Origin of the sequence: Brevundimonas sp., assembly GCF_030682035.1 — a bacterium.
Classification (GTDB): domain Bacteria; phylum Pseudomonadota; class Alphaproteobacteria; order Caulobacterales; family Caulobacteraceae; genus Brevundimonas.
This window is the reverse complement of sequence record NZ_JAUXQZ010000036.1, coordinates 1-82,398: the sequence shown is the minus strand read 5'-3', so window position 1 is coordinate 82,398 and position 82,398 is coordinate 1. Positions and strand designations below refer to the sequence as shown.

Here is an 82,398-nt window from a genome sequence, read left to right as displayed (position 1 = left end):
GCCCTTCCCATCTCAACCGCTTCGCCTGAAGCGGCGATGAGTCATGCGCCAAACCTTCTCCCTCCCCTTCATGGGGAGTGGAGGATGGATTGGCGGAGCCAATCCGACGACGGGCGAGCCTCTGGCGAGCCCGGGTGGGGAGCGCCAGTCCCACGCTGACGACGCCCGGCTTCACCCTTCCCCACCCGGTCGCTTCGCGACCACCCTCCCCACGTCGGGGGAGGGAGAACGCGCCGACCTGTTCACCCGCGTTTCGCGAATGAACACCCGCCGCCATTCGCGAACGGCAGCCGCCCGAACCCGCAATCGGCGTGGCGGCGGGCCCGGCGGCGCATCACGGTCCGTCCATCGAAACGGCCCGCCCAAAACGATCTCCAGAATCGGGCCTCACACAAGAAAGACTTCCGCCATGATCCGCTTCGCCACCGCCGCCGCCGCCCTGCTGCTCACCGCCGCACCCGCCCTCGCCCAGACGGCCGACAACAAGGTCGTGCTGACCTTCGAAACCGGCGCCCGCACCGGCATGGTCATGGTCGCCCTTTATGACAGCGCCACCGCCTTCGACGGCCGCAACGGCGCCGCCGTCGCCCAGACCGCCATCAGCGCCTCGGGCCGCGTCGTCGCGACCTTCGATAACCTGCCCGCCGGCGACTATGCGGTGAAGGCGTTCCACGACGTCAACGGCGACGGCGAGATGAACACCAACCCCTTCGGCATGCCGACCGAGCCCTATGCCTTCTCCAACAACGCCGTCGGCAACATGGGCCCCGCCCGCTGGGACCGCGCGCATTTCGCCGTCTCCGGCGAGACCGCCCAGACGATCAGCATCCGGTAGGCGGCGGCCTAACGCTCGCCGCGCGGCGGCTCGCTGCTTGAGGCCACCGCGGCCTACCCATCAGGAGAGACTTCCATGCACGCTTCCCGCCGCAACTTCGTGATGGGCGCCGCCGCCTTGTCAGCTGCGGTCGTCACCCCCGAAACCGTCCGCGCCATGGCCGCCATGCAGGCGTCTGCCGACTGGGCCCTGGCCACCGCCGACCTCGAGGCCGACATCGCCCCGCGCGCCATGCGGCTGGTGCACGGCCGGGCGCCGGCCGGCCTGACCGGGACCCTGTTCCGCAATGGCCCGGCCAAATTCCGCCGCCCCGGCGGCTCGGCCACCCACTGGTTCGACGGCGACGGCCTGATGCGCGCCTTCCGCGTCAAGGACGGTCAGGTCACGCTCGACGCCCGTTTCGCCGACACCCCCAAACGCCGCTGGGAAAGCGAGATCGGCGCCGTCGTCACCCCCGGCTTCGGCACCGTCGGCGACGCCCGCGCCCGCATCGGCTCGAACGATGACGCCAACGCCGCCAACACCGCCGTCATGGTCGCCGGCGACGAGGTCTGGGCCCTTTGGGAAGGCGGCTCGCCGCTAGCCATGGACGCCTCGGACCTGTCGACCAAACGCTTCGTGACCCTGCGCGACGACCTCAAGGGCATGCCCTTCCAGGCCCACCCACGCTATGATCCCGACGGCACGATCTGGAACATCGGCCTGAACGGCGGCCAGGCCATCGTCTGGCGCCTCAACGCCGATCGCAGCCTGCATACCGCCGATGTCATCGACCTGCCGCGCGCCAGTTTCATGCACGATTTCACCGCCACGGCCCGCCACCTGATCCTGGTCCTCCAGCCCTGGGTCTTCGACAACCAGGGCATGCCCTACGCCTCGCGCTTCGCCTGGAAGCCCGAGCTGGGGACCCAGATCATGGTCGTCGACAAGGCCGACCTGTCGCGCCGCCGGATCTTCGAACTGCCGACCTTCAGCTATTTCCACCTCGGCGACGCCTGGGAGGACGCCTCGGGGACGATCTGGTTCGACGTCGCCGCCGGCAAGGACGTGGCCTTCGCCATCGACGGCGCCCGCATTCTGGTCGAACAGCGCGGCTCGGTGCCCGGCGAGCACGCCGTGCTCAACCTGATTACTCTGCACACGGACGGCCGCGCCGAAATGGCGAGCTCGGGCGTCACCGCGGAGTTCCCCAAGAACGACCCGCGCCGCGCCGGCCTGCCGCGCCGCCTGACCGTCCACGTCGCCGGCGAACGCCCCGACCGGCCCCTGCCGACGGGTCTGGCGTCCTGGGACTGGGACACAGGCCGCTCGGACTATTTCACCTTCGGCGACACGCAGATCGTCGAGGAGGCCGTCTTCGTGCCGCGCGGCCCGAACGAGACCGACGCCTGGCTGATCGCCCCCTCGATCAATCTGGCTGAGGGCGTCACCGAACTGCACGCCTTCGACGCCGCCCGCGTCTCCGCCGGCCCGGTCGCCACCTGGCGCGCCGACGTGGCGCTTCCCGCCGGCTTCCACGGAGTCTGGGCAGGGTGAGGGCGGCTTGGCCTCAAGTAGCGCGAAGCGCGGTAGGCCAACGGGAAAGGTCAGTACCAGCCTGCGTCGCGCAGGGCCTTGGCGTAGCGCCGGCTGACCGGAGCCTCGACGCCGCCTTCCAGCGTCAGGGTCGCCCGGCCGTCGCCGCGACTGACGTCCCGCACGGCGTCCTTCGCGACCCACCAGCTGCGGTGTGTCTGGGCCCCCTCCAGCCCCTCCAGCTCGGTCAGGGCGTCGGACAGCCGCATCAGGATCAGGTCCGATCCGCGGTCGGTGTGGATGCGCAGATAATGGTCCTCGGACTGCACCGCCCGGATGACCGCGCCCTTCAGCTTGAACGGCAGCCGGTCGATGAACCGCGCCGGCCTGGCCCCCGCCGGGGCCGCGTGGGTCTGCACCGGTGTCCGCCCGAGGAAGACGTTCAGCGCACTTATCGCCGCCGTCACCACCAGCACCGGCACCACGAAATCGGGCAGCTGCTCCAGGTTGATCGAGCGGTCGCTGTCGAAGAACCTGTTGGTGATGGCCCAGACCATGACCGACAACGGGCCGGATATGATCAGCGTCAGCGCCGCCACCGCCAGCCAGGGGCGGCGGTCGAGGTCGATGCGCCGCTCGACCATCCGCGAACACAGATGGCCCCACAGCGCGCCGGTCAGCATCATCGGCGTCCAGTACGTCAGCCGGAACGCCAGCGACGTCTCGCCGGTCCCGAACGCGCCGGTGAAGGCCAGCAGACCGCCCGCCGCCGCCGCCACGGCCAGGCCGCGCAGCAGTCTACGGTCGATCGGGATGCGCACGACGTCGGGGCCGGTCTCGCTCATGCCAGAACACTCATGCCGGAGCGCTCGGACCCGGAGCGCACACCGCCCGGAACCCCGCCGCTGCGAACCGCACCATATAGTCGCAGGCGCTCTCCAGATCCCCCGACCGGCACAGCCCCCCCGACAGCCGGTCCAGCCGCCCCGTCTCGCCCAGCGTCAGCGTCAGCGCCCCCGAAAGGTTATGGTACGCCCAGTAAAGATCGACTTCGCGGGCGTCCGGCAGGACCCGCTTGATCAGTTCGATCAGCCGTCGGATCGCCGGATCATAGTAGCGGGCCATGGTCTCGCCGCCGAAGGTCGGATTGGCATTGGTCTGGGCCACCAGCGCCGAATAATGCTTCCAGCCCGGCCCGCCCTTCATCGACCACTGGAACGGCGGCCGGAGAAACGCCTCGAACAGGCCTTCCAGCGTCATCCCCTCGCCCATTTCGGCGGCGTAGCGGTTGATCGCGTCGACCCGCTCGTTGTTCCAGACCTCGGCCCGCCGCAGGAAGACCGCGTCGAACAGCCCACGCTTGGCTCCAAAATAATAGTGGACCAGCGCCGTATCCACGCCCGCCTCACGCGCCACTTCGCGGATCGTGACGCCATAGAAACCGTGCTTGGAGAACAGATCCTCAGCTGCATCAAGGATCAGATCCCGCGTATCCGCGGCGCCGGCGGCCTTGGCCTTGGGCGGGCGGCCTCGTTTTGCGGTCGGCGCGTCGAGCTTGGTCATGACGCCGAAGCTAGGCCGCATCGCCCTGCCTGTGCAACGGCGCCACAGGTCAGGCCGCCGGTGACGTCAGGGAAGCTGCACCGTTTGACAGGCGGCGGAAAACAATTACGTTCTGAAAATCATTGAACGCTGAATAAATTGCGTCATCGGGCTGGAAATCACAGGACTGGGGCTACTATGAACCGCTACGTAAAGACCGCATTGCTTGCCGGAGCCGCCTGGAGCGCGCTCTCCTCCTTCGCCATGGCCCAGAACGCCGCGCCGCAGGACGGAGCCTCTTCGCTCGATGACGTCGTCGTCACCGCCCGCCGTCGCGACGAACTTCTGAAGGATGTGCCGATCTCGGTCTCGGCCATCAGCGAAGAGCGCCTGGAACAGACCGGCGCCTCGGACATCACCGCCCTGCAGCAGCAGACCCCGAACGCCACCGTCCAGGTCGCCCGCGGTTCGAACTCGACCCTGATCTCCTTCATCCGCGGCATTGGCCAGCAGGATCCGCTGTGGGGCTTCGAGCCCGGCGTTGGCCTGTACGTCGACGACGTCTATGTCGCCCGCCCGCAGGGCGCCGTGCTGGACATCTATGATGTGCAGCGCATCGAGGTGCTGCGCGGCCCGCAAGGTTCGCTGTACGGCCGGAACACGGTCGGCGGCGCGATCAAATATGTCACCAACACCCTGTCGAGCGATCCCGAGCTGACCCTGCGTGGCGCATACGGCAGCTACAACCAGATCGACCTGATGGCCGTCGGCAGCATTCCGCTGGCAGACAATTTCCGCGTCGGCGGCGCAATCGCCTCATATCAGCGCGATGGCTACGGCACCAACCTCAACACCGGCGCCGAACACTACAACAAGGATGTTCTCGCCGGCCGCCTGAGCGCCGAGTGGGAGCCCCGCGAAGACATGTCGATCCGGCTGGCCTATGACCGGGTGCAGGACGACTCCAATCCCCGCCATGGCCACCGCGAAGTGGCCGGCGTTGGAGTTGGAGCCGGCATTCAGCCAAGCGTCTACGACACGTTTGCCGGCATCGGAGACGAAAACTCGGTGACGAGCCAGGGCGCCTCGGCGACGATTCGGCTCGAGCTCAATGACAACTGGACCTTCAAGTCGATCACCGCATGGCGCGAGGGCGACACCGACACGGTGATCGACTTCGACAACACCCCCGCCCCGACGCTCGACATCCCGGCCTACTACGCCGATGATCAGCTGACCCAGGAGTTCCAGTTCCTGTTCGACTACGACCGGATCCAGGGCGTGGCCGGCTTCTTCTATCTGGATGGCCATGCCGAAGGCGCCTTCGACACCGTTCTCGGCGGCGCGGGCATCGTGATTGGCACCACGGGCCAGGTGGACACCGAGAGCTGGGCCGGTTTCGCCGATGCCAACCTCGACCTGACCGACCGCCTGCATCTCGGCATCGGCATGCGCTATACGCTGGACGACAAGCGGGGAACGGTGTTCCGGGCCAACTACCTCGGCGCGACCCGCAGCCCGATCCTCGGAGGAACGCCCCGGGCGCCGCTGCTCGTGCGGACCAACTACACCGCCTCGAAGGACTTCACCCAGTTCACGCCGCGCATCGCCCTGTCCTACGACTTGACGGACGACATGACGACCTACGCCTCCTACTCGCAGGGCTTCAAGTCCGGCGGCTTCGACATGCGCGGCGACGCCTTTCTCACTCCAAACACAGTCAACGGCTATGACCCGGAAACGGTCGACTCCTATGAGATCGGCCTTAAGGGCGCGCTCGATCGTCTGACGTTCGCCGCTTCGGTCTTCTACAATGAGTATCAGGACCAGCAGGTCACGACCCAGGTGCCCGCCGGCGCCGGCATCGCGAGCTTTGTCGACAACGTCGGATCGTCGACCTTCTACGGCGCCGAGTTCGAGGGCCAGCTGCGCATCCTCGACAACCTCACGGCCAACTTTGCGGTCGGTTATCTGAATTCGGAGTTCGACGAGTTCCTTCGCTACAATCTTACCACGAGGACGTTTGAGGACATCTCCAGCCAGGTCGTTCTGCAGAACGCTCCTGAATGGACAGGCTACCTCGGCCTGACCTGGCTCGGCGACGTCGGCGGCGGCCAGCTGGCGGTGACGCCGTCGGTCAGCTACCGCGGTGACTTCAGCCTGTTCGAATTCCCGAACCCGCTCCTGGACCAGAAAGCCTATTCACTGGTCGATCTGTCGATCGTCTGGACCGACCCTAGCGACCGCTTCACCGTCGGGCTCTACGGCAAGAACCTGACCGACGAAGAGTACCGGGTGGGTGGCTACAACTTCCCCGGCGCGCTCTTCAACAACTCGATCATCGGCTACTACGGCCCGCCGCAGACCGTGACCGCCTCGCTGCAGGTCAAGTTCTGATCCCGCGGAAAGGCGCCTGAAGCCTGATCGCATCTGATCCAGGGCGGTGGTTCACCTGAGCCGCCGCCCTTTTTCTTTGGCGCAGCTTCAAAGCAAGGCTACCGTTCCGTCAAACAAGAAGACTAGGTCGAGGGAAAACGCCATGAGCATGACGGAGCAGGGCATCGGACCCGCCGCCGACCGGGGCTATCGCGCCTATGTGCTGGCGCTGCTGATGGTGGTTTACACCTTCAACTTCATCGATCGGCAGATCCTCGCCATCCTGCTGCCCTACATCAAGGCCGAGCTGAATTTCACCGACAGCCAGCTGGGTCTGCTGGGCGGGCCGGCCTTCGCCGTCGTCTATTCGACTCTCGCCATTCCCATCGCGTGGCTGGCGGACCGCGTCAGCCGGGTTTCGATCGTGGGCGTGTCGCTGGCGGTGTGGAGCGGGTTCACCGCCCTTTGCGGTTTCTCGACCGGCTTCTGGACCCTGTTCGGCGCACGCATGGGCGTCGGCGTCGGCGAGGCCGGCGGCGTGGCCCCGTCCTATTCCCTGGTGGCGGACTATTTCCCGAAATCGCAGCGGGCTCGGGCCTTGGCCTTCTATTCCTTCGGCGTGCCCATCGGCACGGCCCTGGGCTATCTGTTCGGCGGCTTGCTGGCGGAACACATCAACTGGCGCATCGCCTTCATGGTCGTGGGCGGGGTCGGCGTCCTGCTGTTCCCGCTGCTCAAATTCACCGTCAAGGACCCGGTCCGGGGCGGCTTTGATCGCACCGCGTCGGACGGCGCGCCAGAGGCCGCCCACGTCCCGACCAAGGCCGCCGGTTTCGGCGAGGTTTGGGGCGTGCTGCTGAAGAAGCCCAGCTTCTGGTTCCTCGCCTTCGGCGCGGCCTGTTCCTCGGTCTACGGCTACGGCGCGGCGTTCTGGTTGCCCAGCTTCTTCCAGCGTTCGATGGGCATGGAGGGGGTGGACCGGGCGCTGTACATCGCCGGCATCGCCTTCATCGGCGGCACCGCCGGCATCTGGTTCGGCGGCTGGCTGGCCGACAAACTGGGCAAGGGGGTCAACAAGGCGGCCTATCCGCTGATCCCGGCCATCGGCTTCGTCATCGCCGTGCCGATGTTCTGGCTGGCCATGAATGTGCCGGACCGGACCTTTGACATCCTGGGGATGGAGGTCGCCGGAAAATGGGTGGCCTTCGCCCTGTTCCTGGTCCCGCAGGCGCTCAGCCTGGCCTGGCTGGGTCCGGTCGTCACCGCGATCCAGCACCTGGTCCCGGCGCATATGCGTTCAACCGCCTCGGCCAGCTTCCTGTTGATCAACAATCTGGTCGGCATCGGCCTGGGCATCTATCTGCTCGGCGCCGTGTCCGACTATCTGACGCCGCGCTTCGGCGACGAGGCCCTGCGCTATTCGCTGTACGTCGGGCAGTGGTTCTACGCCCTGGCCGCCCTCCTGCTGATCATCGCGGCGCGGAGCCTGAAGCGGGACTGGGTGGACTAGGAAAGTGGCGAGTGGCGAGTGATGAGTGGCGAGCCATAGGGTGAGGCGGAAACCGGGCGACATTTCCTCGCCACTCGCCACTCGCCACTCGCCACTCGCCACTCGCCTGTCTATAAGCGCCGCAACTCCTCCCACAGTCCGGCGGCGCCTCCTCCATGAACATCCACGAATACCAGGCCAAACAGGTCCTGAAAGGCTTCGGCGCACCGGTCGCCGACGGAGTCGCGATCACCTCGGCGGATCAGGCCGAAGCCGCGGCGAAGCAACTGCCCGGACCCCTGTATGTGGTGAAGTCGCAGATCCACGCCGGCGGCCGCGGCAAGGGCAAGTTCAAGGAACTCGGGCCCGACGCCAAGGGCGGCGTCCGCCTGGCCTTCTCGATCGAGGACGTGGTCAAGAACGCCAAAGAGATGCTGGGCAATACGCTTGTCACCGCCCAGACCGGCCCGGCCGGGAAACAGGTCAACCGCCTCTATATCGAGGACGGCGCCGACATCGAACGCGAACTCTATTGCTCGCTGCTGGTCGATCGCTCCACCGGCCGCGTCTCCTTCGTGGTCTCGACCGAGGGCGGCATGGACATCGAGGCGGTCGCCCACGACACGCCCGAGAAAATCCTGACCATCGACATCGATCCGGAAGCCGGCGTGACGCCCGGCAACGTGACCGAACTCAACACCGCCTTTGGCCTGACGGACGCGGCGGCCGAAGACGGCAAGACCCTGTTCCCCATCCTCTACAAGGCCTTCGTCGACACCGACATGTCGATGCTGGAGGTCAATCCGCTCATCGTGATGAAGGACGGCCGGCTGCGGGTGCTGGACGCCAAGGTCAGCTTCGACGGCAACGCCCTGTTCCGCCACGACGACATGAAGGCGCTGCGCGACGAGACCGAGGAAGACGCCAAGGAGATCGAGGCGTCCGAGTGGGACCTCGCCTATGTGGCGCTGGACGGCAATATCGGCTGCATGGTCAACGGCGCCGGCCTGGCCATGGCGACGATGGACATCATCAAACTGTACGGAAAAGAGCCCGCCAACTTCTGCGACGTCGGCGGCGGCGCGTCGAAGGAAAAGGTCGCGGCGGCCTTCAAGATCATCACCGCCGACCCCGCCGTGCAAGGCATTCTGGTGAACATCTTCGGCGGCATCATGCGCTGCGACGTCATCGCCGAGGGCGTGGTCGCGGCGGTGAAGGAAGTGGGCCTGAAGGTGCCGCTGGTCGTCCGCCTCGAAGGCACCAATGTCGTCGAGGGCAAGCGCATCCTTAATGACTCGGGTCTGGCCATCACGGCGGCCGACGACCTCGACGACGCGGCCCAGAAGATCGTCGCGGCGGTCGGGTGATGCGGGTCGGCCTGCTCCTCGCGCTCGCGCTTGTGGCGGCTTCGGTCGCCGCACCCGCGACGGCCCAGACATTTGAAAACTTCAAGCGATTCTGCCTCGAAACGGGCGGAGAGCCTGAGCAGGTGCTTGCCGCCGCGGAGGCGGCGGGCTGGGACGTGTACCCCGGCGCGCTTGTCCCCACGAACTTGGATTTGAGGCTGCTGGGCGATCCCGCGACAGGAGCGCCGCCTGTTGAAAGCTTGCTGACCGGCTTCGTTCCGGAGCAAGGCATCCTGGCGCCGGTTTGCACGGTTGCCGGCGGGGCTACGCTGGAGGACCTGCGGGACAGGATGAGCGCCTGGACCGGCTTCGAGCCCGGCCGGACGGCTCGGGGCAACTCGACCTGGATCTATAGCGCAGGGGCTGAAGGGCTCGCGCCACACCTTGATCTGGTCGATGTCAGCGGCACCGAGTTGATCGCCGCGGCCCGATCACGCGGCAGGCTGTACGCCGTCCAGGTGAGGCAGGGCGCGGGCCCGCCGATGATCGTCCATTTCAGCGTAAATCCCGACGCCACGATTTCTCCGACGCACTGAAAGCGCCCCATGTCCATCCTCGTCGACAAGAACACCAAGGTCATCGTCCAGGGCCTGACCGGCAAGACCGGGACCTTCCATACCGAACAGGCGCTGCGCTACTACGGCACGCGGATGGTCGGCGGCGTGCATCCGGCCAAGGGCGGCACGAACTGGACCGGGTCGGAGGGCGAGACCCTGCCGATCTTCGCCTCGGTCGCCGAAGCCAAAGAGGCCACCGGCGCGACCGCCTCGGTGATCTATGTCCCGCCCGCGGGCGCCGCCGACGCCATCATCGAGGCCATCGAGGCCGAGGTCCCCTTCATCACCTGCATCACCGAGGGCATTCCGGTGCTGGACATGGTGCGGGTCAAGGCGCGGCTGGACCGGTCGAACTCGCGCCTGCTGGGCCCCAACTGCCCCGGCATCCTGACCCCGGAAGAGTGCAAGATCGGCATCATGCCGGGCTCTATCTTCAAGAAGGGCAATGTCGGCATCGTCTCGCGCTCGGGCACCCTGACCTATGAGGCGGTGTTCCAGACGACGAACGAGGGCCTGGGCCAGACCACGGCGGTCGGCATCGGCGGCGACCCGGTCAAGGGCACCGAGTTCATCGATGTGCTGGAGCTGTTCCTCGCCGATCCCGAGACGAAGTCCATCGTCATGATCGGCGAGATCGGCGGCGGGGCCGAGGAAGACGCGGCCCAGTTCCTGATCGACGAGGCGAAGAAGGGGCGCTCCAAGCCGATGGTCGGCTTCATCGCCGGTCTCACCGCGCCCAAGGGCCGCACCATGGGCCATGCCGGCGCCGTGGTCTCGGGCGGCAAGGGCGATGCCGAGTCCAAGATCGCCGCCATGCAGGCCGCCGGCATCCGCGTCTCGCCCTCGCCGGCGCGTCTGGGGGCGACCCTGGTCGAAGTCCTCAAGGGCTGATTGTTCAAAACCCCTCTCCCGTGGGGAGAGGGGCAGGGGTGAGGGGGTTCGGTGTTCGACGCGATCGGCGCCGCAACCCCTCACCCTCCCGCCGCTGCGCGGCGGGTCCCTCCCTCTCCCTGTGGGAGAGGGTTTTTTGAGGTTTCGCCCCCATTCGGTCATGACCCATAAGGAAACAGCGCCTATATCAACGGCGTCGGTTGCGCACAGGCGTGCGCGCACCGCCCAAGGGACGCGACGAGAACAATGGCGGACGATGCCGGTCGGCTGAATCAGGTCTTTGCCGAGACCAGCTTCCTGTATGGCTCCAACGCCTCGTACATCGAGGACCTGCACGAGAGATGGGCGGCTGATCCGGCCTCCGTTTCCGACGAGTGGCGTGCCTTCTTCGACCAGTTGCGCGACAACGCCGAGAGCGTGAAGGCCGCGGGCGCCGCCGGGGCGTGGGGTCGGACGGTCGCGACCGAGGCGACCGAGGCGACCGGGGTGTTTGACGGCCGCTGGCCCGCCCCCAAGCCTGATCCGAAGAAGCCGGGCGCTCTGGCGCCGGCCCAGGCCCCCGCGTCCGCACCGGAGGCCGCCGTCTCGGCCGAGGCCGTCCGCGCTGCCGCCCACGATTCGATCCGCGCCCTGATGCTGATCCGCAGCTACCGCGTGCGCGGTCACCTGCAGGCCAATCTCGATCCGCTGGGCATCGAGCAGCCGACCAGCAATCCGGAACTGACCCCGGAATTCTACGGCTTCAGCGAGGCCGACCTCGACCGCCCGATCTTCCTCGATGGCGTTCTCGGCTTCCAGGTCGGCTCCATCCGTCAGGTCCTGGCCCTGCTCAAGCGCACCTATTGCGGCACGCTGGGCATCCAGTTCATGCATATCGCCGAGCCCGACGAGAAAAACTGGCTGCAGGCGCGCTTCGAAGGGTCGGACAAGTTCGCGCAGAACGGCTTCACCCGCGAGGGCAAGCTGGCCATTCTGAACAAGCTGATCGAGGCCGAGGGCTTCGAACGCTTCCTCCACAAGCGGTTCCCGGGCACCAAGCGGTTCGGCCTCGACGGCGGCGAAGCCATGGTTCCGGCGCTGGAGCAGATCATCAAGCGCGGCGGCGCGCTGGGCGTCGATGAGGTGGTCTTCGGCATGGCTCACCGCGGCCGGCTGAACACGCTCGCCGCCGTGATGGGCAAGCCCTATCGCGCCATCTTCCACGAGTTCCAGGGCGGCTCGACCGTGCCTTCGGACATTGAGGGTTCGGGCGACGTCAAATATCACATGGGCGCCTCGTCGGACCGGTCGTTCGACGGCAACAACGTCCACCTGTCCCTGACCGCCAACCCGTCGCACCTCGAGATCGTCAACCCGGTCGTGCTGGGCAAGGCGCGGGCGAAACAGGCCTTCGACATCCGCGAAGCCAATGCGGCCGGGGCTGGCCACCCGGCCGAGCAGAATGCGCTGGACCGCTCCAAGGTCATGCCCCTGCTGATCCACGGCGACGCCGCCTTCGCCGGCCAGGGCGTGGTGGCCGAATGCTTCGCCTTGATGGGGCTGAAGGGCTACCGCACCGGCGGGACGATGCATTTCGTCGTCAACAACCAGATCGGCTTCACGACGAGCCCGCGCAACAGCCGGTCCTCGCCCTACCCCTCGGACGTGGCCCTGATGGTCCAGGCCCCGATCTTCCACGTCAACGGCGACGATCCGGAAGCCGTCGTCTTCGCCGCCAAGGTGGCCACCGAGTTCCGCCAGAAATTCCACAAGGACGTGGTGGTGGACATGTTCTGCTACCGTCGCTTCGGCCACAACGAGGGCGACGATCCGACCTTCACCCAGCCGCTGATGTATTCCAAGATCCGCGCCCTGCCGTCGACGCGCGAGATCTATTCCAGGCGTCTGGTCGCCGAGGGGGTCATCGATCAAGCCGCCGTCGATGCCGAGGTCGCCCGGTTCGAAGCCTACCTCGACGCCGAGTTCGACGCCGGCAAGGCGTTCGAAGCCAGCAAAGCCGACTGGATGGACGGCCAGTGGCAGGGCATCGGCCTGCCCGAGGGCGACGAGCGCCGCGGCGAAACCTCGGTCCCGGCGGCGAAGCTGGCGGACCTGGGCCACAAGCTGACGACCATCCCCAACGCCGTGGACGTCCACAAGACGCTGAAACGCGTCATCGACGGCCGCCGCGAAATGATCACCTCGGGCCAGAACATCGACTGGTCCACGGCCGAGAGCCTGGCCTTTGGCTCGCTGCTGGACGAGGGCTTTCCGGTCCGGCTGTCGGGTCAGGATTCCGTCCGCGGCACCTTCTCGCAGCGCCACTCGGGCATCGTCGACCAGACCACCGAGGAACGCTACGTCCCTCTGAACAACATCCGCGACGGCCAGGCCGAGTTCGAGGTCATCGACTCGGCCCTGTCGGAAGAGGCGGTGCTGGGCTTCGAATACGGCTACGCCCTGACCGACCCCAACACCCTGGTGATGTGGGAAGCCCAGTTCGGCGACTTCGTGAACGGCGCCCAGGTCGTGATCGACCAGTTCATCACCTCGGGCGAGCGCAAATGGCTGCGTATGTGCGGCCTGACCATGCTGCTGCCGCATGGCTACGAGGGTCAGGGACCGGAGCACTCTTCCGCCCGCCTCGAGCGCTTCCTGCAACAGTGCGCCGAGGACAACATCCAGGTCGCCAACTGCTCGACGCCGGCCAACTATTTCCACATCCTGCGCCGCCAGATGCACCGGCCGTTCCGCAAGCCGCTGATCATCATGACGCCCAAGAGCCTGCTGCGGCACAAGAAGGCGGTCTCGACGATCGCCGACATGGCCGAGGGCAGCTCATTCCACCGCGTGCTGCACGACGACGCCCAGACCCGGCCCGAAGTCGCCGGCGTGAAGATCAAGGCGGACAAGGATATTCGCCGCGTCGTCCTGTGCTCGGGCAAGGTCTATTACGACCTGCTGGAGCGTCGCGAGCGCGATGGGGTCGACGACGTCTATCTGATGCGTCTGGAACAGTTCTACCCGTGGCCGATGAAGTCGCTGATGACCGAACTGGCCCGCTTCCCCGACGCCGAACTGATCTGGTGCCAGGAAGAGCCCAAGAACATGGGCGGCTGGACCTTCGTCGATCCGTGGCTGGAGTTGACGCTGGAGAAGCTGTCGGTGAAATCCAAACGCGCCCGCTACGTCGGCCGCCCGGCCTCCGCCTCGACCGCCGCGGGCCTGATGAGCAGGCACCTGAAAGAACTCGACGCCTTCCTGACCGACGCCTTCGCCTGACACCCCGCACCCGACCCTGCCAAACCTGACCGAACGAGACCTGGACCCGACCATGGCCGACATCCTGACCCCCGCCCTCGGCGAATCCGTCACCGAAGCCACCATCGGCAAGTGGACGAAGAAGGCCGGCGACGCCGTGAAGAAGGACGAGGTCCTGGTCGAGCTGGAAACCGACAAGGTCTCACTCGAGGTCGTGTCGCCCGCCAACGGCGTCCTGTCCGAGATCAAGGCCCCCGACGGCGCGACCGTCGTCCCCGGCGCCGTGCTGGGGGTGGTCAGCGAAGGCGTCGCCGCCGCCCCCGCCCCCGGCGTGCTGACCATCCCCGCCGAAGCGGGTTCGACCGTCACCCCCGGCCAGCAGATCGGCAGCATCGCGGCCTCGAGCGACGCCCCCGCCGCCGCTCCGGCCCCTGAACCCGCCGCCACCGCTCCGGCCCCCTCGGAAGCCCCGCACCTGTCGCCCGCCGTCCAGCGCGTGGTGACCGAGAACGACCTCGATCCCCAGGCCATCGCCGCCACCGGCCCCAAGGGCAATATCACCAAGGCCGACGCCCTGAACGCCATTTCCGCGGCCCCATCCGCTCCCGCCGTCTCTGCCCCGGCCCCGCTCGCCGCGCCCGCTGCCCCGCGCGCCGACCAGCCGCGTGAGGAGCGGGTCAAGATGACCCGGCTGCGCCAGACCATCGCCCGCCGGCTCAAGGAATCGCAGAACACCGCCGCCCAGCTGACCACCTTCAACGAGGTGGACATGACCAATGTCATGGCCCTGCGCACCCAGTACAAGGACGCCTTCGAAAAGGCCCACGGCGTCAAGCTGGGCTTCATGTCCTTCTTCACCCGGGCGGTGGTCGCGGCCCTGAAGGAGATTCCGGCGGTCAACGCCGAGATCGACGGGACGGACATCATCTACAAGAACCACTATGACATCGGCGTCGCCGTCGGCACCGAGAAAGGCCTTGTCGTGCCGGTCCTGCGCGACGCCGACACGCTGTCGCTGGCAGGCATCGAAAAAGGCATCGCGGCGCTCGGCAAGGCGGCCCGCGACGGCGACCTGACCCTCGATCAACTCCAAGGCGGCACCTTCACCATCACCAACGGCGGCACCTATGGCTCGCTGATGTCTACGCCGATCCTGAACGCGCCGCAGTCGGGCATCCTGGGCATGCACAACATCGTCCAGCGCCCCATGGCGGTGAACGGCGAGGTGGTGATCCGGCCGATGATGTACCTGGCTCTCAGCTACGACCACCGCATTGTCGACGGCAAGGAGGCGGTGACCTTCCTCGTCCGCGTCAAGGACCTGCTGGAAGACCCGGCGCGGGCGCTGCTGGATCTGTAGGGTCGTGACCACTCCGCCCTTGCGGCCAGGAAGAGGAGCTGGGATCCCCCCGGTCACGCGTTGGCTGGTGCTCCTCTGGCTAGCCTTCACCGTCCTTGGATTGCTTCTGCTTGGGGGCGGCCTTGCGTGGGTCGGGTGGTTCGCGGGCGGATCGTCTCCTTTGCCGGCCAACCTGCCGCGCTGGTCGTTCTCGCTGATGACCATTCCGGTCGCCATCGCCCTGATTGGCTACAGTCTCGCGATCTGGCGGCTCTGGCGTCGACGACCGGCGGTGAACATGTGGCTCATTGGCATGGCGGGCCACATGTCCTATTTCGTTGCGGATATCGTGATCTCGGGGGTCGGCCCGGCCGGGGCGTTCTCGTGGGACGGTTTGAGCTCTCTGGTGCGGGTGCTGGCCCCCGGTGTCATGCTCTTGATGATCGAGCGGGACCGTATCGAGAATCCCGTTCAACCCTGATCATGTCAGGCGTTGCGCCATGCTAGGCTGCGGTCATGAGTCTGCGCGAGATCGCCCGTTTCACCGACGTCTATGAGGCCGAATTGGCCGCCGCCTTTCTCGCGTCGCATGGCCTCGCCGTGACGGTCACCGAGCGGTTCCAGACCACCGTCGATCCCTTGATGCAGCGGGCGCTGGGCATCCGGCTGATGGCGCCGGCGTCGATGATCTTGGAGGCCCGCGCCTTGCTGGCCCGCGTTCAAGCGGGCGAGTTCGCCACAGACGAAGGCGATGATCTGCCCGGAATAGAGACCGGGACCCGCGCAGTCGGCACCGTCATGGCCTTCGCGGCCTTCGCCACCGGCGGGTTTTGGGGCAACAGCCTGCCGCGCCGGTTCCGGCCGGTCGCGTGGCAGGGCGTGCTGCTCGCGATAGCCTTGTTCGTGGTCGCGGCCGTCGGTGTCTGGCTGGTCGGGGAACTCCTACTGAATCCGCCGTGACTCCGTCACCCGGTGCTCAGCGGCCCCAGTACCTCATCCGTATCCGCCCCCAGCGCCGGCGGCGCGCGGTCATAGGCCACGGGCGTCACCGACATCCGGATCGGCGAGGCTACTGTGCGCACCGGTCCGGACAGGTCGGCGCGATCCTGCGTCACCTCCAGCCCCCGGTGTTTCGCCTGGGGCTCGTCGAAGACCTGATCTATGGTGTTGACCGGCCCGCAGGGCACGCCCGCGGCCTCCAGCGCCGCCATCAGGCCGTGCATGGTCTGGCCCGCCGTCAGAGCCGACAGCTCGGCCGTCATGGCCGCGCGGTGCTCGATGCGCAGGGCGTTGGTCAGGAAGCGCGGGTCGGCGCCGAGGTCGGGCGCGCCCAAAGCTCCCGCCAGCGATCGGAACTGACCGTCGTTGCCGACCGCGATCACCACCATTCCGTCCGTGCACGGAAAGGGTTGGTACGGCGCGAGGTTGGGATGCGCATTACCCATCCGCGTGGGCGCCTTGCCCGAGACAAAGAAATTGGTCGCCTGATTGGCCAACATGGCCGCCTGCACGTCGAACAGGGCGATGTCGATATGCTGGCCCTGTCCGGTCGCCCGCGCGTGCATCAGCCCCGCCAGAATGGCGTTGGAGGCGTAGAGGCCGGTGAACAGGTCGACCACCGCGACCCCGACCTTCATCGGCTCGGCCCCGTCGGCGCCGTCGGGCTGGCCGGTGATCGACATCAACCCGCCCATGGCCTGGATCATATAGTCATAGCCGGCGCGGTGGGCGTCAGGCCCGTCCTGCCCGAAGCCGGTGATCGAGCAATAGACCAGCTTGGGATTGATCGCCGACAGGGCCGCGTGGTCGAGGCCGTATTTCTTCAGCCCGCCGGTCTTGAAATTCTCGACCACCACGTCGCAGGTTTTGCTTAGTTCACGGACGATCTCCGCCCCCTCGGGCGTGGCGAGGTCCAGTTCGACCGACTTCTTGCCCCGGTTGGCGCACAGGAAATAGGCGGCGTCGCCCTTGGACCCGTCCGCATTCGTCGTGAACGGCGGCCCCCACGCCCGGGTGTCGTCGCCGAGGCCGGGCCGCTCGATCTTGATCACCTCGGCCCCGAGATCAGCCAGCATCTGCGTCGCCCACGGCCCGGCGAGCACGCGGCTGAGGTCGAGAACGCGAACGCCTGCGAGGGGGCCCTTGGGAGTGGCGAGTGGCGAGTGGCGAGTGGCGAGCGAAGCGGCGCCGTCCTCGACGGGCGTCATGAAGGCGCGCCGGACGCACGGAAATCCGCCGGCCGCCTACTCGCCACTCGCCACCCGCCACTCGCCACTTCTAAAGCCCCGGATCCCACACCCCGGCATCCCGCATGCGGCATTCGCGGGCCTCCCGCGCCCGGCCGCCGACCTCCTCGGCCATGCAGCAGACCTCTTTCGACACCGTGCTCTTGTGCAGGCCCGGCACCAGACTGTGCAGGAAGGCGCAGCCGGCCAGCTTCAGCAGCCGGAACCCGAACCGCGACGAGGCGGCCATATGGTGGAAATAGCTCTCGTCGACCTCGCGCGGGTGCTCAACGAACAGGCGATTGAAGGTGCGGATCATCACGGCAGCATAGACTGCGCCGGGCCGTCCCTCTACCCGACCCGAGCATTTTGGCCTAAACCGCCCGCCAGAACAGGGGGAGGCCCGGATCGCGAGACGATTCCGCCGCGCCCCGCCACGATCAGGAAAGACCACCCATGGCCGACGGCTCCGCTTCTCCCGCCAAGACCTTCCGCTGGGACGACCCGCTGGATCTGTCGGGCCGGCTGACCGACGACGAGCGGATGATCCAGGACGCGGCCCGCTCCTACGCTCGCGAAAAGCTGCTGCCCCGGGTGGTCGAGGCCTTTCGCGACGAGACTTTTGACCGCGCCATCATGACCGAACTGGGCCAGATGGGCTTCCTCGGCGCCATGCTGCCCGAACAGTACGGCGGCTCATCGGTCAGCCACGTCGCCTATGGCCTCATCGCGCGCGAGATCGAGGCGGTCGACAGCGGCTATCGCTCGGCCATGAGCGTGCAGTCGTCGCTGGCCATGTATCCGATCTACGCCTTCGGGTCCGAAGAGCAGAAGATGCGCTTCCTGCCCCGCATGGCGGCCGGCGAACTGGTCGGTTGCTTCGGCCTGACCGAGGCCGACGGGGGCTCCGACCCGGCCTCCATGAAGACGAAGGCGGTCGCGGTTGAGGGCGGCTACAGGCTGAACGGCTCCAAATACTGGATTACCAACTCGCCCATCTCGGACCTCGCCATCGTCTGGGCCAAGCTGGCCAATTCTCCCGGGGAAGAGGGGGTGATCCGCGGTTTCATCGTCGAGCGCGGCATGGACGGCTTCACCACCGACAAGATCGGCGACAAGCTGAGCCTGCGCGCCTCCATCACCGGCGACATCGGCCTGAACGACGTCTTCGTGCCGGAAGAGAATCTGCTGCCGGGCGCGAAGGGCCTGCGCGGGCCGTTCTCCTGCCTCAACAAGGCCCGCTACGGCATCGCTTGGGGGGCCATGGGCGCAGCCGAGGCCTGTTTCCACATGACCCGCGACTATGTCGGCGAGCGGATGCTGTTCGGCCGACCGCTGTCGTCGCGCCAACTGGTGCAGAAGAAGCTGGCCGACATGCAGACCGAGATCTTCCTCGGCTTCGAGGGCGCGCTGGCTCTCGGCCGGCTGCTGGATCAGGGCGCGTGGGTTCCCGAGGCCATCTCGATGATGAAACGCAACAACTGCGGCAAGGCGCTGGCCATCGCCCGCGAAGCCCGCGACATGCACGGCGGCGCCGGCATCACGGGCGAGATGCACGTCATGCGCCACGCCATGAACCTCGAGACGGTCAACACCTATGAGGGCGCCCACGACGTCCACGCCTTGATCCTGGGCCGGGCGATCACGGGGCAGAGCGCGTTCTAGAGGCTGTTAACAGCCTCTAGACGCACCGCGCCGAACCGGACCAGCATCGCCCGACGACGATCCGCCAGCCGCCGATTCAGCTGCCCTTGCCGGGCTTTTCGGAGAAATATTTCTCGAACTTGCCGGTCTCGCGCTCGAACGTCTCGGCGTCCGCCGGCGGCGTGCCCTTGACCGTGATGTTCGGCCAGACCTTGGCGTAGTCGGCGTTGACCATCAGCCATTTGCCGTCGGGCTCGTCCTCGGTGTCGGGCTTGATGGCGTCGACCGGGCATTCCGGCTCGCAGACGCCGCAGTCGATGCATTCGTCCGGCGCGATGACGAGGAAGTTCTCGCCCTCATAGAAGCAGTCGACCGGGCAGACCTCGACGCAGTCCATGAACTTACATTTCACGCAGGCGTCGGTGACGATGTAGGTCATGGGGCGGTCTGGGGCGCTATCGGATGGCGGAGGAACGGGCAGCGCACATGACCCCGCCGGGGGTTGCTGTCAACCGAGGGGTTGCCGCAGGTGGTAAAGCCCGCGTGCCTCGTCCGCCGGACCGCGCCGCTCGCCCAGCGCCTCTACCGTCAGATCAATCAACCGGCCGCCGAGGGCGAACACCAGCGTGTCGCCGAGGTGGACGGTGCGTGCGGGCTTGTCGAGTCGGGTCTGCACACCGTTGTGGGTCAGCCGCACCACGCCGCGCTCGACCATGGCGGCGGCCAGCGAACGAGTCTTCGCGAACCGCGCTCGCCACAGCCAGACGTCGATGCGGCAGGCGGCCTCGCTCATCCGGCGCCGGTTCCGGGCGCGCGGGCGCGACGGGAGCGTTTGCGTTTCGGGCGCGCCGGAGCGGGCGCCGCGGTCAGGGCCGAAAGCGCGGCGAACGGCGAATCCTTCACCGCCTTCGGCCGGCCGTCCCGGTCCGGCTTCTGCTCGCGCGAGGCCTTCAGCGCCGCGGTCAGAGCTTTCGCCTCATCAAGCGAGACACCCAGCGCCGTCAGGTCGGCCTCGGTCAGCACGCCCTTGCCGGCCGCCTGCCGCTCGGCCAGCGATTCCAGCAGCTCCAATCCGGCCGCGACCTTCCCGACCGCGCGCAGGCCGAAGGCCGACAGTAGGCGGGGCGAGGGCGGCGGCTCGGGCAGGGCGGTCTGGGCCGTCGCGCCCGGCCGGAACGGCTCTCCGGCGACGAAGGCCTGGGCCAGGGCTCGCGCTCGCGCCTTCAACACGCCGGGCAGCCAGACCGAATGGGCCCCCATGCGCACGGCGAAGGTCCTCAGCGTGCGTCGCTCGACCTGGCTCAGGGCGGCCAGATCGCGCTCGACGGCGCGCCGGTCGATGACCCCGCCGGCCTCGATCAGGCGGAAGGCTATGCCGCGCGGCAGGCCCTTCAGCGTCCCGCTCTCGACCGCCGCCTTCAGCCGCGCCAGCGGCTTCAGCGCGCGTCCGGCCTCACCGGCCAGCCAGGCCTCCAGCCGCCGCTGCGCCCGCTCGCGCGCCGCCGCCGGCCCGAGCTCGCCCAGCAGCCGGACCCGTGGCGCGAACCAGTCCCCGCCCGTCACCTGGCCCGCAGCCACGCCGCGCCACAGCACCGCGCCGTCCGGGGTCACGGCGAAGGCCGCGTCCTCGTCCGCCGCCAGCCGGCCCAGTCGCCGTGCGATCTCGGGCGTCACCGCCTGCCGTGCCGCGTGGCGCAGCGCCCGGTCCTCCAGCGCGCTTGATCCCTTGTCGATCTGGAAGTCCACGCCAGTCAGCCGCCCAACCGCATGGCCTTCGACGATGACCGCGCCGTCGGCCTCGACCTCGGCGACCGCATCTTCGGTCACGTTCAGCGCCCGCATCAGGGCGGTGGTGCGCCGGTCCACGAATCGCGCCGTCAGCCGTTCGTGCAGCACGTCCGACAGCCGCTCCTCCAGCGCCTTGGTCTTGTCGCGCCAGCCCTGCGCCTGATCCAGCCAGTCGGGCCGGTTGGCGATATAGGACAGTGTCCGAACGCCGCTCAGCCGCGCTGACAGTTGGTCGATCTGCCCGTCATCGCGGTCCAGCTCGGCGAAACGCGGCGCGATCCAGTCGGCGGTCAGCCGGCCGCGCTTGCCGGTCAGGGCCTGGAAAATCTCTTTCGACAGCCGCCCGTGCTCGTCCAGCGTGGTCTTCTGGAAGTCGGGCAGCTGGCACGCCTCCCACAGCCGCATGATGGCCCCCCGCGACCGTCCGACCCGCGCCACCTCCTCGTCCTTGATCAGGCGGCGCAACAGGGTCTCGTCCAGCGCCGGTTGCGTCAGGTTCAACCCGCGCACGCCCGGCGTCACCGTCAGCGAGCGCAGCAGGTCGGGCAGCGCATCAAAATCCAGCCGGGCGTTGCGCCACTCGGCCCCCTCGACCGGATCGAACCGGTGCTCGACCACCTGTTCGACCAGATCCCGATCCAGTTCCGCCGCCTCGCCGGTGACGCCGAAGGTGCCGTCCCGCACATGCCGTCCCGCGCGCCCGGCGATCTGGCCGATCTCGTGCGCGTGCAGCCAGCGCGTCCGCCGCCCGTCGAACTTCCTCAGGCCGGCGAAGGCGACATGATCCACCTCCATGTTCAGCCCCATTCCGATGGCGTCGGTGGCGACCAGAAAGTCCACCTCGCCCGACTGGAACAGCTCGACCTGGGCGTTGCGCGTGCGCGGGCTGAGCGAGCCCATGACCACCGCCGCGCCGCCGCGCTGGCGCCGGATCAGTTCGGCGATCGCATAGACCTGCTCCGTGCTGAAGGCGACGATGGCGCTGCGGGCGGGCAGGCGGGTCAGCTTTTTCGAGCCGGCGTAGGACAGCGTCGACAGCCGTTCGCGCGACACGATCTCCACATCGGCGACCAGAGACCGGATCAGCGGCGCCATGGTCCCGGCCCCCAGGAACATGGTCTCGAACCGGCCGCGCGCATGCAGCAGCCGCTGGGTGAAGACATGGCCCCGCTCCGGATCGGCGACCAACTGGATCTCGTCCACGGCCAGGAATTCGACTTGGCGCTCCAGGGGCATGGCCTCGACGGTGCAGACGAAATAGACGGCGCGCGGCGGGACGATCTTCTCCTCGCCGGTGACCAGGGCTACGGCCGCCGCCCCGCGCCGCTTGACGATCCGGTCATAGATCTCGCGGGCCAGCAGCCGCAGCGGCAGGCCGATCATGCCCGAGGCGTGGCCCAGCATCCGCTCGACCGCCAGATGGGTCTTTCCGGTATTGGTGGGGCCCAGAACCGCGACGACGCGCGAGGGGGCCTGTCCTGTGGAACGGTCGCTCATGATGCTGGAAAGGTGGCGGTTCCCGCGGGGTTCCTCAAGCACCGCCGCGACGATTGCTCCCGAGCGTAAACACAGCGGCGTGATCTGGCGGAACAGGCGCGAAACGAATCAGGACCGAATCGCAGACATCGCCCGATTCGGGGTTTGTTCACCCCAACATATTGTATCTTAAGACGGATTAACCACAATCGAGAACGGTGGTGTTCCAGCCCCGGTGCGGCCGGATCAGAAAATCGCAAAGGGCGAAGCTCGCAGACGCTTCCCCGCCGCCCCGTCACCCGCTAGGTCAGCCTGCGTGACCCCGTAGCTCAGCCGGATAGAGCAAGGCTTTCCTAAAGCAGAGGTCGGGGGTTCGAGTCCCTCCGGGGTCGCCATTCACCGTTTGCGCTTGATAATCATCACCGCCGCCATCGCCAGGATGACGGCGGGCACGAGGATCAGAAGCCCCGAAAGAATGCGTTCGATGTCCATGGCTGCGCCCCTCCCCGGGACGGCCGCAAGGGGCGCTGGCCCGGCCTGGAAGTCAAATGGCGGGCTCTACCGCCATTTCGAGCCTTCGCCGTGTTTGCCGTTGCTCTCGAACACCGGCGGCGCGGCCTTGTGGATGAACTGTTCCGACACCAGCCAGCCCTTGAGCGGCCGCAGAACGGCCAGACAGCCGATGACCAGCAAGGGCATGGTCACGACCAGATGCACCCAGATCGGCGGGTGGGCGGCGAACTCGAACCACATGAACAGGGCCATGCCCACGATTCCGACCGCACTCATGCCGAAGAAGGCCGGGCCGTCCGCCGGTTCGGCGAAACCATAGTCCAGCCCGCAGGCCGGGCAGACCTCGCGGATGGTCAGAAACCCCTTGAGCAATGGCCCCTGGCCACAGCGCGGACAGAGGCAGCGCAGGCCGGTCGAAAGGGTGTTCAGCGGCGGATATGCGGGCTCGGACGGGGGTTCGGTCACGTTCGGATCCTGACAGGAGGGCCGCACCGCATGTCGGCCCGCCAGCGCCCTGCCGCAACGCGCTTTGGTGTCGCGGACGCCGGGATCGGCGGTCACCAACCGTTAACTGCGTTGAAAGGCCGGTCGAGCGACGGTGCGCGCATATGTCCGGGGTCTCCGCCAGCAAGCGCATTCTCAAGACCTCCGTGGCCGCCGCCGCGGCGGGCGCGGTGCTGTTCGCGCCCTTGGCCCCGCTGGCCCAGACCGTCGCCGTCCCGCTGGACCCGGTCGCGATCCGCATCGGCTCAAACACCGAGTACACCCGCATCGAATTCGCCGGCGCCATCGGCGCCCGCGCCCAAGTGCGCCGCGACGGCCGCGATGTCATCGTCCGCATCGGCTCCACCGCCGCGCCCGACGTCTCGCGCCTCAAGGTCAATCCGCCGCGCGGCGTGGACAAGGTCGAGACCCGTGCTGTCCGGGGCGCCACCGAACTGGTCCTGACCCTGGCCGAGGGCGCGGACGCCCGCACCGGCTCGGCCGACGGGGCCATCTGGCTCAACCTCTACGCCACGCCCCCGGTCGCTGGGCCCGTCGAGACGCCCGCTGCCCCGGCTCAGACCGTGCCGGTCACGGCCGTCGCCACGCCCGCCAAAATCCGCCTGTCCTTCGCCTGGTCCACGCCGGTCGGGGCCGCAGTCTTCCGCCGCGGCGAGGCCGTCTGGGTGGTCTTCGACACGACCGCCCGCCTCGACATGCCTGGGGCCGGACAGCTGGGCCCTGTCTCCGACGCCCGCTGGACCGCCGGTCCCGATCACGTCGCGGTCCGCATCGCCGCCCCCGAAGGCCTCGCCGTCTCGGCGGCTGCGCAGGGCTCCACCTGGACCGTGACTATCGGCGGCCAGCCCGTCGCCGTCCAGGGCGTCGCCATCGACCGTCAGGACGACGGGAAACCGGTCCTTGTCGCTCGCATGGCCGGCGCGACCCGGGCCGTCTGGCTGACCGATCCGCTGGCGGGCGACCGCTTCGCCGCCGTCACCGCCCTGGCTCCCGGCAAGGGCTTCGCCGATCGCCGCCGCACCGTCGACCTGGCCCTGCTGCCCACGGCCCATGGATTGGCTGTGGAGACCTTGGCCAGCGACCTCGCCATCCAGGCCGAGGGCGATCTGGTCACCCTCAGCCGGCCGGGCGGCCTGATCCTGTCGCCCCCGTCCGCCGCCCTCGACGCCGCCTCGGCCGAGGACGGCGCGCCCCGGCGGGCGAAATACCCGGCGCTGATCCTGACCGAGTGGGCCGAGGCCGGCCACGACGGCTTCTCCGCCCGCTATCGCCAGCTTCAGGATGGGGCGGCCCGGGAGTCGATGGCCGCCGGAGACGATCCCCGCGCCCCGGCCGAGGCCCGCTTCGCCCTGGCTCGTTTCCTCGTCGGTTCCGGCCTCGGCTATGAGGCCGTCGGCGTTCTGAACAGCATCGTCGTGCAGGCCCCCAACATGGCTGGCGAGCCGGAGTTGCGCGGCCTGCGCGGCGCCGCGCGCGCCTCCATCGGCCGTATGGAGGAGGCCCAGGGCGATTTCGCTTCCGCCGCCGTCGCCTCAGACCCCGCCTCGGCGGTCTGGCGCGGCTATATCGCCTCAACCCAGGGCGACTGGGCCTCGGCCCGACAGGCCTTCGCCGCCGGGGCTTCGGCGGTGGATGAGTTCCCCGCCCATTGGCGCGCGCGCTTCGGCGCCGCGCACGCCTTGGCGGCGCTGGAGACCGGCGACCTCGACGCCGCCCGCGCCCTGCTGGCCTACAGCTTCAGCCAGAACGCCCCCGCCGCTGACCAGCTGACCGCCCGTCTGGTGCAGGCCAAGCTGTTCGAACTGGACGGCCAGTCCGACCGTGCGCTGGCCGTGTATACCGCCATCGGCCGCGCGCCGCTGGACGCCGTCTCGGTCCCCGCCAAACTGGGCGTGGTCCGTCTATCCCTGGCCAAGGGGACGATGAAGGCCGATGCGGCGGCCAAGGACCTCGAGGGCCTGCGCTGGCGCTGGCGTGGCGACGCCACCGAACTGGCCGTCATCCGCCAACTGGGCCAGCTCTATCTGTCGCAGGGACTGTATCGCGAGGCCCTGACCGCCCTGAAGGGGGCCGGGCCCAATCTGAACCGTCTCGAGGGCGCCGCCGACATCCAGGCCGATCTGGGCGCCGCCTTCCGCATGCTGTTCCTTGAGGGTGGGGCCGACGGCCTTCAGCCCGTGCAGGCGCTGGGCCTGTTCTACGACTTTCGCGAACTGACCCCCATCGGCGCGGACGGCGACGAGATGGTGCGCCGCCTGTCGCGCCGTCTGGTCGATGTCGACCTGCTGGACCAGGCCGCTGAACTACTGAAATACCAGGTCGAGAACCGGCTTGAGGGCGTGGCCAAGGCCCAGGTCGCGACCGATCTCGCCGCCATCTATCTGATGGACCGCCAGCCGGAGCCGGCGCTGCAGGCCATCTGGAGCTCCCGCACCACCATCCTTCCCTCCGCCCTGAACATTGAGCGCCGCGCGCTGGAGGGCCGGGCGCTGATGGATCTGGGCCGTTTCGACCATGCGCTGGAGGTGCTGGGCACGGACACCTCGCCCGAGGCCCGCGAAGTCCGCGCCGAAGTGTTCTGGAAACAGCGAAACTGGGCGCTGGCGGCTCCCCTCTATGAGGCCCTGCTGGGCGAGCGCTTCCGCAATCCTGCGGCCCTGACCGTTTCCGAGGAGGCCCGGCTGATCCGCGCTGGCGTCGGCTATTCGCTGGGCACTGACAATGCGGCCCTGACCCGGCTGTCGCGCAACTATCGGCCGTTCGTGGCGGGGGCGCGGGCGAAGTCCGCCCTGTCGATCGCACTGGACGACGGCGTGGGCGGCGGCGCGTCTCCGGGCGACTTTGCCGGTCTTGCCGCCTCGGCCGACACCTTCGCCGGTTGGGTCGCGGCCATGAAGGCCGAGCTCCGAACGAAAACGGGCGGGAACCGACCCGCGGCGCCCGCCCGTCCTGCGTAAGGCATCCCCCCGAAAGAGGGGAAAGGGACTTACTTGTTCACCGCATCCTTGAGCGGCTTCGAAACGCGGAAGCGCACGGCCTTCGAGGCGGCGATCTTGATGGTCGCGCCGGTGGCCGGGTTGCGGCCTTCACGGGCGGCGCGGGCGGCGGTGTCGAACACGCCGAGGTTCGAGATGCGCACGTCGCCGCCACCGGTCAGCGACTTGTGGATGTTCTTTACGAGGGCGTCGAGCATGCGACCGGCGTCGGCCTGGCTGACACCGGCGTCCTTGGCGACGGAGGCGATGAGTTCTGCTTGGGTGGTCATATGGGTCGTTTCCCGATGTGAGCTCGCCCCGATTCAGGGGCGATGACGGACGGATTGACGCCGCTTTTTCTTCCCTTGGCAAGCGACTTCGCCGCTGTAACCCCCACGGGGTGGGGATTTATCCGCTACCGGACGCTCTCTGGAAGCTCTCGACCAGGCTTCCGGCGACCAGTCTCCAGCCGTCCACGAGCACGAAAAAGATCAGTTTGAAGGGCAGGGAAATCACCACTGGGGGCAGCATCATCATACCCATGGACATGAGTACGCTGGCGACCACCAGATCTATCACAAGGAACGGAACGAAAAGGAGAAATCCGATTTCGAACGCGCGCTTCAACTCACTGATCATGAAGGCCGGAGTGACCACTCTGAGGGGCAGGTCGGCGGTCGCCGTCGGGGCCTCCAGCTGGGACAGCCGGACGAACAGCGCCAGGTCGTCCTGGTCGACCTGGCCGAGCATGAAAGTCTTCACAGGTTCCGACGCCGCATCGAAGGCCTGGGGCAGCTCCATTTGCTGATCCAGCAGGGGTCGGATGCCCGAATCATAGGCGTCCTGCCAGGTCGGGGCCATGACGATGGCGCTCAGGAACAGGGCGAGGGACACCAGTACAGCGTTGGGCGGCGACTGCTGCATCCCCAGCGCCGTGCGCAGCAGCGACAGCACCACAATGATCCGGACGAAGCTGGTCGTCATGATCACGATCGACGGGGCCAGAGACAGCACGGTCATCAATCCGACCAACTGCACCACCCGTTCGGTCAGGCCTGAGCCGGTGCCGAGGTCGACATTGATGGCCGCTCCAGGCCCGCCCGCCGCCGCCAGGTCCTGGGCCAGGGCGGCCAAAGGCCATAGCAGGCAGAAGCCGGTGGTGATCAGCGACAGGATCGCCGCGCGCTTAAGCTCGGCGCGAGAGGGGAGGACGAAGACGCCCTTGAGGCTCACTTCGCTTCCTCCGGCCCGCGCGGTTCGATCAGTTCGCGGCCTTCGCCGAGAATCAGCAGCCGCTCTTCGTCGTCGATCCTGACCAGCACCAGTCGCCGCGCGGGGTCCAGCACCAGGGTCTCGACCACGGTCATCCGCCGTTCGCCGCGCTCGGCGCTGATCCGGGCCAGCAACTGCGGCAGGTATCGGCGCGAGGCCCAGGCGGCCAGGCCGATGATCCCGAGGGTGAAGGCAAGGGCGAAGATCGCCCGGGCGAGGTCGAGGAAATTCATGCGGCAGACTTCGCCCGACATGGTTAACGCCACATTGAGATAACCCCCCGTTAACCATGCAGGCGGCAGTTTCTGCCCATCTCGAAGGGGCGATCCGCGCCCGGGAGCGCCTGACGTGGGCTTCACCGACCTGCCGCTGCTCAGCCAGATCAAGGGCCGCCTGTCCTGGTTGGACGAGCGCCAGCGCGTCATCGCCCAGAATGTCGCCAATGCGGACACGCCGGGCTACGCCAGCCGCGACCTGAACCAGCCGACCGATTTCGCCCGTGCGCTCGCGGAGGGGGGAGGCGGGGTCCGTATGGTTCGCACCAGCGCCATGCATATCGCCCCGGCCGGCGCGACGGCCCGATTCGAGACCCGATCCGCGCCCGATTCGGAGACCACGCTCGACGGCAATTCGGTCGTGGTCGAGGAACAGATGCTCAAGATGGCCGAGAGCCGCATGGCCTATGACGCGGCCATCGGCTTCTACCAGAAATCCATGCAGATGCTGCGCATGGCGGCCCGCGCCCCCGGCCGTTGATCGAGGATTAGCCGATGCCCGACCCGATCCCGCCCCGCAACTCGGCCATGGCTGTGGCCGCCAGCGCCCTGCAGGCCCAGCAGTCGCGCATGCGGATCATCGCAGAGAACATCGCCAACGCCCAGTCGACCTCGCCGGTCGCCGGCGGCCAGCCTTACCGCCGCCAGATCGCTGTCTTTCAGGCGCGCGAGATCAACGGCGCGACCGGTGTGGCGCTCGCGGAGGTGCGTGTCGACCAGGGCGACTTCCGCTCCGAATACGATCCCAGCCATCCGGCCGCCAACGCCGAAGGCTATGTGTTGCGGCCCAATGTCGACACCCTGGTCGAGGCCATGGATATGCGCGAGGCCCAACGCGCCTACGAGGCCAACCTCAATGTCATCGAGACCGCGCGGGCGATGGACGCCCGCACCCTCGATCTGCTGAAGAAATAGGATTTAGGCCATGAACCCCTTGGCGGCGGCGCGAGCCTATTCGGCGATCCAGGGCACGGAAATGCCCGCCGCACCGACTGCGGGCGTCGGCCAGTCCGGCTTCGCCGACATGCTGACCAGCGTCATGGGCGACATGACCCAGTCCTCGCGCGCCGCCGAAACCCAGATGGCCTCGGCCGTTCAGGGGCAGGGCAGTCTGATCGACGTAGTCACCGCCGTCTCCTCGGCGGAGGCCTCGCTGGAGACCGTCATGGCCGTCCGCGATCAGGTGATCCAGGCCTATCAGGAGATCATGCGGATGCCGATCTGACGGCCGGCATCCTCCCCTGATCGGGAGATCCGGGGCTTCAGCCCTCCAGCGACGCCACCGGCTGGGTCACGATCGTCCGGCGCGGGCGCGACCGCCCCTTGAGCCAGACGCGGATGCGGTTCTGTATCGGCGTGTCGATCAGCACATGGAACAGGAAGGCGAAGGCGAAGGCCGCCAGTAAGCCCATCCCCCACAGCGCCCACTGGGCGGCGATGGGCAGTGCGAATTTGGCGATCAGGACATTGACCACGCCGAACCAGGCGATGCGGATCACCTCATTGGTGATGAACATCGAGAACGAGACCTGCGCCGCCTTCTCCACCCATTTCGAGGGCCGCGGCGTGGGCACCGCGCCGGCCGCCAGGATGATGGTCGAGATACAGGCCAGCGAGATCAGGGCGTGTTTGTCGAAATACTGCACGAAGGCCAGCATCAGGGCGGCGCCGATCCCGGCCCAGCCGGCCAGCTTCGGCGCGATCCAGACCTTCTGCGCGAACCACGCCAGGGCCATGCCCAGGAGGAACAGCGGCAGGGCGCGGATGAAGCCGAAGCCCATCGGCATCTGATAGACGGGATAACCCAGCAGGCTCCAGGTCAGCTGGTTGGCGACCAGATACAGGCCGACGCCCAGCGCCAGCACGCTCCACGGTCCCAACCGCACCAACGCCTTCAGGATCCACGGAAAGGCCAGATAGCAGCCGATCAGGGCCGAGATCGACCAGCTCGGGGCGTTCCAGCCGTATCCGCCGTGAATCCCGTAGGCCTGCACCAGCCCCAGTTGCGCCGGCAGCTGGTCCCAGGCGAACCACTCCGGGGCCCGCGGTCCGACACCGATCGCCGTCCCCCCGACGACAAGGGCGACCAGGCTCAAACCCATGATGATGTGCGCGGGCCAGACCCGCAGGAACCGTTTGGCGAAGAAGTCGCCGGCCGACATCCGGCCCTCAGCCAGCGAGCCGCCATAGACCCGCATCAGCACATAGCCGCTGTCGATGAGGAAGAAGTTGGTGAGCAGGAAGCCGCCCCGCTCGAATACCGGATGCAGCCCCTCGGCCAGGGCGATTGGACCCGCGCCCTGGAAGTGATGCAGGATGATCAGCGCGGCCACAATGAAACGCAGGGCGTCCAGCCACCCGCCGCGCACGATGGGCGCTGTTTCATTTCGGGTCGAAATCGCGGTCCAGGCCATGGAAAACACCTCTTCTGAGGCGAATTCCGCAAGGACCGGGCCGTGTCAGCGCGGCGTCTTCAGACCCGGTCGCAGACGTAGACGGTGCAGGTGGAGACCCCGCCGGTCAGGGGGTTGTCGAAGGCGACGACCTCGGCGCTGACATTGGCGAAGACGGCCTCGAGCACCGCGATGAAATCTGCGTCCGGCCCCTCGTCCGACCACAGGGCGAAGACGCCGCCCCCGGCGATCCCGGCGCGCAGGCTCCGCAACCCCTCTTCCGCATAGAAGCGCGCGTGATCGGGGTGGAGCAGGTTGCGGGGCGAATGGTCGATGTCGAGCAGGACGACGTCGTAGCGGTCCGCCGGGGCCCGGGACGTATCGAACCAGCCGAAGAAGTCGCCCAGCTTGAGATGGCAGCGCGGTTCCTGCCCAAGGCTTTCGCCGAGCGGCACCAGTCCGGCCTCGTGCCATTCGATCACCGGGGCGAGGGCGTCGACCACATCCACGGATGTGACCCGATCGTCGGCCAGCGCCGCGCGGGCTGTGTAGCCCAGCCCGAGACCGCCCACGAGAACCCGCAGCGAGGCGCCCTTCGCCGCCGCCAGACCTCGGACGGCCAGTTCGGTCTCGCCGACCGTGAACAGGCTGGACATCAGATGCTCGTCGCCGAGGATGACCTCGATCACATCGGCGTCGATCGCCGCCACCCAGCGCCGCCGAAGGATCAGCGGCCCCATGGCGGTGGCGCGATAGTCCAGTTCCTCGATCAGCCGGCCCATGTCGCCCTCCTGCCCGAGCCAAGCACGGACAGGCGCGTCATCCCCGCACCAGCCGCAGGAACTCTTCCCGCGTCCGCGCGTCGTCGCGCACCACGCCGATCAGGTGGCTGGTGATCAGGCTGGTCCCGGGCGCATTGACCCCGCGCAGGGTCATGCAACTGTGCTCGGCCTCGATCACCACGCCGACGCCCTGCGGTTTCAGCACCTCCTGGACCGCCCGGGCGATCTCGGCGGTCATCTTCTCCTGGATCTGCAGCCGCCGGGCGTAGCCCCGAACCACCCGGGCGAGCTTTGATATGCCCACGACCCGATCAGTCGGCAGATAGGCGACATGGGCCCGGCCGATCACCGGCAGCATGTGGTGTTCGCACACACTGACGAAACGGATGTCCTTGAGCACGACCAGTTCGTCATAGCCCCCGACCTCCTCGAAGGTTCGCTCCAGATACTCACGAGGATCGACGTCATAGCCGGCGAACATCTCGCGATAACTGCGCGCGACCCGGTCGGGCGTGTCCAGCAACCCTTCGCGGTCGGGGTCGTCGCCGGTCCAGCGGATCAGGGTCCGCACCGCGGCCCGCACCTCGTCCTCCCCGGGCAGGTCGCTGACCGGCCGTTGTCCGCCCCGTCGCGGCAAAGGCGTTCCTGCCGCCCGCGCCAGCGCCTCGCGTTCCCGCCAGCTCCCGTCGCAGTCTTCGCCATGGATGTGACGGGGGTCGGTCATGGCGGATCCTGCAGGTTTCGGGCGGCTGGGTTCTAGCTGGGGCGCCCGCCGCATCCGGGCAAGGGCTTCGCGCGTCCTAACTCCCCGTTAACCACGCTCCCGGCATTTTCTGCCCGGTATTCGGTGGAGCGTGATTTCAATGAACGGGGCGGAAGTGATGGATGTGGGGCGCGACGCCCTGTGGCTGACGATCCAGCTGTGTGCGCCTGTTCTGCTGGTCGGCCTGGTCGTCGGCGTGGTCATCGGCCTGTTTCAGGCCCTGACCCAGATCCAGGAACAGACCCTGATCTACGCCCCCAAGATCCTCGCCATCTTCGTCAGCCTGCTGCTGTTCCTGCCGCTGATGGGAGCGCTGCTGGGCGGCTTCATGCGGACGATCGCGGCCCGCATCGCCGGCATGTGATCCCGATGGAATGTGTCTAGGTGGAGCCCTACGCGACATCGGACCAGATCTGGCAGGGCGCGCTGATCTTCTCGCGGATTGGCGCCGTCCTCCTGATGCTGCCGGGCGTCGGCGAAAGCTATGTGCCGCCGCGCATCCGCCTGGCCTTCGCCCTGGTCGTCAGCCTGGCCCTGTGGCCGGTGATCGCCGGCGCCCTGCCGGGCCTGCCCGCGACGGTCGGCGGCATGGCGGGGTGGATCATCCGCGAGGTCATCGTCGGCCTGATGATCGGCGCCCTGCTGCGATCCTTCCTCACCGCCCTCGCCACGGCGGGCGAGATCGTCGCCCTGCAGACCACCCTGGCCTTCGCCCAGACCACCAATCCACTCCAGGCCCAGCCCGGCTCGACCATCTCCGCATTTCTGATGCTGCTCGGCACCACTCTGATCTTCGCCACCAACACCCACCATCTGTTCATTGCCGGTCTCGTCGGCTCCTATGAGCTGATCAGTCCCGCGGCGCCCCTGGTCACCGGCGACTTCGCCGAGCTGGCCATCCGCACCCTCGGCGACGCCTTCATGCTCGGCGTCCAGCTGTCCGCGCCCCTGCTGGTCTTCGCCCTGATCTTCAACCTCGCCTCGGGCCTCGTTGGCCGGGTCATGCCGCAGTTCCAGGTCTTCTTCGCCGCCGCCCCGCTCAGCATCCTGCTGGGCCTGTCGGTCTTCGCCCTCAGCCTGGGCGTGGTCGGCACGGTCTTCATCGACCGTTACCGCGCCCTGGCCCGGATCTTCGCGGGAGACGCCGGTGGCTGAAGGCGCTGATCCCGAGTCGAAGACAGAAGAGGCGACACCGCGAAAACTTGCGGACGCACGCAAGAAGGGCGACGTCGCCAAGTCTCCGGACGTGGCCGCGGCGCTGTCCCTGGCGGGGGCCGCCACGGTGGTGCTGATGTCCGGCGGCTGGTTCGCCACCTCGATGGCCGAGCAGTTGTTGCCGTTCATCGCCGCCCCACACACGATGCTCGGCGGCCTCGACGCCGGAGCCGGGGTCGAGATCGGCGCCATCGCCCTGTGGGCCGTCGCGCCCTTCCTCGGCGTGGTCATGCTGGCCACCATCATCGGCGGCGTCGGCGGCAATGTCGCCCAGTCCGGCCTGATCTTCACCGCCGACAAGCTGAAACCCGACTGGTCAAAGGTGAATCCGCTCAAGGGCTTCCAACGGATTTTCGGACCCGACGGGCTGGTCCAGTTCATCAAGACCTTTCTCAAGCTTCTGGCCGTCGGCTTCATCTGCTGGCTGGTGCTGAAGCCGCACCTGCGCGAGCTCGAGAACATGGCCGCCATGCCGCCGGCGCTGATCCTGCCGATGGCGCGCGACCTGGCCCTCGCTCTGATGACCTCGACCATCGTCTTCCTCGGCTTTACCGCCGGGGCCGATTTCCTCTGGCAGAAATATCGCTTCGCCGAGCGGATGAAGATGTCCAAGGAAGAGCTGAAGGAAGACTACAAACAGTCCGAGGGTGATCCGCACGTCAAGGCCAAGCTCCGGCAGATCCGGGCCCAGCGCAGCCGACAGCGCATGATGCAGAACGTGCCCAAGGCCACCGTCATCGTCACCAACCCGACCCACTATTCCGTCGCCCTGCGCTACGAGACCGGCGATGCGGCCCCGGTCTGCGTGGCCAAGGGCGTCGACGCCCTGGCCCTGCGCATCCGGGAGGTTGGGCGCGAACACAATGTCCCGATCGTCGAGAACGTGCCCCTGGCCCGCGCCCTCTACGCCGCCGTCGATATCGACGAGACCATCCCCCGCGAACATTTCGAGGCGGCCGCCAAGGTCATCGGCTTCGTCATGCAGAAGCGCAAAAAGCACTGATCGTCCAAGGGTCTTAACCCCGCATTTACCACGCGCCCGGCATTTTCTGCCTGGCGGGCGTCTGTAATGACCCGTGAGTATTCGGGGCGGGACGCGTGGGCGGCTTCACGGCGGCGTTGCAGAGATTCGGGATCGGTCGGCTGACCGTGGTGCTGGGCGTCGCCGCCGGCGTCGCGGCCGTGCTGGTCGCGGTCATGCTACGCATCGGCCAGGCCCCTGACGCCCTGCTGTATTCCAACCTCGACCTGCAGGAGGCCTCCGAGGTCACCACGGCGCTGGACAGCGCCGGCATCAAATATTCCTCCAGGGGCGACGGCTCGACCATCTTCGTCAGCCGCGACGAGGTGGGCGAGGCGCGCATGCTGGTCGCCGGCAAGGGTCTCGTGACCTCCGGCTCTGTCGGATACGAGATCTTCGACAACCAGTCTGTGCTGGGCCAGACCGAGTTCCAGCAGAACCTCAATGAGAAGCGCGCCCTCGAGGGCGAGTTGGCCCGCACCATCCTGACCATGCGCGGCATCAACTCCGCCCGCGTCATGATCGCCCTGCCGCGCCGCGAACTGTTCCAGTCCGACGCCGCCGAACCCACCGCCTCGGTCGTCGTCGGGGTCACCGGGGGTCAGCTGTCGGGGGCCCAGGTCCAGGCCATCCGCAACGTCATCGCCTCGTCGGTCCCTAATCTGAAGCCTGAGAAGGTCACCCTGACCGACACATCCAACCGCACCCTTGCGGCCGGCTCGGACTCCGAAGGCTTCAGCGCCGCCTCGGCCCAGGATGCGCGGGATTCCACCGAGGCCCAGCTGCAGGCCCGGATCATGGACATCGTCGAAGGCGTCGTCGGCGTCGGCGGCGCGCGCGTTCAGGTGACCGCCGACATCGACCACAGCCGCTCCACCACCCAGGAGCAGCGGTATGATCCGGACGGGCAGGTGGTGCGCTCAACCTCGACCAACGGTACGGAATCCAGCGATACGGCGCCCACGTCCGACGGCGGGGTCACGGCGACGAATAACATTCCCGGTGGCGAGGTCCCGGCGACGGGAACCGCGGGGTCGCGCGACACCGCCAACACCGAAACCACCAACTACGAAATCTCCAACACCACCACGACGACGGTCAAGGAGGCCGGCGAGATCAAGCGGCTGGCCGTATCGGTCGCCGTGGACGGCAAATGGACGCCCGCGGCGGGCGGCGGCGCCCCGACCTACGCCGCTCGCACACCGGCCGAGATCGAGCAGATCAAGGCCCTTGTCGCCGCCGCCGTCGGCATCGATGCGACCCGGGGCGACAAGATCGAGGTGCTGAACGTCCGCTTCAACCGCGACCTGGCCGTAGTCGGAGGCGAGGAGGCGGCCTCGTCGCTCTTCAACTTCACCAAAAACGACATCATGCGCGGCGTGGAGTTGCTGGTGCTACTGATCACCGGCCTGCTGTTGATCTTCTTCGTCCTGCGTCCGCTGCTGAAATCGGCCGGCGGCGGGGGCGGTGGTCCGTTGCAACTGGCCGGAGCGGGCGCTGGCGGTGGCGGAGTGACTTCGCTGCAGACCACCATCATGGGCGGCGCCGGCGGCGTGATGCCCCAGCTGGCCGGTCCGTCGGAGATGGATCAACGGCTCGACATCGCCCGTATCGAAGGTCAGGTGAAGGCTTCCTCGGTCAAGAAGGTGGCGGACTTCGTCGAGAAGCACCCCGATGAATCCGCCACCATCCTGCGCAGCTGGGTGCACGAGGGCTGATGTCGCGCGCTGTCAACAAGAAGCCGGCTATCGAGGACGCCAGGAAGCTGACGGGGCCTGAGAAGGCGGCGGTCGTTCTGTTGTCGCTGGGCGAGGACCACACACGTCTGTGGCAGAGCCTGGATGAGGAAGAGATCAAGGAAATCTCCCAGGCGATGGCCTCGCTGGGCACCGTCGCCGCCAACGTCGTCGAGGAATTGCTGGTCGAATTCGTCTCCGGCATGAGCGGCTCCGGCGCGGTCATGGGCAGCTTTGAACAGACCCAGCGTCTGCTTGCCTCCTTCATGCCCAGCGACCGCGTCGAAGGCCTGATGGAGGAGATACGCGGCCCGGCCGGCCGCACCATGTGGGACAAGCTCGGCAATGTGAACGAGGCCGTTCTCGCCAACTATCTGAAGAACGAATACCCCCAGACCGTCGCCGTGGTCCTGTCCAAGGTGAAGCCGGATCACGCCGCCCGCGTCCTGACCGCCCTGCCCGAAGACTTCGCCCTCGAATGCGTCCAGCGCATGTTGCGGATGGAGCCGGTGCAGCGCGAAATCCTCGACAAGATCGAACAAACCCTGCGCACCGAATTCATGTCGAACCTGGCCCGCACCTCCAAGCGCGACAGCCACGAGATGATGGCCGACATCTTCAACAGCTTCGACCGCCAGACCGAGGCCCGCTTCATCGGCGCGCTGGAAGAGCGCAACCGCGAGGCGGCCGAGCGTATCCGCGCCCTGATGTTCGTGTTCGAGGACCTGGCCAAGCTGGACCCGGGCGGCATCCAGACCCTGCTGCGCGCGGTCGAGAAGGATTCCCTTGGTCTGGCGCTGAAGGGCTCGTCGGAATCCCTGCGCGAACTGTTCTTCTCCAACATGTCCGAACGCGCCGCCAAGATCATGCGCGAGGACATGGACTCCATGGGTCCGGTCCGCCTCAAGGACGTCGATCAGGCCCAGATGGCCATGGTCCAGGTCGCCAAGGATCTCGCCGCCAAGGGCGAGATCATGTTGGTCGGCCAGGGCGGCGATGACGAGTTGATCTACTGACATGACCCATCTGCCCCTCAGCACCCCCTTCTCCTTCGACACGGAATTCGACGCCGCGGGCGTGGTCGTGAACGCCGCCGCCGCCTTCCGCCCGATCAAGCGCGCCTATGGTCCGGCCGAGGTCGACGCCCTGGTCGCGCAGGCCCGGCTGGAAGCACGCAACGAGGCGCTGTCCGAGGTCGAGAGCATCCAGACCATGGCCCTGTCCGCCATCGGCCAGGCCCTGACCTCCGCCGCTCCCGCCCTGGCCCAGGTCGCACAGCTGCATCGTCAGCAGGCCGCCGAACTGGCCCTGACCGCCGCCCGCGTGGTGTCCGCCTCCGCGCTCGACCGCTACCCCGAAGCGCCCTTGCAGGCCGCGCTGGAAGCCTTGGGGCAGGAGATTGACGCCTCGCCGCGTCTGGTCATCCGCACCGGCGACCTCGATGAGGCGACCCATGCGCGGGTCCAGCAGCTGTGCGCGGACGCCGGCTTCTCGGGCATCGTCGCCTTCCGCACCGAGCCGGGCATGGCGCCCGCCGCCTTCCAGCTGGAATGGGCCGACGGGCGCGCCGCCTTCGATCCCGCCGAGGCCTTCGCCCGCATGAGCGAAGCCCTGAACTCCGCCCTGGCCGCCGAGGCCGGGCATGCCGAAAACCTCACCCCCGAAACTTCGATGGAAGGGAGGCCCTAATGGCGTCCGACACCATGGCCCTGGAGGAGTTTCCGGACTCCCACGCTATCACCGTCAATGACGACGCGACCGACAAGACGGCCCACGACCTGACTCCGGTCTTCGACGTGCCGGTGAACATTTCGGCCGTGCTGGGCAAGGCCCACATGTCCGTGGCCCAGCTTCTCAAGCTGAACCGCGGCAGTGTGCTGGAGCTGGACCGCAAGGTCGGCGAGGCCATCGACATCTTCGTCAACAACCGGCTGGTCGCCCGCGGCGAGGTCGTCGTCGTCGAGGACCGGCTGGGCGTGACCATGACGGAAATCATCAAGACCGAGGACTCCGGCTCCTGATCGGGGCCGGTTTCGTGCGTAGAGATTAGAGGAGAAGACCCATGCGGCTTCTGGTGGTTGGCAGGCTCAGCGGACAGCTGGCGACGGCGGTGAAGATGGCCATGGCGCACGGCGCCAAGGTCAGTCACGTCGAGCGCGGCGATCAGGCGACGGAACAACTTCGTCGAGGGCAGGGCGCCGACCTGCTGATGGTCGACTATCGCATCGACATCGCCGGCCTGATCGCGGCCAATGAGGCCGAACGGATCCATGTGCCGGTGGTGGCTTGCGGCGTCGACGCCGACGCCAGCGATGCGGCCGCCGCCATCCGCGCCGGGGCCAAGGAGTTCATTCCCTTGCCGCCCGAGGCCGATCTGATCGCCGCGGTCCTGTCCGCCGTGGCCGACGACGACCGCCCGCTGATCTCAGCCGATCCGTCGATGAAGGCGGTCATCATGCTGGCCGACCAGGTGGCCCGTTCGGAAGCCTCGATCCTGATCACCGGCGAAAGCGGCGTCGGCAAGGAAGTGATGGCCCGTTACCTCCACAACGGTTCGAAACGCGCCGACCGGCCCTTCATCAGCGTCAACTGCGCCGCCATTCCCGACAATCTGCTGGAATCTGAACTGTTCGGCCACGAGAAGGGCTCGTTCACCGGCGCCATGGCCCGCCGCATCGGCAAGTTCGAGGAAGCCGACGGCGGCACCCTGCTGCTGGACGAAATCTCCGAGATGGACGTCCGCCTTCAGGCCAAGCTGCTGCGCGCCATCCAGGAGCGCGTCATCGACCGCGTCGGCGGGACCAAGCCCGTACCGGTCAACATCCGCATCATCGCCACGTCCAACCGCGATCTCGCCAAGTCGGTGGCCGAAGGCACGTTCCGCGAGGACCTGCTCTACCGCCTGAATGTGGTGAACCTGCGCCTGCCGGCCCTGCGCGAGCGGCCGGGCGACATCTCGGTGCTGGCCGATCATTTCGTCAAGAAGTACGCCGCCGCCAACGGCGTGCCGGTGCGCCCGATCTCGGCCGAGGCCCGCCGCGCCCTGGTCTCGCACCGCTGGAACGGCAACGTCCGCGAGCTGGAAAACGCCATGCACCGCGCGGTGCTGCTGGCGGTCGGGCCCGAGATCGACGTCGAGGCCATCCGCCTGCCGGACGGCCAGCCGCTCAGCGCCGGCGTCCACGGCGCTGCCGGCCATGACAGCCCGGCCGCCCGGGCCGCCCAGACCGCCGACGCCATCACCCGCGCTCACGTCGGTCAGACGGTGGCGCAGATGGAGAAGACCCTGATCCTCGATACCCTGTCGCACTGTCTCGGCAATCGCACCCATGCGGCCAACATCCTCGGCATCTCGATCCGTACCCTGCGCAACAAGCTGAACGAATACGCCGACGAGGGGACGCAGATCATCGCCCCGCTGAGCGGAGTGGCCGCGGTCGGCTACGCGGCCGCCTGATCATGACCCGGCGCGCGGACCGCAGAACCGTCCTGACCGGCCTCGGCGCTCTCGGCGTGGCGGGGTGCGATCGCGCGCCGTCGTCACCGACGTCACAGATGGATATCCGTCCCACGCGCGGCGCATGGGACCTGGACCTGACCGCGCTGGAAGCCGCTAACGGCGGCCGTATCGGCCTCGCGGCGCAGGACTGGAACATGGTGTCGTGGCGTCCCCGAGAACGCTTCAACTACTGCTCGACCTTCAAGATGTTCCTCGCGACCGCCACGCTCGAACGCATTCAGCGCAGCGAGGAGCAACTGCACCGAGCGATCCCGATCACCGCCGCCGACATGGTCTCTCACGCACCGATCACCGAGCCCGCCGTCGGCTCGACCCTGACGATTGAGGCCCTGTGCAAGGGCATGGTGGAGGTCAGCGACAACCCCGCCGCCAACATTCTGATCCGGGAACTCGGCGGCCTTGACGCCCTGCGCGCCTGGTACCGTTCGATCGGCGACCTGAGCACGACTGTCGACCGGCTTGAGCCGATGATGAACCGCAGAGACGGCGACAAGGACACGATCACACCGTCACAGGCTGTCTCAAACCTGATCGCCGTGTTCGGCTCCGGCTCCGGCTCCGGCACCATCCGCCCACGACTGCAGACCGAGATGATGGCGCGCCTGCGCCGCTGGATGATCGACAGCCCGACCGGCGCGGACCGGATCAAGGGCGGCGTTCCTGCCGGCTGGATCGTGGCCCATAAGACCGGCACCGGCGGCACGGGGCAGACCAATGACGTCGGCGTCATCCAGCCGCCATCGGGCGACCCGATTCACATCGCCATCTACTATGACGCGCCCGCATCGCTTTCGGCGGCTCGTCGCGACGCTGTCATCGCCGATGCGACTCGAATGGCCTTGGAAAGGCTGGGTCGTGGGTGAGTCTTCAACTGGCCTTGAGGAAGGCTTCCGCGCTTTCGCGCAGGATTGCTGCCCGCGTGACGCCGCGCGCCTGGGCCGCCTCGTCGAGGCGGTCGAGCAATGCAGTCGGCAGGTCGATGATCGTCGGGGACGGTCGATCGCCGACATGAACGGTGATCAGCATGACCCCGGCCTCGGCCACGTCGGGGTCATGCGGCAGAGCCTCGGGCGCGGTAGGCAGCGGCAGGACTTCGCCCCCGGCCAGCATCCCCTCAAGGTGAAGCGTCAAGGCCTCGCGCGCGGAGCCGTCCAAATCCCCGAGAGTGTCGGCGACCGTGACACAGCCGGGCAGATCGGGAAAATAGAGTCCGTAGTCGCCCGACCCCCCGCGCTCGGCGATCCCCGCATAAGTATATGTGCGCATGGGCTCCATCCTAGCCTATTTTCGTCCGAAGGTCATGCCGCTCTGGCGCTCGATGCTTCTGAGCGTCCCGATGGGCATGTCGCGGCGCGGGTGGGGAACGGTCACGGTACCGAGGCGGTTCGAATGCTTCAACTGCGCGTGGCTTCCGCTCTGGCGAATAACGCGCCAGCCGTCCGCTTGCAAAGCCTTCAGGATTTCCCGACTGGAGACCATGTCGTTGTTCTAGCAAAACGCGTTACATTAAACAATGTAAGATTGCATGACTGACATCCCCGCCTTGACCATGATGCGCGACGGCATGGCCCGCCCCAGCGGGCGCGACATGGTGGGCTGGGTCGCGCGGGGCGAGGTGGCCATGGCCATTGGCGTCATCGGCGTCATCCTGCTGCTGATCCTGCCGATCCCGGCCTTCCTGATGGACGTGCTGCTGGCGCTGTCGCTCGTCTCCAGCGTGCTGATCCTGATGACCGCGGTGATGATGAAGCGGCCGCTGGACTTCGCCATCTTCCCGACCGTGTTGCTGGTCACCACCCTGTTCCGGCTGGGTCTGAACCTCGCCTCGACGCGGCTGGTGCTCAGCCATGGTCACGAGGGCACGGGCGGCGCCGGTCAGGTCATCGAGGCCTTCGGCGCCCTGATGATGGGCGGCAGCTTCATCATCGGCATCATCATCTTCGCCATCATCCTGGTGGTGAATTTCGTCGTCATCACCAAGGGCTCGACCCGCATCGCCGAGGTCTCGGCCCGCTTCACCCTGGACTCCATGCCGGGCAAGCAGATGGCCATCGACGCCGATCTGTCGTCCGGCCTGATCGACGAGGAAACCGCCAAACGCCGCCGCAAGGAGCTGGAACAGGAATCGACCTTCTTCGGGGCCATGGACGGCGCCTCGAAATTCGTGCGCGGCGACGCCGTGGCCGGCCTGATCATCGTCTTCATCAACGCCATCGGCGGCATCCTGATCGGCACCCTCCAGCACGGCATGAGCATCGGCGATGCGGCCAATTCCTACGTCGCCCTGACCATCGGCGACGGTCTGGTGACCCAGGTGCCGGCCATCATCATCTCCATCGCCGCCGGCTTCCTGGTCTCCAAGGCGGGCGTCGAGGGTACGGCCGACAAGGCCCTGGTCGCCCAGCTGGCCACCAATCCCGTCAGCCTCGGCGTCGTCTCCGCCGCCGCCGGCCTGATCGGCCTGATCCCCGGCATGCCGTTGATTCCGTTCGCGGCCCTGGCCATCGGCGCGGGTTTCATGGCCTGGAGGCTCGGTCGTCTGCGGCTCAAGCCCAAGCCCACCGAGGCAGAGATGGCCGCCACCGCCGCCGGCCCCAAGGAGGATGTCGAGGAACCCATCGGCACGGCCCTGACCATCGACGAGGTCAAGATCGAGCTCGGTTACTCCCTGTTGTCCCTGATCAACGATCTTGAGGGCCGCCGCCTGACCGATCAGGTCCGCGCCCTGCGCCGCTCGCTGGCCCAGGAGTACGGCTTCGTCATGCCGTCGGTGCGCATCCTCGACAACATGCGCCTGGGGACCCAGGGCTACGCCATCCGCATCAAGGAGATGGAGGCCGGCCAGGGCGAGGTTCGGCTCGGCTGCCTGATGGCCATGGACCCGGCCGGGCGGCAGGTCGAACTGCCCGGCGAGCACACCAAGGAGCCCGCCTTCGGCCTGCCCGCCACCTGGATCGACGAAAGCCTGCGCGAGGAGGCGACTTTCCGCGGCTACACCATCGTCGACCCATCGACGGTGCTGACCACTCACCTCACCGAAATCCTCAAGGAGAACATGGCCGATCTGCTCTCCTACGCCGAAGTGCAGAAGCTGCTCAAGGAACTGGGGACCGAAGAAAAGAAGCTGGTCGACGAACTGATCCCCTCGGTCGTCACCGTCACCACGCTGCAGCGCGTCCTCCAGACCCTGTTGCGGGAGAAGGTCTCGATCCGCGATCTGGCCGCCATTCTCGAGGGCCTTGCCGAGGCCGCGCCACACACCAGTTCGGTAACCACCCTGGTCGAACATGTGCGCGGTCGTCTGGCCCGGCAGCTTTGCTGGCAGCACAAGGGTGACGACGGGGCCCTGCCCATCGTCACCCTGTCGCCGGAATGGGAAGCCGCCTTCGCCGACGCTCTGGTGGGTCAGGGCGAGGAGCGCCAGCTGGCCATGGCCCCGTCACGGCTGCAGGATTTCATCCGCGCCGTCCGCGACGTCTTCGAGCGCGCGGCCATGGCGGGTGAGACGGCGGTGCTTCTCACCGGCCCGCAGATCCGCCCCTACGTCCGCTCAATCATCGAACGCTTCCGCGGCCAGACCGTGGTGATGAGCCAGAACGAGGTCCACCCGAGGGCCCGCCTGCGGACAATAGGGACGGTGTAAAGTCTCCTCCCCGTTCGCCGCTTGCGAATGGGGAGGGGGACCGCGAAGCGGTGGAGGGGGGCCGCGCCGCCGTAGCCTACCCCTCCGTCACGGCGCGAAGCCGCGCCGCGCCACCTCCCCATCGCTACGCGACAGGGAGGAGACTATTGAACCTCGGTCCAGCCCCCTGCCGAAGCCGCGCGCGCCGCGTCGTTGGCGGGCCGGGCGACCAGTCCGGACTGGGTGATCCAGACCTCGTATTTGGCCCCGTCGGCCATCGGCATATAGGCGCCGCCGCCATACAGGGTGTCGACCGCATCGAGGTATTTCCGATATTTCCGCGCCGCGTCCCAGGCGCTGACCTTCCAGGGCAGGCCTTCGGTCCTCGGGTCGCCGCCGGTCAGCGGATGCACGCTGCGCGTCGCATTGATTTCCTGCTCGATCGAGTGATAGCGGCCCGACAGCCGGTCCAGCCGGTACTGGGCGTCCAGCCCCAGCACATTGGCCCAAGGTTTCCACTTCAGCACCTGCGCCTCGATACGCCATTCGTCGCCGTGAAGCGGATACAGGTTGCTGACCCCAGGCGCGTTCTCGCCCATGCCGGGCCGCATCACCGTTGCCTCGAAATACTGCGGTCCAAGCTGCCGGGTCTGAATCGTCGCCACCGGCCGCTCATAGGTCAGCCGGCCATAGGTCTGCACGTCGAGGGCCAGCAGGGCGGCGATCGCCGCCGCCGCCATGAAGCCCGCGCCGCCTGCCCCGACCAGCAGGCCGCTGAACACCCGACCCCGGAACAGGGCCATCAGGCCGCGGAACAGCAAAATGACGCCAATCAGGCCAACGACCGCCGGAGCGATCCACCACCACCATACCATGTCAAACTCCCCCGATCCTGACCTGGAGTAATCTTTACCCTAAAACCACCGAACCGCGAGGGTTTCTCCCGATACGCGACTGGACAGGGCCAAACGCCCCGCTAATGCTCCCCGACGATGATTTCGGCGCTCCGCCCTACGCTTTCAGCCCTCAGTCGGTTCGTCCGTACGCCGACGCTCGGACGACGCGTGGCCGGCCTTCTGGCGTTGGCCATCGCGCTGATGTTGGTGCTCAACCTCGCGGTCTTCGTGCTGATCCAGCGCACCGTCGCGTTCAACGACACCGTCGAGGAGGCCGAGCAGGTCCGTCTGGTTTCCCGCGAGGTTCTGACCCGGCTCGTTGACGCGGAAACCGGTCAGCGCGGCTTCCTGCTGACCGCCCGGCCTGGGTATCTGTCCATCCACGATGAGGCGATTCAGAAGCTACCGGACCTGATGCAGGAACTGGGCGGGTTGACGGTTGGCGATCCAGACCTCGGACCGCGGGTCGAGCGCGTCCGCGAGCTTTCGGACCAAAGACTGGCCGTGATGGAGCGGACCATCGTCATGGCCCGCATGGGCCGCCTGGACGACGCAGTGGCGGTGCTCCGGAGGGGCGAAGGCCAGGTCCTGATGGACGCCATGCGGACCGAGATCGCCACTATCGACGAGATACAGGCGACGCGATTGCAGTTCCGAACCCGGCAGTCGGAATGGGCGGGCAATATCACCGTCGTCGCCAACGCCCTCGGCGGCGCCCTGATTCTGGTCCTCGCCGGCGCTAGCGCCTGGTTGATCCGGCGCTACGTCATCGAGGTTCAGGCCGGCCGCGACGCCCTCGACCGCCTGAACGCCGGTCTCGAGCATCAGGTTCTCGACCGCACCTTCGAACTGACCATCGCCCGCGACCGCGCCGAGGCCATGCTGCGCGAGGTCAACCACCGCGTCGGCAATTCCCTGCAACTGGTTTCCAGCTTCATGTCGCTTCAGCTGCGCCATCTGGTTGACGAAGGCGCCCGCGCCGCGCTGAAAGAGTCCCAGGCCCGGATCGAGGCTGTCGCCCACGTGCACCGCCGGCTCTACACCTCGGGCGACATGACCTCGGTGGCCATGGACGAATATCTCGAGGGTCTGATTGGCGAACTGTCGCAATCGCTCTGCCCGAACGAGGGCGGCTGTTCCATCCATCTCGAGGCCACGCCCATGCGGGTCTCGACCGATCAGGCCGTATCGCTCGGCGTGGTGGTCACCGAACTGGTCACCAATGCGGTGAAATACGCCTATGAGCCGGGCAAGCCGGGCCAGATTCGCGTCAGCCTCGTTCAGGATCCGAACGGGCGCGCCATACTGACGGTCGAGGACGACGGCCCCGGCATGGGCGACGGCGCGGTCAAGGGCACTGGTCTGGGCGGCAAGATCATTTCCGCCATGGCGTCCGGCCTGCGGTCGGCGGTCGAGTTCGACAGGGCCCACAGGGGCGTGCGCGCCCGTCTGGCGTTCGATCTCTGAGCATGACGCGCCTGCAGTTCGGAACCGCCGCGCCCGGCCTCGACCATCGCCCGCGCCCCACCGCCTTCGGTCTGGTGTTTGAGAGCGGCAAACTCGCCTGCGTCCGCGTGGACCGCGGCGAAGGCAGCTATCTTGACCTACCGGGCGGCGCCGTCGACGGCGGCGAGACCGAGGAACAGGCCGTGGCGCGCGAGTTTCTCGAGGAAACCGGCATGACGGTGCGGCCGCTGACCCGCATCGCCGAAGCGTCGCAGTATTTCCGCAAGTCGGACGGCGAGCCGATCAACAACATCGGCGGCTTCTGGATCGCCCAACAACTGTCGCTCGACCCCGCCGCCAAGGTCGAGGCCGATCACGAGCTGGTCTGGCTCTATCCGCTTGAAGCCCTCGCCCAACTCCGCCACGACGCCCACGCCTGGGCGGTGACGGTCTGGCTGCGACGCTGCTTCTAGCGCCACAGTACGGAACGCGAACCGCTATGGTTCGCTCTTCTGGAGCAGGCATCGTCAGTTCGGCGATGCGTCAGTCAGGAGATTTCCCATGCCCGATCATGATCGAGTCGAAGGCGCCGCCAAGAACCTGGGCGGCAACATCAAGGAAGCCGCCGGCAAGCTGACCGGCGATGAAAAGCTCAAGGCTGAAGGACGCGCCGACCAGGTCGAGGGCAAGGTCCAGAACGCCGTCGGCGGCATGAAGGACACCCTGCGCGAAGACAAGCGCAACTAGGCACCCTTCCGAAGCGCTGCGACGCCGCGTCCGCACCCCGGGCGCGGCGTTGTTATGTCCGGACGCCTCTGTTCAGCTAATCTTGGCCGCCCAGCCGGACTCTCAGACCGTCATCATCCGCGCGAACGCCGCTGACGGGACGGCATTCCTCGGTCCAGGCCACGCCGCCCTGCGGCTGGACGCGGGGGCGGGTTTCGCAGCTCCGCTCCTCCAGCGCCGCCGTCGGCCGGTCGGCGCGGGCCGGCGCGCCGCACTGCAGGGCGTAGCGGTCGCCGGCGGCCTCCTGCTGGCATTCGTCCGGCGCGCCCGCGGGAGTCAGGCCGGCGGGCAGGGCGTCGCCCAGGTGGGCGGCAAGCATCATCCGGACCCGCGCCTGACAGGCCTCCAGGGATTCCTCGGCCTTGCGGATCAGCGGACTGCATTCGGCCCGCTCATAGCCATAGGGATCGGCGCGGGCGGAGTCGGGGATCGCGGGGATATCGACGGCCACAACGACTTCCGCAGGTGCGACGGGCGCGGGCGTCTCCCACACCACCTGGCCTGTGGCGGCGGGCAGGGGGGCGGCCTGTTGCAGCATGACGGCGAAGACGACGGCGAGCATGGCGAAACCCTCCAGGGACGACCCCAAAACCCTAACCTATTTGGTCAGCGCCCGCATCGCCTTCTCCAGCCCTTCCAGTGTCAGCGGATACATCCGCTCATCGACCAGCTCGCGCACCATCCCGACCGAGGCCGAATAGCTCCAGTATCGCTCGGGCGACGGGTTCAGCCAGGCGACCTTGTCCCACTGCTGCGTCGCCCGCTTCATCCAGACAGCGCCCGTCTCCTCGTTCCAGTGCTCGACCGAGCCGCCGGGCATGGTCACTTCATACGGGCTCATTGTCGCGTCGCCGACGAAGATGGCGCGCCAGTCGGCCGGGTATTTGTTCAGCACCTCCCAGGTCGGGATCTTCCGCTCATGCCGACGCCGGTTGTCCTTCCACACGCCCTCGTAGAGGCAGTTGTGGAAGTAGAAGAATTCCAGATGTTTGAATTCGGTTTTCGCCGCCGAGAACAGCTCCTCGCACATCCTCACATGGGCATCCATCGAGCCGCCGATGTCGAGAAACAGCAGCACCTTGATGGTGTTGCGTCGCTCGGCCCGCATGTGGATGTCCAGCCAGCCCTGACGCGCGGTGCCGTCGATGGTGGCGTCCATGTCCAGCTCGTCCTCGGCCCCCTGCCGCGCGAACCGGCGCAGGCGGCGCAGCGCGACCTTGATGTTGCGCGTGCCCAGTTCGACCTGATCGTCCAGATTGCGGTATTCGCGCTTTTCCCAGACCTTGACCGCCCGGCCCTGCTTGCCCGGACCGCCGACGCGCACGCCTTCGGGATTGTAGCCGCCGTGCCCGAACGGGCTGGTCCCGCCCGTGCCGAGCCATTTGGCGCCGCCCTCGTGGCGGCCCTGCTGTTCCTCCAGCCGCTGTTTCAGCGTCTCCATCAGCTTGTCGAACCCGCCCAAGGCTTCGATCTGCGCCTTTTCCTCGTCGGTCAGGTATTTTTCGTTCAGCAGCTTCAGCCAGTCCTCGGGCACATCCAGCGCCGGTTCGTCACCCGCGCCGACGGTTTCGATCCCGGCGAAGACCTTGCCGAACACCTGATCGAACCGGTCGAAGTGTTTCTCGTCCTTGACCAGCACCGCCCGCGACAGATGGTAGAAGTCATCGACCTTTCGCCCGGCGATATCCCGGTCCATGGCCTCCATCAGATGGAGCCATTCCTTCATCGACACGGGCACGCGCGCGTCACGGAGAGCAGTGAAGAAGGGGATAAGCATCAGTCCAACGCCTCAGGAGGAGGAGGTTGGGGCAGATCGGCTCTCAGTCTGGGAGCGTCCTCTGTCGCGATGGTCCAGAGGAGATTCCAATCGACCCTTCGATACTCATGGGCGATCAGGTTTCGAAGGCGCCTTGCGAACTCCCAAGCGAGGTCAGGATAAGCCGCTTTTAGTTCTGGGCTCACTTTGCTTGCTGCTTCCCCGACCACCACGAAGAACATCGCTAAAGCATGGGGCTTCGCCTCGTCGGCCAGGAATGTTTCGCGATCCTCATCCGCGACAAGCGACGCGATCTGATCCAGCCTGACCTGCATCTCTTGGATCAGTGCGGCGTCCCGGTCAGACCACAAGGGCGTCTCGTTCCACTGTGTGCCTGATATAGGGATTCTCAACAGACCTTGCGGTCACCATCTCCACACGGGCCCCCAATTGCTCGCCGATCTCATCCTCAATGCCGAAAAACCGGAAGCCGAGGGGCTTGGTGATGTCCACCAGCAGATCCACATCGCTGTCCGGCCCCGCCTCGTCGCGGGCATAGCTGCCGAACAGGCGCACATTCACAATGCCTTGCTCCTCCAGCCAAGGCTTCAGCTCGCGCAACTTGATCAGCAGTTCGTCGCGGGTCATCGGGCTCTTATAGTCTATCCGCGCCGGTAGATGAACTCGTCGTCCAGCCAGCGTCCGACGGGATACTGGTACTCGCCCGCCTTTTCGAACCCGTACGCCTCATAGAGCCGCTGCGCCTTCAGGTTCCCGTTCCAGACGCCGATCCACAGCGGCCCGTCGCTGTGCGCCTCCATCCAGTCCAGCGCGATCGCCAGCAGTTTGGTGCCCAGACCCAGCCCCTGCGCCGCCTTCGACACATACAGCCGCCGCAACTCCGCATGGCTCGGCCTCGCTTCCGGATGGGGCAGGGTGTTCGGTCCCGTGTTGGCGAAGGCCAGCAGTTCGCCGTCCCGCTCGGCCACCCACCAGGCCGCGCCCGGTTCGTTCAGCTTCGCCCGGATCGCTCCGGGGCTAAAACTCGCGTCGAGGAAGCCCGCCAGATCGTCGGCGGGATAGGGGATGGCGAACCCCTCTACGAAGGTGTCGAGAAAGGTCTGCCGTCCCAGCACGCCAAGGGCGGCGGCGTCGGCGTCAACGGCGGGGCGGATCAGGGCGTCTGTCATGGCCCCGCTTTCACCCCATGAGCCGCCCGACTCAACCCCCAAAATTCCGCTCATCCCGGCGAAAGCCGGGACCCAGTCCTGTCCAGCGAGACGCCGGCGCCTCAGGACAACCGGGCGCCGACCACCGGACCCACTGCATCACCCAAAGCTCTGCGTCCCGGCTTTCGCCGGGATGAGCGGGTATTTTTTGCAGGCCCATCCCCCTATCCTCCCGCCGATGAGCGTCGCCCTCTTCACCCATCCCGATATGCTGGCCCATCGCCCCGGCGTCGGCCATCCCGAAAGCCCCGAGCGGCTCCAGGCCGTGCTCGATGCCCTCGACGCGGCCAGCCTCGGTCTCGACCGTCGCGCCGCCACCGAGGCCGCCGTCGCCGACCTCGAACGGCTGCACCCCGCCGCCCATGTCGCCGACATCCTGGCCGCCGCGCCCGACAGCGGCTTCCGCCAGCTCGACGCCGACACCGTCCTGTCCCCCGGCAGCGTCCGCGCCGCCCGCCTCGCCGCCGGAGCGGTCATAGACGCCGTTCGGGCCGTCGCCCGCGGCGAGACCGCCCGCGCCTTCGCCGCCGTCCGTCCGCCCGGCCATCACGCCGAGCCGGACCAGAGCATGGGCTTCTGCCTGTTCTCCAATGTCGCCGTCGCCGCCAGGGTGGCCCAGGCCGGGGGTCTGGCGCGCGTCGCCGTCATCGATTTCGACGTCCACCACGGCAACGGCACTCAAGCCGCCTTCGAGACCGACGACAGCCTCTTCCTTGGCTCCATCCACCAGATGCCCCTCTATCCGGGGACGGGCGCGGCCTCCGAAACCGGCGTCGGCAATATCGTCAACGTCCCGGTGCCGCCCCACACCGCCCGCGAGGCCTGGCGCGCGACCTTCTCCGGCGGCCTCATGCCTGCGCTTCAGGCCTTCTCCCCCGACCTGATCCTGATCTCCGCCGGCTTCGACGCCCATCGTCGCGATCCGCTGGCGCATCAAAGCCTTGAGGCCGAGGATTTCGCCTGGGCGACCCGCGCCGTGCTCGAGGTCGCGCGATCGTGCTGCGGGGGCAAGGTTGTGTCCTCGCTCGAGGGCGGTTACGACCTAGAGGGGCTGGGCCGTTCCGCGGTCGCCCATGTTCAGGCCTTGGGGGAGGAATAAGGGACGGTTCGCCAACGGCCTATCCTCCGCACATCATGCCCGCCCCCGCCAGAGACTCAGTGATGGCCGACCCGCCGGCTCCTTCGATGACAGCGACCGCGCCGTCGTCGCCGCCCCGCGCCGCCCTTGTCTCGGTGCGCCCCGGCGCCATTGTTCTGGCCCGCCACGGCGAGCCGGCCCTGTCGCGCAAATGCTATCTGACCTCTGACCAGTACCGTGACTGGTGGGCCAAATACGAGGTCGGCGGCCTGCGCGCCGGCCAGACCCCGCCGCCCGAACTGCTGGCCACCGCCGAGGGGGCGGGCGCGATCTACGCCTCCACCCGCCCCCGCGCCCAGGAAACCGCCGCCGCCATCTGCGCGGGCCGCGAAGTCATGTCCGACGCACTCTTCATCGAAGCGCCCCTGCCGCCGCCCCGCTTCCCGGCCTGGTTCAAACTGCCTCCCAAATACTGGGGCGTCGTGGCCCGCATCTGGTGGCACGCCTTCAACCACCACGAGGGCCAGGAGACACGCGCCGAAGCGGAAGCCCGTTCCGAGGCCGCCGCCCGGGCCCTGATCGCGCGCGCCGAGAGCGGTCAGGACGTGCTGGTCCTCGCCCATGGCTATTTCAATCACATGGTCGGCCGCCGCCTGCGCGCCGACGGCTGGGACCTGGTCCACAATCAGGGCTTCAAATACTGGTCCCAGCGCCGCTACGAAAAGCGCTGACCTTCGGGAGAGGACGATGATCCGCCGGTCCTTGCTCGCCTTCGCCCTCTGCCTCGCCGCCGCCCTGTCGGCTCCGGCGATCGCGCAGGATGTTCCCTCGCCGCCGGCCCCCGCTGCCGTCCGGGTCCTCCTCGAAACCACCGCCGGGTCGATCCTCGTCGAGACCGATCCCCGCGCCCCGGTCACCGCCGCCAACTTCCTGCGCTATGTGGATGAGGGCCGTTACAACGGGACTGACTTCTACCGCGGCATGGAACTGGGCGCCGGGACCGGCGTCGTCCAGGGCGGGACCGCCAACGCGCCTGACCGCATCCTTCCGCCCATCGCCCATGAGCCGACCAGCCAGACGGGCCTGCGCCACATCGACGGCGCCCTGTCCATGGCGCGCTTCGATCCGGGCACGGCCGACGGTGACTTCTTCATCATCGTCGGCAATCTGTCGGGCTTTGACGCCGGTCGGGCCGCCCCGGGCGATCCGGGCTTCGCCGTCTTTGGTCGGGTGATCGAGGGCATGGACGTGGTCCGCGCCATCCTCGCCGCCCCCAAATCCCCCACCGAGGGCGAAGGCTTCATGCGCGGCCAGATGCTGGACCCCCGCGTCCGCATCGTCTCCGCCCGCCGCGCCCCCGTCCCCTGAGCCGGCGCGCTTGCTCCGACCAGAGCGGGTTCATCACAAAGGACACGACGAGATCACAAAGGACACAACGGGTCCTGAGAGGACGACAGAACCGCGCCGGGGCTTTGATCAAATGCGGCGTACGCCGCGATCGAGGAACGCGGAAGAAGGCGCGGACCTCAACCCATCCCCGGTCCCGCCGTGTCCTTTGTGATCTCGTCGTGTTCGTTGTGATGAACCTTCCACCCCCCGCAAATGGCCGACCGGGCGCCGGTCTCTGCTTGAGGCCCGCCCCCGCCCCCTCTAGGGTCGCGCACGATGACCAACACAGCCTCCATCCCCGCCGAGCTCAGCTTCGAGGACGCCCTGCAGCGTCTCGAGGCCATCGTCTCCAAACTCGAGTCCGGCCAGGCCCCGCTGGAGGAATCCATCGCCCTCTATGAGGAGGGCGCGCGGCTCAAGGCCCATTGCGAGAACCGGCTCAAGGCCGCCCAACTTCGCGTCGAGAAGATCGTGGTCGGCCCCGACGGCCAGGCGAAGGGCGTCGAACCGGCCGAGTTCAGCTGATGCCGGCCCCCGCCGGACAGATCACCTTCGACGACTTCATGAAGGTCGATGTCCGCGTGGGTCAGGTTCTCGCCGTCGATCCCTTCCCCGAAGCGCGCAAGCCCGCCTGGAAGCTGACCATCGACTTCGGGCCCGACCTCGGGGTCAAGAAGTCCTCGGCCCAGATCACCACCCACTACAGCCGCGACCAGTTGCTGGGCCGCAAGGTCGCCGCCGTCGTCAACTTCCCGCCGCGCCAGATCGGCCCCTTCATGTCCGAGGTCCTGACCCTCGGCTTTCCCGATGCGGCGGGGGAGGTCGTCCTGATCGGCGTCGATCGCGACGTCCCTGTTGGCGGGAGGCTGTTTTGACCCCCGCCTTCGCAGCCAACTCCCCTGAGCAGGGCGTCATCGACCGGGTGGCCGAGATCGCCGATCTGGTCACTGTCGCCCTCGACGAGCTCCTGCCCCGCGCCGACGGTCCCGAATCGCGCCTGACCGAGGCCATGCGCTACGCCGCCCTCGGTCCCGGCAAGCGGCTGCGGCCCTTCTTTGCGCTGGAGGCCGCCAATCTGTTCGACATCGAGGAGCGGCCGGTGCTCCGCGCCGCCTGCGCCCTTGAATGCGTCCACGCCTACAGCCTGGTCCACGACGATCTGCCCTGTATGGACGACGACGACGTGCGCCGCGGGCGGCCCACGGTGCACAGGGCCTATGACGAGGCCACCGCCGTCCTCGCCGGCGACGCGCTCCAGACCGCCGCCTTCGACATCCTGCTGCACCCCGACACCCACGACGACGCCGAAATCCGCTGCGCGCTTGCCGCCCGCCTGTCGCTTGCCAGTGGCGCGCGCGGCATGGCCGGCGGCCAGATGATCGATCTGCTGGGCGTGCGCGACGACCTCGGCGGCGTGGCCCGCATGCAGCGGCTCAAGACCGGCGCCCTGTTCACCTACGCCTTCGAGATTCCCCTGATCATCGCCGGCGCCCGCGAGGTTCACCGTCAGGCCCTGATCAGCTTCGCCCACGACATCGGCCTAGCGTATCAGATCGTCGACGATCTGCTGGATGTCGAGGGCGACGAGGACATCCTGGGCAAGGCGGCCAACAAGGACGCGGCGCGCGGCAAGACCAATTTCGTCACCCTGCTGGGGGTCGATGCGGCGCGGCATCGCGTCGCGCACCTGGCCGACCAGGCCCGCGCACACCTCGACGTCTTCGGTCACGACGCTGAAATCCTCAAGGCCAGTGTGGACTTCGTGCTAAAGCGCCAGTCCTGACGCGGTCCGGGCCTGCACCGAACCTGCATCGATTTTTCAGATCACCTCGACCCGCACCGCAGCGAAATGCGCTACAGCGGGTTGGAAGACCAAAGGCTTAGGTACGTACGCCCGCATGCCCGACACCCCGTTGCTCAACCAGGTTCGCCTCCCCGCCGACACGCGTGGGTTCGATATCCCCCAGCTGCGCCAGTTGGCGGATGAACTACGCGCCGAGACCATCGACGCGGTCTCCACGACCGGCGGCCACCTCGGCGCAGGCCTCGGCGTGGTCGAGCTGACCGTCGCCCTGCACCATGTGTTCGAGACGCCGAAGGACATCCTGATCTGGGACGTCGGCCACCAGTGCTATCCGCACAAGATCCTGACCGGGCGCCGCGACCGCATCCGCACCCTGCGCCAGCCCGGCGGCCTGTCGGGCTTCACCAAGCGCAGCGAGAGCGAATACGACCCCTTCGGCGCCGCCCACGCCTCGACCTCGATCAGCGCCGCCCTCGGCTTCTGCGCCGCCCGCGACCAGAAGGGCGAGACCAACAAGGTCGTGGCGGTCATCGGCGACGGCTCCATGTCCGCCGGCATGGCCTATGAGGCCATGAACAACGCCGCCGAGACCACGAAACAGCTGGTCGTCATCCTGAATGACAACGACATGTCGATCGCCCCTCCGGTCGGCGGCATGAGCGCCTATCTGGCCAAACAGGTCTCGGGCGGCGCCTATCGCAATTTCCGCCGTTTCGGGAAGTCGGTCGCCGAACACCTGCCGCGTCCGTTCCGCAATGTCGCCCGCAAGGCCGAGGAATACGCCCGCGGCATGATCGTCGGCGGCACCTTCTTCGAGGAACTGGGCTTCTACTATGTCGGGCCGGTCGACGGCCACGACATGGACAACCTGGTCCCCATCCTCCGGAACGCCGCCGCCATCACCGACCGCCCGGTGATCGTCCATGTCGTCACGCAAAAGGGCAAGGGCTACGCCCCGGCCGAGAGCAGCGCTGACAAGCTTCACGCCGTGGCCAGGTTCGACGTGGTCTCCGGTCAGCAGTCCAAATCCGTCTCCAACGCTCCCAGCTACACCAAGGTGTTCGGGACCGAGATGATCAAGCGCGCGGCGCTCGACCCATCCATCGTCGCCATCACCGCCGCCATGCCGTCGGGCACCGGGCTGGACCTGTTCGGCCAGGCCTTCCCCGAGCGCACCTATGATGTCGGCATCGCCGAACAGCATGCCGTCACCTTCGCCGCCGGCCTCGCCGCCGACGGGATGAAGCCGGTCTGCGCCATCTATTCGACCTTCCTCCAGCGCGGTTACGACCAGGTCGTCCACGACGTCGCCATCCAGAAGCTGCCGGTCCGCTTCGCCATGGACCGCGCCGGGCTGGTCGGAGCGGACGGCGCCACCCACGCCGGGTCCTTCGACATCGGCTTCATGGGGGCCCTGCCGGGCATGATCCTCATGGCCGCCGCCGACGAGGCCGACCTCGCCGCCATGATCGCCACCTCGCTCGAGATCGACGACCGCCCCTCGGCCTTCCGCTATCCGCGCGGCGACGGCGTCGGCGTCGAGATTCCCGAACTCGCCGCGCCGCTCGAGATCGGCAAGGGCCGCATCGTGCGCGAGGGCACGACCGTCGCCATCCTCAGCCTCGGCACCCGCCTGCAGGAATCGCTCAAGGCCGCCGACGCGCTCGCCGCCCGCGGCGTCTCGGCCACCGTCGCCGACGCCCGCTTCGCCAAGCCGCTGGACGCCGACCTGATCCTGCGTCTGGCCCGCGACCACGAATGCTTGATCACGGTGGAGGAGGGCGCCATGGGCGGCTTCGGCGCCTTCGTGCTTCAGCTCCTCGCCGAAAAGGGCGCGCTCGACGCCGGCCTGAAGATCCGCACCCTGTGCCTGCCCGACGTCTTCCAGGACCAGGCTGATCCGGCCGCCATGTACGCCACCGCCGGTCTCAACGCCGAGCACATAGCCGCCGCCGCCTTGCAGGCGCTGGGCGTCGCGGCGAGCCGGGCGGTCCGGGCTTAGCCCCTCGCGTCTCCCTCCCCCGAAGTGGGGAGGGATGTCGGCGCCCCCGGGTCCGACCAAAGGTCGGCCCGAGGACAGGCTCCGCGACGACAGGGTGGGGAATTGCGAAGCCGGTCGCCGCCGATGCGGGACTGGCGTTCCCCACCCGGGCTCCGCTGCGCCTCGCCGTCCCTCCCCACTTCGGGGGAGGGAGAACGCAACCAGCGTGCCTCAGAGCCGTTCCTTTGCGGGGCTTTGAGGGTTGAGTATTATGAAGTCCGTTACCGTATGCGCCGCCGTCGCCCTGGGTCTGGGCGCTGTTTCACCCGTGTGGGCGCAGGAGGCCGAGGCCCCCGCGCCGGGCCCGATCGAGGTCATCCGCGCGACCGACGCCACCCTGACCTGCGCCGCTGTCTCCGAAGAAGCCGCCCAGCTCAGCGAGGCGATGGGGGGTGAACCGGCCGGTGGTCTGTTCGGCCGCCTCGGCGGCGTTGTCCGCGCCGGAGCCGCGATGATTATTCCCGGCGCGGGGCTGGCGATCGCGGGCGCCGACGCCCTGACCGCGTCCGATCGCGAACGCAAGGAGGCCGAGGCCACGGCGGTCCGGCATCGCTGGTACTATCTGAACGGCCTTTATGCGGGCCAGCGCTGCCAGGCCGCCTCCGACGCCGCGGGACCCACCCCGGCCACGCCCGCGGACGCGGCGCCGGTCGTGCCGGGGTCGTGAGGGGCACCGCTCCGCCGTCCCTACCCCTCCGTCACGGCGCGAAGCCGCGCCGCGCCACCTCCCCATCGCTTCGCGACAGGGAGGAGACGGAAACGCCATGACGCTGTGCTGGCAATCCACGGACTCATAGTCGGGCTGGCAAGAAAATACCCCACCGGATCAACCTCCTGACGGCGTCAGAAACTTTATCGTTAGTCGGGTTGGAGGCGGACTTATCCTTCTGCCCATCCCGTCGCGGGGGAGGGCGTCTGGCGCCAGGGCCATCAGCGTGCGGCGGGGTGTGATCGAGCGGGAAACGTCGTCCCGGAATCGTCGTCCGGACCCTTGCGCGGTGAAAACTGTGACTTGCGGACTATCGGTGGCGTGGGGGCGGCGGACTGCCCGGGAGCTGAGAAACCTTGGGGTCCGGAGGGCCTGGAAGCCTTCCGCCCGTCGGGGCTTACGACGGAAAGGGCTGAATGCGGCACAAAGGTCGGGGTGGGAAAATGCCACAAGCCCCGCGAGTCGCCATCAGAAGCCCGCCCCCGTCGGCTTGCGTGAACCGGTCGCGCGGAGCGAAGGCGGCGACGCCGAAAACACACTCACGGTCCCCGTAACGCGAAAGCAGGGGGCCACATCAGGGTTCCGGGCCGGCCGCCCGCGCTCCGCCACCTCCCCGTCCCTTTCCGGCCCCGGGCCGGAGAGCGCTTCAGCCTGCGCGTTCTCCCTCCCCCGAAGTGGGGAGGGATGTCGACGCGAAGCGGCGACAGGGTGGGGAACGCCAGTCCCGCACCGCCGGCGCCCGGCTTCGTCCTTCCCCACCCGGTCGCTTCGCGACCACCCTCCCCATGAAGGGGAGGGAGAACCGCGGCCCAACAAGGATTGCGATGACGCATGTCCGGAATCAGCGCTCCCGCCAGCGACCGTTCGCCACGCCCCCCAATTCGGGAAACAATCATGCGGAAAAACAACGTCCTGACGCACGTCCGCACCGCCTTGACCTGCGGGGGTCGCGCCTATAGGTTCCGCGCCGAATTCAGACCCTCCTCGACGCCCGTCTTTCGACGTCAGCGGAGAGGCGCTGAGGCCCCTATGTCCCTTCCTCCGGAATCGCGCGAAGAGGCGATCAAACGCCTCACCGAAAGCGCATCCGATCTGGAGGCGCGCACCGCCCGGCAGATCTCTCACGAGGCGGCCGGTCAGGCGGCGGCGGGACAGGCCTGGAAGATCCTCGCCGATTTGTTCGGCGGCGTCTTCGTCGGTCTGGCGATCGGCTTCGGGATCGACCGGTTCGCCGGCACGACGCCGTGGGGTGTGATTGGCGGCGTCCTTCTGGGCTTCGCCGTTTCGGTGTGGATGGCGTGGCGCACGGCGCAACGTCTGATGGCCGAAGCCAAACAGCATGGGGAGCCTCAGTCGGTTCCCTTCGACGACGACGAAGACCAGGGAGTCTGATCGCCCGATGGCCGATCCGCTACACCAGTTCCAGGTTACCCCCCTGCCGGGTCTCGACTTCGGCGAAGTGACTCTGCCCGTCGTCGGCACGGTGCATCTGGCCTTCACCAATTCGCACCTGGCGATGACCATCGCCTTCCTGCTGGTTGTCGGCTTCTTCCAACTGGTCACCGCGGGCGCCAAGGTGGTTCCGGGCCGCGGTCAGGCCGCCGGCGAGACCCTGTTCGGCATGATCGACGGCATCGCCGACTCGATCATCGGCCATGACGGCAAGAAATATTTCCCGTTCGTCTTCACCGTCTTCACCTTCGTTCTGGCCATGAACCTGCTGGGCCTGTTCCTCAGCTTCACCGCCACCTCCCAGCTGGCCGTCACCGCCACCTTCGGCGTCATCACCTTCGCCCTGGTCGTGGTGATCGGCATCATGAAGAACGGCTTCAAGTTTCTCGGCCTGTTCTGGCCCACCGGCGCGCCGCTGTTGATGCGCCCCGTCGTGGGCCTGATCGAGTTCTTCTCCTTCCTGCTGCGCCCCCTGACCCTGACCCTTCGTCTGTTCGGCAATATGATGGGCGGCCACGTCGCCCTGAAGGTGTTCGCCGGCTTCGTCGTGACCTTGGGCGGCATGGCCGCCGCGGGCGGCTGGGGCTTGCTGGGCATTCCGGGCGCCGCGCTTTCCCTCAGCCTGGTCACCGCCCTGACCGCGCTGGAGTTTCTGGTGGCCTTCCTCCAAGCCTTCGTCTTCGCCGTGCTGACCTGCGTCTACCTGAATGACGTGGTCAACCTGGGCGACCATCATTAACCCACCCGTTTTTTTCCAACCAACCAACACTCACAGGACTTGAACACCATGGTTGATCCGCAAATCGCCGCCGCCAACGCAGCCGCCATCGTCTCGGCCGGTAACGCCATCGGCGCTGGCCTGGCCATGACCGGCATGATCGGCGCCGGCATCGGCGTCGGCAACATCTTCGGCAACTTCCTGGCGGGCGCCCTGCGCAACCCGTCGGCCGCTGGTTCGCAGATCGGCAACCTGTTCGTCGGCGCGGCCCTGGCCGAGGCCCTGGGCATCCTGTCGTTCGTCATCGGCATCCTGCTCTGGACGTCGGCGAGCTGATTTCGTCCCTGCGAACGATGGGGCGGTGCGGTTCCGGCCGGATCGCCCCTCGTTCGCTGACTGACGTATCGACCGCACCAACTTCAGGCGACAGATGACCGTATCCGCTCAACCCGCAGTGACTCACGACACGCCCCCTTCGGTCGCCGTCGCGGACACGCACGCCTCGACCGAAGCCGCTCACGGCGAAGGCGGAGGCGGCCTGCCGCAGTTCGAGTTCCAGCACTGGTTCGGTCAGATCGTATATCTGATCATCCTGTTCGCCCTACTCTACTGGCTGATGGCCAAGGTCTTCGTGCCGCGTCTGCGCGGTGTCATCGACCAGCGCGCCGCCACCATCTCCGACGCCGTCTCGGCCGCCCGTCAGGTCCAGGCTGAGGCCGCCGGCCAGGCCGAAGCCGCCAAGGCCGAGGTCGAGGCCGCCCGCGCCTCATCCCGCTCGACGGCCGCCGCCGCCAAGGCCCGCGTCACCGAGGCCGCCAACGCCCGCGCCGCCGAGGAAGAAGCCGTCGTCAACGCCCGTATCGCCGAGGCCGAGACCGCCATCGGCAAGACCCGCGACGCCGCCATGACCAATGTCGCCTCGATCGCGTCGGATACCGCCGCCGCCATCGTCGAACGCCTCACCGGCAAGGCGCCCACCCCCGCCGAAGCCTCCGCCGCCGTGAAGGGCGCCGCCTGATGGAATTCTTCAACCCGCATCTCTACAGCCTGTCGAACCCCGAACTCTGGGTCGCCGCCGGCCTGTTCCTGTTCATCGGCCTGTGCGTGGTCGTCGGCGTGCCCAAACTGGTCGCCGGCCAGCTCGACGCCAAGGCCGCCAAAATCCAGTCCGAGCTCGACGAGGCCGCCCGTCTGCGCGCCGAGGCCGAGGCCCTCCTGGCCCAGATCCGCGCCGAAAAGGCCGAGGCCGAGGCCCAGGCCGCCGAGATGCTCGCCGCCGCCGAGGCCGACGCCCGCCTGATGGAAGTCGAGGCCAAGGCCAAACTCGAAGAGACCCTGGCCCGCCGTCAGGCCCTCGCCGAACGTCGCATCGCCCAAGCCGAGGCCCAAGCTGTCGCGGAGGTCAAGACAGCCGCCGCCGACCTCGCCGCCCGCGCCGCCGAACAGATCCTCGCCGCCCGTCTGGCCGGCCAGAAAGCCGACCCCCTGCTCGACGCCGCCATCGCCCAGATCGGCACACGGCTCAATTAAGCTGGGGCGCTAACGCTCGCGAACGCGGTCGCTCGCTGCTTGCGCGCGGGGCATGCGCGAAGCGCCAGGCCGCCCCCCGGGGTCCGACCTTCGGTCGGCCCGAGGACAGGCTCCGGGTCACAAGGCGGAGCCTTGTGACCGCGGCCCAACAACAAAGTCAGTGCGCCGGCGCGCCGGCGACGGGCGCATGCGCCCGCTTGTCCCGCTCGACCAGCCGCCCGTAGACGCTGCCCAGCACGATGCCGTAGACGGCGTGCGTGGCGATCATCCAGGCGAGGGTTCCGAAGCCCGCCTGCATGAAGAAGATGCCCACCGGCCGTCCTCCGAGAAGGCCGACCGCCGGAGCGACCGTCAGGCCCATGACGATGAAGGCCCCGACGGCGAACAGGATGCCCTTGGACTCCGGCGTATCCGTCGGCAGCTTCGGGCACAGAATCCCGAACAGCGGCCCCAGCACAAACGTCCCGACGAGGAAGTGAGCGACCCAGCCCGCCGCTATCATGTCAGGCATCTGCAACATGACCGAAAGCAGTCGGGGAAAACTGGCCGCCCAAGGCCCGAAATACAGATTGGCGGCTTCGAGCGCCGATACCGCGATGGTCGCGGCCAGACCGGCGATTACTCCCTTTTGTACGCGTGACATCATGACCGCAGCGCCTCCCAACGCTTGATATGGCTCAGACTACGCAGGGAGGAGCATACGCCTGCTGGGACCGGCGGCGTTCACTTTGCTGTGCTTCGCGGTTGCGAAGGGCGGTCGGCTTATTCGGCCGCGATGTTCGAGCCTTCCGGGGCGGTCCAGCGCAGCACCGGCGAACGGGCCGCCCGCGTCTCGTCCAGACGCTTCATCGGCGCGTGGAAGGGCGCGCCCTTGAACCGGTCGACCTCGCCGGCCTTCGCCGCTTCGGCCAAGGCCCGCATCGCATGGATGAAGCGGTCCAGTTCCTGCTTCGACTCCGTCTCGGTCGGCTCGATCAGCATGGCCCCGTGGACGACCAGGGGGAAATACATGGTCATCGGGTGGAAGCCCTCGTCGATCATCGCCTTGGCGAAGTCGAGCGTGGTGACGTCCGTGCCCTTCAGCCATTCGTCGTCGAACAGCGCCTCGTGCATGCACGGCCCGTCGGGGAAGGCGGGGCTCATCAGGTCCTGCAGGCGGGCCTTGATGTAGTTGGCGTTCAGCACCGCGTCCTCGGCGACTTGACGAAGGCCGTCCGAACCGTGGCTCATCATGTAGCTGAGGGCCCGGGTGTACATGCCCATCTGGCCCTGGAAAGCGCACAGCCGCCCGAAGGCCTGTGCGGCCTCATCCTCCTCGCGCTCGATCAGGCGGTAACCGCCGGCGTCATGCACCACCCACGGGGCCGGCGCGAAGGGGGCGAGCGCCGCCGACAGCACCACCGGACCCGCGCCCGGCCCGCCGCCGCCGTGGGGCGTCGAGAAGGTCTTGTGCAGGTTGATGTGCATCGCATCGACGCCCAGATCCCCCGGTCGCACCCGCCCGACGATGGCGTTGAAGTTGGCCCCGTCGCAGTAGAAATAGGCCCCCGCCTCATGCGTCAGGCGGCTGATCTCAAGGATGTCGCGCTCGAACAGGCCGCAGGTGTTGGGATTGGTCACCATGATGGCGGCGACGTCCGGTCCCAGTTTGGCGGCCAGATCGGCCACGTCGACGCGGCCGTCCTCGGTCTGGGCCACTTCGACGACGGTGTAGCCGACGAAGGCGGCCGTGGCCGGGTTGGTGCCGTGGGCCGAGGTCGGCACCAGCACCTTGCGGCGCTTCTCATGCTCGCCCGAAGCCTCATGGGCGGCGCGGATAGCCATGAGGCCGCACAGCTCGCCGTGGGCGCCGGCCTTGGGCGAAAGGGCCACGGCCGGCATGCCGGTCAGGGTCTTCAGCCAGTGCGCCAGCGTATCCATCAACTCCAGCGCGCCCTGCACGGTGCTGGTCGGCTGCAAGGGGTGGATGTCCGAGAAGCCGGGCAGTCGGGCGATCTTCTCGTTGAGGCGCGGGTTGTGCTTCATCGTGCACGAACCCAGCGGATAGATGGCCAGGTCGATGGCGTGGTTCTTCTGCGACAGGCGCACATAGTGGCGCATCGTCTCGGGCTCGGAGAGACCCGGCAGGCCGATCGGATCTTTCCGAACCAGATCGCCCAGATCAGAGCCGTCGGTCTTGGGCTCCGGCAGATCGACGCCGGTCTTGCCCCAGCCGTCGCTCTCGAAGATCAGGTGCTCGTTCTGCAGCAGGCCGCGCCCGCCGGTCAGGGTGGCGGGCCTGGACTCGACGCGGTTCGGCGTGGTCGGACGGCCGACGGTGTTCATGGTGCTCATGTTCCCGGATCCTTACGCGCAGACCTTGGCGAGCGCGCTCGCCATGATTTTGATGTCCGCGTCCATGGTCATCTCGGTGGCGGCGACCAGCAGGACATCGTCCATGCCGGCGTCGGGGGCCAAGCGGCTGTAGGGCACGCCGGTCAGGATGCGGTGCTGGGCCAGTTGCTCGACTACCTCGGCGGCGGACTTGGGCAGCTTCACGGCGAACTCGTTGAAGAATCGCGGGGTCAACACTTCCACGCCCGGAATGGCCGCCAACGCATCTCGCGTCGCCAGCGCCTTCTCGTGATTGAGCAGGGCCATCTTCCGCAGCCCCGTCTCGCCCAACAGGCTCATGTGGATGGTGAAGGCCAGGGTGCAGAGGCCCGAGTTGGTGCAGATGTTCGACGTCGCCTTGTCGCGGCGGATGTGCTGCTCGCGGGTCGACAGGGTCAGGACGAAGCCGCGCTGGCCGTCCGCATCCACGGTCTCGCCGGTCAGGCGGCCCGGCATCTGGCGGACCAGCTTTTCGCGGCAGGCGAACAGGCCGACGTAGGGGCCGCCGAAATTCAGGGCGTTGCCGATCGACTGGCCCTCGGCGGCGACGATGTCGGCCCCCATCTCGCCCGGCGACTTCAGCAGCCCCATCGACACGGCCTCGGTCACCACCACGATCAGCAAGGCCCCGGCGGCGTGGGCCGCCTCGGCGATCTTCGTCACGTCGGTGGCGGTGCCGAACACGTTCGGGGTCTGGACCACGACGCAGGCCGTGTCCGGGCCAATCCGGGCGATGACGTCGGCTTCGGCGTCGACGGCGGCGGGCAGGGCCTCGGTCTCCACACCGACGGCGTGAACCACGGTCTCGGTGGCCCGGACATAGTGCGGGTGCACCCCGCCCGAGATCACCGCCTTGTTGCGGCGGGTCACGCGGGTGGCCATCAGCACGCCCTCGGCCATGGCGGTCGAGCCGTCATAAAGGCTGGCGTTGGCCACCGGCATGCCGGTCAGGTTCGCGACCTGGGTCTGGAATTCGTACAGATACTGCAGCGTGCCCTGGGCGATCTCGGGCTGATAGGGGGTGTAGCTGGTCAGGAACTCCGAGCGCTGGATCACATGATCCACCGTCGCCGGGACGTGGTGCTTGTAAGCCCCTGCGCCGCAGAAGAACGGCACGGAGCCCGCCGAGGCGTTCTTCGCCGCCATGGCGCCGAGCGCCCGCTCGACCTCCAGCTCGCCGGCCACGCGCGGCAGGTCGACGAAGCCGTCGCGACGAGCGGCCTCGGGCACGTCCACGAACAGGTCGTCGATGGATTTCGCCCCGATGGCGGCGAGCATCGCCGTGCGGTCGTCGGGCGTCAGGGGGAGGTAGCGCATGATTCAGTTCACCTTGTCATCCCGGACAGCGCACAGCGCTGATCCGGGACGGGGTTCAGGCAGTCGATCCGTCCCGGTCGGCCCGAAGGGCTGAACCGGGACGAGGGTTGATGCGTCCGCGCTCGTCCCGGATGAGCTTCGCTCTCCGGGACTGGTGGGTTGTGGCGCGCACGCCGTCCCGGCTCTTCGCTTCGCTTCGGCCGGGATGACAAGGGCACGCTGTGAAACCTAGAGCGTGGTCAGGTACTGGTCGTACGCCGCCCGGTCCATCAGCCCATCGGTCGAGGCGTCCGTGACCTTGATCCTGGCGAACCAGCCTTCGCCTTCTGGGTCGGCGTTGACCGTCTCGGGAGCGGAGGCCAGGGCGGCGTTGCCCTCGATCACCTCGCCGGACACGGGCGCGTAGACATCCGAGGCCGCCTTGACGCTCTCGACGACGGCGAAGCTGTCGCCCCTGGAGACGGTCTTGCCGGCTTCAGGCGTCTCTACGAACACCACGTCGCCCAGCGCTTCCGCGGCGTGCTTCGAGATGCCGACCGTGGCGACGTCGCCGTCGAAGCGAACCCACTCGTGATCCTTGGAGAAATGCATCGATCCGATCCTCAGGTTTTCGGTTTGCGATAGTAGCGTTGGGCGACGAAGGGCGTGGCGACGACCTCGGCGGCGGCGGGCTTGCCGCGCACGATGACCTTCAACTCGGTGCCCAGTTCGGCGAATTTCGGCGGCACATAGCCCATGGCGATGTTGCGGCCCAGCGTCGGCGACGGGCCGCCCGAGGTGACCGTTCCGACGACGTTTCCGTCCATGTCGGCGATCTCGGCGCCCTCACGGGCCGGGGCGCCTTCCTTGACGCTGAGGCCCACGCGAACCCGCGACGGGCCGTTGGCCAATTCGTTCAGGATGCGGGCGGCGCCATTGAAATCAGCGCGTTCCTTGCGGGACTTCGACAGGGCGAAGGTGAGCGCGCCCTCGACCGGGCTGGTCGTGGCGTCGATGTCGTGACCGTGCAGAGGCAGGCCCGCTTCGAGACGCAGGCTGTCGCGGGCGCCCAGACCGATCGGCTTGACGCGGGCGTCCTTCAAGATGGTGTTCCAGATGCGTTCGGCGTCGGCGTTCGGCACCGAAATCTCGTAACCGTCCTCGCCGGTGTAGCCTGAGCGGGAGACGAAGCAGTCGACCCCGAACAGCACCAGCCGGGCGCAGTCCATGAAGCCGAACTCGGCCAGCACCGGCTCATGTGCCACCATGACCTCGGCGGCCTCGGGCCCCTGGATGGCGATCAACGCGCGGTCGGACAGAACGGTCAGTTTCGCATCACCGGCCAGGTTGGCTTGCAGGAAGGCGAAGTCGGCGTCCTTGTTGCCGGCGTTGACCACGACATACAGGCCGTCGTGGTCGGGGCGGCCCGCCATCAGGTCGTCCAGGATGCCGCCCTCGGCGTTCAGCAGCAGGCTGTATTTCTGCCGGCCCGCTTTCAGGATCGCATAGTCGCCGGGCACGAACCGCTCGAACTGGGCCACGGCGTCCTCGCCGCTGATCCGGCATTGGCCCATGTGCGAGACGTCGAACAGGCCGGCGTGTTCGCGGGTCCAGCGGTGTTCGGCCAGCACGCCTTCGTACTGCACCGGCATGTCATAGCCGCCGAAGCCCACCATCCGGGCGCCCAGCGCGCGGTGCGCGGCGTTGAGGGGCGTGGTCTTGAGGGTTTCGTCGGTCATGTTCAGGCTCCACGGTCGCGTCTTGGGGCGGAAAGCTCCGCCGTCCTCGCGCCCCCGCTGTCCTGAAGCCTGAGAGATTCCGCCCCATCCCGGCTCGGCGCTGCGCACCGTCCGGGATGACAAGGCTTGCTCCGTCGGCGCGCCCATGAATCCCGGGAATGGGGAGCGACTTTCCAGCGTCCGTATGTCCTCGCGGTCCGTTTGCCTGAGCGTTTCCGGGGCGGTTGCGCCTTCGGCTCCGGGTACCTCGAAAGGCCCCGATCTCTCCCGCGAGAGCGAGCGGACCTAGGCCCCGACTCAAGGCCGGAGTCAAGCAGAGCCGAACGGAACTCCCCCATGCGAGGCCCGTCGTCAGCCCCATTTCCCTGACCCGACGGCCCCATTTCCATCCTCGACAAGATTTTCGGCACGGACGACGCCTCGCGCGACCAGCCGGCCAGGGGCGACCGGCCGGCTGGCATCCTTCGGCGGCAAAGCCGGTCGAGACCCTGAGCGCCCGGGAGGCGCGGCTTCAACCGACGCCGACCGATGCAGTCAAGGCGCTGGTCGGCCAAGGCGGAGTCCCGCGATCTGACAGACGGGACATGACAGGTGTGTTCACGGCAGGTTCAGGCCCGGAGACCAAATTGGGGAGTTCTGGTCACAAGGAGTATCGACCATGAAGTACCGTCTCTTGTTTGCCGCCGCTGCCGCCGCCCTGACCATCCCGGCGACGACGGCAGCCGCCCAAAGCTGGTCGGACATTCTCGGCGCCGTTGTTCAGGCGCAGGCGAATTCAGGCTACAACAACCAGTACGGCGACTACCGCGACCCGTATCGCCGCGTTTCGCAGGGTCAGGCCATCCGTATCGCCCGGAGTCAGGGCGTCCAGGTCCGATCCGCGGTTCAGCGCGGCAACGGTTATGATCTGGTTGGGCGTGACAGCAACGGCGCCCGTGTCACCCTGAGGGTCGATGCCCGCACGGGCCAGATCGTCCGCTTCGACCGACAGTCGGATTACCGCCGCGATGATCGCTGGGACCGCGACGATCGCCGCCATGACCACGACCGGCGCGATCATCATCGTGATCGCGATGGGGATGACGACGACGACGACGACGATTGATCTGGACCTCGGTCCGAAGCACGCGACCGCCGCCGGGCCTGAGGCCCGGCGGCGGCTTTCCCTCATCGCCCCGCGTAGGCGTCCAGTTCGGCGATACGCGCGGACTTGTCCTCGTCGGCCAGGAATGACCCCTCGAAACTGTTGCGCGCGATCCTTGTGACCTCCTCGCGCGTCAGTCCCACGGCCTGCGCCAACTGGCGGTAGTTCTCGTTCACGTAGCCGCCGAAATAGGCCGGATCGTCCGAGTTCAGGGTGACGTGCAGACCCCGACGCAACATCTCCGGCACGGGATGATCCTTGAGATCGTTCACCACGCAAAGCTTCAGATTCGACAGCGGGCAGACCGTCAACGTCATCTGTTCAGAGACGAGGCGTTGGATCAGGCTCTCATCCTCCATCGAGCGGTTGCCGTGGTCCATCCGGTCGATGTGCAGCAGGTCCAACGCCTCATGAATATAGGCGGGGGGACCTTCCTCGCCGGCATGGGCGCACAGCTTCAGACCCAATTCGCGGGCAGCGGCGAAGACCCGTTCGAACTTGGACGGCGGATGGCCTACCTCTGACGAATCCAGTCCGACGCCGACGAAATGGTGCAGATATGGCGTGGCGGCCTCAAGGGTGGCGAACGCCTCCTGTTCGGTCAGGTGGCGCAGGAAGCTGAGGATCAGGCTTGAGGACACGCCCAGTTCGGCCCTCGCCCGGTCCATGCCGGCGATAAGTCCCTCGACCACGACGCCGAGCGGCACGCCCCGGTCGGTGTGAGTCTGCGGGTCAAAGAATATCTCGGCGTGGCGAACATTGTCGGCCGCTGCGCGCTGGAAATAGGCGAACGCCAGATCCTCGAAGTCGCGCCGCGTCAGCAGCACATTCGCCCCGGCGTAGTAGATGTCGAGGAAGTCTTGCAGGTTCGAAAAATCGTACGCCGCGCGTACCGCCTCGACGCTGTCGAACGGAATGGCCACGCCGTTGCGCCGCGCCAGTTCGAACATCAGCTCGGGCTCGAGCGAGCCCTCGATATGCAGGTGCAGCTCCGCCTTGGGCAGGCCGGCGATATAGGCGTCGAGCGACATGGGTGGGCTCCCTGCTGAGGCGCCCAGTCTAACCTACATCCGCTCCGGCGTGTCGATACCGAGCAGGGTCAGCGCCGTTTCCAACTGGTCCAGCGCCGCCTTCGACACAGTCAGTCGCGAGCCCTTGGTGGCGTCGTCGGGCGCGATCAGCACCGGGCAGGCGGCGTAGAATTTTGAGAAGCTCTGCGCCAGCCGGTAGGCGTGTTCGGCGATGACGTGCGGCATCCGCTTGTCATAAGCCTCGGCCACAGCCTGGGAGAAGGCGTCCAGCGTCAGGGCCAGGTCGCGTTCGGCGGGCTCGGCGATGACGATGGGGCCGGGCGTTGCCCCCTGATCGGCGCCCTTGCGCAGCAGGGATTTGATCCGCACCGCCTGGTACAGCAGATAGGGCCCGGTCTTGCCCTCGAAGCTCATGAAACGGTCGAGGTCGAAGACGTAGCTGGTGGTCCGGCTGTTCGAGAGGTCGGCGAATTTCAGCGCCGCCACCGCCACCTTGTGGGCGATGGCCTCGAACTCGGCCTCGGGCAGGTCGTCGCCCAGCTTCGCCTCATGTAGCCGCTCGCGCGCCTTGTCGACGGCCATGGTGATCAGGTCGTGCAGCTTCAGCACCCCGCCTGCGCGGGTCTTGAAAGGCTTGCCGTCCGGCCCGTTCATGGTGCCGAAGCCGAGGTGGTCCAGCGAGCCCTCGGCCGCATACCCGGCGAGGTATGCGGCCCGGAACACCTGTTCGAAATGCTCAGCCTGGCGCTCGTCGACCACGTAGAGGATCAGGTCGGGGTCGATGGCCTTGCGGCGGTCCAGGATGGTGGCGAGGTCGGTCGTGCCGTACATGGCCGACCCTTCCGAGCTGATCACCAGTAGCGGCGGCGGGCTGGGCGCCTCCATGACCGATCCGTCGGCCAGTTTGCGTTTCCGCGTCTCGCCGGGTCTGGCGACGTGGACCACCCGGGCGCCGTCGTCCTCGACCAGCAGGCCGGTCGCCTCCAGATGGGCGATCATCTCGGCCATCACCGGATCGGCGTCGCTCTCGCCGTTCCACAGGTCGAAGGTCACGCCGAGGGCGCCGAACTCACGCTCCAACGCTGTGCGGCTGACGGCGACGAAATGGGCCCACAGCGCGCGGTATCCGGGACGTCCGCTCTGGAGTTCCGCCGTCGCCTTGCGGGCGCGGTCGCGGAAGGCGGGGTCTTCCTTGGCCATGGCCGCGGCGGCCGGATACAAGCGTTCGAGATCCTCAAGCGAGACCGGGCTTTCGGCCGGGAAGGGACCGTCGCCTTCGATCAGGAAGCCGTCGGCCTTGCCCTCATCGCCGACGGCGACGATCAGCAGGCCCATCTGGAAGCCCCAGTCGCCGAAATGGGCGTCGCCCCAGACGGTGTCGCCCCGGAAGCGGAAGATGCGCTTCAGGCTCTCGCCGATGATCGAGCTACGGAGGTGGCCGACATGCATCGGCTTGGCCACGTTCGGGCCGGCGAAGTCGATGACGACCTTGCGCGGCGATTCGACCAGCGACGCGCCGGCGTGCCCGGCGTCAGTGGCGACCTCTGCGGCGCGGGCCGTCAGTGCGGCGTCGGCCAGCTTCAGATTAATGAACCCTGGCCCGGCCACCTCGACCGAGGAGAGGCGAGCGTCATCCTTCAGCCGTTCGGCGACGCGGGTCGCGAGTTCGCGCGGATTGGCCTTGAGCGCCTTGGCGGCGGCGAGGGCGCCGTTGGACTGGAAATCGGCCAGGTCCGGACGGTCCGAAGTCGTGACCCGGCCCAGGGCGGCGTCCACGCCTTCGGCGGCGAAGGCGGCTCCGACCGCTTCGCCCAGAACAGTCCTGAGATCGGTCATTTACTGCGCCGGCGGCTGGGCGGCGCCGGTCCCGGCGTTGACGCGGAAGCGGTTGCCGTTGCGATTGAACTCGGCCATCGCGGGCGTGACTTCGAAACCGACCAGGACTTCAAAATGGTCGCCGCTGGTGGTCGATTCGGCGCGCGGGATGACGATGGTCTGGTCCTGGGTGACAGTCGCCGTGGTCGCCCCGTCGAAACTGACCGGCAGGTCGAAATATTCCTTGGCCAGAACTGCGCGGTTCCGCTCGGTCACGGCGATCCAGTAGCGATAGGTGCGGCCGTCGCCCTGTGCCTGCGGGCCACGGCCGAGGTTGAACTGCACCCGGGTCTGGACCGTGATCGGTTGATCCGACTGATACGCGCAGTCGGAGACCAGACCCTCGATCTCGCCGGTGAAGCCGACGTTGGCCATGGTCACCCGGTCTCCGGTCAGTTCGACATAGCGGGCCGCGTCGTACAGCACCTTCACATAGGGGCAGGGGCCGGCGGCGGCGCTGCGACGCAACGGGGCTATGCGCGGCGTGCGCGGCGCGCTGTCCTGGTCGCCGGCTTCCTGGCCCTGGCCGGGTCGCTGACCCTGGCCGGGACCCTGACCGGGGCGGCCCTGCTGGCCCTGCGGGTACTGGGCGTTGGCGCCCGTGGGAAGGAGTACGACCGACACGGCTGCGGCGGCGAGGGCCGAGGCCAGGGAAACCTTGAGGACGCGACGCATCGAATATTCTTCCGGAAACGAGGAGGTGCGGCGACAGCCCGACGCGGGGCGCACGCTGGTTGCTGATAGCGGCTAAACCGAGGCGCGGCAAACCCGCGCGAGCCTAAAGCGTGGTGGCGAGGATGGCCTCGAACGACTAGGTTCCGCCCATGACCCTTCACGCGCCTGTCCGGCCGCCCGAGAAGCCTTCCCTGACCGTCCGTCTGGCCACGCCGCGAGGCTTCTGCGCCGGGGTCGACCGGGCGATCCAGATCGTCGAGCGGGCTATCGAGAAATACGGCGCTCCCGTCTATGTGCGGCACGAGATCGTCCACAACCGCCATGTCGTCGAGCGCCTGAAGTCCATGGGCGCAGTTTTCGTCAAGGAACTGGACGACTGCCCCGACGACCGGCCAGTGGTTTTTTCGGCCCATGGCGTGCCCAAGTCCGTCCCGGCGACGGCCCGGGCGCGCGAGATGCTGTACCTCGACGCAACCTGCCCGCTGGTTTCCAAGGTTCATGTCGAGGCGGAGCGCCATCACGCCGCCGGCCGACACATCATCCTGATCGGCCATGCGGGCCACCCGGAAGTCGTCGGCACCATGGGTCAACTGCCGTCGGACGCCATCAGTCTGATCGAGACAGTCGCGGAGGCCGAGGCCTTCCAGCGGCCGGGCGACGCGCCCCTGGCCTACGCCACCCAGACCACATTGTCGGTTGATGACACGGCGGAAATCCTCGCCACGCTGAAGCGCCGCTTCCCCGAACTGCCCGACCCGCACAAGGAAGACATCTGCTACGCCACCACCAATCGTCAGGAGGCGGTCAAGCGGCTGGGTCAGGGCTGCGACCTTGTGTTGGTGGTCGGATCGAAGAACTCGTCGAACTCTGTCCGGCTGGTCGAGGTGGCGATGCGGGCCGGGGCTAGCGACGCCCGGCTGGTGGACGACGCCGATCAGGTCGACTGGTCGTGGATGGAGGGCGTCTCGACGCTCGGGATCACCGCCGGAGCCTCTGCGCCGGAGCGGCTGATCGAGGAACTGGTCGATGCTGTGCGGGCCCGCTTCGACGCCGAGGTGATTGAGGATGCGGGGGAACGCGAGACCGTGACCTTCAAACTGCCCCGGGTTCTGACGGTCTGAGCGGGCCTCAATGCCCGACGCGGTCCGCGCTAGCTCTGCGCGTTTTTACACAGCCTCGACCCGTTGCGAACTCATGCTATCGACGGTTGGCGTCCATCCATTCAGCCGCATTCCATGTTGCTCCACGCGTTCCGAGGTTGTGGGCGGTGAAACTGGCGTCATCGGTCCGGACGAGAGCGACCATGCGTTCTCCGGCAACCAAATGGTCCCGAGCCTGATGTTCGATCACGTCCAGAACGGCGTTGGCGAACAAGGCGTCCTGCGCGGCAATGAGGTGGTAGCTCTCGAAAGCGAAGGCCACGGCAAGTGAAGGAGGAAACTCCATGTGGCGCAAGCCGTCGTTCAACGCATCGAGATTGCCGGTCCATGGCGAATAGCCGAACTGCTTCTCCCAACCCAGAGCGTCGCCGAAGTCGGCGGTGAACTGGTCGATGGTCGCGCATTTGATCGCGACGACGTTGTAGTCGAGAGACAAGAGGTCGGCCTTCGCGCTTTCGAACAGATGCTTCCTCCAAAACAGCGTCGTCGCTCCGTGTCTCAGAAAAGGCCAGTCGGCGCGGTCCTCGACATTGCTCTCCGTCATCCCGATTCCTTCGCTACCTGCGCCTCTAATTGACCACCATCCGCGTCCGCCCACCACCCGTTGCCGACAATCGGCAGGACGGCCGAGCATGAGTAAGACGCTCAGGCTTCGCACCACATCGCCCCACCCCACCTTGCGCAAGCGGAGCCTTTGCCGTTCGCTGGCGTTGAAGCTGCTCACCACGGGACACCTCCATGCGCCGCATTCGCACAGCCTGCACCGCCGTTTCGGCCCTCGCCCTGTTCGCGGCGGCGGCCTGTTCTCCGGAGGCCGAGGCGCCGCCGGAGCCCGTCACGCCCTCGCCGGCGCCCGCCGGAACGCCCGCCCCGCCGGTCAGCTATGCCTGCGAAAGCGGTCAGTCGGTCACCGTCGCCTATCCGGATACGGCGACCGCCCTGCTGACCTACAAGGGACAGAGCTACGCCCTGCGCACGGTCCAGTCGGCCTCCGGCGCCCGCTACGCCGGATCGGGTCTGGAATGGTGGAGCGCCACCCGCGACGGCTCGGAGAGCGCCACCCTCAGCCGGCTCGGCCCCAATGGGGATGTCGGCGTGGCGGTGCTGGAACGCTGCAGCCGTCCGTCGTCGGGACCTGTCGCGCCAGGACCGGTTCCCGGACCACAGCCCGCGCCGGGCGGCGTCCTGCCCGCCTCGGCCCCGTGCCGGGGGCCGCAGCTGAAACTGTCCGCGGACGGGGGCGACGCGGGGGCGGGCAACCGGGTCTCGATCCTCGGCGTCCAGAACCTCGGCACCCAGGCCTGCAGCCTGACCGGCTATCCGACGGTGGTGCTTCAGGATCGTCAGGGCCGCAATCTGACGGCTATTCGCGCCGACCAGACGCCGGGCAGCTATTTCCGGCAGGGTCAGGCTCCGACGCCGGTCGAGCTGGCGCCGCAGGGCAAGGCGTTCTTCGACATCGCCTGGAATGTCGTGCCGAACGAAGGAAACGGCGAGACGGTCTGCCCGTCCGCGGCGCGTATTCGCATGACCGCCCCCGGCGACACCTCCCCGGTCTCGCTGGCCCAGGCCTTCACCCTCTGCGGCGGGCGCATCCGGGTCAGTCCGTTCCGCCCGGTGGCCAAGCCGGCCCCCGTACCGGCCCCGTCGACCTCGACTTAGCGCGAGGGGGTTCAAACCGGGGCGGAAACGGCGTAGCGGAGCGCGCATGACAGCCAGTTTTCATGACCGCGTCCGCGCGGAACTCGCCGACATCGACGCCCAGGGCCTGACCAAGCCCGAACGGATCATCGCCTCCCGCCAGGGACCGGTGATCAGGGTCGGCGGCCGGGACGTCCTCAATTTCTGCGCCAACAACTATCTCGGCCTCGCCGGCGACGAGCGGGTGACCCGGGCGGGGATCGAGGCGCAGCAAGAATGGGGCGCGGGCACAGCCTCGGTCCGCTTCATCTGCGGCACGCTGGAAATCCACAAGGAGCTGGAGCGGGCCGTCGCCGACTATCTCGGCTTTGAGGACACCATCCTGTTCGCCGCCGCCTTCGACGCCAACGGCGGCATCTTCGAGCCGCTGTTCGGCGCCGAGGACGCCATCGTCTCCGACAGTCTGAACCACGCCTCGATCATCGACGGCGTTCGGCTGTGCAAGGCCAAACGCTACCGTTTCGCCAATTCCGACATGGATGACCTTGAGGCCCAGCTGAAACAGGCCCGGGCCGACGGCGCGCGCGAGATCGTCATCGCTACCGACGGCGCCTTCTCGATGGACGGCTATATTGCCCGACTGAAGGACATCCGGGCGCTGGCGGACAAGTACGACGCCCTCATCATGGTCGACGACTGCCACGCCACCGGCTTCCTCGGCCCGCAGGGGCGCGGCTCCTACGCCCACCACGGGGTCGAGATCGACTTCCTGACCGGCACCTTCGGCAAGGCGCTGGGCGGGGCAATGGGCGGCTTCATCTGCGCGACGTCCGAAGTGGTGGCCCTGCTGAAACAGCGGGCGCGGCCCTATCTGTTCTCCAACGCCCTGGCCCCCGCCGTCTGCGGGTCCAGCCTCGAGGCCATCCGCATCGCCGGCGGCGACGAGGGGGACGCCTTGCGCAAACAGCTGTTCGCCAACGCCGTCCGCTACCGCGCCGCCATGACCGAGGCCGGCTTCACCTTGCTGCCGGGCGAGCATCCGATCATCCCGGTCATGCTGGGCGACGCGAAACTGGCCCAGGACTTCGCCGCCCGTGCGCTGGAGCTCGGCGTCTACGTCATCGGCTTCAGCTTCCCCGTCGTGCCGCGCGGCCAGGCCCGCATCCGCACCCAGATGTCTGCGGCGCACACCTTCGAACAGATTGATCAAACGGTCGCGGCGTTCATGACGGCCGGACGCGAATTGGGAGTTATTTGATGACCGACACCATGAAAGCCCTGGCCAAGACCAAGCCCGGCGTGGGCCTGGAGCTGATCGACGCCCCGATCCCGGTCGCGGGTCCCGAGGACGTGCTGATCCGGGTGCATCGCACCGCCGTCTGCGGCACCGACATCCACATCTGGAACTGGGATGAGTGGAGTCAGAAGAACGTCCCGGTGCCGATGATCACCGGCCATGAATTCGCCGGCGAGATCGTCGCTATCGGCAAGGACGTGGATCGCCGTCTGAAAATCGGCCAGCGCGTCTCGGCAGAGGGCCACGTTATCGACCTGAACTCCGAAGCAGCCCGCGCGGGCCATTTCCATCTCGATCCCGCGACCAAGGGCATCGGCGTGAACCGCCAGGGCGCCTTCGCCGAATTCGTGGTCGCGCCGGCCTTCAACGTCATCGAACTGCCCGACGACGTGCCCTATGAGATCGGCTCGATCCTCGACCCGTTCGGCAACGCCGTGCACACCGCGCAGCAGTTCGACCTGCTGGGCGAGGATGTTCTGGTCACCGGCGCGGGGCCCATCGGCATGATGGCCGCCGCCGTCGCCCGCCACGCCGGCGCCCGCACCGTGGTGCTGACCGACATCAACGACTTCCGCCTCGAGCTGGCCCAGAAGGTCGCGCCCGGCGTGCGGACGGTGAACACCACGCGCGAGGATCTGAAGGACGTCATGCACGAGCAGGGCCTCAAGGTCGGCTTTGACGTGGCGCTGGAGATGTCGGGCTCGCCGATCGCCTTCAAACAATGCGTCGATACCCTGATCATGGGCGGAGGCATGGCCCTGCTGGGGATTCCGTCGAAGCCAATGGAGACGGACTGGGGCGCGATCATCCTCAAGGCCCTGACGATCAAAGGCGTTTATGGGCGCGAGATGTTCACGACCTGGCGCAAGATGCTGGGCCTGCTGAAAGCCGGCCTCGACCTGCAGCCGCTGATCACCCACCAGATGAGCTATGACCGCTATCAGGAGGGCTTCGAGGCCATGCGTTCGGGTCAGTCGGGCAAGGTCGTGCTCAACTGGGACAAGGCGGCCTGAGGGACGGCCGCAATGGTCGCCCGTCCCATCGTGATGTTTCTGGAAGGCGAGGGGACGGACGCCTGTGGCCGCACCGTGTTCGAAGTCCTCGCCATGAACGACGTCGCCCTGGAGCGGACGCATGACTTTATCCAGTGGCTGTTCCCCTTGCCGGAGCCATCGGCCGCTGTGCCCGGCTCGCCGGTGCTGGCGCCGGGCGACATTCAGGCTATTCGCCTATCCGAACTGGCGCCGATCGCCCTCGCCGGCGCGACCGATCGCATGGCCGCCTTCTACCAGACGACCCACGACTGGCTGATGCCGAACGATCACAATCACCACCGTATAACCCGGATCATCCGCTCGCTGCGCCTGTTGCAGGGCGACGAAGCGGCCGACGCTTTCCGGGACGCGATTCTGGAGCGGGTCGAGGCGACGCGAGCGCCCGTCAGCGCCCGCAGCCGCGGCTACTGGGCGACGGCCTGAGGGATCAGGCCGCGGCGTCTTTCGCCGCCGTCGCCTTGAAGACGATCAACGCGAACAGGGCCATGCCCAGGACAACGAGGCTGGTGCTGATGCCCATGGCGGGGCCCAGCAGCGACATCAACGGCGCATAGGCCAGCAGCAGGACCGCGATCGACGGCATGAAGATCAGGAAGCCGATCACGGCCACCCAGAAATGCAAAGTCGGCAGCCAGCCGCGCCCGGCCGCGGGCTCGGCCCGGTAAAACAGACCGTAGAGAAACATCCATACGCCGCCGAGCAGATTGACGTGCACGTGCAGGCCGCCCAGTTCGTGGTGACCGGACATCCCCATCCACCAGCCCAGAGAAACGCCGCAGAGGATAATGACCGCGCCGAGGCGCAGGAAAATGTTCGACAGGTTCATGACGGTGTTCCCCCGTGGCGCCCCTCCGGCGCCCAATTCGTAACGAGGTTATATCAGGATCGACCCGGGTCAAGCAGTCGGATTTGAACCTTCGCGGGCCAGGCGCCGGCGCCCCGATATCAGGCGATCGAGGGTTTCGCTGCGGCGCGGACCGCCGGTTCCCCTTGACCCGCGGACCGCACCGCGAGAGGGCAGGGCGATGAACTATCGTCACAGCTTTCACGCCGGAAATTTCGCCGACATCGTCAAACACGCCCTGCTGCTCTGGCTGCTGGAGCGGCGGCAGGCGCAGGGGCCGGTCAGCGTGATCGACACCCATGCCGGGGCAGGCCTGTATGACCTCACCGGCGACGCCGTGCGGTCGAGGGAGGCCGAGGCCGGCATCGCCCGGTTGATGGCCGCCGCCGACCGGCCGCCGCTGATCGAGGCGCTGGCGGTCGAGGCGGCCCGGCTCAATCCGGGTGGGGGCGTAACCGTCTATCCGGGGTCGCCGTTGCTGATCGCCGGACGGCTGGGCGACGACGACCGCTATGTCGGTTTTGAACTGCATCCGCCGGTGCTGGACCTGCTGACCGAGGCGCTGGAGGCGTTTCCGCAGGCCATGGCCCAGGGGGGCGACGGCTATGACCAGGCACAGGCCTGGGCGGCGGAGGCGACCGGCGCGTTCGTACTCATTGATCCGCCCTTTGAACAGCCGGACGACTACAACCGCGCCGCCGATACGGCCGCCGCCATCGCCCGGGCCGATCCGCGCGCCACCGTCGCCATCTGGACCCCGCTGAAGGACATGGAGACCTTCGACGGCTTCCTGCGCCGGCTGGATCAGGCGGGGATCAAGCGGATGCTGGTCGCCGAGGCGCGGCTGAGGCCGTTGACCGATCCGATGAAGATGAACGGCTGCGCGGTGGTGGTGTTGAACCCGCCGCCGGGCGCCGAGGCGGCGGCGAACGAGGTCTGCGGCTGGGTCGCCGCGACGCTCGGCGGCGACGGAGCCCGGTCCGAGGTGTGGATGACGGGGTGAAGCCGACGGCATCCGCCGGCGTCGGGGACCGTCCGCCTCCACCGCTGCGCGGTCCCCCTCCCCCTTCGCGGGAGGAATGCTATTCGATGACCTCGCCCGCCTCATAGAGGTGCGGCGCGAAGGTGGCGATGGCCATGATCGGCTCCATCGCGGCATTGATGGCCGGACTGCGGGCCATGGTCTTCCAGTCCTCGCGGGAGCGCCAGACGGCGTGCACCGCCGCCACCTTGCCGTTGAGGCCGCGATGCAGGGTGGCCGAAATGAAGCCCTCGGCCTCGCGCTGGGTCCGGACCATGACGGCGAGCAGCTCCATCAGCGTGTCCAGCTGTTCGGGATTGCAGGTGTAGACGTTGATCAGGACGACCGGATCGGAGGCGGCTTGTGTCATGGCGCGCCCATAGCCGATTGCCCTTCCGCCGTCTTGCGCGAACGCCCATATCGGTCGGGACGAGGAGACCTGAATGACCCGAATCGCGATTCTGGAGACCGGCGCCCCGCCGCCGGCGCTGGCCGCCGCCCACGGCGACTATCCGGCCATGCTCCGTGAACTGCTGGGTCATGAGTTCGGGTTCGAGACCTCCGACGTCCAGGCGGGCGAGTGGCCGGACGCGGGGGCGTTCGACGCCGCGATCATCACCGGCTCGGCGGCGGGGGTCTATGAGACCGACGCCTGGATCGCCGGGTTGCTGGACTGGATCCGGGAGGCGAAGGGCCGGACGAAACTGGTCGGCGTCTGTTTCGGCCATCAGGCCATGGCCCAGGCGCTGGGTGGCCGGGTCGAGAAATCGGACCACGGCTGGGGCGTCGGCCTGCACCGCTATCAGGTGGTCTCGCCCGAGCCGTGGATGAACCCGGCCGCCGCGGCCGTCGCCCTTCCCGCCTCGCATCAGGATCAGGTGGTCGAGAAGCCGGCCGACGCCCGCGTTCTGCTGCGCAGCGATTTCACGCCCTTCGCGGGGCTGGCGTGGGGCGACGACGCGATCAGTTTTCAGGCCCATCCTGAGTTCACGCCGGCCTTCGCCACCGCGCTGACGGCGGGCCGGCACGACCGGATCGATCCGGCGCTGGTCGAGCGGGCCGTGGATAGTCTCAAGGCGCCGGATGATCGGGCGATGATGGGCCGGTGGATCAGGGCGTTCATTGAGGCCCAAACATAATCCGCTCATCCCGGCTTTCGCGGGATGAAAATTGTTCACGGCCACTTCACCACGGGCGGCATTGAGCTGAGAATCGACTCGACGTTGCCGCCGGTCTTGAGGCCGAACATGGTGCCGCGGTCGTAGAGCAGGTTGAACTCGACATAGCGGCCACGCCGGACCAGCTGTTCCTCGCGCTCTTCGGCGGTCCACGGCTCGCCCATCCGTCCGCGCACGATGCCCGCATAGGCGTCGAGAAACTGCGTGCCGACGTCGCGGGTGAAGGCGAAGTCACGGGCCCGGTCGCCGCTGTCGTGATGGTCGTAGAATATTCCGCCGGTGCCGCGCGGCTCGTTGCGGTGGGGCAGCCAGAAATACTCGTCGCACCAGGCCTTGAACTTCGCGTGCCAGTCGGGGTCGTGGGCGTCGCAGGCGGCCTTCATCGCGGCCTGGAAGGCGACGGTGTCCGGCGCGTCCGGGCGGCGGTCGATGTCCAGCACGGGGGTCAGGTCGGCCCCGCCGCCGAACCAGCTTTTCGTGGTGGCGATGAAGCGGGTGTTCATATGCACCGCCGGTACGCGCGGGCTGACGGGGTGCGCGATCAGGCTGATGCCGGTGGCGAAGAAGCGCGGGTCCTCGGCGGCGCCGGGGACGGTCCTGGCATAGTCGGCAGGGAAGGTCCCGTGCACGGTCGAGACATGGACGCCGACCTTTTCGAACAGCCGACCGTTCATCATCCCCATGACGCCGCCGCCGCCCTCAGCGCGGTCCCAAGCGGTGCGCACGAACCGGCCGTGCTCACCGGGGAACAGGTCGGCAGGGGCTTCGTCCTCAAGCGTCTCGAAGGCTGTGTGGATGCGGTCGCGCAGGCTCTCGAACCAGGCGCGGGCTTCGGCCTTCCGGGCTTCCAGGGTGAGGTCGTCGGGGGTGGTCATGGCGCGTCCTGTAATGGGTCTGCTCTCCGGGGAGAAGACATGGGTCTTCGCCGCCGGGACTCCGTCGGTTGAGATGGGAAGGGCCGGCGGAGCGCCGGGCGCGAAGCCCGGAGATCGTTGGGAGATTGTGTTTCGGCTTCGCAACGTCGCTCCGCACGAGATGTCTGACCGGGAGCTGTCGGCCTGAAAGGCAGTGGTGAACTCCCTCAGGGCCAGCGACGCTGTGGACGCCTTGCCGACATGGCCTCCGGCGGGCGGGTCGGAGTCTTGCGAACCGTTCGTCCGGGCGGCTCCGCCGCCCGTTCCTCCACCCCGGAACGGCGCGGGTTCCCTGCCCGTCGCCCTTCACGCTCGGCCTATGCTCGCCCCACGGGGGCTCGCGACTTGAGGCCGGGCTGTGGGGGCCTACGCTCGCCGCGCGGCGGCTCGCTGCTTGAGGCCCGGAGGCGCTCGCGATCCGCTGCGACGAAGGTTCGACCCCCTCCCGCTCATCCCGTTCCCGCCGCGACAAGATCGCAAGGCCCTGCGCCCCTCCCTGCGACGGAACGAGGGGGAGTCTAGGACGGGGGCTACCTATGGCGGGCTGGGGACGCTGTATTTTCTGGAAGGTGGGCGGAATCAGCAAGTTGGCGGCGCGGAATATGCTGACAATCGGCGGATTGTGAGCAGAGCGTCCCTTCTCCCCTTGAGGGAGAAGGTGGGCGGCGAAGCCGCTCGGATGAGGGGGCTGTTCCGGCAGGCAGGCAGGTGGGCGCAGCGGCTTAACGGACAGATGGGTGTCTCACCCCTCATCCGGCCCTCCGGGCCACCTTCTCCCGCAAGGGGAGAAGGAAGTCTGGGCCTCTACGCCCGGAATGACGATAGCGGGAGGGAGTGGCGCTCCTCACACGGCCTTGCCTTCGCTGGTTCCTCTGCCACTGTCCGCCGTCGTTCTTTCCGGGAGCCCGCCATGATCCGCACCATCCTTCTGACCACTGTCGCCGCCGCCCTGATGGCCGGTCCCGTTCTGGCCCAGGCGCCGGACACGGCGGGTGAGGCGAGGGCCCGGCGGATTCTCGAGCGGACGCCGCTGATCGACGGGCACAATGACCTGCCGTGGGCGCTGCGCCAGAACCACGGCAATGATCCCCATGCCGTCGATCTGACCGCCAACCTCGACGCATCGACCGAACTGCACACCGACATTCCGCGCCTGCGGGCCGGCGGCATGGGCGGCCAGTTCTGGTCGGTCTATGTGCCCGCCACCCTGACCCCGCCCGATGCGGCGGTGGCGACCTTCGAACAGATCGACACGGTCAAGCGGCTGGTCGCCGCCCATCCGGACGTGTTCGAGCTGGCGACCACCGCCGACGACATCCAGCGCATCCACCGCCGCGGCCGGATCGCCAGCCTGATCGGCATGGAGGGCGGCTATTCGATCGACGACTCGCTCGGCCTGCTGCGCGAGTTCTTCGACGCCGGCGCGCGCTACATCACCCTGACCCACAGCAAGACGACCACATGGGCCGACAGCGCCACCGACGCCCCGAAATGGGGCGGGCTGTCGCCGTTCGGCGAGGATGTGGTCCGCGAGATGAACCGGCTGGGGATGATGGTCGATCTGAGCCACGTCTCGGAGGAGACCATGCTGGACGCCATGCGGGTCTCGGACGCGCCGGTGATCTTTTCCCACTCCTCGGCGCGGGCCGTGACCGCGCATCCACGCAATGTGCCCGACAGCGTGCTGCGTCAGCTGCCGCAGGACGGGGGGGTGGTGATGGTCACCTTCGTGCCGGGCTTCGTCTCCGAGACGGTGCGGACCTGGAACAGCGCCAGGTCGGCCGAGGACGCGCGGCTGAAGTCGCTCAACCCTGGCGCTCCGGCGGCGGTGACGGCAGGGCTGGCGACCTGGACGACGGCGCATCCGGAACCGGTCGCCACGATCGCGGACGTGGTGGCCCACATCCAGCACGTCCGTGACGTGGCCGGCATCGACCATGTCGGCCTCGGCGGCGACTATGACGGCGTCGATTCCCTGCCGGTCGGGCTGGAGGGGGTGGACGCCTATCCCCGCCTTCTGGCCGCGTTGATGGCCAACGGCTGGACCGAGGCAGATATCCGTAAACTGGCGGGCGAGAACGTGCTGCGGGTCATGCGGGCGGTGGAGGCGACGGCGGCGAGCAAGCGGGGCGAGAGGCCGGGGCTGGCCCAGCTGCCGGCGACGGGGGCTCCGGAGTAGAATCTGGTCCCTTCTCCCGCAAGGGCAGAAGGGAAGATTGACTCAGCGCTTCGTAGACCGCGATGCCAGCGCTTACCGCTAGATTGAGCGACCGCGCTTCGGGCCGGATCGGAATCACCACCCGGGCGTCGGCCGCCGCGTGCACGAAGTCCGGGGCGCCGGACGGCTCGCTGCCGAACAGCAAGGTATCGTCGGGCCGGAAGACGAATTCATTGAGCGGCGTCGCCCCCTTGGTCGTGAACAGGACCAGCCGTCCGGGGCCGCGGTCGCGCTGGAAGGCGTGCCAGTCGGCGTGCCGCGTCATATGGCCCAGCGGACCGTAGTCCAGGGCGGCGCGCTTCATCGCCCGGTCGTCGAAACGGAAGCCGGCGGGCTCGATGATGTGCAGTTCCACGCCGAAACAGGCGCTCAAACGGATGCAGGCGCCGACGTTCTGGGGAATGGCCGGTTGAAAAAGGGCGAGACGCATTCTAAGGCCCTCATACGCGCGGCCCGGAGGCTTGTCGCGGCTCGAATTGCGACTGTTTCTCAACAAGCAGTGCGACTTGCGGCGATGCGCCGCAAAGCCGGGCCGGGCGAGATTTCCGGGAAGTCGCTAAAGCATCCATGCCGTGATCGACCGGGCCCCGACGGGTCCGGAACGCGGCGTACGAGGAGTAAGACGTGGCCGAATCGGTCGTGACTGAGAACGGTGAGGGCGGCGACGCCACCCGTCGGGACTTCATCCATATCGCGGCCGGCGCTGCCGCCGTTGGGGCGGCGGGCATGATGGCCTGGCCGCTGATCAATTCGATGAACCCGGCCGCCGACACCCTGGCGCTGGCGTCGATCGAATTCGACATGACCAAGGTCCAGGAAGGCCAGCAGGTCGTCATCAAATGGCAGGGCAAGCCGGTGTTCGTGCGCTATCGCACCCCGGCCGAGCTGCAGCGGGTCATCGCCGACAACAATGCGCGCGACCTGAAGGAACCCCAGACCGACGCCGACCGCACCAAGCCCGGTCACGAGCCGTATCTGGTCGTGCTGGGCAGCTGTACCCACCTGGGCTGTATTCCAACCTTCGGCACGGGCGATTTCGGCGGCTGGTTCTGCCCCTGCCACGGTTCGCACTACGACGCCTCGGGCCGCATCCGTAAGGGCCCCGCGCCCAAGAACCTCGTCGTGCCGGAGTACGCTTTCCTCTCCGACACCCGCATCAAGATCGGCTGAGGGCGAGACCGATGAGCGA

The 82,398-nt window shown here is 67.7% G+C and carries 86 protein-coding genes, 1 tRNA gene, 1 pseudogene and 1 riboswitch; of the genes and pseudogenes, 53 read left to right on the top strand and 35 right to left on the bottom strand.

The features are described 5' to 3' along the window. Positions 1–409: 409 nt before the first annotated feature. Both Q8K49_RS10100 and Q8K49_RS10095 read left to right on the top strand, forming a co-directional pair. On the top strand, positions 410–835 hold the full coding sequence (locus Q8K49_RS10100; RefSeq protein ID WP_305305755.1) for a DUF2141 domain-containing protein: 426 nt from the start codon (positions 410–412) through the stop codon (positions 833–835). Positions 836–910: 75 nt separating this feature from the next. Next, positions 911–2,371 carry a carotenoid oxygenase family protein gene (locus tag Q8K49_RS10095; protein ID WP_305305753.1) on the top strand — a complete coding sequence of 487 codons (1,461 nt, stop codon included), beginning with the start codon at positions 911–913 and terminating at the stop codon, positions 2,369–2,371. Positions 2,372–2,421: 50 nt separating this feature from the next. Here Q8K49_RS10095 and Q8K49_RS10090 read toward each other — a convergent pair whose 3' ends face one another. Continuing rightward, positions 2,422–3,195, bottom strand: a complete 774-nt coding sequence (locus Q8K49_RS10090; RefSeq protein WP_305305751.1) for a LytTR family DNA-binding domain-containing protein — start codon at positions 3,193–3,195, stop codon at positions 2,422–2,424. 10 nt (positions 3,196–3,205) lie between these two features. After that, positions 3,206–3,913: a TetR/AcrR family transcriptional regulator gene (locus tag Q8K49_RS10085; protein WP_305305750.1), complete on the bottom strand. Its 708-nt coding sequence runs from the start codon at positions 3,911–3,913 to the stop codon at positions 3,206–3,208. 177 nt (positions 3,914–4,090) lie between these two features. Here Q8K49_RS10085 and Q8K49_RS10080 point away from each other — a divergent pair, with 177 nt between their 5' ends. The 9 genes from Q8K49_RS10080 to Q8K49_RS10040 all read left to right on the top strand — a co-directional run bounded on the left by Q8K49_RS10080 (position 4,091) and on the right by Q8K49_RS10040 (position 16,150). Next, the gene (locus Q8K49_RS10080) at positions 4,091–6,289 is read left to right on the top strand and encodes a TonB-dependent receptor (RefSeq protein WP_305305748.1); all 2,199 of its coding nucleotides are present in this window, start codon (positions 4,091–4,093) and stop codon (positions 6,287–6,289) included. A gap of 142 nt (positions 6,290–6,431) precedes the next feature. After that, positions 6,432–7,778: a spinster family MFS transporter gene (locus tag Q8K49_RS10075; RefSeq protein ID WP_370867763.1), complete on the top strand. Its 1,347-nt coding sequence runs from the start codon at positions 6,432–6,434 to the stop codon at positions 7,776–7,778. A gap of 155 nt (positions 7,779–7,933) precedes the next feature. Further along, entirely contained in the window at positions 7,934–9,124 is a 1,191-nt protein-coding gene (sucC, locus tag Q8K49_RS10070; protein WP_305305746.1) for an ADP-forming succinate--CoA ligase subunit beta, read from the top strand. Next, entirely contained in the window at positions 9,124–9,699 is a 576-nt protein-coding gene (locus tag Q8K49_RS10065) for a hypothetical protein (RefSeq protein WP_305305745.1), read from the top strand. The genes sucC and Q8K49_RS10065 overlap by 1 nt, the downstream gene beginning before the upstream one ends. Positions 9,700–9,708: 9 nt before the next feature. Next, a complete protein-coding gene (gene sucD / locus Q8K49_RS10060) occupies positions 9,709–10,611 on the top strand; it encodes a succinate--CoA ligase subunit alpha (RefSeq protein WP_305305743.1) in 903 nt (300 codons plus the stop codon). Between the two features lie 246 nt (positions 10,612–10,857). Next, entirely contained in the window at positions 10,858–13,872 is a 3,015-nt protein-coding gene (locus tag Q8K49_RS10055) for a 2-oxoglutarate dehydrogenase E1 component (protein ID WP_305305741.1), read from the top strand. Positions 13,873–13,924: 52 nt separating this feature from the next. Then, complete coding sequence (gene odhB, locus Q8K49_RS10050) at positions 13,925–15,211, top strand: 2-oxoglutarate dehydrogenase complex dihydrolipoyllysine-residue succinyltransferase (RefSeq protein WP_305305740.1); 1,287 nt, start codon at positions 13,925–13,927, stop codon at positions 15,209–15,211. Between the two features lie 160 nt (positions 15,212–15,371). After that, positions 15,372–15,671, top strand: coding sequence for a hypothetical protein (locus tag Q8K49_RS10045; protein ID WP_305305738.1), 300 nt, complete (start codon positions 15,372–15,374; stop codon positions 15,669–15,671). Between the two features lie 35 nt (positions 15,672–15,706). Then, entirely contained in the window at positions 15,707–16,150 is a 444-nt protein-coding gene (locus tag Q8K49_RS10040; RefSeq protein ID WP_305305736.1) for a hypothetical protein, read from the top strand. A 5-nt stretch (positions 16,151–16,155) separates the two neighbouring features. Here Q8K49_RS10040 and Q8K49_RS10035 read toward each other — a convergent pair whose 3' ends face one another. Further along, positions 16,156–17,397 (bottom strand): CaiB/BaiF CoA-transferase family protein, encoded by a 1,242-nt coding sequence (locus Q8K49_RS10035; RefSeq protein WP_305305735.1) that lies wholly within the window; start codon positions 17,395–17,397, stop codon positions 16,156–16,158. Between the two features lie 70 nt (positions 17,398–17,467). Then, positions 17,468–17,734 (bottom strand): DUF6356 family protein, encoded by a 267-nt coding sequence (locus tag Q8K49_RS10030; protein WP_305305733.1) that lies wholly within the window; start codon positions 17,732–17,734, stop codon positions 17,468–17,470. A 137-nt stretch (positions 17,735–17,871) separates the two neighbouring features. Here Q8K49_RS10030 and Q8K49_RS10025 point away from each other — a divergent pair, with 137 nt between their 5' ends. Beyond that, complete coding sequence (locus Q8K49_RS10025; RefSeq protein ID WP_305305731.1) at positions 17,872–19,080, top strand: acyl-CoA dehydrogenase; 1,209 nt, start codon at positions 17,872–17,874, stop codon at positions 19,078–19,080. 76 nt (positions 19,081–19,156) lie between these two features. On the opposite strand, the gene fdxA is transcribed toward Q8K49_RS10025, so the two are convergent. The 3 genes from fdxA to Q8K49_RS10010 all read right to left on the bottom strand — a co-directional run bounded on the left by fdxA (position 19,157) and on the right by Q8K49_RS10010 (position 22,344). Beyond that, the gene (fdxA, locus tag Q8K49_RS10020) at positions 19,157–19,498 is read right to left on the bottom strand and encodes a ferredoxin FdxA (RefSeq protein WP_305305730.1); all 342 of its coding nucleotides are present in this window, start codon (positions 19,496–19,498) and stop codon (positions 19,157–19,159) included. Positions 19,499–19,567: 69 nt separating this feature from the next. Further along, the gene (locus Q8K49_RS10015) at positions 19,568–19,852 is read right to left on the bottom strand and encodes an RNA-binding S4 domain-containing protein (protein ID WP_305305728.1); all 285 of its coding nucleotides are present in this window, start codon (positions 19,850–19,852) and stop codon (positions 19,568–19,570) included. Then, positions 19,849–22,344, bottom strand: a complete 2,496-nt coding sequence (locus tag Q8K49_RS10010; RefSeq protein WP_305305726.1) for a helicase-related protein — start codon at positions 22,342–22,344, stop codon at positions 19,849–19,851. The genes Q8K49_RS10015 and Q8K49_RS10010 overlap by 4 nt, the downstream gene beginning before the upstream one ends. Positions 22,345–22,641: 297 nt before the next feature. Between Q8K49_RS10010 and Q8K49_RS10005 the strand changes: the two genes are divergently transcribed. Next, positions 22,642–22,718, top strand: a tRNA-Arg gene (locus Q8K49_RS10005). A gap of 163 nt (positions 22,719–22,881) precedes the next feature. Here the strand turns inward: Q8K49_RS10005 and Q8K49_RS10000 are convergent. Then, positions 22,882–23,301 (bottom strand): DUF983 domain-containing protein, encoded by a 420-nt coding sequence (locus tag Q8K49_RS10000; protein ID WP_305305724.1) that lies wholly within the window; start codon positions 23,299–23,301, stop codon positions 22,882–22,884. Positions 23,302–23,444: 143 nt separating this feature from the next. Between Q8K49_RS10000 and Q8K49_RS09995 the strand changes: the two genes are divergently transcribed. Then, complete coding sequence (locus Q8K49_RS09995; RefSeq protein ID WP_305305722.1) at positions 23,445–26,297, top strand: hypothetical protein; 2,853 nt, start codon at positions 23,445–23,447, stop codon at positions 26,295–26,297. 29 nt (positions 26,298–26,326) lie between these two features. Here Q8K49_RS09995 and Q8K49_RS09990 read toward each other — a convergent pair whose 3' ends face one another. From Q8K49_RS09990 to Q8K49_RS09980, 3 genes are all read right to left on the bottom strand, one after another. Beyond that, positions 26,327–26,605, bottom strand: coding sequence for an HU family DNA-binding protein (locus Q8K49_RS09990; RefSeq protein ID WP_055830800.1), 279 nt, complete (start codon positions 26,603–26,605; stop codon positions 26,327–26,329). Positions 26,606–26,723: 118 nt separating this feature from the next. Further along, positions 26,724–27,548, bottom strand: coding sequence for a flagellar type III secretion system pore protein FliP (gene fliP / locus Q8K49_RS09985; protein WP_305305718.1), 825 nt, complete (start codon positions 27,546–27,548; stop codon positions 26,724–26,726). Further along, positions 27,545–27,820 (bottom strand): flagellar biosynthetic protein FliO, encoded by a 276-nt coding sequence (locus tag Q8K49_RS09980; protein WP_305305760.1) that lies wholly within the window; start codon positions 27,818–27,820, stop codon positions 27,545–27,547. The genes fliP and Q8K49_RS09980 overlap by 4 nt, the downstream gene beginning before the upstream one ends. 115 nt (positions 27,821–27,935) lie before the next feature. Between Q8K49_RS09980 and flgB the strand changes: the two genes are divergently transcribed. Genes flgB through fliE form a run of 3 tightly spaced genes read left to right on the top strand, consistent with a single transcriptional unit; the run spans position 27,936 to position 29,087 of the window. After that, the gene (gene flgB / locus Q8K49_RS09975; RefSeq protein ID WP_305305716.1) at positions 27,936–28,343 is read left to right on the top strand and encodes a flagellar basal body rod protein FlgB; all 408 of its coding nucleotides are present in this window, start codon (positions 27,936–27,938) and stop codon (positions 28,341–28,343) included. A gap of 14 nt (positions 28,344–28,357) precedes the next feature. Then, positions 28,358–28,777 (top strand): flagellar basal body rod protein FlgC, encoded by a 420-nt coding sequence (flgC, locus tag Q8K49_RS09970; RefSeq protein WP_305305715.1) that lies wholly within the window; start codon positions 28,358–28,360, stop codon positions 28,775–28,777. 10 nt (positions 28,778–28,787) lie between these two features. Further along, entirely contained in the window at positions 28,788–29,087 is a 300-nt protein-coding gene (gene fliE, locus Q8K49_RS09965; protein ID WP_305305713.1) for a flagellar hook-basal body complex protein FliE, read from the top strand. Between the two features lie 37 nt (positions 29,088–29,124). Here the strand turns inward: fliE and Q8K49_RS09960 are convergent, their stop codons facing one another. The 3 genes from Q8K49_RS09960 to folE are packed head-to-tail and all read right to left on the bottom strand — an operon-like array spanning position 29,125 to position 31,761. After that, positions 29,125–30,276, bottom strand: coding sequence for an acyltransferase (locus Q8K49_RS09960; RefSeq protein ID WP_305305712.1), 1,152 nt, complete (start codon positions 30,274–30,276; stop codon positions 29,125–29,127). Positions 30,277–30,335: 59 nt separating this feature from the next. After that, positions 30,336–31,037, bottom strand: a complete 702-nt coding sequence (locus Q8K49_RS09955) for a hypothetical protein (protein ID WP_305305710.1) — start codon at positions 31,035–31,037, stop codon at positions 30,336–30,338. 37 nt (positions 31,038–31,074) lie between these two features. Continuing rightward, positions 31,075–31,761 carry a GTP cyclohydrolase I FolE gene (folE, locus tag Q8K49_RS09950; RefSeq protein ID WP_305305709.1) on the bottom strand — a complete coding sequence of 229 codons (687 nt, stop codon included), beginning with the start codon at positions 31,759–31,761 and terminating at the stop codon, positions 31,075–31,077. A 139-nt stretch (positions 31,762–31,900) separates the two neighbouring features. On the opposite strand from folE, the gene fliQ reads away from it, so the two are divergent. The 9 genes from fliQ to bla all read left to right on the top strand — a co-directional run bounded on the left by fliQ (position 31,901) and on the right by bla (position 40,155). Then, on the top strand, positions 31,901–32,164 hold the full coding sequence (gene fliQ, locus Q8K49_RS09945; protein WP_305305707.1) for a flagellar biosynthesis protein FliQ: 264 nt from the start codon (positions 31,901–31,903) through the stop codon (positions 32,162–32,164). Positions 32,165–32,184: 20 nt separating this feature from the next. Further along, entirely contained in the window at positions 32,185–32,955 is a 771-nt protein-coding gene (gene fliR, locus Q8K49_RS09940) for a flagellar biosynthetic protein FliR (RefSeq protein ID WP_305305705.1), read from the top strand. Next, on the top strand, positions 32,948–34,018 hold the full coding sequence (gene flhB, locus Q8K49_RS09935) for a flagellar biosynthesis protein FlhB (RefSeq protein ID WP_305305703.1): 1,071 nt from the start codon (positions 32,948–32,950) through the stop codon (positions 34,016–34,018). The genes fliR and flhB overlap by 8 nt, the downstream gene beginning before the upstream one ends. A gap of 95 nt (positions 34,019–34,113) precedes the next feature. Continuing rightward, on the top strand, positions 34,114–35,754 hold the full coding sequence (gene fliF / locus Q8K49_RS09930; protein ID WP_305305702.1) for a flagellar basal-body MS-ring/collar protein FliF: 1,641 nt from the start codon (positions 34,114–34,116) through the stop codon (positions 35,752–35,754). Then, positions 35,754–36,788, top strand: a complete 1,035-nt coding sequence (gene fliG, locus Q8K49_RS09925) for a flagellar motor switch protein FliG (protein ID WP_305305701.1) — start codon at positions 35,754–35,756, stop codon at positions 36,786–36,788. Before fliF ends, fliG begins: the two co-directional genes overlap by 1 nt. Before the next feature lies 1 nt (position 36,789). Next, positions 36,790–37,461 carry a flagellar assembly protein FlbE gene (locus Q8K49_RS09920; RefSeq protein ID WP_305305699.1) on the top strand — a complete coding sequence of 224 codons (672 nt, stop codon included), beginning with the start codon at positions 36,790–36,792 and terminating at the stop codon, positions 37,459–37,461. Further along, positions 37,461–37,793 carry a flagellar motor switch protein FliN gene (gene fliN / locus Q8K49_RS09915; RefSeq protein WP_305305697.1) on the top strand — a complete coding sequence of 111 codons (333 nt, stop codon included), beginning with the start codon at positions 37,461–37,463 and terminating at the stop codon, positions 37,791–37,793. The genes Q8K49_RS09920 and fliN overlap by 1 nt, the downstream gene beginning before the upstream one ends. 41 nt (positions 37,794–37,834) lie before the next feature. Then, positions 37,835–39,229, top strand: coding sequence for a sigma-54-dependent Fis family transcriptional regulator (locus tag Q8K49_RS09910; RefSeq protein ID WP_305305695.1), 1,395 nt, complete (start codon positions 37,835–37,837; stop codon positions 39,227–39,229). Between the two features lie 98 nt (positions 39,230–39,327). Then, positions 39,328–40,155, top strand: a complete 828-nt coding sequence (gene bla / locus Q8K49_RS09905) for a class A beta-lactamase (RefSeq protein WP_305305693.1) — start codon at positions 39,328–39,330, stop codon at positions 40,153–40,155. A 4-nt stretch (positions 40,156–40,159) separates the two neighbouring features. Here the strand turns inward: bla and Q8K49_RS09900 are convergent, their stop codons facing one another. Both Q8K49_RS09900 and Q8K49_RS09895 read right to left on the bottom strand, forming a co-directional pair. Next, positions 40,160–40,558, bottom strand: coding sequence for a type II toxin-antitoxin system HicB family antitoxin (locus Q8K49_RS09900; protein WP_305305692.1), 399 nt, complete (start codon positions 40,556–40,558; stop codon positions 40,160–40,162). A gap of 15 nt (positions 40,559–40,573) precedes the next feature. Next, positions 40,574–40,771: a type II toxin-antitoxin system HicA family toxin gene (locus tag Q8K49_RS09895; protein WP_305305691.1), complete on the bottom strand. Its 198-nt coding sequence runs from the start codon at positions 40,769–40,771 to the stop codon at positions 40,574–40,576. 73 nt (positions 40,772–40,844) lie between these two features. Here Q8K49_RS09895 and flhA point away from each other — a divergent pair, with 73 nt between their 5' ends. Beyond that, entirely contained in the window at positions 40,845–42,935 is a 2,091-nt protein-coding gene (gene flhA / locus Q8K49_RS09890) for a flagellar biosynthesis protein FlhA (RefSeq protein ID WP_370867766.1), read from the top strand. Between the two features lie 143 nt (positions 42,936–43,078). On the opposite strand, the gene Q8K49_RS09885 is transcribed toward flhA, so the two are convergent. Then, positions 43,079–43,789 carry a hypothetical protein gene (locus Q8K49_RS09885; protein WP_305305689.1) on the bottom strand — a complete coding sequence of 237 codons (711 nt, stop codon included), beginning with the start codon at positions 43,787–43,789 and terminating at the stop codon, positions 43,079–43,081. 189 nt (positions 43,790–43,978) lie between these two features. Between Q8K49_RS09885 and Q8K49_RS09880 the strand changes: the two genes are divergently transcribed. The 3 genes from Q8K49_RS09880 to Q8K49_RS09870 all read left to right on the top strand — a co-directional run bounded on the left by Q8K49_RS09880 (position 43,979) and on the right by Q8K49_RS09870 (position 46,003). After that, positions 43,979–45,277 carry a sensor histidine kinase gene (locus Q8K49_RS09880; RefSeq protein WP_305305687.1) on the top strand — a complete coding sequence of 433 codons (1,299 nt, stop codon included), beginning with the start codon at positions 43,979–43,981 and terminating at the stop codon, positions 45,275–45,277. A gap of 2 nt (positions 45,278–45,279) precedes the next feature. Next, a complete protein-coding gene (locus Q8K49_RS09875) occupies positions 45,280–45,729 on the top strand; it encodes an NUDIX domain-containing protein (protein ID WP_305305685.1) in 450 nt (149 codons plus the stop codon). 88 nt (positions 45,730–45,817) lie between these two features. Further along, positions 45,818–46,003 carry a CsbD family protein gene (locus Q8K49_RS09870; RefSeq protein ID WP_305305684.1) on the top strand — a complete coding sequence of 62 codons (186 nt, stop codon included), beginning with the start codon at positions 45,818–45,820 and terminating at the stop codon, positions 46,001–46,003. 76 nt (positions 46,004–46,079) lie between these two features. On the opposite strand, the gene Q8K49_RS09865 is transcribed toward Q8K49_RS09870, so the two are convergent. From Q8K49_RS09865 to Q8K49_RS09845, 5 genes are read right to left on the bottom strand one after another with little or no spacing between them, the layout of a single operon-like run. Further along, entirely contained in the window at positions 46,080–46,604 is a 525-nt protein-coding gene (locus tag Q8K49_RS09865; RefSeq protein WP_305305682.1) for a hypothetical protein, read from the bottom strand. 36 nt (positions 46,605–46,640) lie between these two features. After that, positions 46,641–47,819 (bottom strand): VWA domain-containing protein, encoded by a 1,179-nt coding sequence (locus tag Q8K49_RS09860; RefSeq protein WP_305305681.1) that lies wholly within the window; start codon positions 47,817–47,819, stop codon positions 46,641–46,643. Next, the gene (locus tag Q8K49_RS09855) at positions 47,819–48,133 is read right to left on the bottom strand and encodes a DUF86 domain-containing protein (RefSeq protein ID WP_305305680.1); all 315 of its coding nucleotides are present in this window, start codon (positions 48,131–48,133) and stop codon (positions 47,819–47,821) included. Before Q8K49_RS09855 ends, Q8K49_RS09860 begins: the two co-directional genes overlap by 1 nt. Positions 48,134–48,158: 25 nt before the next feature. Continuing rightward, entirely contained in the window at positions 48,159–48,446 is a 288-nt protein-coding gene (locus Q8K49_RS09850) for a nucleotidyltransferase family protein (RefSeq protein ID WP_305305678.1), read from the bottom strand. A gap of 14 nt (positions 48,447–48,460) precedes the next feature. Further along, positions 48,461–48,988: a GNAT family N-acetyltransferase gene (locus tag Q8K49_RS09845; protein ID WP_305305676.1), complete on the bottom strand. Its 528-nt coding sequence runs from the start codon at positions 48,986–48,988 to the stop codon at positions 48,461–48,463. A gap of 217 nt (positions 48,989–49,205) precedes the next feature. Here Q8K49_RS09845 and Q8K49_RS09840 point away from each other — a divergent pair, with 217 nt between their 5' ends. The 13 genes from Q8K49_RS09840 to Q8K49_RS09780 all read left to right on the top strand — a co-directional run bounded on the left by Q8K49_RS09840 (position 49,206) and on the right by Q8K49_RS09780 (position 59,748). Then, the gene (locus Q8K49_RS09840; RefSeq protein WP_305305674.1) at positions 49,206–50,126 is read left to right on the top strand and encodes a histone deacetylase family protein; all 921 of its coding nucleotides are present in this window, start codon (positions 49,206–49,208) and stop codon (positions 50,124–50,126) included. Positions 50,127–50,212: 86 nt separating this feature from the next. Then, positions 50,213–50,836 (top strand): histidine phosphatase family protein, encoded by a 624-nt coding sequence (locus Q8K49_RS09835; RefSeq protein WP_370867765.1) that lies wholly within the window; start codon positions 50,213–50,215, stop codon positions 50,834–50,836. 16 nt (positions 50,837–50,852) lie between these two features. After that, positions 50,853–51,473, top strand: a complete 621-nt coding sequence (locus Q8K49_RS09830; RefSeq protein WP_305305671.1) for a peptidylprolyl isomerase — start codon at positions 50,853–50,855, stop codon at positions 51,471–51,473. Positions 51,474–51,770: 297 nt separating this feature from the next. Then, positions 51,771–52,019, top strand: a complete 249-nt coding sequence (locus tag Q8K49_RS09825) for an exodeoxyribonuclease VII small subunit (RefSeq protein ID WP_305305669.1) — start codon at positions 51,771–51,773, stop codon at positions 52,017–52,019. Further along, positions 52,019–52,369, top strand: coding sequence for a tRNA-binding protein (locus tag Q8K49_RS09820; protein WP_305305667.1), 351 nt, complete (start codon positions 52,019–52,021; stop codon positions 52,367–52,369). Before Q8K49_RS09825 ends, Q8K49_RS09820 begins: the two co-directional genes overlap by 1 nt. Before the next feature lie 38 nt (positions 52,370–52,407). Then, positions 52,408–53,277, top strand: coding sequence for a polyprenyl synthetase family protein (locus Q8K49_RS09815; protein WP_305305756.1), 870 nt, complete (start codon positions 52,408–52,410; stop codon positions 53,275–53,277). A gap of 115 nt (positions 53,278–53,392) precedes the next feature. Next, the gene (gene dxs / locus Q8K49_RS09810) at positions 53,393–55,300 is read left to right on the top strand and encodes a 1-deoxy-D-xylulose-5-phosphate synthase (RefSeq protein WP_305305665.1); all 1,908 of its coding nucleotides are present in this window, start codon (positions 53,393–53,395) and stop codon (positions 55,298–55,300) included. Positions 55,301–55,550: 250 nt separating this feature from the next. Further along, a complete protein-coding gene (locus Q8K49_RS09805) occupies positions 55,551–56,006 on the top strand; it encodes a hypothetical protein (RefSeq protein ID WP_305305663.1) in 456 nt (151 codons plus the stop codon). A 1,071-nt stretch (positions 56,007–57,077) separates the two neighbouring features. Continuing rightward, on the top strand, positions 57,078–57,440 hold the full coding sequence (locus Q8K49_RS09800) for an AtpZ/AtpI family protein (protein WP_305305662.1): 363 nt from the start codon (positions 57,078–57,080) through the stop codon (positions 57,438–57,440). A 7-nt stretch (positions 57,441–57,447) separates the two neighbouring features. Continuing rightward, the gene (locus Q8K49_RS09795; RefSeq protein ID WP_305305660.1) at positions 57,448–58,239 is read left to right on the top strand and encodes a F0F1 ATP synthase subunit A; all 792 of its coding nucleotides are present in this window, start codon (positions 57,448–57,450) and stop codon (positions 58,237–58,239) included. Positions 58,240–58,287: 48 nt separating this feature from the next. Next, positions 58,288–58,554 (top strand): F0F1 ATP synthase subunit C, encoded by a 267-nt coding sequence (locus Q8K49_RS09790; RefSeq protein ID WP_298098723.1) that lies wholly within the window; start codon positions 58,288–58,290, stop codon positions 58,552–58,554. 94 nt (positions 58,555–58,648) lie between these two features. After that, the gene (locus Q8K49_RS09785) at positions 58,649–59,236 is read left to right on the top strand and encodes a hypothetical protein (protein ID WP_305305655.1); all 588 of its coding nucleotides are present in this window, start codon (positions 58,649–58,651) and stop codon (positions 59,234–59,236) included. Continuing rightward, complete coding sequence (locus Q8K49_RS09780; protein ID WP_305305654.1) at positions 59,236–59,748, top strand: F0F1 ATP synthase subunit B; 513 nt, start codon at positions 59,236–59,238, stop codon at positions 59,746–59,748. Before Q8K49_RS09785 ends, Q8K49_RS09780 begins: the two co-directional genes overlap by 1 nt. Before the next feature lie 157 nt (positions 59,749–59,905). On the opposite strand, the gene Q8K49_RS09775 is transcribed toward Q8K49_RS09780, so the two are convergent. From Q8K49_RS09775 to gcvT, 5 genes are all read right to left on the bottom strand, one after another. Further along, positions 59,906–60,394, bottom strand: a complete 489-nt coding sequence (locus Q8K49_RS09775) for a DUF6789 family protein (protein WP_305305652.1) — start codon at positions 60,392–60,394, stop codon at positions 59,906–59,908. 116 nt (positions 60,395–60,510) lie between these two features. Further along, entirely contained in the window at positions 60,511–62,082 is a 1,572-nt protein-coding gene (gcvPB, locus tag Q8K49_RS09770; protein ID WP_305305651.1) for an aminomethyl-transferring glycine dehydrogenase subunit GcvPB, read from the bottom strand. Positions 62,083–62,094: 12 nt separating this feature from the next. Then, a complete protein-coding gene (gene gcvPA, locus Q8K49_RS09765; protein WP_305305649.1) occupies positions 62,095–63,438 on the bottom strand; it encodes an aminomethyl-transferring glycine dehydrogenase subunit GcvPA in 1,344 nt (447 codons plus the stop codon). Between the two features lie 228 nt (positions 63,439–63,666). Continuing rightward, positions 63,667–64,029 (bottom strand): glycine cleavage system protein GcvH, encoded by a 363-nt coding sequence (gcvH, locus tag Q8K49_RS09760; RefSeq protein ID WP_305305647.1) that lies wholly within the window; start codon positions 64,027–64,029, stop codon positions 63,667–63,669. An 11-nt stretch (positions 64,030–64,040) separates the two neighbouring features. Beyond that, a complete protein-coding gene (gene gcvT, locus Q8K49_RS09755; RefSeq protein ID WP_305305646.1) occupies positions 64,041–65,156 on the bottom strand; it encodes a glycine cleavage system aminomethyltransferase GcvT in 1,116 nt (371 codons plus the stop codon). A 183-nt stretch (positions 65,157–65,339) separates the two neighbouring features. After that, a riboswitch (glycine riboswitch) is annotated at positions 65,340–65,436 on the bottom strand. 378 nt (positions 65,437–65,814) lie between these two features. Here gcvT and Q8K49_RS09750 point away from each other — a divergent pair. Next, positions 65,815–66,261: a hypothetical protein gene (locus Q8K49_RS09750; RefSeq protein WP_305305645.1), complete on the top strand. Its 447-nt coding sequence runs from the start codon at positions 65,815–65,817 to the stop codon at positions 66,259–66,261. A gap of 62 nt (positions 66,262–66,323) precedes the next feature. Here the strand turns inward: Q8K49_RS09750 and Q8K49_RS09745 are convergent, their stop codons facing one another. Genes Q8K49_RS09745 through Q8K49_RS09735 form a run of 3 tightly spaced genes read right to left on the bottom strand, consistent with a single transcriptional unit; the run spans position 66,324 to position 69,881 of the window. After that, a complete protein-coding gene (locus Q8K49_RS09745; protein WP_305305643.1) occupies positions 66,324–67,331 on the bottom strand; it encodes an adenosine deaminase in 1,008 nt (335 codons plus the stop codon). Positions 67,332–67,364: 33 nt separating this feature from the next. Further along, complete coding sequence (argS, locus tag Q8K49_RS09740) at positions 67,365–69,167, bottom strand: arginine--tRNA ligase (protein ID WP_305305641.1); 1,803 nt, start codon at positions 69,165–69,167, stop codon at positions 67,365–67,367. Continuing rightward, a complete protein-coding gene (locus Q8K49_RS09735) occupies positions 69,168–69,881 on the bottom strand; it encodes a Tat pathway signal sequence domain protein (RefSeq protein WP_305305638.1) in 714 nt (237 codons plus the stop codon). A gap of 149 nt (positions 69,882–70,030) precedes the next feature. Here Q8K49_RS09735 and ispH point away from each other — a divergent pair, with 149 nt between their 5' ends. Beyond that, positions 70,031–71,002, top strand: a complete 972-nt coding sequence (gene ispH / locus Q8K49_RS09730; RefSeq protein WP_305305637.1) for a 4-hydroxy-3-methylbut-2-enyl diphosphate reductase — start codon at positions 70,031–70,033, stop codon at positions 71,000–71,002. Positions 71,003–71,078: 76 nt separating this feature from the next. On the opposite strand, the gene Q8K49_RS09725 is transcribed toward ispH, so the two are convergent. Beyond that, positions 71,079–71,765: a hypothetical protein gene (locus tag Q8K49_RS09725; RefSeq protein WP_305305636.1), complete on the bottom strand. Its 687-nt coding sequence runs from the start codon at positions 71,763–71,765 to the stop codon at positions 71,079–71,081. Between the two features lie 14 nt (positions 71,766–71,779). Here Q8K49_RS09725 and Q8K49_RS09720 point away from each other — a divergent pair, with 14 nt between their 5' ends. Genes Q8K49_RS09720 through Q8K49_RS09705 form a run of 4 tightly spaced genes read left to right on the top strand, consistent with a single transcriptional unit; the run spans position 71,780 to position 75,457 of the window. Beyond that, complete coding sequence (locus Q8K49_RS09720; protein ID WP_305305634.1) at positions 71,780–72,703, top strand: DUF4232 domain-containing protein; 924 nt, start codon at positions 71,780–71,782, stop codon at positions 72,701–72,703. A 46-nt stretch (positions 72,704–72,749) separates the two neighbouring features. Further along, a complete protein-coding gene (locus Q8K49_RS09715; protein WP_305305633.1) occupies positions 72,750–73,940 on the top strand; it encodes a glycine C-acetyltransferase in 1,191 nt (396 codons plus the stop codon). An 11-nt stretch (positions 73,941–73,951) separates the two neighbouring features. Further along, positions 73,952–74,992, top strand: a complete 1,041-nt coding sequence (tdh, locus tag Q8K49_RS09710; protein ID WP_370867764.1) for an L-threonine 3-dehydrogenase — start codon at positions 73,952–73,954, stop codon at positions 74,990–74,992. Between the two features lie 12 nt (positions 74,993–75,004). Next, positions 75,005–75,457, top strand: a complete 453-nt coding sequence (locus Q8K49_RS09705) for an opioid growth factor receptor-related protein (RefSeq protein ID WP_305305629.1) — start codon at positions 75,005–75,007, stop codon at positions 75,455–75,457. Between the two features lie 4 nt (positions 75,458–75,461). On the opposite strand, the gene Q8K49_RS09700 is transcribed toward Q8K49_RS09705, so the two are convergent. Beyond that, on the bottom strand, positions 75,462–75,860 hold the full coding sequence (locus Q8K49_RS09700; RefSeq protein WP_305305628.1) for a hypothetical protein: 399 nt from the start codon (positions 75,858–75,860) through the stop codon (positions 75,462–75,464). 199 nt (positions 75,861–76,059) lie between these two features. Between Q8K49_RS09700 and rlmJ the strand changes: the two genes are divergently transcribed. Next, positions 76,060–76,881 (top strand): 23S rRNA (adenine(2030)-N(6))-methyltransferase RlmJ, encoded by an 822-nt coding sequence (gene rlmJ / locus Q8K49_RS09695; protein WP_305305626.1) that lies wholly within the window; start codon positions 76,060–76,062, stop codon positions 76,879–76,881. A gap of 79 nt (positions 76,882–76,960) precedes the next feature. Here the strand turns inward: rlmJ and Q8K49_RS09690 are convergent, their stop codons facing one another. Further along, positions 76,961–77,269: an antibiotic biosynthesis monooxygenase gene (locus Q8K49_RS09690; protein WP_305305624.1), complete on the bottom strand. Its 309-nt coding sequence runs from the start codon at positions 77,267–77,269 to the stop codon at positions 76,961–76,963. A 73-nt stretch (positions 77,270–77,342) separates the two neighbouring features. On the opposite strand from Q8K49_RS09690, the gene Q8K49_RS09685 reads away from it, so the two are divergent. Then, the gene (locus tag Q8K49_RS09685) at positions 77,343–78,038 is read left to right on the top strand and encodes a type 1 glutamine amidotransferase (RefSeq protein ID WP_305305623.1); all 696 of its coding nucleotides are present in this window, start codon (positions 77,343–77,345) and stop codon (positions 78,036–78,038) included. 35 nt (positions 78,039–78,073) lie between these two features. Here Q8K49_RS09685 and hemF read toward each other — a convergent pair whose 3' ends face one another. After that, positions 78,074–78,952 carry an oxygen-dependent coproporphyrinogen oxidase gene (hemF, locus tag Q8K49_RS09680; RefSeq protein ID WP_305305621.1) on the bottom strand — a complete coding sequence of 293 codons (879 nt, stop codon included), beginning with the start codon at positions 78,950–78,952 and terminating at the stop codon, positions 78,074–78,076. A gap of 949 nt (positions 78,953–79,901) precedes the next feature. Here hemF and Q8K49_RS09675 point away from each other — a divergent pair. Further along, the gene (locus Q8K49_RS09675; RefSeq protein ID WP_305305619.1) at positions 79,902–81,170 is read left to right on the top strand and encodes a dipeptidase; all 1,269 of its coding nucleotides are present in this window, start codon (positions 79,902–79,904) and stop codon (positions 81,168–81,170) included. A 22-nt stretch (positions 81,171–81,192) separates the two neighbouring features. Here the strand turns inward: Q8K49_RS09675 and Q8K49_RS09670 are convergent. Continuing rightward, positions 81,193–81,639 (bottom strand): annotated as a pseudogene (locus Q8K49_RS09670) (tRNA (cytidine(34)-2'-O)-methyltransferase); the annotation flags it as partial. Positions 81,640–81,833: 194 nt separating this feature from the next. Here Q8K49_RS09670 and petA point away from each other — a divergent pair. After that, on the top strand, positions 81,834–82,379 hold the full coding sequence (gene petA, locus Q8K49_RS09665) for a ubiquinol-cytochrome c reductase iron-sulfur subunit (RefSeq protein ID WP_305305617.1): 546 nt from the start codon (positions 81,834–81,836) through the stop codon (positions 82,377–82,379). Positions 82,380–82,398: the final 19 nt, after the last annotated feature.

Bases quoted from the DNA above. Each gene is read 5' to 3' on its own strand.
- Q8K49_RS09690 (WP_305305624.1), bottom strand. From the start codon at position 77,269: ATGACACAAGCCGCCTCCGATCCGGTCGTCCTGATCAACGTCTACACC.
- Q8K49_RS09785 (WP_305305655.1), top strand. From the start codon at position 58,649: ATGACCGTATCCGCTCAACCCGCAGTGACTCACGACACGCCCCCTTCG.
- Q8K49_RS09745 (WP_305305643.1), bottom strand. From the start codon at position 67,331: ATGTCGCTCGACGCCTATATCGCCGGCCTGCCCAAGGCGGAGCTGCAC.
- flhA (WP_370867766.1), top strand. From the start codon at position 40,845: ATGCGCGACGGCATGGCCCGCCCCAGCGGGCGCGACATGGTGGGCTGG.
- tdh (WP_370867764.1), top strand. From the start codon at position 73,952: ATGAAAGCCCTGGCCAAGACCAAGCCCGGCGTGGGCCTGGAGCTGATC.
- argS (WP_305305641.1), bottom strand. From the start codon at position 69,167: ATGACCGATCTCAGGACTGTTCTGGGCGAAGCGGTCGGAGCCGCCTTC.
- Q8K49_RS10090 (WP_305305751.1), bottom strand. From the start codon at position 3,195: ATGAGCGAGACCGGCCCCGACGTCGTGCGCATCCCGATCGACCGTAGA.
- Q8K49_RS09980 (WP_305305760.1), bottom strand. From the start codon at position 27,820: ATGAATTTCCTCGACCTCGCCCGGGCGATCTTCGCCCTTGCCTTCACC.
- fliE (WP_305305713.1), top strand. From the start codon at position 28,788: ATGAACCCCTTGGCGGCGGCGCGAGCCTATTCGGCGATCCAGGGCACG.
- Q8K49_RS09790 (WP_298098723.1), top strand. From the start codon at position 58,288: ATGGTTGATCCGCAAATCGCCGCCGCCAACGCAGCCGCCATCGTCTCG.
- Q8K49_RS10015 (WP_305305728.1), bottom strand. From the start codon at position 19,852: ATGAGCGAGGCCGCCTGCCGCATCGACGTCTGGCTGTGGCGAGCGCGG.
- Q8K49_RS09775 (WP_305305652.1), bottom strand. From the start codon at position 60,394: ATGATGTCACGCGTACAAAAGGGAGTAATCGCCGGTCTGGCCGCGACC.
- gcvT (WP_305305646.1), bottom strand. From the start codon at position 65,156: ATGACCGACGAAACCCTCAAGACCACGCCCCTCAACGCCGCGCACCGC.
- Q8K49_RS09830 (WP_305305671.1), top strand. From the start codon at position 50,853: ATGATCCGCCGGTCCTTGCTCGCCTTCGCCCTCTGCCTCGCCGCCGCC.
- ispH (WP_305305637.1), top strand. From the start codon at position 70,031: ATGACCCTTCACGCGCCTGTCCGGCCGCCCGAGAAGCCTTCCCTGACC.
- Q8K49_RS10100 (WP_305305755.1), top strand. From the start codon at position 410: ATGATCCGCTTCGCCACCGCCGCCGCCGCCCTGCTGCTCACCGCCGCA.
- Q8K49_RS09840 (WP_305305674.1), top strand. From the start codon at position 49,206: ATGAGCGTCGCCCTCTTCACCCATCCCGATATGCTGGCCCATCGCCCC.
- Q8K49_RS09735 (WP_305305638.1), bottom strand. From the start codon at position 69,881: ATGCGTCGCGTCCTCAAGGTTTCCCTGGCCTCGGCCCTCGCCGCCGCA.
- Q8K49_RS10080 (WP_305305748.1), top strand. From the start codon at position 4,091: ATGAACCGCTACGTAAAGACCGCATTGCTTGCCGGAGCCGCCTGGAGC.
- Q8K49_RS09955 (WP_305305710.1), bottom strand. From the start codon at position 31,037: ATGGGCCGGCTGATCGAGGAACTGGACTATCGCGCCACCGCCATGGGG.
- Q8K49_RS09675 (WP_305305619.1), top strand. From the start codon at position 79,902: ATGATCCGCACCATCCTTCTGACCACTGTCGCCGCCGCCCTGATGGCC.
- Q8K49_RS09750 (WP_305305645.1), top strand. From the start codon at position 65,815: ATGAAGTACCGTCTCTTGTTTGCCGCCGCTGCCGCCGCCCTGACCATC.
- sucD (WP_305305743.1), top strand. From the start codon at position 9,709: ATGTCCATCCTCGTCGACAAGAACACCAAGGTCATCGTCCAGGGCCTG.
- Q8K49_RS09705 (WP_305305629.1), top strand. From the start codon at position 75,005: ATGGTCGCCCGTCCCATCGTGATGTTTCTGGAAGGCGAGGGGACGGAC.
- odhB (WP_305305740.1), top strand. From the start codon at position 13,925: ATGGCCGACATCCTGACCCCCGCCCTCGGCGAATCCGTCACCGAAGCC.
- Q8K49_RS09960 (WP_305305712.1), bottom strand. From the start codon at position 30,276: ATGGCCTGGACCGCGATTTCGACCCGAAATGAAACAGCGCCCATCGTG.
- Q8K49_RS10065 (WP_305305745.1), top strand. From the start codon at position 9,124: ATGCGGGTCGGCCTGCTCCTCGCGCTCGCGCTTGTGGCGGCTTCGGTC.
- Q8K49_RS09715 (WP_305305633.1), top strand. From the start codon at position 72,750: ATGACAGCCAGTTTTCATGACCGCGTCCGCGCGGAACTCGCCGACATC.
- dxs (WP_305305665.1), top strand. From the start codon at position 53,393: ATGCCCGACACCCCGTTGCTCAACCAGGTTCGCCTCCCCGCCGACACG.
- bla (WP_305305693.1), top strand. From the start codon at position 39,328: ATGGATATCCGTCCCACGCGCGGCGCATGGGACCTGGACCTGACCGCG.
- Q8K49_RS09860 (WP_305305681.1), bottom strand. From the start codon at position 47,819: ATGCTTATCCCCTTCTTCACTGCTCTCCGTGACGCGCGCGTGCCCGTG.
- Q8K49_RS09920 (WP_305305699.1), top strand. From the start codon at position 36,790: ATGACCCATCTGCCCCTCAGCACCCCCTTCTCCTTCGACACGGAATTC.
- Q8K49_RS09700 (WP_305305628.1), bottom strand. From the start codon at position 75,860: ATGAACCTGTCGAACATTTTCCTGCGCCTCGGCGCGGTCATTATCCTC.
- Q8K49_RS10025 (WP_305305731.1), top strand. From the start codon at position 17,872: ATGGCCGACGGCTCCGCTTCTCCCGCCAAGACCTTCCGCTGGGACGAC.
- sucC (WP_305305746.1), top strand. From the start codon at position 7,934: ATGAACATCCACGAATACCAGGCCAAACAGGTCCTGAAAGGCTTCGGC.
- Q8K49_RS10010 (WP_305305726.1), bottom strand. From the start codon at position 22,344: ATGAGCGACCGTTCCACAGGACAGGCCCCCTCGCGCGTCGTCGCGGTT.
- fdxA (WP_305305730.1), bottom strand. From the start codon at position 19,498: ATGACCTACATCGTCACCGACGCCTGCGTGAAATGTAAGTTCATGGAC.
- Q8K49_RS09895 (WP_305305691.1), bottom strand. From the start codon at position 40,771: ATGGTCTCCAGTCGGGAAATCCTGAAGGCTTTGCAAGCGGACGGCTGG.
- folE (WP_305305709.1), bottom strand. From the start codon at position 31,761: ATGACCGACCCCCGTCACATCCATGGCGAAGACTGCGACGGGAGCTGG.
- gcvPB (WP_305305651.1), bottom strand. From the start codon at position 62,082: ATGAGCACCATGAACACCGTCGGCCGTCCGACCACGCCGAACCGCGTC.
- Q8K49_RS09900 (WP_305305692.1), bottom strand. From the start codon at position 40,558: ATGCGCACATATACTTATGCGGGGATCGCCGAGCGCGGGGGGTCGGGC.
- Q8K49_RS09845 (WP_305305676.1), bottom strand. From the start codon at position 48,988: ATGACAGACGCCCTGATCCGCCCCGCCGTTGACGCCGACGCCGCCGCC.
- Q8K49_RS09865 (WP_305305682.1), bottom strand. From the start codon at position 46,604: ATGCTCGCCGTCGTCTTCGCCGTCATGCTGCAACAGGCCGCCCCCCTG.
- flgC (WP_305305715.1), top strand. From the start codon at position 28,358: ATGCCCGACCCGATCCCGCCCCGCAACTCGGCCATGGCTGTGGCCGCC.
- Q8K49_RS09825 (WP_305305669.1), top strand. From the start codon at position 51,771: ATGACCAACACAGCCTCCATCCCCGCCGAGCTCAGCTTCGAGGACGCC.
- Q8K49_RS10085 (WP_305305750.1), bottom strand. From the start codon at position 3,913: ATGACCAAGCTCGACGCGCCGACCGCAAAACGAGGCCGCCCGCCCAAG.
- Q8K49_RS10035 (WP_305305735.1), bottom strand. From the start codon at position 17,397: ATGACGCCCGTCGAGGACGGCGCCGCTTCGCTCGCCACTCGCCACTCG.
- Q8K49_RS09780 (WP_305305654.1), top strand. From the start codon at position 59,236: ATGGAATTCTTCAACCCGCATCTCTACAGCCTGTCGAACCCCGAACTC.
- Q8K49_RS10075 (WP_370867763.1), top strand. From the start codon at position 6,432: ATGAGCATGACGGAGCAGGGCATCGGACCCGCCGCCGACCGGGGCTAT.
- Q8K49_RS09820 (WP_305305667.1), top strand. From the start codon at position 52,019: ATGCCGGCCCCCGCCGGACAGATCACCTTCGACGACTTCATGAAGGTC.
- fliN (WP_305305697.1), top strand. From the start codon at position 37,461: ATGGCGTCCGACACCATGGCCCTGGAGGAGTTTCCGGACTCCCACGCT.
- fliG (WP_305305701.1), top strand. From the start codon at position 35,754: ATGTCGCGCGCTGTCAACAAGAAGCCGGCTATCGAGGACGCCAGGAAG.
- Q8K49_RS09875 (WP_305305685.1), top strand. From the start codon at position 45,280: ATGACGCGCCTGCAGTTCGGAACCGCCGCGCCCGGCCTCGACCATCGC.
- Q8K49_RS09850 (WP_305305678.1), bottom strand. From the start codon at position 48,446: ATGACCCGCGACGAACTGCTGATCAAGTTGCGCGAGCTGAAGCCTTGG.
- rlmJ (WP_305305626.1), top strand. From the start codon at position 76,060: ATGAACTATCGTCACAGCTTTCACGCCGGAAATTTCGCCGACATCGTC.
- Q8K49_RS09870 (WP_305305684.1), top strand. From the start codon at position 45,818: ATGCCCGATCATGATCGAGTCGAAGGCGCCGCCAAGAACCTGGGCGGC.
- Q8K49_RS09885 (WP_305305689.1), bottom strand. From the start codon at position 43,789: ATGGTATGGTGGTGGTGGATCGCTCCGGCGGTCGTTGGCCTGATTGGC.
- gcvPA (WP_305305649.1), bottom strand. From the start codon at position 63,438: ATGCGCTACCTCCCCCTGACGCCCGACGACCGCACGGCGATGCTCGCC.
- Q8K49_RS10095 (WP_305305753.1), top strand. From the start codon at position 911: ATGCACGCTTCCCGCCGCAACTTCGTGATGGGCGCCGCCGCCTTGTCA.
- Q8K49_RS09835 (WP_370867765.1), top strand. From the start codon at position 50,213: ATGACAGCGACCGCGCCGTCGTCGCCGCCCCGCGCCGCCCTTGTCTCG.
- Q8K49_RS09720 (WP_305305634.1), top strand. From the start codon at position 71,780: ATGCGCCGCATTCGCACAGCCTGCACCGCCGTTTCGGCCCTCGCCCTG.
- Q8K49_RS10030 (WP_305305733.1), bottom strand. From the start codon at position 17,734: ATGATCCGCACCTTCAATCGCCTGTTCGTTGAGCACCCGCGCGAGGTC.
- gcvH (WP_305305647.1), bottom strand. From the start codon at position 64,029: ATGCATTTCTCCAAGGATCACGAGTGGGTTCGCTTCGACGGCGACGTC.
- Q8K49_RS09795 (WP_305305660.1), top strand. From the start codon at position 57,448: ATGGCCGATCCGCTACACCAGTTCCAGGTTACCCCCCTGCCGGGTCTC.
- fliQ (WP_305305707.1), top strand. From the start codon at position 31,901: ATGAACGGGGCGGAAGTGATGGATGTGGGGCGCGACGCCCTGTGGCTG.
- Q8K49_RS09995 (WP_305305722.1), top strand. From the start codon at position 23,445: ATGTCCGGGGTCTCCGCCAGCAAGCGCATTCTCAAGACCTCCGTGGCC.
- Q8K49_RS09685 (WP_305305623.1), top strand. From the start codon at position 77,343: ATGACCCGAATCGCGATTCTGGAGACCGGCGCCCCGCCGCCGGCGCTG.
- Q8K49_RS09855 (WP_305305680.1), bottom strand. From the start codon at position 48,133: ATGCAGGTCAGGCTGGATCAGATCGCGTCGCTTGTCGCGGATGAGGAT.
- Q8K49_RS09910 (WP_305305695.1), top strand. From the start codon at position 37,835: ATGCGGCTTCTGGTGGTTGGCAGGCTCAGCGGACAGCTGGCGACGGCG.
- Q8K49_RS10055 (WP_305305741.1), top strand. From the start codon at position 10,858: ATGGCGGACGATGCCGGTCGGCTGAATCAGGTCTTTGCCGAGACCAGC.
- Q8K49_RS10040 (WP_305305736.1), top strand. From the start codon at position 15,707: ATGAGTCTGCGCGAGATCGCCCGTTTCACCGACGTCTATGAGGCCGAA.
- Q8K49_RS09990 (WP_055830800.1), bottom strand. From the start codon at position 26,605: ATGACCACCCAAGCAGAACTCATCGCCTCCGTCGCCAAGGACGCCGGT.
- Q8K49_RS09805 (WP_305305663.1), top strand. From the start codon at position 55,551: ATGAAGTCCGTTACCGTATGCGCCGCCGTCGCCCTGGGTCTGGGCGCT.
- hemF (WP_305305621.1), bottom strand. From the start codon at position 78,952: ATGACCACCCCCGACGACCTCACCCTGGAAGCCCGGAAGGCCGAAGCC.
- Q8K49_RS09800 (WP_305305662.1), top strand. From the start codon at position 57,078: ATGTCCCTTCCTCCGGAATCGCGCGAAGAGGCGATCAAACGCCTCACC.